Raw genomic sequence first — 115,343 nt, forward strand, 5'->3', positions numbered from 1 at the left:
CTTTAAAGGACTTTTGCAATACATACTATGTTAAGTTGAGTTGTGGGAAAAAGCGTCATTTAAAGATAATGTTAGAGGAGTGATTTTTGATTAGGTTTTATATTAAAGCACAGGGTGAAAGTAATTATGGTAAATTATGAAGAAATCTTTTTTAACCGAATTAAGCATATAAAAGATGAAGGTCGGTATAGAGAATTTACTGGGTTTTCACGTATTCCTGGCCAATTTCCTTATGCTATTGAATGTGGTGTAAATAATGTAGTTACTCTATGGTGTAGCAATGATTATTTAGGTATGGGGCAAAATGAACATGTGATTCTTGCTATCAAGAATTATAGTAGTAGTGTAGGTGCTGGTGGTACAAGGAATATTTCTGGAACTACAAAAGAAATTATTGAACTTGAAGAGTCATTAGCAGATTTACATAAGAAACCCGCTGCTTTAACTTTTGTATGTGGTTATGTTGCAAATCAGACTACTATCAGTACATTGCTTTCTGTGATTCCAGATATTGTAGTTTTTTCAGATGAAAAAAATCATTCTTCTATGATAGAAGGAATCAGAGGTAGTAATAGAGCAAAATATATATTCAAGCACAATGATGTTAGCCATCTTGAAGATTTATTGAAGTCTGTTGATATATCTGTGCCTAAAATTATAATATTTGAATCTTTATATTCTATGGATGGAGATGTAGCTCCAATTTCTAAGATTTGTGATTTAGCTGATAAATATAATGCAATAACTTATTTAGATGAAGTTCATGCAGTTGGTATGTATGGAAATCGTGGTGGGGGTATATCAGAGCAGGAGAACATATCTGATAGAATTACAATCATTCAAGGAACGCTTTCCAAGGCTTTTGGGGTTATGGGAGGATATATTGCTGGATCAAAAAATTTAGTGGATGTTATTAGAAGTTTTGCTCCTGGCTTTATTTTTACTACAGCATTATCACCGCTTATTGCATCATCTGCTAGAATAAGTGTTGAACATTTGAAAAATAGTTCTATTGAGAGGGAAAAGCAACGTGAAGTTGTGAGTAAAGTAAAGGAGTCTTTCTCCAAGGTTGGGATTAATTTTGTTAAAACAGACACACATATCATTCCTGTTATTATAGGTAATTCAATGGCTTGTAAGAATATTTCACAGGTATTGCTTAAGGAATACAAGATATATATACAGTCTATTAATTATCCTACTGTACCTGTAGGTACGGAAAGATTAAGAATTACTCCAACACCTTTTCATACGGATGAAATGATAAGTGAATTAACTCAAGCTTTAGTTAGTGTTTTGCGAAGATTTAAAATAATGGGTTAATCAAAGCAAGTTAAAGTTCTTGCCAAGCATGTGGGATATGTATCAATCCTTTTGAAAGTGAAAGAAAATATAAATCAAATCTTATGTTGTATTCTTCAAATTTTGTATGATACGTAATAAAGTATTTTGCTACTCTGACAATAGATTTTTGTTGTTTGTTGGTGATAGGAATTTCTGATCCAAGTATACTGGTTTTAACTTCTATGAAAACTAAGTATTTGTTCTTAAGAGCAATTATATCTGTTTCTCCTAGAACACATTTGTACCTATGTTTTATAATGTGATATCTTTTGCACTTTAAAAACCAGATTATTACTATTTCTCCCAAATAGCCTACAATGTTGTAAATGAAATGCTTATAATTCTTAATGTAAGACACTGTATAATGATAGAAATTATAAATAAATTAATATATATAGTTTCTATGTAGAAGGGAAACGTTTTTGTGTTTGTGATGACTTATGTAAGCTTACCCTAAAATAGATTTAGATCTATATTTATAATGTGATTTACATCGTAAAACCAGGTGCTACTATTTCTCCCAACAAGTAATATAAATGAAATGTTGATAATTCTTAGTCTAAAACACTGTATAATGATAGAAATTACGAATAAATCAATATACCAAGTTTTTCTTATGTAGAAGGAAACGTTTTTGTGTTTGTGATGACTTATGTAAGCTTACCCTAAAATAGATTTAGATCTATATTTATAATGTGATTTACATCGTAAAACCAGGTGCTACTATTTCTCCCAACAAGTAATATAAATGAAATGTTGATAATTCTTAGTCTAAAACACTGTATAATGATAGAAATTACGAATAAATCAATATACCAAGTTTTCTTATGTAGAAGGAAACGTTTTTGTGTTTGTGATGGCTTATGTAAGCTTACCCTAAAATAGATTTAGATCTATATTTATAATGTGATTTACATCGTAAAACCAGGTGCTACTATTTCTCCCAACAAGTAATATAAATGAAATGTTGATAATTCTTAGTCTAAAACACTGTATAATGATAGAAATTACGAATAAATCAATATACCAAGTTTTCTATGTAGAAGGAAACGTTTTTGTGTTTGTGATGGCTTATGTAAGCTTACCCTAAAATAGATTTAGATCTATATTTATAATGTGATTTACATCGTAAAATCAGGTGCTACTATTTCTCCCAACAAGTAATATAAATGAAATGTTGATAATTCTTAGTCTAAAACATTGTATAATGATAGAAATTACGAATAAATCAATATACCAAGTTTTTCTTATGTAGAAGGAAACGTTTTTGTGTTTGTGATGACTTATGTAAGCTTACCCTAAAATAGATTTAGATCTATATTTATAATGTGATTTACATCGTAAAATCAGGTGCTACTATTTCTCCCAAATGTCCTACAATGTTAAAGATGAAAGGTCTGTGATTCTTATTGAGAATCGTGTATAATGAAAATTATCAGTAAAGCTACTATGTCAAATTTTTTGATATAGGAAAAATAATTATTATACATTTTTAGTGTTTATTGCATTATGAAAAAGTGTTTTTTCTTGAATAAGTATTGGAAATCACATAGTCTTAGTGAGTTAATTTATAGTTTTGAGTAGTGGTTTTTCTTAGTGGTATAAATATAAATTTTTCTAAGTATAGGATATATGCTGTATCTTGTAGTGGTATTCTCATGCTTGTTTCAATATTGCTTGTTTTACTTAAAGGTATATACTTTGGTACAGATTTTGCGGGTGGTATAATAATCGAACTTCGTGCAGATCAAATAGATACTAGAAATGTTAATCTAAAACTGCAGGAGAATGGTTTTATAGGTTTCTCTGTGCAAGGTTTTAAAAATAATGATAAAGAATTAATGATTCGTTTTAAGAGTGAAAAAAATTCGAATCAATTGCATGCTATTGAAAAGATAAAAGGTGTATTAGAAGAAATACTAGGTGAAGTAACTTATTTGAAAATAGATTATGTTGGGCCACAAGTTGGGTATAAGCAGATTTTTGAAGGGTTATGCGCAATAGTACTTTCATTGTTAGGGATGTTTTTATATTTGTGGTTAAGGTTTCAGTGGAGTTTTGCATTAGGTGGTGTTTTAGCTCTAATACATGATGTTGTTTTAACATTGGGGTTAATTAGCTTATGTAATATTGAGTTTAATCTTTCTTCTACTGCAGCAATCTTAACAGTTATTGGTTATTCAGTTAATGATTCAGTAGTAATATATGATAGAATTAGGGAATTACTTAAGAAGAAAATACAAAGAAAGCTGCCTGATATCATTAATATGAGTATTAACGCTACTTTATCAAGAACAATATTGACGTCTGGTACCACTATGCTAGCATCTATTCCTTTAATGTTATTGTGTCAGGGTACAGTTAGAGAGTTGAGTATAATTGTATCTTTTGGTATAGCTGTTGGAACATATTCATCAATATTTATAGCAACGACTTCTTTATCTAATAGTATCAGCAAAGCTTAGGGTTATTGTAAGTGCTGTTTATGATAACAACTACTTCTTTATGTAACATTGTTAACAAAGCTTTTGAATGTTTTATTAGAACTTCTCCGATTAGTAATCGTAGTATTTTTCTGGTATAGTAATTGAGAAACTTTGTCTAGGTGTATAGTATTGCATTGAGATGTTTAGTTTTTTTGTGTTGTGATAAAATTTTCAATACATAATTCCAACAACAAGTTGTATTTTATCAAGCAATAGCTTAAATATTATTTCATGTTTTGAGGGTAATATTTTAAAGGTCATCGAGAATTTATTGCGGATTTCAATAATAGAACTTGTTACAATCAAATCTTACAAAAAGTTATCTTATGTTGAAATGGAGGCCAGGACCGGAATCGAACCGATATAAAAGGATTTGCAGTCCTCTGCATAAGCCATTCTGCCACCTAGCCTAATTGTTATAAATTTTTGCTATCTTTTCTATCATTGATATAGCATTACTTTTTGATCTTTGGAAGGAATTACGTCCTATAATCGATCCATCCCCTCCACCTAATTTTATTGACTGTACCTCTTGAAATAATTCTTCATCAGTTTTTGTTTCTCCACCTGAAAAGACAACTAATCTCCTTCGTGCAAAGCAAGATAATTTTATATATTCTATCCTTTTTTCTAAAGATGAAATGTCATAAGGTATAGAATCTCTTTCTATGTGACTTGTTGGTAACTTGACTTTTATGATATTTGCTCCAAGTGATGCTGCGATATGTGCAGCGTATGCTACTATATCTATTGCTGTTTCTCCTTGTTTTGAAATATCATTCCCTCGTGGGTATGACCATATTACAACTGCTAACCCTGCTGCTTTTGCTTCTGCAATAAGGTCTCTTGTTTCTCGAATCATAGAAAAGAAATTATGAGAACCTGGATAAATAGTTATTCCTATAGCTGAACATCCTAACTTTAACGCGTCTTTGATAGAAGAAGTTACCACTTGATCTAGACTATTTTTTGGAGAAAGCAACGTAGAGCTATTTAGTTTGAGTATAAGAGGTATAAGACCAGCATAAGTAGATGCTCCTGCTTCAAGCATACCAAGTGGAGCTGCATATGCACTAAACCCACCTTCAATAGCTAATTTAAAATGGTAATGTGGATCATAAGATTGAGGATTTTTTGAAAAGCTCTTAGTTGGCCCATGTTCCATTCCTTGGTCCACAGGTAATATCAACAACTTTCCACTCCCAGCCAATTTACCATGTAACAGCATTCTTATCAGATTTGCTTTTACTCCTGGATTCTCGCTTTCGTAAAACCCCAAAATATCTTGAATACGATTACTGACTAGCACAAAGTCTCTATACGTTAAACAAATGTAATAATATTAGCAAGTTTTTTGTCTACTACAAGAAATAAAATGTGTTTAACATATATATTAATGACTGAAGGTATTCATAAGTGGCTTGCATAGATGATAATTGATAGATAGATTATTAATATACATAGGGGGAGGTATTGTATAAGTTATGTGTCAGATTTGATATAATTTTAGTAATTCAACTTAGGTTTATTCGGAACAATTAGGAATAACATGTTTTGAGTATAAGTTATTTATCCTACTTTAAGCGCATCATTAGCAATACTTGTGAGCAATTTGCTCTCCGCGACATATTTTTAGTAGCTTCAGTAGCTAATATTTTCTTTGCTTCATTAATCTCATGTCTCTGCAAAAGCTCCAACTCTTTTATCTCATCAAGAGATAACTCCGTAAATAACTTTAAAAAACGACCTACATCCTCATCCTTAACATTACGAAAATATTGCCAATAATCAACAGGATTATACATACTACCATCCAGCCACACTGCACCTTGTGCAGTTTTACCCATTTTTTCACCTGAGCTTGTAAGTACTAAATTAGTCGTAAGACCAAAAAGTTCTGGTAATCTCAACTTCTTACCCAATTCCACACCACTAACAATTTGTTTAGAATAGATGGTGCCTATAATTGGATTGACAATACATGTCTAATACTGTAATGGTGTATAAAAGATTTTTTTGATGTTAAGAATGCCAATAGAAGTATTGATGCCTGCTCTTTCTCCAACCATGAAAAGTGGGACTATAAGAAAATGGTATAAGTCAGAAGGTGATGTAGTCAAGTCAGGTGATATAATAGCTGATATAGAAACTGATAAAGCTGTTATGGAATTTGAGTATACAGATGAAGATGGTATCATGGGCAAAGTTTTCTTTGAAGAAGGAAGCAAGAATGTACAAGTGAACCAATTGATAGCATTAATTGCTGTAGATGAACAAGATCTAGTTGAAATTCATTCATATAAGAAGAGTAATAATGTTCCTAAAGATGGATCGGTTACATCGCAGATTAATCAACAGGCTGTAAGTAGTGATAATGTTCCTAAAGATGGATCAGTTGTATCGCAGATTAATCAACAGGTAAATACTGCGATGTTAAATAGTCCTTCTAATTCATGTGAAAGAATTAAAATTAGTCCTTTAGCCAAGAAGATTGCTTCCGACCTGTGTGTTGATATCAATTTAGTAAAAGGAACGGGTCCTTACGGAAGAATTATAAAAGCTGATATATTAGATATTGTAAATCAAAAGGGTAATGTTTCTAATTCTTTGGGAGGAAGTTCTTTTGCTGAAATTAGTAGCATGCGTAGAGTAATAGCAGAACGTTTAGTACATTCTAAGCAAACGATTCCTCATTTTTATATTTCGATAGATTGTTTGGTGGATGATCTATTAAAACTAAGATTAGAAATTAATGCTGAAAATCTTGATAATAAAGTTACAGTAAATGATTTCATTATTAAAGCTGTTGCTATGAGCATTAAGAAATTTCCTGAAATTAATGTATCTTGGTCTGATGATAAAATAGTTGTATTTCATAGTATTGATATTTCAGTTGCTGTATCTATTGATAATGGACTTATTACCCCAATTGTTTTCAATGCAGATAAAAAGTCTTTGTTAGAAATATCAAGTGAAGTTAAAGTATTAGCTACTAAAGCTAAGTCTGGCAAGTTGAAACCAGAGGAGTTCCAAGGTGGAGGTTTTACTGTTTCTAATCTTGGTATGTTTGGTATTAAAGAATTTTATGCAATTGTTAATCCTCCACAATCCTGTATAATGTCTGTTGGGTGTTCTGAGAAAAAAGCAATAGTTGTTGGTGAACAAGTGTGTATTTCAAATGTTATGACAATAACATTGTCTGTAGATCATAGAGTGATTGATGGTGTGTTAGCAGCAAGATTTTTAAATTGCTTTAAGTCTTATTTAGAGAAACCGTTTTTAATGTTAATATAGACAATTTTAAGCCTTTTTATTTTATTTCGTGTATTTATAACAGTTGTGTAGCTGTTCTAGCTTTTTCTATGCTTAAGCTACATTTTCTTTAGCTGTTAAATCTGTTTGAACAGTAATATTTATCTGACCGTGTTTTTTTTGTTGTGTACCAATTCAGTGGTTAATATATGTTATCTACGTAATTTTCAGAAAAAAATGGGTTAAATATAAAGCTTAGTTGGGTTTCTTTTAAGATTTGTGAAGTCTATTTATGGGGAATTCCTGAAGAATTAGCTATCTTAAATAAGGTGATATTATTACTGTGTCTAGAGTGTATTGTTTGAGTTATATTTATTAAACAGTAATTTTTGCTTTTTCATATAGTTAGAAAGTTAAGATAGTGTGTTGTGTTATTGGATAGTTACTCTGAGTATATAGTCAGTAGTGAAACTGCTATTATTACTTGAAAAAATCAGTAGGTTATGATATTATAAAATAGGTAGTTTAATCTATCTTCTGGTTATGTGAAAAGTGTATTTCTGTGATATTTTCTGTGGTTGGTGCTGTTATTATTGAGTGATATTAATGATGAAATTATGAAAGCTATATCAAGGTCATCTGCTAAATTTAGTAAAAAGAAAAAATCGAAGAATAAAAGAATCAATGGTGAGTTGGAGCAACAAGAAGGAAGAATAGCTAGTGATGTATGTGAAACAAGTGTTACTAGTCAACAGTTGACACAGCAGTTCTCTAATTTAGATATTCAATCTTCTATTCAAAAGAGTATAGTAGTAACAGAAGAAGCAGGCTTGTGTACTAGTAATAAGAAAGAAACTAAGGTAAAATCTGATTCTATATTAGAAGATGTAGAAAAATTATCAGGTAAGCCTTTACGTAGGAATATCAGGAAGGAATTAGTGTTGAGAGACTTAAGTAGTACTAGTTCTTCTATGACGTCAGTGACTGATACTGGTACTGTTAAGGTAAAAATTCTGTGCTCTGAAAAAGAGCGAAGTAGAGAAGCTGAAAACTTTGAAATAAAAGTACCTGGTTTGAAAGAAGAAAGCTCTAATAAGCAAAATATTAAGGTTGAATCGTCAAGTACTGTCTTACAACAGACTACAAAAAGAAAGAGGTGGGAGAAACTAACACAATCTTTTGTGCAAGAAAGTATTATAGTAAGAGAAGACACAGACGCGTATACTGATAACAAGGAAGATACTAAGGTTGTATCAGGAGATGTAATAACATCATACGACAAGCCTTCTAGAAGAAGTGACAGAAAATTAAAAGATGCTAAGGAGGATCTTGTTTCTGATGCATCAAAAAGTTATATTCAAGCTGTAAAAATTGCTTTACTTGATATTAAGTCTATGCAGAAGAGCAAAACTTCTTGTGTTGCAAGTCATGAGGAGACTGTTAATCAATCACAAAATTTGGAAGACAAGTATTTAAGAGAAGGTGCAAAGCCAAAAATTTGTGTTAGTCAAGCTTATTCTAGCGTTGTAAGTTGTTCTAAGAAACTTGGTGTTATAAGTTTGAAGGAGGAAGGTTCTAGTCAGGAAAGAGTCTGTGGTGATATAAAAGGAGGGAAGATTAAATCTAGTGCTGTACCAGAAGGTACGATGAGATTATCAGATAAACCTTTACGTAGGAATATTAGGAAGAAATTAGTGTTGAGAGACTTAAGTAGTACTAATTCCTCTATAACGTCAGCAAGTTATGCTGACAGTGTCAAAGTAACGGTATTGGGTTTAAAGGAAGAAAGCTCTAATGGGCAGGATGGAAAAACATGCTGCTTAAAAGATGAGGAATTACCGCAAGGTCAAGGTAAGGTTACGGAAATCTCTGAGATGGTTGGCAGTGTTACCCATTCTGGTATTGACGCTGGACTATCAAGTACTAAGCTTACAACAAATACTATAGAAGGGGGGGGGGAGTTAACATCAGTAAAGATTTTGCCTGTAAAACATCTCACAACTTCTCCTCCTGTTTTGTTTTCTGCTGAGCAATATTCTGCTAGAGAATGTATAATGAAGTTCCAGTCTACTGTAGGATGTTTTGTAACGATGCATACGGAATATGCTCTTAGCTTTATGGATATGTTTGACGTGTGTGAGGATAAACGGGTTGTGCTTAAGAGTGGAATTGAAAATACTTTGTTGACAGTAACTGAAAATCTACCCTTATGTGTCTTTATAATTAAACTGGGAACTCTTGAGCATCTACTAACTAGATTTTGTCAGTTTAATATGTGTAATAGTCTAAGATATTGTGCAAGTCATTTTGATAATCAAGAATTTATAGATAGTATGATAGGTAAATTTCTTGCTGCAGATCATTCTGAGTTAACGTGTCCATTAGTACAACTAGGTACAACTTTTTGGGGTAATAATCAGTCTTTTCAACGCCAAGCTGTTTATAAACTGCATTCTAGGAAGTTTTATATGAGCTTACTAGACATGTGTTGTAAGTTTGCATGCATATTGAATGCACGTGAGAGGTTTGCAAAGGAGGTAGTAGATTTTGTGGTGTTATCTTGTATTACATGTTTTGGACAGATGTATAAGGTAACAAGGATAGCTGCAAAGGGGTGTGCAGTAAAACTATCTTATGCTGTAGCCTTTAGTAGGTTCTCTGTCAAGCTAAGGAATGCATTTAGGCATTTATATTCTCCACAGAAGAACTCTGTAAAGGAAATTTCTGGACTCAAAATTCCATGGAATATCATACAAATATGTAATAGAGAATTTCATGATACAATTAAAAGTCATGTGAAGACAAATTCTATGAATTTTGTGGTTATTGCAAGTCATCTAGCAAGTTTTGCAAGAAAGTTGCTGTTAGATGAGGAGGTGCTATCTCTTATACGACAAGATATAGATATGTATTATGAAGTAGTAGAAAAAAGATATTTAACAATGGGATCTGGTTCATCTTATTCCTGCCAAAATCTAAGGTAATATTGGATATTTACAAATGTATGAACTTGTGAATGTTTTAATAGCAATTATCAGAAGGTCTTCCATTATTGATTTTTTGGCTGCAGTTTATGCAATCATGTACTGTAAAAAAGAATGAATGTTTATCTAAAGTTTTTTATACAAAGGTATAGCAATATAGTGGCTATAAGCATTATAAATATCAGAAATTTACAATGCTTATAGAAGTTTACGCCAATAATATGTAGTTCTGAATGGGAAAAGTAGGTAATGTACTGTGTATAAGCTGAGCTTTGATATACAAGGATCCTGTTTATTGGTCAGATGCTACCATGATTTTTTGCATATGTGGCATCATAATTGCAATAAAATTCTTCACTAATTCTTCCTGCTGATTTTGTGATAATGTTTTTTGCTCTGCATTAAGTGCAGAAGTAATTAAAGGTGTTAATACCTTATTTAGTTCTGGAATTGCTGATTTAACTTCGTTTTTTATACATGCTTTCATCTTTGCATCTATCTTTGTTTTGCATCCTTTTTCAACATAACGCATAGCGCTATCTAAACTCTCATCTAAAGATAATTCTTCATTCATGTAGTTGTCCCTAAATTTATGATTAATTTAGATTTTATTCTATATTTATTAATAAAATCATAATTCTTGTTGAGGGGGTGACTTTTTTGGTATAGTAATGACATTAATATGAGATCTTAAAAGATCTGCATTGTGTTTAGGTGTGTTGTAAGTGCTTGTTATTGTTTTATGTAGCAATATTGGATAGAAGGTCTTCCTTGTGTTATGAATTGGTAAGTTTTTGTTTTACAAATTTATAAGAATAAATTTTTATTTTTCTGCAATTATGAGGTAACATAAATGTCAAGAGTAGCAATTATTGATTTTGGGTCGCAATTTACGCAATTGCTTGCTAGAAGAGTGAGAGAACTAAATATCTATTCTGAAATTTTTGCACATGATGTAGCATTTGACCGTATAAAAGACAGCAAAGCATTTATTTTGTCTGGAGGACCTAAGTCAGTCTTTAATTTAACAGAGATACCTAGAATTGTTCATGATATTATTGAATTAAATGAAAGAACTTCTATTCCAGTATTGGGAGTATGTTATGGATTACAACTTTTGAGTAATTATTTCAAGTCAACAGTTGTACAGAGTTATGGTAAGGAATTTGGAAAAGCTACTTTAAATATTGTAAAAGGATCAGAAATAATAAAAGATGTGTGGAAAGTAGGAGAACAGGCTTCCGTGTGGATGAGCCATGCAGATAGTGTGCGTGATGTTCCATATGGATTTGAAGTCATAGCACATAGTGTTTTGAATAATACAATTGCGATGATAAGCAATGAAAAAAGAAGAATTTATGGGATGCAGTTTCATCCTGAGGTGTACCATACTCCAGATGGTATAAAGTTACTTTCTAATTTTGTAAAGATAGCAGATTGTAAGAATAGTTGGACAATGGACTCTTTTCTAGATGATCAGCAAAATCTTATAAAGAAACAAGTAGGAAATAAAAAAGTAATAGCTGCGCTTAGTGGTGGCGTTGATTCTAGTGTTGCTGCAGCTCTGACTTATCGAGCAATAGGGGATCAATTGTGTTGTATCTTTATTGATAATGGGTTGCTGCGTTATAATGAAGCAGAAAAAGTAAGGCAGTTATTTATTAATCAATTTAAAATTCCTGTAACTGTTGTTGATAAATCATCAATATTTTTGAATAGACTTCAGTCTATTACTGATCCAGAACAAAAACGGAAGATAATAGGAAAAACATTTATCGAAGTGTTTGAAGAAGAAGCAAATAAGATAGGAGATGTAGAATTTTTAATGCAAGGTACCATATATCCTGATGTTATAGAGTCTGGTGGTCCTGCTGAGAAAGAAAGTGTAACTATCAAATCACATCATAACGTTGGGGGGTTGCCTGATATAATGAAATTACAACTTGTTGAACCACTAAGATTTCTATTTAAAGATGAGGTTAGATTATTAGGAAAAAAGCTTGGTATATCGAATGAGATATTAACTCGTCATCCATTTCCAGGTCCTGGTTTAGCAATTAGGATAATAGGTGAAATTACTCAAGAAAAAGTAAGAATGTTACAAGCTGCTGATGAGATATATATCGATCTTATAAAAAAATATAACTTGTACGATATTATATGGCAGGCATTTGCAGTGCTATTACCAGTAAGAACAGTAGGTGTAATGGGTGATAGTAGAACCTATGGTTATACTTGTGCTTTAAGAGCAGTTACTTCTAGTGATGGTATGACTGCAGAATGTTTCCCATTTGAGGTAGATTTGGAAACTAAATTAATCTTCTATGACTTTCTTAAGGATGTTAGTAATGCTATTGTAAATAATGTCCAAGGAATTAATAGAGTGGTATATGATACTACATCTAAACCCCCAGCTACAATTGAATGGGAATAGATAATTGAAGAACTTAAGAGTTTATTATGTGTTTTTATTTAATAACTCCTAGAGTTGTTTATTACATGTACGGTTTGCTGATGAGTATGTAAAATTTTATAAGAAAAACTAAAGTGATTTACTGAAGTGAGTAAACTAATAGAAAGATTTTAAATTTATTAAGGCTAGTCATGTTTAGAAGTTTATATTAACTTGAAGAAATTATCTGTGCCATGTTTTATAGATTAAGAAAAGATTAAATCTTATCAGTTTTTAATAATCAACATACTTAGTGGTTTATAATATGACTGTTTTGTTGATAGTTGATATTGGGGTTTTCATAGGAAAATGTCAATGAAGAATATATTAATTAATAGATTTGAGAAGATATAATAAAGTGTTAGTAGAAGGTTATGGTTGTTAGTCATAGTTTTAGGAGTGAAGTTTAGAACTAAGTTATATTTTAGGTTATGAGTATCTATATGTGAAAAAGTGTGTTGTTTACGAAAAGTTAGTATTAATAACATTATAAAATTTTATATGTGAATCCTTTAGGAAAGATGAGATTGTGAGTGTAATATATACAAATTTGCATTACTTCTGATAAGATTTAAAGTGTTTGGATTTTTAATTTTTATCTGTTTATGTTATATAAGCAAAGTATACATCATTATTATTAAATTTAGGTGGAATTATGATCAAAGAAGCAGTATTAGAATTGGATGATCAAAGGATAAAATTGCCAGTGTTATATGATACTAATGGGAATAAAGCTGTAGATATTACTTCTTTGTATAAAGACACAGGAGTGTTAACTTATGATCCAGGCTTTATGTCTACTGCTGCTTGTGAATCAAAGATTACGTTTATTGATGGAAATAAAGGTATATTGTGTTATAGAGGACATAACATAGTAGATTTAGTAAATGGAAATAAGAGTTTTGTAGAAATAATATATTTGCTATTTTATGGTGTTTTTCCTAGTTCTGAGGATTTACAAAATTTTACATTACAGATTTCTCAAGAATATACACCTCCTCAGGTAGTGTATGATGTTATAAAGGCATTTTCACAAGATTCACATCCTATGGCTATATTAATGGCATGTTTTTCTGCCTTAGCAGCATATTATCATGATCGAGAAGCTGATAAAGATGAATTAAAGTGTGCTAAATTAGCTGTAGCTAAAATTGCAAGTATAGTAGCGCTGATTTATAGATATATAACGAATCAGGATTTCATTACAGCTGATACAAAATTATCTTACAGTGAAAATTTCGTGCATATGATGTTTGATATTTCTTCCTATAAATTCACTCAGGTTGTTGCTAAAGCTTTGGATATTATCTTTGTATTACATGCTGATCATGAACAAAATGCTTCTACTGCTACTGTTAGGTTAGCTGGTTCTGCAGGAGCAGATTTATTTGCTTGTTTAGTGGCAGGAACAGCAACTTTATGGGGTCCAGCTCATGGTGGAGCAAATGAAGCTGTAATTAATATGTTAATGACAATTGAAAAACCAAGTAATGTAAAACAGTTTATTCAAAAAGTGAAGGATGGTAGTAAGACTACAAGATTAATGGGTTTTGGTCATAGAGTATATAAAAATTATGATCCACGTGCTAAAATGATGTGTGAAATTTGTAGAGAAGTGTTAAATGATTTAGGTATAGATGATCCATTATTAGAAGTAGCGGTAGAATTAGAAAACATTGCATTACAAGACAGCTATTTCATTGAGCGTAATTTATACCCTAATGTAGATTTTTATTCTGGAATTGTTCTAAAAGCTATCGGAATTCCAGTAAAGATGTTTACTACATTATTTGCACTTGCTAGAACATCTGGTTGGTCTGCTCAATGGTATGAAATGGTGGCAAATAAAAATTATAAAATATGTCGTCCACGTCAGTTATATACTGGCCATATTACAAAAATCTAGTTTTTATGCTATTGTTATCAAATTTTTGCACTGGTATGTAAGTATTAATTACGGACCTGATAGAATAAAATATATTTAAAGATTATTATGTATCTGTTCAGTACATAATCCTAAATTTAGGAATGTGTGTAGTGGAAATATGTGTTAATTATATAAGCGTTATCTTAGGATATGAAATATAGATATGATGTTAAAAAAATTATGTACTATAATTGTAATGTTGCATAAGTAGGATATTTAGATGTTTCACTATGGATAATTATCCTAAGATATTGATATGATATGAATTCGCTAGCAGTGGTTTATTGGTACTAATGACGATAATTGTTGATACATTAAATGATATATTCAGAAAGTATAAATTAGATATAGAGAATTGGTTTTCTAGTAAATTTGCTAAGTATAATCCGGTTTTAAATGTTTCGGTTGATTTGAGGATATCTGATTATAAAATTGCTCCTGTAGATACTAACATTTTTCCTGCAGGGTATAATAACTTTACGAAACAATCACAAAGTTATACTTCTCAATTGTTAAGAGAGTATATAGTTAATCACATAAATTGTAGGAAGGTTTTAATTGTAGCAGAGAATCATACGAGGAATTTAAAATATGTTGATAGTTTGATTGCTTTAAGAAATATAGTTAATAATGCAGGCTTTATTGTTGAGGTAGGTATATGTAATATAAATCAAAATGTAGAACTTATTTCATCGACTGGACATGTGATAAATTGTTTATACCTTACTAATGATAATGGTGTACTTCAAGCTGGAGACGGATTCATAGCTGATCTTATTTTGCTTAACAATGATATGACTAGTGGAATTCCTAAGGTGCTACAAAATTTGAAATATCAAAGCATTATGCCATCTTTATTCTTGGGTTGGTTTAATAGAAGTAAATCTAATCATTTTTCTACTTATGAAAAGTTATCTAGGGAATTTTGTGAAAATCTTAAAATTGATCCTTGGTTGATTTCAACATTGTTCTCTAGTTGTAATAATATTTGTTTTTTAAATGATCAAGGTGTTGATAGTATTGCTAATGAGGTAGATGTAATTATTAATAGAGTACGTAGTAAATTTCAATTATATAACATTAAAGAACAGCCATACGTATTTATAAAGGCAGATAATGGTACTTATGGTATGGGAATTGTGGTAGCTTATTGTGGAGATGACGTTTTAACACTTAATAAAAAGAATCGTAATAAAATGAAAAGAATCAAAGATAGTAAAGTTGTCAATAGTGTAATAATACAAGAAGGTATCACAACTAGAGAGATCTTTAATGATTATGTGGCTGAACCGTTGGTGTATTTTATAGGTCATACTCCTTCATGCTATTTGTATAGATATCATGCTGTGAAAGATAGATTTTCTAACTTGAATTCTGTAGGCTGTGATTTCATAGATGTAAGTTATAGACAACAAGACGTATTATGTTGGACTATAGTTAGTAAAATGGCTGCTTTAGCTGCAGCAATTGAAATGCATGATATATTAAATTACTAATATCAATAACATTTAACCTTAAGAATATGGTTTGTTGATTAAATAGATCTATTGCTTAACTTGGAAACTATGGTACGTTGTGTAATTGCATGATATATGTGTTGCATAACTAATATATAACAAAATTTCTTAATGTTTTAAATATCAATTTTATCGAATGCTATATAGGTAAGGATATCTGCCTCCGAGGATTAGTCATATTTTTTGATTATATGTATCTTGCTTATATACAAAAATAGATAAAAGCCTAAACGCTTTAAATCTTATCAGTAGTAATGCAAGTTTGTATATATGTAGTTACATCAGGATTTCGTCTTTGAGGTGTAATGTTAATAGTATTAGTCTGTGCTATCTTATTTACTAATAATCATTGCTGTAAGATAATATTTGAATATCACTTCTTGATTTAGATCTGATTTCTTGCACTGTATTTCTATTTCTACTAATTTTCTTATTATATTGTTAACTTCAGAATGTGAGATTGCAGATATGTGTTTCTTTATTGTAGGGATTGATTTAAAAAATATAGGGGGATGTATAGATTTTAATGCCTGGTTTATTGGTTCACCGTTTTTTACGGTTCTTATTAAGTATTCTAACCTTAAAAAATATTTAATAAGAATCCTTATTAAGGCTATTGGGGTGAATTTATTTTTAAGTAATATGTCAGAGAATTTTGTGAAATTTTCTAGATTTTTTTCTGCAATGGATACACATAGATCTTCTGATACTGGGTCTAGTTCTGTCAATAAACTTTCTTGGATGTTTTGAGTTGTTAAATTTTTATCATTACCTATATATAACATAAGTTTTTCAAGTTCTGGCTGTAGTGCATTGCAGTTTTGTGAGAGAACATTGTGTAAGTACTGTAGTGTTATACTGTTGTAGTGTATTTTATTTTTCGTTAGAAAATCTGATATTATAAATGTAAGATTATCATTATCATCTTTATAACATCCTATAGAAGCAGCATTTCGTGAATTATCGTAATATTGTCTTAAGGTGGAATCAGTAGATAACTCTCCAGAAGTTATAATGACATAGTTGTTACCTATATTGTTGTTTAAAATGTGTTTTAGCTCCTGAGAGATAGATTTTTCGCCATTGACTAGTATAATCAATTTGTTTTCACAGAACATAGATATTGTTGTTAACTCTATAAATAATGTGCTAGGATTTTTGTTTACTGTAGGGAAATCAAGATTACTTATAGTAAAATCAGAATTTATATTAACATGGTTGATAATTTTTTCTTTATACATGTTAATTTTGCCATAATCATTGCCATAAATAAGTATATTGTTCACAGATTGTGGGTTGTTAAAAAAGGAATATAATTTTGATGATGTAATTTTCACAACATTTATTTTACTAGAGTAAACTTAAAGATATCTCAGTAAGATATGTTTTGACAATCTATTTTAGCAGCATTTTCAAATATAACTTAATGTTCATACTTGTAAGAGTTCAGGTATTACAATGAGTATAAATCCAATATTTATGTTAAATCTTAAATATGTTATTTTATGCTTAAATTAATAAATTTTTACATAATGTATATAGCATATACAATATTGCTTACAAAATGTTTATAAATTATTAATTATCAGTAATGTAATTTTGTATTATCATCTTAATGATTGTAAATTAATAATATTATTTTGTTGGTGTAAGATGTGGTTTAAATTTGAATTGATGTTAGCACTACGTTATTTACAATCTAGTAGTAGTGGGTTTTTGTGTTCTATGATTACTATGTTGTCTGTAATAGGAATCACACTAGGAGTTGCTACATTAATTATAGTTATGTCTGTCATGAATGGGTTTGGAGAAAAATTGTTGAATTGTGTAGTAGGATTGAATGGTCATATAGCAATTTATTTTAATGATAATATTGATTGTGATTATCATGATATCACAAGGTTAATCAAGGAGATTCCTGGAGTGAAAGATGCTGTTTCCATTACTGAGAATCAAGCTATGATTAAGTCTAATAGTAATGTATCCGGAGTGATAGTTCGAGGTATAGAAAAGCAAGATATAGAACGTAATGATATAATAGCAAACAATATAGTTAGTGGTAGTATTGCTGAATTTAATGATGGTATTGCTATAGGTATAAAATTAGCTGAGATTTTACATGTAAATTATGGAGACAAACTTACTATTATATCATCAGAAAGTATATCCACAGTTATAGGGAACATACCGCGGATGAAAACCTATAAGGTTGTTGCAATATTTGATGTTGGAATGTATGAATACGATAGTACATTAGTATATATGCCTTTACATGCGTCACAGTTATTTTTCCGTTATGATAATAGAGTTAAAAGTATAGAAGTATCAGTTCTTGATATTAATAAGTCATCAGAAATACTGAACATAATAGAAAGTAAAACAAATATGAAGGGTGAAGATTGGAAAATGCAACAGGGCAGTTATTTTCATGCATTGAAAATTGAAAGTAATGTAATGTTTTTTATATTGACTTTAATTATAATAGTTGCAACATTTAATATTATTTCAAGCTTGTCTATATTAGTACAAGATAAAAAAGGGGCAATTGCTATAATGCGTACATTAGGGGTAACACGTTGTGGTATACTCAGGATATTTTGTATGTGTGGGTTTTTTATAGGTTTTATAGGTACAATATTAGGTTGTATAGTAGGGGTAGTAGTTTCTTTGAATATTGATGAAATTAAAAGTATGTTAGAAAAAATTAGTGATAGTAATATTTTTGATCCTATAATTTACTTTTTTGATACCTTGCCTTCTGTTTTATTAGTAGAAGATGTGGTAAAAATATCATTGTTATCGTTATTTCTATCTTTAACTGCAGCTATGCTTCCTGCTAGAAAAGCTGCTTGTCAAGATCCAGCAGATATTTTACGGCATGAATAGTAGGGGTTGATATGGTGATGAGGGCAGTATGGGGGTGGTTTTTTATGATTTTGATAGCCACTTCTTGTTCTATATGTGCTGTTTTTTCTTATTTAGATGTAAAAAAAGACCTGGCTGAATTTAGTCAGCAGTATAGAAAAGTGATGGAAAATGATGTACGGTCTGTTTTAGTACAGGTAAATCAGAGTTTGCTTAATTCATATTTAAGTAAACAAAAGGAAAATTGTCCCGTACAACGTATAGTTACGTCGGAAAATAATGATATTATAAGCTGTTCTAGTGAAGAATGGCTTGCAAAGCTCTTGTTGTCTGTCATTAATTTAAAAGAGGCATTTTTGGGGGATATATCAGTAAAAAGTATAATCTACTCAATAAAACCTATGTTACTTAAACTTGATGATAATAAAATTAATGAGGCTGTGGCTGAGATTGAAAGGTTGGATAGCAAAAAATTGACTACATTCAGTAGATTGAAATTTTCATTCAAAAAAATAGCTCATGAGTTACAGTATTTGCGTTCTAATATGGTCCAAAAAGTTTTTTTTAAATGGATTGTAGTAAAAAATCAGCAAGATGTACTGCTTCATAATTTAAAAGAAGTAGAAGGCTATCTTGATGCTAGTCTTTGGAGTGATGCATTAAACTTCTCTAAGAAGGAATTATCATCTGTTGCAGAACTAGAACTATGGATACAACAGCTAGAAGATATAGTATCTATGGAAAAGAACATATCAGTGATATATGATCAGTTATCAAAATATATAATTAAGTTACCTGGTGTTTCATGATTACAAGCGTTTTAATCTTTGTTGTTGTTGCACTTATTGTAGGATTATGGGGAATAGATTGCGATGGTATTATCAGAATAGATTGGTTGGGCTATGATATTGAAATAAATATCCTTTTTGCATTGTTTATTGTTGCTGTTATTTTCCTTCTTTTAATTCTGCTAGTACGGGTTATTTTTTGTCTTTCTCGATGTGTATATAAGTATGGAAGGAATTTGCAGAGTAAAAAAATGACCTTATTAGAACAAGGTTATATGTATTTAAATTGTGGAGATATTGAAAGAGCGGAAAAAAATATAATAAAGCTAGGGAATTTTAATCATCCATCTTTATTCTTATTAAAAGGAAGGGTTTGTTTTGATAATAAAAGGTATACATTAGCTGAGAAGTATTTTGCTCAATTTACAAAGGTTGTACCGGTAATAGATACATCATTGGGTGTATACTTGTTGAGTGTTATTATGCAAATACAAGATCAAATCCAACAGCTGAGTTTACTGAGGAAAATGCTAGAAATTTTTTACAAGCAATCGTGGTCAACTATTTTTAAGTTAGAAATATATCGCATTTCTAGAGATTGGAGTAATGCGATTGAGGAAATGAAGAAGGTAATGAAATTAAGGATAAGTTTACCATATAATATGCAAGAAATGCTTAGTATATTTTATTATGCTTTAGCAAAACAATATTATGATCTTCAAAAATATGATGATGGTTTAAAGGTACTTGATAACATTAAGAATTGTTCACAGTATCATAGTACTGCTGTTACATTACTTAAAGCTCAGTTTTATATGGATACTGATAGAAAACGTAAAGCAGTGAGTATTCTTGAACACGAATACCGTACTAATCCGCATCCTGATATTGCAAATTTCTATTTAGACATCATGCAACATAATAGTAATGCTGTACATAAGTTATACAGCTTTAATACTGGGTATTACTTTAGTATATATCTTATAGCACAGGATGCTATAAATTTAGGTGAGTATGATGCAGCAATGAAATATTTAAATCATAGTTTCAAGACTCAAACTTATATTTCTTTGTACTTTTTAATACTGAAGCTGAAAGTATTATCACAAGATCATAGTGAACTCTTGTATTGGGTGGATAAAATTACTAAAGATGCTATAGCAGATAAACATTGGAGCTGTGCGAAGTGTAAGTATACTCCTACACGTTGGCATTATGAGTGTGATCATTGTAAAGGTTTTAATACCATAATTTGGACTTAAGTTGTATGGTTATTGAAAACATTGTATTTTTTATAGTATCTTGGTGGGTTATTTTATTTTTAATATTACCTATAAAGGTTAAGGTTTCTGATAATCCAGTAGTTGGTGTTGCGAGCAGTGCTCCTATTGAATCTTATTTGTTCATTAAGTCAATAATTGCAACTGTTACATCGGCATTACTTACTGGATTATATGTTTATTTAAAAATTAAAGGATACATAGATTTTGAATATATGTATGATCTAATCACTTTTATATAAGGACACTGTAATCAAAGCTTCAGGTTGTATAACATGTACTGACTGAATTGGTTCGGTTAGGATGTTGCTTGAATATATAAATACTAATTTTTTAGATTGAGATTGATGTCTTAGTACATTATAGTGTATCATTTTATTAAATGATGTATCAATTGTTTACAAATCAGTAAGGTATTTTGTAAGTGAGAAAGTGTTATGATTAGGTGAGGAATTTTGAGTATTTATAAGTATAAGTGCTTAGTGGAGAATAACCTATTATCTTATTTGTTAAGATATAAAATACTTGACTGGTGCTGCTATAATGTATAACATTTTGCTGTTTTATGTTTCCTTTAAAAGCTTATGATTCAATATAGAGGTGGACATTTAGCATCTTGCTATGCTCAAGCATTGTTTAGTGTATCAGATAATGTAGACTCTATTTGTAAAAGTGTAAAGTTTGTTATGAATCTTTTTGAGATTTCTAATGATGTCTTTCTATTTTTATCTAGTCCTAGAGTATTAAGAGAGCACAAGGTAGCGCTTGTTAAAGCAATAGAAAGTTATATTGACTCTATATTAGTCAGGTTTATGTTGGTTGTTATTGAAAATAATAGAGGGAATATATTACTGCAAATTTTTAATACATTTCTTGATTTAGTAAAAAAACATAATAGAGAAGTGGATATCTCCGTTACTTCATGTGCTTTGCTAACAAAGCAAGAAAAAGATGGTATATGTAATATATTATTTGAGAAGTATGGGAAAGTTGTTAGTGTAACAAACAATATAGATCCTAATATTTTAGGTGGATTTATTATTAGGGTGAATTTTGACGTGATAGATGTGTCATTAAATAGTTATTTACAAAGTTTACGAGAACTTAGTAAAATGGCTATACGTAGTATAAGTGAATAGTAAGGTATAATAATGAATAATACTATATCTCCAGGTGAAGTGTTAAAAGTTATTAAGGAGCGTATTGAGAATTTTGATAATCAAGTAAGGTCTGATAGTGTAGGGGAGGTTATATCTATTAAAGATGGTATAGCTTTGGTGTATGGATTAGAAAAAGCGAAATTTGGAGAAGTGATAGTTTTTGCTAATGGTATTACAGGTATGGTATTAGGATTAGATTGTGATACTGCTAGTATAGTTGTATTTGGTGACGAAAGAAGTGTTGGGGAAGGTGATACTGCAAAATGTACAGGGAAATTGATGGATGTTCCTGTTGGATTAGAATTACTAGGAAGAGTAGTTGATGCATTAGGTAATCCTATCGATGGTCTTGGTAATATTGATAGTAATGTTAGATTGCCAGTAGAAATTAAGGCTCCAGGTATTATTGCAAGACAATCTGTTACTGAACCTTTGCAGACTGGTATTAAAATTATAGATATGTTAATACCAATAGGACGTGGACAACGTGAGTTAATTATAGGCGATAGAAAGACAGGAAAAACTGCGATAGCAATTGATACTATTATTAATCAGAAGGCACATAATGATACAGCTTCAGAAAAGGAGAAAATCTACTGTGTTTATGTTGCAATAGGACAGAAAAATTCTTCTGTTGCAAGAATAGTTGACAAGTTACGTGTCAGTGGAGCTTTAGAATATACAATTGTTGTTGCTGCTGGAGCTTCGGATACTGTATCGTTGCAATATCTTGCCCCATATGCTGCTTGTGCAATGGGAGAGTTTTTCAGAGATAATGGAATGCACTGTTTGATTGTGTATGATGATCTATCAAAACATGCTGTTGCTTATAGACAAATGTCTTTATTGTTAAGACGTCCTCCAGGTCGTGAAGCATATCCTGGTGATGTGTTTTTCTTACATTCTAGGTTATTAGAAAGAGCAGCTAAAATGTCTGATAAAGAGGGAGGTGGTTCATTAACTGCTTTACCAATAATTGAAACGCAGGCTGGGGATGTATCTGCTTATGTTCCAACTAATGTTATTTCAATTACTGATGGTCAAATTTTTCTTGAGTCTGAAATTTTTTATAAAGGGTTCCGCCCAGCTGTAAATGTTGGGTTATCTGTGTCAAGGGTAGGTTCTGCTGCACAAACTAAATCTGTAAAAAAAGTTTCAGGTTCTGTGAAATTAAGTTTGGCACAGTATAGAGAGTTAGAAGATTTTGCAAAATTTGGATCTGATATTGATGTACATTCTAAAAAAGTATTAGATAGAGGTAGGAGAATGATGGAATTGTTGAAACAAAAACAATATTCTCCGTTATCTGTAGCGGAACAAGTTGCTGTGATATTTGCTGGTACAAGTGGTTATTTAGATGGTATTAGCGTAAGTAATGTAAGTAAATTTGAAGAAATACTTTTGAAAGAACTTAATGAAAATTATCCAGATGTTTTGGATGGTATATTAAATAATTTTACTGATGATGTAAAAGACTTGTTGTTAGATATTATAAGTAAGATTACTTCTAAGTTTTGAGTAATTCTGTATTATTAGGTATGGCTTATGAATGACTATATGAATGCGAGATTTCCTATTACAAAAAGTGGATTTGAAAAACTTGAGTTAGAGTTAGAGTCATTAAAACATGAGAGACCTAAGATTATTAAGTCTATTTCCGAAGCACGAGAATTGGGGGATTTATCTGAAAATGCGGAATATCATGCTGCTCGTGAAAGACAAGGATTAGTAGAAAGTAAAATAATGGAGTTAGAATCAAAAAAATCTAGGGCTGAAGTTATAGATGTTTCAAGTTTGTCTGGAGATACTGTTATGTTTGGGGCAACTGTGACTATGTCTATATATGATGAACAAACTGGTAATACTGATGAAGTAGTTTATCAGATTGTTGGTGAATATGAAGCTGATATTTCAAAACAAATGATTTCAATAAAATCTCCTTTAGTTGTATCTTTATTAGGGAAAAAAGAAGGTGATATTGTAGAAGTTAAAACTCCAAAAGGTGATTATAGAATATATAAGATTATAAAGATTGAATTTATATAAAGAAGGTGAGAGGATTAATGGGTATTATTGTATCAGAAAGTTCAAGTTTTATCTCTCCTATAGAGCATATTATTGAAGATGCCAAACAAGGTAAAGTGTTTATTCTAATTGATGATGAGCAGAGGGAAAATGAAGGTGATTTGGTAGTTTTGGCGGAGAAAATAACGAGTGATGTAATTAATTTTATGATAACTCATGGTAGTGGTATTGTGTGTTTATCTATTACGGAAGATTTCATGTATAAATTGGGATTAGAATTTATGCCGAAGAGGCATGTTAATGATAATAGTGCATCTTTTGCAACTTCTATAGATGCTCGTTATGGTATTACAACTGGTGTTTCTGCTCATGATAGAGCCCATACTATACTTACAGCTGTCAATGAAAATGTTACAAAAGATGATTTTGTAACACCTGGACATATCTTTCCTATTGTGTCTAAGAAAGGTGGGGTATTAGAGAGGTCTGGTCATACAGAAGCAAGTGTTGAAATTGCAAGAATTGCAGGATCAGCTCCAATAGCTGTAGTGTGTGAATTAATGAATCCTGATGGAACAATGTCAAGAATGCCTGATATTATAGAATTTTCTCAGCGTCATAATATTAAAGTTACTAGTATAGATAAACTTATTCAATATGTAAAAGCAAACTGGTAATATTGGGAGTACAATTTTTCTGTGGATATCATAGTTGAAAATCGTAAAGTAAGATTTAATTATTTTATTATTCAGGAATTTGATGCTGGTATTGTATTAATTGGCAGTGAAGTAAAATCTTTGCGACAGAGAAAAGTAAGTATAGCTGAAGCATATGTTACTGAGAGAAATATGGAGTTATGGTTATGTAATCTGCATATTTCAGAGTATAATCAGGCAAGTACTAGAAATCATAGTCCTACTAGGCCTAGGAAGCTGTTATTGAAGAAAAAGCAAATATATAAAATATCTGGAAATATGAAGAATGATGGTTTTACTGTTGTGCCATTGTTTTTATATTTTAATGATAAAGGATTAGCGAAAGTTAAGATTGTGATTGTAAAAGGCAAGAAGCTTCATGACAAAAGAGAGACTATCAAAACTAGGGATTGGAATAGACAAAAAAGTCGGGTATTACGTGGTGATTGATGTGGTATTAAGAATGTGAGCGATTCATACATATGTATATGTAAAGCTTATCACTCTAAATTTTTAAAATGGGAAAGGAAAACAACATATAGTGGTTAGCGATGTAGAAGCTTCATGTCTACAAAAGCGGTATAATATTTATGGCTTTGGTTGTTTCTGTAGAATCTTATAAATTGAGTTGTGTTAGATTGTTTTTATTTATTGTTTATAGTGAGTATGTTATAGATGTTTTGAAGTATCATGTATTTTTTTATACAGTAATGCTTATTTAGAATCAATTTATAGCATAAACGAAGTAGCTTGTGTTATGTATATTTGGAATTTATATATCAAATGTGTTTTATTATAAAGTACTCTCTATATAATGTCTTTGTTTGTTGTGTTGGATTAAGTAAAGAAAATGTTCTGCCAAATGTAATACAGTGAATCATTAAAGTTATTTATAACTTTATCCTTTCAACAATAGAAAGTGATGTTGGTGGAGAGGATTGCAATGTATGCTTTTAGTTTTTACAGTATTCATATTTATTACAACATGCAATTTTAGGTGTTCTGCTCCCATAGGATTTATTGTTGCTAACCATATTGCAGTAACATTTACAATATCTATGGTAGGTATTGAATTTAATATAGCAAGAGAGTTTTAAATTAGGGGGTTTTCCTAGTATAGATTCGGTCCAAGGTGGTGTATTAAGGTTATTTATATACTGTGTAATTTTATAACTCTCAAGGTTGTCTGCTTGCTAATTGTAAGATGACACATGCTGTATTTATTAATCTTTCTGTAAAGCAGCTCAGATTTTACTCATCAGCAAATTCTGCTGATACTAGAAATTTTTCTTCATTAGCATCAATTATTGGTTTATTAATATAGACTATGTGGTCAGCATTACAGACGGCTTTTAAGTCATTTTCTAATGAACTAGGGAAATGACAATTCTGATTGCTACTGATGACTAGTTTATTGATTTTATATTTAACGGATAATTGAGCATTTGCTTTTATTTTTCGTACTTGATTAAGAATTTCTATAAAGTCTTCTCCTAATAATTCATCTGACTCATTATACAAACCTGCATCTGCAATAGGCCAATTATTGTGGTTATGAATTGAACTGTTACTGCTATAAAGTGTGTTGTATATTTCTTCTGTAATATATGGCATAAAAGGTGCTAACATTTTGAGTAATTCTCTTAACACGAAGGATAGAGTATGTATTGCGCTTAGGGTTTCTTGGCGGTTAACCTCTCCATATGCTCTTTTCTTAGATAACTCGAGATAATTATCACAGAAATCTTGCCAAAAAAAAGATTCTATGTATTCAAGCGCTATACAATATTCAAAAGAGTTAAAACTTTCTGTTGCTTTAATGATGATTTTATATAGTTTTGACAGTATCCACTTATCCATTGTTTCTGTTATGTATCGTAAATCTACTTCAGAATACTGACTGACAAACATTGAAACAAATTTACTTGCATTCCAAAGCTTAGTAGTAAACCTCTTGCCTAATTTTAGAATTTCACTAGAAAATGTAGTGTCTGCTCCTAGTTTAGAGTTGGCAGCCCAGTAACGTATTACATCTGCTCCGTATTCTTCCAGAAGTTTATTTGGAATTAAAACATTTCCCTTTGATTTACTCATTTTTGTTTTATCTTCTGCAAGGCACCATCCACTAATCATAATGTTTTCCCACGGGATATCATTGTTGTGGTAATAGGCTTGTAGAATGGTATAAAATGCCCAAGACCTTATAATTTCGTGACTTTGAGCTCGTAAATTGGCAGGTATTGTAGATGTATTATGGAATTGAATAGATAACGAGCTAGTAGCCCAAGTGTCCATTACGTCAGTGTCTGCTTCTACTTCTGTATCTTGATATCCTTCAGGTAAATCATTTACCGGATCTACTGGCAGTGTATTAATATCAGGCAAGATAACCTTTCCAGCTTCTTTTTTAGAATACCAAACTGGGAATGGTACTCCAAAGTATCTTTGACGTGATATACACCAATCCCAATTTAATCTTTCTATCCAAATTTCTATTTGTTTACGCATCGACTTTGGATGCCAGTTAATTTTTTGTACTTGTTGTAATAGCTCTTGCTTTATTTCTACTACTTTAATAAACCATTGATGGCTTAATAGTATTTCAATAGGTGCTCCTGATCTTTCTGCACATTTAACGTTATGAGTAATTTCTTGTTTGTGTCTTAGTAGATTATTTTGATCTAGTATTTCAAGGATTAATGCTCTAGCCTTTATTATTGATAGCCCATGTAATTGGTCACATACACTTTGTCCTTGGATTGTATTGCTACTTAGATTATATATAGTACCTGATTTACTAATGATAATTTTAGTATCTAGATTGTGCTTATTCCACCAGTATACATCCATTTCATCTCCGAATGTGCAACACATTACAAGACCAGTTCCTTTGTCTATTTTTACTTGGTCATCTGGCAATATTTTTACTTTATTGCCAAATATTGGTACTATCGCACTTTGCCCGAGAAGATGTTTATATCTTGCGTCTGAAGGATGGAAAAATACAGCAACACAAGCTGGCATAAGTTCTGGACGAGTTGTTGCAATATTTATTGGAATACCTATTTCTGTAGAAAATGTGATTGTATTCATAAAAGATGATATCTCATTTTCTTCAACTTCAGCACGTGCGACAGCTGTTTTGTCAATGCAATCCCAGAATATAGGTTGTGATTTTCTGTATAGTTTTCCTTTGTTATATAAGTTTATGAATGATGCTTGAGATATCTTTTGTATGTTTTTACTGATTGTATGGTACTCTAAATCCCAGTCATAGCTAATTCCGATGGATTGAAAAAGTTGTTTAAATTGTATTCTGAATTCGTTTGATACTTGTCTACATATTGTATTAAATTCTTTGCGGCTAATATCTGTTGCACGTATTTTTTTTGTTTTTTCTACTAACCGTTCTGTTGGTAAACCATTATCATCGAATCCTATAGGATAAAATACATCTTTTCCAAGCATACGCTGATATCTTGCAATAAAATCTGTATGACAATAACTAAAAACATGCCCTATATGTAATTGTCCAGAGATTGTTGGAGGAGGAGTGTCAATTACGAATTGATTGTTTCCTGAATTCTTCCATTTGTATAATTTTGTTGTGTTCCAGATTGTGTTATATTTTGTCTCTATATTTTTGAATTCGTATTTATTATTGAAAATAGACTGCATTATAAAATATTTTACTTACTTTTCTCTTCCAAGTATAGAGAATTGCTAGTCTTGAAACAATGATAATTTTATTAATATACTGATGTAATTTTTATACTGACTATATTAGTGTAATTGTATTATAGCAATGTATTGTTTTAGTTAAGTTGACAAAAGAACATTATAACTGCTTAATATTATTTTAAGTGTAATATTAATTTGTTCTGGAATTTGGGAATACCTGTAATAGTTTTATCATTGAAAGTGAATTATATAGAAGCATTTATATTGTCCAACATCGTTGTGTGTATTACGTAAATTTTATAGATTGTTTTTTACTTAAGGAATTTTTGTATTTATTGTGTAAGGTTAATGTATTGTTCAGTAGTTTTTGATCTTTCTTGAAATACATAACTGATGCTGGTGTTGTAAAATGATATCTTAATATTGGTTGATCAAATGTTTTGAACTTATATTGTGGTATACCTCTAATACTTATAGTTGTTTTTTGACTTTAAGGATCAATAAAGCTACGCTTTGCAAGTTTTTATGAAGGTCTTATAATGAATAGTTTTTATTTTTTAAGTATTGTTAAAAATTTATAATGATTAATTTAATAGAGCTTCCGCTTTTGATGGCGTGTATATTTTCAATAGTTTATCCACTTATTGTTAATATATCTTTTTGTTGGTCAAAAGTGCTTACAGTATTGATATTTGTGCTGACAAGTGCTGCTGTAGGATTATTGTTGTATATACACATTATTAATGATTTTTCATTCTGTAATGTGTACTACAATTCGCATACAACTAAGCCTTTATTATATAAGATATTTGGTATTTGGGGTAATTATGAAGGCTCTATCTTATTATGGGTGTGGGTAATAAGTCTATATAGTTTTTTATTAGAAATTTTCCTTGATGAAGATGATTTTAAAAGAGTATCTGTGTCAATACAACATATGATTAACTTTGGTTTCTTATTGTTTACTTTATTGGTGGCTAATCCTTTTATGAAGATGTCTACTATTGAATACGAAGGATTGGGTTTTAATCCTATATTACAAGATATTGGGTTAATGGTACATCCTCCTATTTTATATTTAGGGTATGTAGGATTTAGCGTAGTATTCTCTTTTGCTATGGCTGGTGTTATTACTCAAAAAGATAGTGTAAGATGGGCAGTAGTTATAAACAGGTGGACTCTAATTGCATGGTCTTTTTTAACTTTAGGAATAGGGTTAGGTAGTTGGTGGGCATATAGAGAGTTAGGTTGGGGTGGATTTTGGTTTTGGGATCCGGTTGAAAATGCCTCACTTATGCCATGGTTGTTAGGAACAGCTTTAATTCATTTGCTGCCTTTAGTTAAAAAATTTAATATGTTTTATAATTCTGCGATTTTGTTATCAATTTGTTCGTTCGTGATGAGTCTAATTGGAACGTTTTTAGTAAGGTCTGGTGTTTTAATTTCTGTTCATGCTTTTACTAATGATCCAGAAAATGGATTCTATATATTAGTGTTAATTGGTATAATAATTAGTAGTGGAATGATGAGTTTTATTTGTTTTGCAAAGAAACCTCAGGAAAAAAAATATAATTTTTTGTTTTTGTCAAAGTTTACAATGTTGCTGTTTAACAATGTTCTACTGTTAACAGCGTTTACTATAGTATTTATTGGAACTATATATCCTATAGTCTTAGAGTTTATTACTGGAGATGTTATTGCTATAGGTGCACCATATTATAATTCTTTATTTAATTATTTAATATTTTGTACTTTGTTACTAATGATAGTCAGCTTAGGATTAGATAAGGAAAGAAATAAAATTTTAATAGAAAATTTTAAGTTTTCTGGATTTATTACTTTGTTAATTTTTCCTTTTATTATGGATAATAATTTTTTCATTATTTTAATACTTCTATTATCAGTTTTGTTATTTTTGTCGATATTAGAGGCATATTGTAGGAAAGTGAAAATATTTGTAGTACCGTTTTGTGATACTGTAAAATTAGCTAAATCTTGTTCTAAAAAGTATTATGCTATGCTAGTAGCGCATATAGGTGTTGCTGTCTTTATGTTTGGAGTAATTGGTTCTACTGTGTGGGGTGAAACCTATGAGCTTTATATGAAGGAAAATAGTTCCATTAATGTGAAAAATTTTCAAGTTATTTTATCTAGATTATCTTTTATAAGAAATGAGAATTATAATTCTATCCGTGGAAAATTTTTAATAGTAAAGTCTGGTGAAGTATTAGGTAAGATATTTCCTGAAAATAGGTTCTATATAGTTGAAGGAGTAAGGAATACTGAAAGTGCTATATATAGGCAGTGGTTGTCTGATATTTATATCGTTATTGGTGATATAGATAAAACAAGAGGTATAGCTGTGAAAGTATATTATAAACCTTGTATAAATTTAATATGGATGGGGTTTTTATTAATAGCATTTGGTGGTATTGTAGGACTGTTTTCTGGTGGTATTGTTACAGGGAAATCTTTAATGCTTGAAGCGTCAAAAGCAAATAATCCTTCTTGTGTATAAAAAATATGCAGTTATATGGTTATGGATGTGAAAATTCAAGTATGTTGTTAGATTCTATTCTTTTAGGATAGCATGGAATTATAAGAATGATTAAGTTGTTTCTTCCTCAATAAAATTGTTTTATAAGTAACATAAGATAATTTTTATAGATGATTTCTAGCACATGATGTATCACTGTAGGTGGAGTATCCTTAAAGTTTATGTGTAAAAGATATGGTAGTAAAGCAGATAGCAAGCTGATTTTATATGTAGTAATAGTATAATTATAATAAGAACAGTTTTATTTGAATCAAGAATAATATTATGTGAACAGGTATGTGTTAAATTCTAATGATAACACAAATTAATAATTGCATGGTTACTTTTTATAGGCAGAATTGGATTAAAAGTTTAAGTAATAAAGGTATGGAGGAATATGAGCAAATTTATAATTTTGCCTAATAGAAGTGTTATAGTCTTCCATGGTATGGCTGCTAAGCAACTATTAAATCAAACTACAACGAATAACATTTTAAATCTAAGTCATAATAAAGCTATCTATTCTCTGCTTTTAAACCCTAGTGGTAGATATATGTATGATTTCTTTGTTGTTCAATACGGAAAATATGTATTGTTAGATTGCTGTAGTACACAGAAGGAAGAAATTATACAAAGGTTTTTATTATATAAATTACAGTTAAAAATAACAATTAAGGAAAAAAAACACTATAAAGTTGGAGTGTTTATTGGGGATCATCATGATAAAAGTGAATGTGGATATACTTATTGTGAAAGTGATGCTGTATTCTTTCAGGATCCTAGATTATCTAAACTAGGTTTGCGTGTAATATTCGCTGAGTCTAATGAAATGTTTAGTAACGAGAAATATAGCGTTGGGAAATATGAAGATTATGAACTATTAAGGATTAGTAATACTGTGCCAGATTGTAGTAAGGATATGATAAAAGGTACCTCATTTCCTTTGCAGTTTAGGATGGGACAGTTGAATGCAATTGATTTCAATAAGGGTTGTTATATAGGACAAGAAACAGTAGCACGTATGTATCGTGTTGGAATAAAGAAAAATATATATACTGTAATTTCTGAGCATGAATCTTTTTGTGATACAAAAGTTATGTGTGATCAACAGGAAATAGGTAAATTATTATCTCATGTTGGTAATATAGGGTTGTGTTTATTGGATGTTAATTCAAGAAATGAGCTGTGTAATTTAGAGATTGGTGGGGTTAAAGTGAAGGTGCTGCTTGGTTAACATGGTTCTTTATTATATTCTGCTTTTTGTAAATTACTTTTGTAGAGTATATAACTATAGTGTTTTTATCAGTTAGCGAAAGTGCTGTTAGTTACTTTTACTATAAAGGTTAACTAATTTGTAGGTAAAATTGTTTTATTGCAAAAATTGTGTATGTTTACAAATATTCTTGAATATTTGGGCTAAATTATTTTCATATTCTACTCTGAGTTAACGTAACTTCTTGTCAAATTTCTTTGTTGTAGGACACTTTGACAGAGTGTGTAACTTTAGTATCTTTATGGGTTGATAAAATAAATGAGTTACTCTTAATTATAGGAAGGCTCGCTGGTTTTGAAATAAGATCTGTAATTGTTCTGCTATTATAGAGAATATCCTTTATTTCTTGGGTAATTCTCTATGGGCCTAGGTTATTTTCATTTCATAAGTAAGTAACTTACTAATAGAGAATTATTGTAATAGTTTTATGACAATATGGTTTATGTTGAAATGTACTTTTACTGTAGTAAGAGCTTGCTATTCCATTTTTCCTATGGGGTAATCTCCAGTAAAACAAGCATCACAATATTGAGGTATGGTATTATTACGTTTTGTATTGCATATTGCTTTATACAGACCGTCTATACTTAGAAAGTATAGGCTATCGCAGCCAAGTGTATCTTTAATTTCTGATTGCGACAACCTATTAGCTATTAATTGTGATTCTTCTGGAGTATCTATTCCGTAAAAACAAGAGTTTACGGTTGGTGGACTAGAGATCCTTAAATGTATTTGTTTAACCCCTGCTTTATGTAGTAATGTTATTATGCTTTTTAATGTTGTGCCTCTAACAAGGCTATCATCTATTAAGATTATTATTTTGTCTTTTAAAATAGAAGAATTAGCATTATGTTTTAGCTTTACTCCCATGTTACGAATGTAGTCATTAGGTTGGATAAAAGTTCTGCCTATGTAATGATTTCTAATGATTCCAAATTCAAAAGGTATTTTTGTGTATTCTGCAAATCCTAATGCAGCTGGTACTCCAGAGTCTGGTACTGGTACTATCATATGTGTATCTTTCGGAACAGGATATTCTATTGCTAGTTCTTTGCCTATGTTTTTGCGTATTTCATATATAGACTTGTTACCTATTATACTATCTGGTCGTGCGAAATATACATATTCGAAAATACAAAAACTTGATTTTTGTTTTTTAAATGGAAAAGAACTTGTTAAGGAGTTGTTTTGGTCAATTGTAATGAATTCTCCTGGTAATATATCTCTTACGAATTGTGCTCCAGCTATATCTAAAGCGCAAGTTTCTGAAGCTACAATGTATGAATTGTCCAATATACCTAGTACTAGTGGTCTAATGCCAGCTGGATCACGACAACATATTATGGTGCCATTTATTAATATTATTAGAGAATATGCTCCTTTGATAGTCTTTAACGCGTCGATGATGTTGTTTAATAAAGTATCTTGTGTATTAATAGCAATTAGGTGTGCAATTACTTCTGTATCAATATCTGATGAAAATATACAGCCTCTTTCAGTAAGGAGTTTTCTTATCTGTACTGCATTGGTAAGGTTACCATTATGAGCTATTGCTAATTTTCCAAATTTACAATCTAAAGTTATTGGTTGAACACCGGTTTTACTTCCACTTGTAGAATAACGTATATGTCCAATTGCAGTTTTTCCTAATAGAGAATCTATTTTTGACTGTTGATTAAATATGCTGTTAACTTGTTTATTCGAATAGTGACAATAAAGCTTGTTGTTTTCTGATGTGACTATGCCAAATGATTCTTGTCCTCTGTGTTGGAGTGCATGTAATCCTAAAATGCAATTGACAGCAGCGTGATTGTTATTTTGTATGGCAAATACTCCGCATTCTTCGTATATTTCGTTAAATTGCATAGTTAGTAAAAAATAGAACTTATTAGCTGATATTCTAGCATAGAAATGCAGAAATTTTAATAAATTATTGTTGTAGTTATAGTATGGTAGTGGAAGTAATAGAATTTGTGTGATATAAGAGTATTTTGTAGTATCAAATATGTTTTTAGCTATACAATTGAAAGTAAGGTAAAAAGATGTTTATTATGTTATGTGAATACTAATAGAAAATCATAATATTAAAATGTATTATGTTGAAATGTCTTCATATTTTGGAAGATTTTTGAATTTATCCATAAATGTTAGGTGATTGTTTTCTAAAAGTAGTGTAATGTGTTCTGCTATGTAGGATATGGTATTGTTTACGGCATTAAGATTATGAAAGCGAGATAAAACATAGCATGATAAGTCCATCTTTTGTCTAGGATGTCCAATGCCAAATCTTACTCTCCAATAATCCTTACCAAGTAAGCTGTCGATTGATTTCAGGCCGTTGTGTCCAGCATTACCACCGTTTTTTTTTACTCTTATAGTGCAAAAGTCTATTTCTACTTCATCGTGAAGAATTATTACATTGTTTAGTGGAATCTTATATAAACTAACTATGCTCAGAATAGGAGCTCCTGAGTTATTCATAAATGCCCAAGGTTTTACAAGAATAACTTTATGTGATCCAATATTGCCAATTGATGTTAGCACCTCATTTTTTTCTCTAAAATCTGGGAAATGAAATTGTTTTGCTACTGCGTCTACAATCATAAACCCAATGTTGTGGCGAGTTAGCTCATACTTTTTACCAGGATTACCTAACCCAGCTAACAAGTGGAACATCAGAACCTTAACAGATTAGTGTTCTGATGATGAAGCAGTAGGTGTAGATTCCTGATTGCTTTCACTTTCTTTTTCCATACTTGTACTAGAAATTGTTACTATTGCTGGATTGTGTTCCTTCATTACAACGTTTACTTCTGGAGGAAGATTTAAATCACTTACATGTATAGAGTGTCCTGCAGTTAAATCAGATAAGTCTATTTCTATATTTTGTAATATAGCGTTGGGAGAACACTTTATAGATAAAGTGCGATGTAATATATTTAACACCCCACCTCTCTTGATACCTACACATTTTTGTTCATTTGTAAATATTAAAGGTACTTCTATTTTTATTTCTGTACCATAATCAATAAATTGAAAATCTACATGTTGTATTCTATCAGTTACTGGATGTTTTTGCACATCACGCATTAGTACGTATTCTTTTTTATTACCTATTTCAAGTTCAATCAAATGTGTTGACAGTGCAGCAGATCTGTACTTACTTAAAAATTCTCTGCCGGATAAAGATATACTTAGAGATTCACGACCTTTACCGTATACCACTGCTGGTATTTCTCCGCTGAGTCTTAGTGCGCGCGAAGGACCTGTACCTACATTTTCCCTTAAGCTTGCATTAATTTTAACTATACCTTGATCTGTCATTAAAAAATCCTTTTGAAAATTTTTTTGATTTAATACCTCTGAGTCTTATATTGTTACCATATTAAGATGATATTGCAATATAAAAATTACTATATTGTCTTGTTAGATATTTGAATTTTTAATAAATGTCTTTTTATTTTATACTGATTAGTCGTGAGGTATAAGGTTTTTTGGGTGAAATGTATTTGCGATTTTAGTAGGTGCTGCGGAAATAGCATTATGTAGTTTGTATATTATGCAAGGTCAATCATTTGAGTATTTGAGTAATGAGGTATAGAGTGAGTAAGATTATAATATGAAGTAGCATCATATAGTTTATATATAGTATAGGATGAATAAGATGAATTTTGTTTATAGTGGGAGATCCTAAGGTTTTTGTATATGGAAGTAGCAAGTAGCATTATGTAGTTTGTATATAGTTCAAGGGTTAATCATTCTAATATTTGAGTAATGCGGTATGGAGTAAATAAGATGAATTTTGTGTATAATTAAGTACTGAAGTAATATATTTCTTGTATATGTAAACTGAGATTTTATTAGTGATGTATATAGGTTTGTGCTTATGATTACTAAAAGCTTATACTTAATGTATCAGTTCAAAGTTTTTTACAGCTTGTTAATTTGCATGATAATTTCTATGTGCAATATGTGAACGATATAATATGGAAAATATATTCAATTGTGTGTCTGGATTCTGATTATGAAAATAGAAATTTATACTTGGATTGTAAACCAAAGTTTTCTGTGTATTATTAATTTAAATAACAACTTACGTGATTAGCACTAAATAATGCGATTCCTATAATGAGCAAGATAAAGTATTTTGATTTTTTTCTATGGGTATATAGAGTCATATCTTAGAAATTGCTATAGTGTTCTAGCTAATGTAATAGCTCTAACTTCTTTTGCGCCTGATTCTAGAAGTTTATGTGTACAAACTCTAGCTGTTATTCCAGTTGTAATTACATCATCAACAAGTAGTATAATCTTGTTATTAATTAGATGTTGATTTTGTACTATAAAGGATTTTGTAATGTTTTTTTCTCTCATTTTACTAGATAGACTATATTGTGGTATTGTATCTACAATTCTTTTTAATGCGAAAATTTCTAAAGGTATATTACAATGTTTACTTAAGGCTTTTGCAAGAAGTGTAGCTTGATTATATTTTCTTTGCCGTAGCCTTTTTTTATGTATGGGGACAGGTATTATAGTGGTGACGTTGTTAAATAAGTCTGGATTTTTATTGTACATCCACTTTCCATAGGTTTTTACATGTAATGTGTTGTCAGAGAATTTCAGGTTTAAAATCATGTTTTTACTATACTTATTATATGCGAATACGGATTCTAATTTTGTAAATCTTGGTGGATTAGTTATACACTTTCCACATATTGATACCTCATCTGGTAAACTGCATCCACATGCGATGCAATAGTTACCAGATAAAAAATCTATGTTATCTTTGCATGTGCTGCATAAGTCATAATCATCAGGAATTACATATTCACAATTTGCACATGTATTAGGGAAAATTGTATTTAAGATCTTACTTAGCACCTAGTTATTGAGATAGATTAAAAAACTGTTTTATGAATTCTTCATATATGTTACTAAGCTTATTTATGTCATCTACAGATGTATTTTCATTTATTTTATGTGCAGTGTCATTTTTTAATCCTAATTCAATTACAGGACAGAAATCTTTTATAAATCTTGCATCCGAGGTTCCCCCAGATGTACTTATTACTGTGTTTTCTCCAGTTACTTTCTTTATAGCTGTAGATAGCATATCAGAATATTTGTCTGGATAATTGATGAATGGTTCTCCAGATACTGATGTAAACAGTTGGTATTTTTGTGTTGTTTCGGCACAAATATTATTAATTATATTAAATATTGAATCGGAAGTGTGAATGTTATTGTATCTAATGTTGAGGTGAGCAGTAATTGTGTCTGGAATAACGTTACCTGCTGGATTACCGACGTCAACTGATGTAATTTCACAATTTGAAGGTTGAAAATATTCATTTCCATTGTCAAGGACTGTATTGTTTATTTTATATAAAATATCGATCATATTATTTACTGGATTTTCTGCAAAATGTGGATAAGCAACATGTCCTTGTATTCCATTGCACACTATCTTGAAATTGATTGATCCTCTACGACCTATTTTTATAGTGTCTCCGACAAATGATTGACTAGTGGGTTCTCCAACCAAACAATAATCAATTTTTTTGTGATTATCAGTTAACCATTTTAATATTGCAGGTGTTCCATAATCACAATATTTCCCTTCTTCATCACCAGAAATCATGAGACTAATAGACCCATGTACTTGATTAAAATCCAACCTTGATATTGCTGCTATAAAGGCACATATGGCAGATTTCATATCAACAGCTCCACGTCCATAGACGATATTATCTTCTATATGTCCAGAAAAAGGATCAAATTTCCATTTTTCTAGGTCTCCTGTTGGGACTACATCGGTATGTCCTGCAAAACATAGATTTGGTGACTCAGTTCCTAGTTGTGCATATAAATTACGTACTTGTATTTTGTCATTTCCGAAAGTTAAAACATGACATATAAACCCGTACTGCGATAACGTGTTTGATAAAAAATCTATAGCACCATTATCTGCGGGAGTAATACTAGGAAAAGATATTAATGTTTGAGATAATGTTACTGGGTCAATGATCATGGAGATAAACCTATGCGATGAAGTAGTGCTCATTATACCGGGTTATAGTCAATTTTCAATACTTGCATTGTAATGTGTTTGTGGTCCATAATACTTGATATGTTGCTATAGTTTTGTATGTAATTTATTCTTGAGGCAGAAATAATTATTAAGTGGTTCCATGTGGATTGGGTAGTCTATGTGATAAGATTATTGCGTTCATAAATATGGTATAGTTTCTAATGTGCTATAAGTTTGTATGTAGTCTATAGCTTCCTATTTGAGTAAAAATAATACTTGTGTTAAGTGTGGGATTTCCCAGTGTGAGTTAGGCAGTCTATGGTGATGAGATTATTGCGTTCATAAATATGGTCTAGTTTTTAGTATGCTGTAAGCTTGTATGTAGTCTATAGCTTCCTATTTGAGTAAAAATAATACTTGTGTTAAGTGTGGGATTTCCCAGTGTGAGTTAGGCAGTCTATGGTGATGAGATTATTGCGTTCATAAATATGGTCTAGTTTTTAGTATGCTGTAAGCTTGTATGTAGTCTATAGCTTCCTATTTGAGTAAAAATAATACTTGTGTTAAGTGTGGGATTTCCCAGTGTGAGTGAGGCAGTCTATGGTGATGAGATTATTGCGTTCATTAATATGGTATAGTTTTTAGTATGCTGTAAGCTTGTATGTAGTCTATAGCTTCCTATTTGAGTAAAAATAATACTTGTGTTAAGTGTGGGATTTCCCAGTGTGAGTTAGGCAGTCTATGGTGATGAGATTATAGTGAAATTCATTAATATGGCCTAGTTTTTAGTATGCTATGAGCTTGTATGTAGTCTATAGCTTGCTCTTTGAGTAAAATGATACTTGTTAAGTGATCCCATGTGAAGTTTTAGGCAGTCTATGTGATGAGATTATAGTGAAATTCATTAATATGGCCTAGTTTTTAGTATGCTATGAGCTTGTATGTAGTCTATAGCTTGCTCTTTGAGTAAAATGATACTTGTTAAGTGATTCCATGTGAAGTTTTAGGCAGTCTATGTGATGAGATTATAGTGTGAGTTGGTAAGTATAGTATTGTAGTTCTTAAATGTGCTATTTTGTCTGTAATAGGCTATTATTTACTTTTTGTGTTAAATACTAATTGTTGGGATATTGTTTGTATAGTTAAAGATTGATATTTGTTGGTATTAAAAATGCTTAATATTCTGTGAAATAAATGCTTTATTTTGACATAATAGTATTTATATAAAGATTCTAGTAATATCTAAAGATACCAGGAAAATTATAGCCTTGGATTTCAAAATTAAATAGTTATTTTTGATTGCAAATTATTCTTTATGCTAAACTTATCAAGTAAAATAGGCTATCATTATTTCAATAATTAAGCTGGAAATAAGTTATTCATCTTCTTTATTTTTTACGGCATCATAGTTTACCATTCTAAACCTATCTTTTAACAAAGAAATGGCATGACTGCTAAATCCATTATTGCTTAATGCTACAGCCCCTAACTGTAATCCTACTTCATAAGTTTCGGGAATTAAATAGTGCGCTCCAAGCTCTTTGTATATTTCAACATTACTTAAATCAGGTAATCTTACAATGATTATTATGTGTGGGAAATTCTTTGCAACTAGGGAAATAATCTTTTTTATAGTAACTTCATTGTTAATGGCTATGATTATCATCCGAGCTCGTGATATTGCCATAGACTGTAAAGTATTTAATTTTGTTAAATCTCCAAGATATACAGGAAATCCTTCATCTATTCCATCTTTAACAATTTTGGGTTGAATATCAGATGCAATGTAACTTACATGTTCAGCAACTAGTACTTTTGCAACCATACGTCCTACTCTTCCGAAACCTACTACTATGACATGTTGATCAAGATCTTTTGTATCTAAAGTAAGCTCTTGAGAATTTAAAGATATTTTCTTTTTAGTGATTAATTTTGATATCCAGTCTCCTAATGTTGCTAACAATGGGGTGAAAGCCATGGTTACTGTGGTAATCATCATAAGGGTTTGTGCTAGATCATTGGACAGTACGTTTTTCTCTGCTGCAAGACCAAATAAAATGAAAGCAAATTCTCCGCCTTGAGATAACAATAACCCAGCTTGTAGGGCTGCTGCTAGTTGAAATCTGAAGAATCGGCATAATATAAAGATTATGAAAGACTTGAGTGCTATTAGCGATATAGAGGCTAATGTTATTATAGGTAATTTATTCAGTACAAACTTTATATCAATTGACATTCCTACTGTCATAAAAAATAATCCTAATAATAGCCTTTTGAATGGCAGAACAACTTGTTCTACATCATGTCTATATTCAGTTTCTGCAACGAGGAGCCCTGAGACAAATGCTCCTAATGCCATTGATAAATTAAAATTCTCTGTGATAAAAGCTGCCCCTAAAACGATCAATAATGTTGTTGCTATGAAAATCTCATTGCTTTTCATTGCTGCAATAGTATTGAATAAAGGCCTGAGTAATAATCTTCCTGTGATAAAGATTAGAGTTAGAGCAATTGCTGCTTTTATGAAAGAATATAATAATGATACAGGTATACTATGATGTGACTCCCCTGTTAATAATGGTAATAACACAATTAATGGGACAACTGCAAAGTCTTGTAGTAATAACACGGCTATTGATAATCTACCAACTTGTGTTGATTGATATCCCTTTTCTTGTAGTACTTGTAACACTATTGCTGTTGAGGAAAGGGCTAAAGCACCTCCGATTATAATAGACCCTTTGGAATCTACTCCGAACTTGTTTGAAATGTACCATATTGCTAGTGCTGTGACTATAACTTGTAGAGTCCCAAAACCAAAAACATGCAATCGCATGGCAATTAATCTTTCAAATGTGAGCTCAATCCCTATTAAAAATAACAGAAAAACTACTCCAAACTCTCCAAGATTCTGTATGATTACAGATGATTCTACTAGATTTAGGCCGTGTGATCCTATAAGAGTACCTGCAACAAAGTATCCTAGTACAGGGCTAATATTCAATTTCCAGAATAGAACAACTATTACTATAGCTGCTGAAAGGAGAGTAATTATGTCTAATAAGTACTTAGAATCATGCATAGAAATCTCTTAAAAATTAGGTGACAAACTTATAATCTTGAGACTTCCATTTTATGGAACAACCAATACTTGGTTTTTGATTTTCAGGTGATTTGCCTGTCTGTGCAATGAATTTCATAGCATTGAATAGGTCTCTATCTTCTTGCTTACTATTTACTTGGTTTCTTCCTGAAGCATCAAATCTTCCTCTATAACACAACTCTAATTTGTCGTTGAATCCGAAAAAATCAGGCGTGCATACAGCACCGTAACTTCTTGCAATTACTTGATTTTCATCTATTAAATATGGGAAATCAATACTATATTCTTGAGCAAACTTGATCATGTTTTCGTATGAATCCTCTGGATAAGTGGTAGTATCATTTGGCATAATTGCTACACTATAGATATTATAATTATTCTTTAACACATTAACGTCATACACTAAATTGCTTATTATTGTCTTAACGTAAGGACAGTGATTACATATAAACATTATCAATAGCCCACTACCTTTATGACAGCTATCCAAGTTATATAGATTGCCATCTATAGATTTTAATAAGAAGTCCCTTGCGATGAATTTTTTATTCACTGGAGGGGTATTGAGTGCTACCATAAACTACATTCCAAAAGTATAAATACAAATGCATCCTGTTTTAATTTTAGAATACAATATTCTAAAGTCAAATTTAATTATATTGATTTGACTAAAATCACATAAAGGGTTTTACTACAACCATAATTACGATAACTATTATTAACAAGGTAATTAATTCATTAAGACACTTGAAGTATAGTGAAGATTTAGTGTTATTTTTTGCGACAAAGTCTCTTCTATGCTTAAATAACATAATGTGTATTATACACATTAGTATGACACATGTCACTTTTATCTTGAACCATAAGAAATAATATGCTTCTGTAATTAAGGATAAAATTGTACCAAGAACTATACTAGAGACCATAGCTGGGTTAATTATGTAGAATAGTAACCTTTTCTCCATGGTGTTAAGTAAATCATAGCTATCGGAATGTAGAGCAACTTGAGCATGATATACATATAATCTAGGTAGATATAACATACCGGCCATCCAGGTGATGATTGATATTATATGAAATGCTTCAATCCAGTGTTCGTAATCTATCATTATGAGAACCAAGTATATGAAAAAAATCTTTTAAGTATGTATTATATGTTATCTTTTCCAGGATACAATTAGAATATTTATAATAGATATGTAAGTTTTTATCTTATTTTATAAGATCATAACTTTGTAAGTAAATATATGTGTAGGGGCTATGCTTTGTAAATTTTAAATACTTAATTACTCCAATTTATAATTGAGATTTGTAGGTAAGAATATATTTTTGATTCTAGTATCTGTGGCATGCAGTTTTTTATGTTATTGAAACATGAATAATATTTAATGTAAAATATTTTAAAAAACTTATTACATAAAAATGGGAAGAGATTTGAGTTATTTAGAGTTTAGTAAGTCTTCAAAATATGATTTATTGTGGATTAATAAAATTCTTAACTCTTAACTTGTTATATAAAAATACCATAAATTATAGTAGTATAGACTTGTTAAAATAAAGTACATTCTTTAAATAAAATAACTCTGAGATTTAATTGTAAAAACAAAAGAACCTAAAATAGTTAGAAATAGGTAAGAAGTGATACTTTGGTAGCTATAATATTTATCGATAATTACGAATACATAAAGTACGTGCTGCTTCTACTATGTCTTCAATTTGTGGTAATGCTAATTTTTCAAGGTTTGTAGCATAAGGTAATGGAACATCTTTTCCAGTTATTCTTATCATTGGAGCATCTAAATCGTTCAAAGGCGTGTTCCATGATTAATGCAGCTATTTCAGATCCTATCCCTGAATATGGCCAACCTTTTAAAATAAAGTACATTCTTTAAATAGAATAACTCTGAGATTTAATTGTAAAAACAAAAGAACCTAAAATAGTTAGAAATAGGTAAGAAGTGATACTTTGGTAGCTATAATATTTATCGATAATTACGAATACATAAAGTACGTGCTGCTTCTACTATGTCTTCAATTTGTGGTAATGCTAATTTTTCAAGGTTTGTAGCATAAGGTAATGGAACATCTTTTCCAGTTATTCTTATCATTGGAGCATCTAAATCGTCAAAGGCGTGTTCCATGATTAATGCAGCTATTTCAGATCCTATCCCTGAATATGGCCAACCTTCTTCTATGCTAATAACTCTATTTGTTTTTTTTATAGAGCGTAATATTGTTTTTGTGTCAAGAGGACGTAAAGTTCTTAGGTCTATGACTTCCGCATTTATACCTTCTTTTTCTAAAAGTTCTGCTGCTTCTAGTGCAAGTTTAACTTGTAGAGAAAATGCTGTTATTGTAATATCAGTGCCTTTCTTAACTATAGCAGCTTTACCAATTTCAATTATATAATCGGGTGTTAATACCTCATCTGATACTTCATGCTCATGCCCATATGCGATCTCATTTTCAAGGAATATGACAGGATTTAAATCTCTTATAGCAGCCTTTAATAAACCTTTGCAATCTGCTGCGAAATATGGAGATATTACTTTCAATCCTGGAATATGTGCATACCATGAAGCATAACATTGAGAGTGTTGTGCTCCTACTCTTGCAGCTGCGCCATTAGGACCTCTAAATACAATAGGGCAATTCAATTGTCCTCCAGACATGTAACTGGTTTTAGCTGCTGAGTTGATAATTTGATCTATTGCTTGCATAGCAAAGTTAAAAGTCATGAATTCTACGATAGGTTTTAATCCGGCAAATGCAGCGCCTACTCCTATTCCAGTAAACCCGTGTTCAGTGATTGGAGTATCTATGACGCGGTCAGATCCAAATTGGTTAAGTAATCCTTGAGTTACTTTGTATGCACCTTGATATTCACCTACCTCTTCTCCCATGATGAATACTGTATGGTCACGTTCCATTTCTTCACGTATTGCTTCACATAGTGCTTCTCGTACAGTTAAAATTTTCATAATTTAGCAATCTTGATAACAGTCTTGGATAATTATATGTAAAAAAGCACATATGCAAACACAATATTGTTAGCCTGTATGTATTTATTTAAGGAAAATAGACAAACAAGACGAATAGTGGCATGCATATGGATGCATGTCCTTACATTAGAGAAATAATTTGCTATTACTTATAAATTCAATTTTTGTAGTGTAAATATTAATTGTGTAACTTTAATTTATTTAATGTTGTGGCAGTATATTTGTATAATATAAAATATGAAGTTTGCTATGTTATTTGTACTACAATCAGGGCTGAATGCATAAAAAAATTATATTAAAGTAGGAAAATAACTTTGACGTTCATTTAATATGTAATGCATATGAAGGTTAACGTATGTTAGCTATATACATTTAGGATGTACTTAATAAAGTTGTAATAGTAAAAAAATTAAAAATTACATAATTTAAAAACATCGTATATGTATATATATTAATATTATAAGGTTACTTGTTTATTGCGGTGGTGTTTTGTTGAATATTAGTAGTGCTTTCTGTAAGGTTATTGGGGGCTTTGATATAATAGTATAATGTAGTTCCTATAAGTGCTATTATACTAAGACACAAAATACCTAATATCACTACCTGATTAATTTTTGTGTCTGTATAATTTGTAAGAAACTTATTACTAAGTGCATAGTATGCTAGAATGCTAGATATTGTGAATATACTAATGCCTATAAAAGCAAAAATCATATTTTTCTTATAGTGATTTTTATGTATTAGTTTGTTTGTTTGTAGAGGTTTTGTAGCTTTTCTCAATGTAGGTGTGCCTTGTTCTCCTGTTCTTGTATAATGACTTGTTTGGGTAGTGAAAGGTTCACGTTTCTTTTGTAGACTTGATGATGCTATAGTTGAGGAAGAGTCTCTTCTTGTTATTGGTGTTACAGCCTGTGAAGTAGAAGGTTGTGTCTGACTAGGTGTTTCAGTTGTGGAATCTGGGAATATATGTATTGCTGTTTCTTTGAATCTGATTGCTTGGTCTATTGATGATGATTGTTTATCAATATCATCAAGACATGTTGTTGATCTTGTATGCTCCATAGATTCAGCTTGTGATTCAGTTGTTGAATCATCTTGTGTAGCAATAATCTGAGAAGTTTGTCTACTTGGTAGAGTGCTTTTTGATATATTCTGGCTAGGAGTTATGTGTAAGTATATGTTGTATTTACTAAGTACTTGCTCAATTTGGAGGTCAATATGTTTTTTGGAAAACATTCGCGATAAAAAATTCTGCTTAGGTAAACTACATATATCAAATAATATCTCCTGGAGATCAATATTAGGATAAAGCTCTAAAGAGTGGACCTTTTTGAGTGAAAGTTCTGTCGTTGGATTAATCTTAAGTTCAACGGTTGTCTCTTCTTTTAATACAAGTTCTATTGATAGCTTTAAGCCTTGTTCTCCATATAAATTATTGAAAAGGTTGATATAGCTGAGTACGTGTTTACAAAACTTTTCTTGTGTGGGCTTATTAGGAACTAATTCATAAATTGCTGTGGTGCTGTTTGTTGGGGATTGCTTATGATATTTTAAGGGACATTCTTGCAGGTTAGGTAGTGCATTTAATTTTTTATGATCTACTTCACATATTATACCAAAATCAGGATGAGTGTATTGAGTATTGCATAAATATTTAATGAATGTTGTAGGGTTTATGTTGGATGTTACTAGGCTTGTTGATATTGAAGCCTGCGATGTTCTACTTTGTGGATTCTTAATATGAATTACAGCTAATTTGAGGTCTGTTGGTTGATTTCCAGGTAATATATTAGTTATTGTAGATGTGTAGTATAAGTTTAGAATAGAATAAAGTTGTGATGTATCCTTTATGACAGGCAAGTTAGTAGTTAGATGATAGTTTAATTTTGCTAGGTCAAATTGCATATCGAATATAGCACTGAAAGATAAGGTAAATGGTTTTCTCAAGTCTATTATGGAATGGTGCCTTAATTGATCAGATATAAGATTGCTGATAACAGATTTTAATGGTGTTGCAATTGTTATTGTATCAAAGGAAATTTGTGATAAAATGCTACCTGGGTTTATTGTTATACTTTTGCTGGTGTTATTGGTGTGTATTTTAAAACTTAATGATTTTTGTATTAGTGGTATTTCCTCTGCAGGTGGATTTGAGTGATATGGAAAAATAAAGTTTGCTACAATATAAAATTGTAAAAAATTGCATAAAACTTTACAGATGGGTTCTGTTACGATGGGTTTGTCTTCTTCTGTATGTTCTAATATGTAGGATACCTTTAGAAATTGTTCTGATACTTCGTGTAATATGTTGTGTGAAAATCCTGGAAGAATTGAGCTTCCTAAATCTGTGATGACACGGCCAACTTCTTGATTGATAAAACTAGATTTTTGTTGTGTTTCTGTTGGTGTAAACATATGACCTAATAATAGATTATAGAAAAAATAAGTGCCCGAAAGAAGAGTTGAACTTCCACAATATAAAATTACTAGCACCTGAAGCTAGCGCGTCTACCGTTCCGCCATTCGGGCATATATTAGTTGATTTATTAAGAATTGTACTATAATATGTTGATTTTATCAAATTAAATCTTATGGTTGTAGATATATCTAAAATAGAACAGATGCTTCTTGCTCATAATCAAGTTAATGAGAGTACTGTAAGTCACATTGTTAGTGATTGTTTATGTGTAGCAGATGGTGGGGAATTATTTCTGGAAATGTGTGTGTCAGAAGCTCTTGGCTTTGAAAATGGAATTCTAAAATATGCAGATTTTAATTCACATCAGGGATTTGGTTTAAGATCGTTTTGTAAAGAATTGACCACTTTTGTTTGTTCTTCTGAGATTACTGAGCAGGAAATAGTAAATGCTGCAGCTTTAGTAAAATCTATTAATAATAGTAATAACGGTGGGGTTATACATTTAAACAAAACAAAACCTCTACTATATCCTGAGACCAACCCTTTACAGGATATGGCTTTTGATCTTAAAGTAAAACTTCTACGACAAGTTGATGATTACTTGCATAGTAAAAGTCCATATGTAAAGCAAGTGAAAAGCTCTCTTAGTGGACAATGGCAAGTAGTTCATATTATTTTGCCTAATGGTAACAAAGTTTATGATGTTAGGCCACTTGTAAGATTTAATGTATCTGTTATCTTGGAAAAGAATGGAAGGAAGGAAAGTGGTTCTTCAGGTCATGGTGGTAGAGCTTCCTATGAGGAATTTATTGGTGATGGCAAATGGCAAATAGTTGCCGATGAAGCATTACGTCAAGCGTTAGTTAATTTAGAATCAGTTCCTACTCCTGCTGGTGAAATGACAGTGGTTTTGGGCCCCGGATGGCCAGGAGTGTTGTTACATGAAGCTGTGGGTCATGGATTAGAAGGGGATTTTAATAGGAAACAAGTTTCTGCTTTCTCACGTTCTATAGGTAAAAAAGTAGCAGCAAAGGGCGTAACTGTTGTTGATGATGGTACAATACCAGGACGCAGAGGTTCTATTAATATAGATGATGAAGGTGTTCCATCAAGATACAATGTATTAATCCAGGATGGAATATTAGTGAGTTATATGCAAGATAAAATGAATGCTAACCTTATGGGTACTACTTCTACTGGAAATGGGCGTAGGCAAAGTTATCAAGATGTTGTGATGCCACGAATGACAAATACATATATGTTGCCTGGTAATTATTGTCCAGAAGAAATAATTGCAAGTGTTAAAAAAGGTATATATGCAGTTCACTTTTCTGGAGGACAGGTAGACATCACATCTGGAAAATTTGTCTTTTCAGCTTCTGAGGGTTATTTGATAGAAGATGGTAAAGTTACATATCCTGTCAAAGGTGCTACAATTATAGGTAATGGTCCTGATGTGTTAACAAAAGTGTCGATGATTGGAAATGACTTGAAACTTGATTCTGGGATTGGCACTTGTTCTAAAGATGGACAAGATATACCTGTTGGTGTAGGACAGCCAACTCTTAAAATAGATAGTATTGTTGTTGGTGGGACAGAAATCTAATTTGGAAATTTATTAATCTGTTAAAAAATTACAGCTATGTGAGTTTATATAATATTGAAGGTTGTATTATTAGTATGTTATATTGTGAAAGGCAAGTTTTTGTATTTTTCAGTATTTGAAATAACCTAATGTAGTTGATTTTTATTATTAAATGTTGGTAATGGAAATTTTTAATATGAAGATATATATGAAATTATAGTTGTTCTTTCTTTAAATATATAACTCTGTTTAATCAGTTATGATTTTATCATAAGTAGTAATTCTTACTGGATATGTATATAGTATATAGAAATGCTTTCATTGTATCCAAGTGCCAGCAATAGATCTAGCAGAATGTAGATATGACTAATTTATGTGATGAAAATTGTAGGGTATTTTGTTGTTTGTAATGTAGGATTGTGTGCATATTAATAATTCAGCAATAGAGTAGAAATTGTGTATAGGGTGTATATGAATGTGATAGTGTTGTGAATAAGTAATATAAGATTATATAAAACACCTAATCAAATAATGAGAATATAGTAAAAACCGTGTACATTACTAGCAATAATATTAAGGAGATAGAGTAATGTTTATTTATTGTGTCTAAAGTGTATTATATCCCCATCTTGTACTACATAGTCTCTTCCTTCAAACCTGACCTTACCAGCCTCTTTACATTTTGCCTCTCCATTATATTTTATGTAGTCATTAAAACTAATGAGTTCTGCTTTTATAAATCCTTTTTCAAAATCAGTATGTATTACGCCTGCAGCAGTACTAGCAGTAGAAAATCTTTTTATTGGCCAAGCGCGTGCTTCCTGTGGTCCCAAGGTAAAAAATGTGATCATGTCTAAGAGATCATACATTGTTTTGACTACAGATGTTGTACCGGATTCTTGTAAGTTAAATTCAGCTAGAAAAATTTGTTTTTCCTCCTCTGTTTCTAAGCTTGATACATCTGCCTCTAATTTTGCTGATATACAACAAAATTTATTGTGTTTTTTTTCTGCCATAAGCCTTACTTTTTCTGATAAAGCATTACCACTGGTAACGTTGGATTCTTCCACATTGCATACGTACATCATAGGTTTTGTTGTAATAAGTTGTAATTGTTTTAAATCATCGCCTAGATGTGTTGCACTTTTTGCCAAATTTCCAGCTTCTAAGATACTGAGTACTTCTAATATATTGTCTAATTTTTTTCTTGGTTCTTTATTACCTTTTACAGCCTTTTCCATTGCAGGTAAACGACGTTTTAAACTTTCAATATCAGCTAGAATTAACTCCATTTCTACAATCTCTGCGTCACTTATTGGATCTACAGTTTGATTAACATGACTAATGTTTTGATCACTAAAACACCGTAGTACATGAATAATAGCATCTACCTCCCTTATATGACTTAAGAATTTATTTCCTAGTCCTTCACCCTGACTTGCTCCACTAACTAATCCAGCAATATCAACGCATTCTACTTGATTATATATGATTTTCTTAGAGGATGCCATTTTTGCTAATGTCTTTAATCTGTGATCTTGTACTATTGCTTTGCCGATATTTGGCTCTATTGTGCAGAATGGATAATTTGCAACCTCTGCTATCATAGTTTGTGTTAGTGCATTAAATAAAGTTGACTTACCTACATTAGGTAGTCCAACAATACCACAGTTTAATCCCATAATAATAATCAATAATCGTAAATTAAGATTGTATCATTAATTACTTACTTGTGGTACTCATAAATTATGACAAGAAAATGTTTGTTAATATTTTTATACTGCATTTGTTGTAATTTGGAAAAGGGAAAGAATTATAGGATTGTTTGCATTATAGGTTACAGCATGTTTATGCTTTTAATTATCAACTTTTATAGATTTTTATTTATATATGAGAGGATATGAAGCCTATAAGTTCTGGTTAGTATGTTACATATCGAATATAAAGTTATCAGTTTTATTTATACTGATAAAAAATAATGCTATTGCTGACTTTGTAAACAACATAGAACTACGGCCTGAGCAGCTACTCCTTCTTCTCTGCCAAGAAAGCCTAGTTTTTCTGTAGTTGTTGCTTTAATGTTAATGCATGATGCATCTGTCTTTGTAAGCAATGCAATATGTTCTTGCATTTCTAATGCATAAGGCATAATTTTTGGCTGTTCACATATGATAGTTATGTCAGCATTTGAAATAGAATATCCTTTTTCTTGTGCTTTTTTTTGTGCTTCTATTAAAAAGTAGTCAGATTTGATATTTTTCCATTTATTATCTGTGTTTGGAAAGTGCTGACCTATACTTCCGCATCCTATTGCTCCTAGTATCGCATCTGTTAAGGCATGTAGTCCTACATCTCCATCTGAATGAGATATGATCTTCTTATGAAAATTGATTTTTATGCCGCATATTGTAATGAATGTATTGATGTTGTCATGGGAGGTATTGTCAAATTTGTGTACATCGTAACCTATTCCAACCTTAAACGTTGGTTTATTTATGTATTGATCCATATAGGGTTCTATTTCAGTTAAAAATGAACTGGTATTCATTATACTGTATTTTGGCAAAGATGAAATACGTTGTTATTTTAGAGTATTGTTCTTGTCATTATTTATATATTCTCTATATGAGATTGCTCTGTGTAAATCTTCTATGGTTGTAATTTTAAAGTTGTTATAATTTCCTTCAATCGTCATTATTGGAATATTATAATTTATCATGAGAGATGATTCATCTGGGAATTCTCTGTTAGGTTCAGTATTGTGTGCAATTCTATGATATAGTAATATATCATTATATTTATATGCTTGTGGTGTTTGAACTGATTTTATGGTATTCCTATCTATGTTTTTGATAACAGTGTTATCTTCATGTATCATGTGAACAGTATCGATTATTGAGAGCACTGGGACAACTCCTGAATACTGCATTAGTATTGATTCCATTTTATCTAGCATTTTTAAATCTGCAAAAGGACGGCATGCGTCATGTATTATAACAAAGCGTGGATTAATGCTTTGAAGACTCTCTAATCCAATACGCACAGAGTCTTGTCTTCTTTTTCCTCCATAGACAGGTGGTAATAATTTGTTATGTTGTATTTTTTGTAAGCAGCTATTATATAGGGATTGATGATTCTTCCTAATGACTACTTTTACGTGACTAATCTTGGGATGTGAGATCATGTGATTGATTGTACTGCAAAGTATGTTGTCATTACCTATTGGATAATATTGTTTAGGAGTAGTACCTAACCTAACCCTATTTCCGTAACCAGCTGCAACAATTAACAGTATGAACTTATGCATATGCTCAATGCTTTTTTATATGATGTTTATAAACTCTCTTTCAAGATCATTTATTTTAGATAATATTATTATAATTACACAACATGAATGTTGTGTAATTAAATTTATTTTATTAACATACGTAGATATAATTACTTTACAGAGATTAATGATTAATATACATTAAATTAATATTTTAATTATTGTATCATTGCACATTTAAGTATATTAATATATTTATGATATTGAGTTATAAACTGTATAGTAGATGAGGATACTTACCGTGATTCTTAATAAGCTATTTAATACAAGAAAGTGTGTAGTCTCGGATAGTGGTAAAAAGTCATTAACAATGCGATTATTTTTACTAAATTCTTGTATAAATGTTCTACTTGTGATGCAGATGTTCTCTTTGGTAATATTATTTGATGTTGCATATCTACAAAAAAAGCCTCTATATGTTGTTTTAATCATGGTAGTTTTAACAGCTATACTTTCTATTGCATTGATATGTTTATTCTATGATAAGTATGTGGCAAGTAAAGAGGATGAAGTAAAGTTTAAAACAATACCTGAAAATGTTGAGGTTCTTACATCTTTACTTCAAAGATATAAATCGTTTGGGGATTTATTCAATTCTACAAATTACTTGGAGAAAAAAAATAAGTTGGAATCCATAGAACAAAAAGATTTATTTACTAGTAATAGTGTTGATAATCTAAATAGTCTTCAAGTTAAGATTGAGAGAGAACTACAAGACTTGATAAAACATTGTAGAGACAGAATACCTCAGATATATAGCGAATTGGAAAATATGGATATATCTGGAATCACTGAACTAGCTGTATCCAATGCTAGTTTTTTTACTAAAGATAATGAGACATTAAAGGGTTTATTGGAAGTAGGTAAGTTAATAAGTGAAAAGGAAGATGAAATTAATATTCTGTTAAAGAGCTCTTGTGAAAAAATATTACCTATAATAGCAAGTGTTATTGAAAGTGTGAAATTATATGAGCCTTGTTCTCAAGAAAATAGCATAGGGTCTTTTTTCTATAAGTGTAGTGATAAAAGGGAAGAGTTAAAGGCTGCTTTGATTAATGCTGAGTCTATATTGCAGAAGTTGAGTAAACAAGAAATTGAGTATCCTGCATTTAAGGTATTATATAATATTGTATGGTGTATAGAGTCTTTTATACTATATGTGCAACAAAAGGATATGGGAATTATCAACCGAATACAAAAATTTGTGAAGGATGTTACTTCTCATAGTAATAATGTAGCTAATCAAGAGAATAATGGAACTTTGCTTGAAAAAAATATTTCGGAAAAGGATACGGCACTTGTTGCACAGTTGGTCCAATTACAAGATGTAATGTTAAGATTGTGTATTGTGCAACTGGGTAGTAGATTATGTAGTGTTTTTACCACACCTTGTACAAATTATGATATTGCTGGTAGTGTAGTTACATCTGATCCTGCTACACAATGCTTGTAAAATGCATCACTTTTATGATATACTATAAAGCATGGATATAATGTTTTAGTTCTTTTTCTAGTCGTAGCCTGTAACATGTTTAATTTTGTATGAAATAATATGCTAACTGATCAAAAATTCAATAAAATAAATCAAGCTTTTTCTAATTATTCTGAGATCCTTCGGCGTCATAAATCACATTCGAAGTATAGAACGTTGTTAGCTATTTGTACATATTTGACTGTATTAGTTAGTCTGGTTTCTATTGTGGTGCTGTATCACCATAATGAGTTTTTTCGGCTAATATTTAATGGTAAGTACAAATTATTTACTGCAAATGTACCTATGGCTTTTTCAATAGCATTAATTGTTGCTGTACCGTCTTTGATATTATTGTGCTTCTTGATTTATAAGATGTGTAAAGGTCAGAACCTAACTAATCAACTTGTAGGTGACACTGATCTCCTTATGAATTCTGCTATGGAAGTCTGTCAATTTTTACAGGATGAGTTAAATACTAATAAGCAGAAGATTAATCTTATGATAAGTAGTTATGAATGCTTAGAACATAAGTATAGTGTTCTTGCGCATCAATGTAGTGCTGGCCTTGATAACCTTAATGCTGAATTGACAAGACTTGATGTATTACTTTCTCAAACTACAGTTACTACGGATAATAGGCTTATAGTACTGCAAAATATGGTTGCAGATATTAAACAAAAGATGCTTCAGATATCTGTTTGTCATAGTAGTGTTAGAGAGATGGAGAATAGGTTAGTTAAGTGTATCAGCAATTCATTGCAAGCGTCGAATATAACTTTACAGAATAAAATAGAATTACTTAAAGAGTTGCGTATTGATTTATCAAGCCCGTTATCTAGTTTAGACGGTCTGAAATGTAGTATACAAGTTATTATAAACTGCATAGAAAGTGACGTGCCAGAACAATCCCTCTTCTTAAAGTTTAATAAATTATATAGCTGTATGAGGAAATTACGTACTAGTTTGTTAAGTGTGTTGTTAAATGTGGATATATTACAGGTGGATACAGGGGCTGCTTTGAGTTTAGTACAGCAGCTGGATGAATTGTTCACTATCTTTAATAAGCAAATAAAATATCATACTGGTAATGATGCTAAAAAACTCCAGGATATTCACTTGCACGCGCAATTACTGCAGATACGTCTACTGCGCTTTTTGGTTCAACAACGCTCTACTATGTTGACAGATGCGTGTGATTCTACTACTAAATTTATTGCAAGTTGTTCCACTGAAGAGGAAATGCGTGTGCCTGCTAATGTAGAAGAAACTGCAATACCTGGGACTGTTGTAGCTGCTGGGTTGTTTAATATTAGTGATGATTCAGCAATAGTAGATGTGGGTGTTGCAGGGCTGTCTTCTGTGGATACAGATAGTAAAGGTGCTATTGGTAGCGCTCATCCATAGTTATAAATATCTCAATATTGAAGTGATTATGTTAAAGTATGAACTGCTTATAAAAGCTTTTTGATGTTCCTCTGTATTTTAGTAATTATGCACTTTTCTATAATATACATAAAGCAATTTATTAGCTTATAAAGGCAGAATAAGGTGCTATTGGTAGCGCTCATCCATAGTTATAAATATCTCAATATTGAAGTGATTATGTTAAAGTATGAACTGCTTATAAAAGCTTTTTGATGTTCCTCTGTATTTTAGTAATTATGCACTTTTCATATAATATACATAAAGCAATTTATTAGCTTATAAAGGCAGAATTCTGTTCTTTAATGAAACTTATAATATGTCCGGGGTTAATTTTACTGAGTCAGATAAATTCTTTCTCCATATTTTTAAGTTCTCTCTAATTTCATCATTTTCTAGAGATAAGATTGATGCTGCCATTATAGCTGCATTATATCCTCCTGATGATCCTATAGACATTGTTGCTACAGGTATTCCTTTGGGCATTTGTACTATTGATAACAAGCTATCTATTCCGTTTAAGTTACTGCTTTTTATAGGTACTCCTATGACTGGTATGTGTGTTAAAGATGCTACTAATCCTGGTAAATGGGCTGCTCCTCCTGCTCCTGCTATAATGACTTTGAACCCATTGTTTTCTGCAGATTTTGCAAATGTATAAAGTCTTTCTGGTGTTCTATGAGCAGATATAATCATTACTTCATGAGTTATGTTCAGCTCTTTTAGAATTGATATTGAATTGTTCATTGTTGGAAAATCTGATTGACTTCCCATAATGACTGCGACGTTTGTAGTGTTTTTATTGGTTGACATGATATTTCTCTATAACATCTTGAATAGTTGATTTTAACTTGGGTATGTTATCTATATTAATTATTGGATCCATTCCATTATATAAAACTGCTATGTAAGGAATATGATGATTAAATGTTATGCCTTTGGTAGTTAGATGTGACAGTAATTTTTCCATATAGTTTTGGGGTACATTATATGGAGTGAAATGTAGATTACCTTGCTTAGATAAGAAGGATCGTAGCTTAGCTTTATCTTTATCTAATGAAATAATGATTGGATTAATATTCTCATTATCGGCAATGACCTTGTTAATTACGGGCATCTTTTTTATGCAGCTACTACACCAAGATGTGTAGATTACTATAACATTTACTTTTGAATCTTTTATTGTCAACATCTCAGACAATGCTGTATCTGAGTTGATTTCCTTGATTTGTAATAGCGTATCTGACATGTTATTCTGTATTCGATAGTAGGAGGATATCTTATTGATAGTAAGTGCAATGAATAAACAGATGATACAAGTGAAAAATACAAAGTGTTTATCATTCATAAACATTACCTATTTATATCTTTATGTATTGCTTCTAACAAGTACTTGAAATTTTACTATATATTATATAGTTGCTTGCTGAAAGATAATTTTGATCTATAAAGGTTATTTTAAAATATACTTTAAAGTAGATTAATATCATTTTTATGAATTTATTAAGTTAAGTCAGCATGAGATTAGAGTGGCGGTGTGGAAAAATTAATTATATGATAGTTTTTATTTCTATATTTAGTATATTTATAGAATATAACCTTGAACTTTTTATCTAATAATATAGAATAAACAGCATTAAATTTTAAGTTATTTGTGATATGACTCAAACTCTTACTAAGTCGAAGATAGCAGAAGTTATTAATAGAGATGTAGGGTTGTCTCGTGAGGATGCTTCATCTATTGTTGGGGAAATTTTAGATGAAATGGTAAGTGCATTAGCGAAAGATCGTATATTAAAAATATCTTCTTTTGGTACTTTTAAGTCTTATAAAAAGAAAGCACGTATGGGTCGTAATCCAAAAACTTCAGAGGAATTTGTTATTAAAGAACGTAATACTGTATCATTTTATCCGTCAATGCTTGTTAAACATTCGATTAATAGTGATGATGATACAGAAAAAAGGTGAAGTTAATGAATGAGGATAAGCTGTTACAAAGTGAATACAGTGGTAAGCTTAAAACAATAGGCGAAGTTGCAAAAGACTTGAATGTTGAGCAGTATGTGCTAAGGTTTTGGGAAGAAAAATTTCCTCAAATTAATCCAATTAAGCGTCGTGGGAGAAGGTTGTATTCACAAGTTGATATTGATACTTTAAAATATATTAAATATTTATTATATGATAAAGGGTATAAAATTAAGGGTGTCCAACAAGAACTAAATAAGAAAACTGCTAAGGTTAGTAAAAACAATAACAATATGGATCACAGTATTTATAAAGAAAGTTTGGGTAGGGTACTAGATGAGATATTGAACTTGAGAGATAATTTATTAGAGAAGCTAAACGGAATGTAGCGCAGCCTGGTTTAGCGTGTCAGTCTGGGGGACTGGAGGTCGTGGGTTCGAATCCCATCATTCCGACCATTTGTTTGATGTAGGTATTGAAAAGTAATTTTTATTCTATTTTTAAAAATTAATATTATTTAGTCTTTATGCTTGTGTCCATAAGTAGTGTGTGTAGGGTTATAAACTAAGTATATATTATGTATTTTAAGTTATCTTATATGAAAGTTCGGGGTAATTTTCTATTGGAGGATAATAGTAAAATCTATAAATAAATAGTGATGTAGTATTTGATTTTTTTAATAATATTGTAAATACATGATATGTTGCTTTATCTATAAATTATAATAACATTATTGAATATGCAGGTAGCATTTAAGAATTCAATAATCTAGAGACATTTGCTGCTTTTTCCCCTCCTGCTATAACAATGTTAATGAGAAGAATAACAGCTGTATAATATCATAAAAAATATATGGGGTTACAAGCGGAAAACGCGGATGGAGTGGGATTCGAACCCACGGTACGCTATTAACGTACGTCAGTTTTCAAGACTGGTGCCTTAAACCACTCGGCCATCCATCCAATTTACTTGTAGCATAATATTTAAAATCGTGCAATATCTCTTTAATTTGATTATTTAAATTATGAATGGTGCTTAATATTAATAAATTAATATTATTAGCATGAAAATAGAAATAATAATATCACATATCGATTATTTGTAATAATGAAATGTTTCTTTTTTGCTGCAGAGAAAGTTAGTTTAAAACAAAATTAACACACCAAATTGTATAATTAGAGTATGCTATTTTACTAATGGTTATTGTATGCTTCATTTAACAACAGAGATTAATAATATTGATTTCTCTAATAACTTGAATATTCATAGTGGGGACAGGTTTGTTGTTACAAGTAATGACATGCAGCTTGATGTTGGAGAAGAGCCTGGTCATGGTTATCATATTTTATTCAAAAACAATGGTCATGTTATATCAGATTTTCATGGTGTACAAGCTGAGAACTTTATATTTGATGTAAAAAATCATAATTTAAAAGCTTCTTTCTTAGTTGATCCTATGGCACCTTTTGAAGAATTAGATAAGGATAGCCATCCAAACTTCTTGGTTAGCATGCATACTGCAAGTGATTGTGGTGCTGATTGTACTACTGACGAGTTACACAGTCATGCTACACATGCAAGAGGTGAGATTGAATCTTTAATAGATCAAATCGCATCTTCAGGTGAAAGTATAATACTTCAACCTGCTGTTATAGATAATACATCTGAAGATGTTAATGTAACTGAAGGTGCAGTATCTGTACTTAGTGATAATAATGTATCTGATGATACAGAAGATTCTGACAATTCTGACAATACAACTGCACAAGTAAGTTCTGAAAGTGAACCTAAATCACGCTTTGTTGAACTGGCTGAGAAAATTCGTGACAATGAGTCTTTTGCACGTGAAGAACAAATAGCTGCTAACTTTGGTGGTAAATACTTTTATTTCTAAAAAAATTACTAATTTAATTTTTTAAATGCTATAACACTGTAACAAATATCTCTATTTTTGTTCTGTAACCAATTAAAGGTTTAGCTTCTATTTTTATAGAAGCTAAACCTAGTTGTCTTAGTCAAAATTATTGTAATCTTATAGGTACAAAATATATACTATGTTTTGTATTTATGTTGTAATACCAATTGGTGAGTTAATCTTTTATTAAATCAATAAATAAACTTTTTATTTATTCTTGTCATTGTTACTATAGAAGTGCGGGGACTGGTTTTTAACTTGTAATATGTAATTCACTTTTATAAATTTTTACTAGTTGGCCGTACCTTTTTATAATGTAATTGCTTAAAAATGTGAAGGGGGTGGGGGGAAGTTGAGTTATTGGTGCTATGCTATAAGATTAGCTATACCATAAAGTTTTTAGGACTATCAAAGAGTGGTACAATCTCACAAGTGTGCCAATTTATAAAAATGGATTTTTGTTTTTTCATCTAGTGATGGTTAATGTTATACGCAATAAAAATTTTATAAGTCATTACTACTTTAGCATGTTGATAAGGTTAACTGCTAAGAATGTCTATCATCAAATTGCAAAGTATTACACCTGTAGTGAATAATATAGCCCCAGTACGTACTAACAGCTTTTGTTACTAAAGTATAAGGTGCTATATAAATTCTTCATTTCTAGCATGTATTTATTACTTACCATTAATTATCACGTTGCAAGTAGTGCACATATAATGAAAGTATAATCACATACGTAGGAGATTTTGTTATTGTAATAAGATTATGGCCAGTACCCTACGATTTCTTTAATTTCTGATATGTGCTTGTTAGCAATAGATGTTGCTTTGTTGTTGCCTGATATGATTATGTTATAAAGTTGTTCTTTATCGTTAAGCAATTCTATGACTCTATTTCGTATTGGAGCAATGTTATGAATGAGTAATTCTGTTAAGTGTTCTTTGAATTGCTTTGTAGTAAAATTTTCGATATCAATACATGCTTGTTCTATATTAATGTTTAAAAGTGTAGCGTATATACTGACAAGGTTCTTTACTTCAGGTCTACTATCTAAATTAGTAAAATTGAACCCTACTACAGAATCAGTAGTTGCTTTGCTGATTTTTTTTGAAATCATGTCATTGCTATCATATAAATTAATGCGTGTATAATCTGATGGGTCAGATTTACTCATTTTTTTCTTCCCATCTCTTAAACTCATGATTTTTGCTGACTCTTGTATAATCAATGGTTCTGGGATTTGAAAGTATTGTGTATTGTATGTAGAGTTAAAACTTATTGCAATGTCTTTAGTTAGCTCTAGATGTTGCTTCTGGTCAATACCTACTGGTACAACATTTGCTTTATATATTAATATATCAGCAGCCATTAGTACTGGATAGCTGTATAAACCTAAACAGGATGTTGATGAATTGTTGCGACTTTTTTCTTTAAATTGAGTCATTCTGTTTAATTGTCCCGTTGGAGTTATACAACTAAATATCCAAAACAGTTCTACATGTGCATGGATGGACGATTGAGTAAATAAAACTGATTTGTCTGGGTCAATACCACATGCTAAGTATGTTGCTAACGTATTTATAGTATTTTGATTTAATTCAGTTGGATTATAACTTTTAGATGTTAAAGTATGTAAATCTGCAAGAAAGAAAAAGCACTGATGCGAATTTTGTAAAGACACCCAATTACGTATAGAACCTAAATAATTTCCAAGATGTATACTACCACTTGGTTGTATACCAGATAAAACAATAGGCATAGACATAACTATCATCCTTTAGTGACTAAATGTTACATTATATAGTAACCATATAATTATGCATATGTTCTTTATACATAAAAAAGCATTGATACGCGTTAGCATAGTAAGAATAGACATACACCGAAACTGGATTATGGCTAGTCACTCTTCTTAGATATTATTACTGAAGCTGCACGTAATAGCTTATCTTTTATTATGTATCCAGGTTGTACTACATGTAGAATAGTATTATCATCTTTTTCATTATCAGTCATTTGGGATACGGCTTTATGAAACTGGGGATTAAATTTTTCTCCAATAGGATCTATTCTAGTAATATTATGACGTTCTAGAGTATTTAATAGTTCTTTGTAAGTCATCAGTACTCCTGTATGGATGCTATCATCTTCCTTTAAGTTTTTTAGAGATGTTTCTAAGTTATCACAGGAGCTTAATAAATCACGAGCAAAGTTAGAAATTGCATATACCGATGTATCATCTATATTCTTTTGCATGATACGTTTAACATTTTCTTTGTCAGCAACCGCTAAACGAAATTGGTTTTGAAAATGTGCTAATTGTTCTCTTAATTTATCTAATTCTGATAAATCTTCATGCAATTTCTCTTTCTTCTTTAACCCTGCTGTGAATTTTCTCTGTGGAGCTGCTTGAGGTTGATTAGATTGAATTTGCTCATCGAGTTTTTCGTCAGACTTGTTATGTTGTGGACTTTTTATATTGCTATTGCCGTTATCACTCATAATTCTAAACTTGTTTATACACTCTAAGGAATATATAGTAACATTATAAGAAAATATCAAGAGTTATGAGTTTTATCAGTATGGTTTTTCTGTGTTGTTAATATTTTATGATACATTACGATAAGAAATTTATGTCTCTGGCATTGAGGATTGCAAGGCGCGGTCTTGGCAATGTATTTCCAAATCCAACAGTTGGATGTATAGTGGTGAATCGTGGAATAATAGTAGGACGTGGATATACGCAGGTTGGTGGCAGGCCGCATGCAGAAGTTATAGCATTAGATAATGCTGGACATCTAGCAAAAGGTTCTACTGTGTATGTAACTCTTGAGCCATGTTCTCACTATGGACAGACAGGACCTTGTGCATTGAAATTGATAGATGCTGGTGTAAAGCGAGTGGTAATAGCTGCTAGGGATCCTGATGTACGTGTGTCTGGAAATGGTATAAAATTATTACGTGATGCAGATATAAATGTAAAGTGTGACGTCATGTATGAGGAAGCACGAGAGTTGAATATTGGATTTTTCCATAGTAAAATCAAGAATAGACCTTTTATTACAGTAAAATTAGCATCTACTTTAGATGGGAAAATAGCATTAAAGAATGGGAATAGTAAATGGATTACAAATGAGCTGACTCGTAATTGGGTACATAAGCAACGGTCTATGTACGATGCAATTATGGTTGGTAGTAATACTGTTGTTCGTGACAATCCAATGCTGAACACTAGAATTCCTGGTTTAGAGTATTATTCTCCAATAAGAATAGTAATTGATCGTTCTGGGAAAGTTTGTGATTATCATAATATAATAAAAACTTCTAATGTTATTCCTACGTATATTTTGACAAGTGACCCTTCTAAAACAAAATTGGGTAAGGCTAGTTATCTAATAGTTGAGAACGGAGATAATTTCTTAAAAAGAGCAATGAAGATGCTCTCTATGAAGATAGGTATTACTCGATTGTTTGTTGAAGGAGGTGGTATTTTGATTACAGAATTGCTTAAAAATCAACTAATTGATAAGATTATATGGTGTAGATCAAATAAAATTTTTGGTAATGATGCGATATCATCTATTGGTGATTTGAATATATTGGCACTACAACATGATTATAGTTATAGAAAAATAAATACATTGTATTTTGGGGATGATATTGTGGATATTTTAGAATGTTGTAAGTGAGTTAAAATCCTGTGATTAGTATAGTGTTGATAGTTGTTTAATTTTATAGGACATGAAGTGTATCAAAATTTCAATACTTTGATGATTTTGTATGGTTTCAAGAAAAGTATATATTATGTTTGGGACATAATAATATGTAAGGTATTTAGAATGTTGTGAATGGGTAGTATTCTTTGCTTGTGATGTTAGTAGTTATTTAGAAAATACTTTAAAATATATAAAAATTTCAAAGCTTAGTAGCTGTAGTTCATAACTGTATATTGTGATTATTATTACTTTTTTTAAATATTTTTATAGAATTAGTATAGTGCATATTTTTGATTATGTGTTAGTAAATTGTATGTAGTAAAAATGTTTATTGTCTTAGTAAATGGGCAAAATATTATAGAAATTATGTTGTTTTACCTTGTATTTGTACATTATTTATGTGTATAAATACAGCAGTATTGTGATTATAGATTATGATTAGTGTTTAATTAATCACATGCTACATGTTGGATTAGAATATGGATAAAAATATGGATAAAAATATGTTACAGGTACCTGAGAAAGAACTGCCAGTGTCTCTTCAAATTGAATCACATGATGCTTCTGAAGAGGTTCAGTTGTCTGGTGTTGATAATGACAAATTAGCTGAATTCAATATTGATCCGTATGAGTTAGGGTTACTATTAGCTGGGTTTTTTAGTGCAATGAATTCTTTATCTTATAATTGTCCGCAGTATCATTATCATTATTATGATTGTTGTTATGATCCTAATGATTATTTTGATTATACTGCTAATGATTGTTGTATGCGTCCTGAAATGCAGGATAGTTTACTACAAGAATATTCAGAGGCATAAAAGATAATTATTGACTTCCTAAAGTTATAGAAAAGTAGCTTTTGTATTGTATAAGTGAGTCGTTGGTTAAGTTTTACTATATGGTTGTAGCTTTTTTCGTATGAAGTTACTTTTCTTGAGTTATTTGGTGATTTTAGTCTTGAATTCTATAAGTTATCTCGTTTGTGTTTTATGCTGTGTTGGGTCTGTGTAGTCCTCTTTTAGTGTTTTTTTATAAGTTTGGGTGACTATAAAACTAGAGCTTGTGGTTTATATGTAATGCGGTATAAATATTTGATGTGACTTTTTTAAATGATGCTGTATTGTATATGTAGTTTTTAATATGTTAATGTGTATTTCTTAGGTATTGTTGTATTTTGAAATAGTATTAAATCCTCGTATTATGGAACTTATGTTACATGCTATTGTAACCTTTATTGAAAGCTTTTTATAATTCTTTGAAGTGCTTTTTTCTTAATTAATCAATGTGACTTTGATGTGCCCAGTGGGTGAAGTAGTAGTAAACTTAAATTATAGCAGTTTTTGAATTTATTCTATTTTTAGTAATTCAATGTAGCTTTGATAGATAATATGTAAATACTAAAGAAAAAGACTTGGTGCAATTTTAGAGAAAGTTGTGTCCTAGTATGATATAAATGTTTTTGAGTTTTTTCTTGATGATTTAGTACAGTTTTGATCAATACAATAACAGGTGAAAAGAGCTTGCTTCTGAATTCAAAAATTATATCTAAGTAGAAATATAGTAATCTTTAAGTTTGTAACTTCCCTAATGGGCTCAATATAGTTTTGAATGAGAAGGAAAAGAGGTTTGCTTTTGATTCCTAAACTGTATTCCAGTTAATTATGATTCTGTGAGTTTATTTTTTCTTGATGATTCAATGAAGCTTTGATAAACGATATAAATAATGGGTGAGAATGAAAAGGACTTGATTTAAATTCTGGATGAAATTGCACTCCTATAAACCATGGGTGATCTTTCAATTCTATAACTTCTATTAAGCTGTCATTGTTATTATTTGATTTACCTGTAAAAATTAATCCATGCTGCTCTAATAAATTCTTATATTGTAAATTGAATGTGTACCTATGCCTTCTTCTTTCATGTATTACTGATTCTTGATATATTGAAAAAATTTTGGAGTTTGAATCTAAATAACACGGACATGAACCTAATTTCATGCTTCCACCCAAGAAATTTTGCTGTAATTCTGGCAGTTGATGTATTACAGGGTTTTTACAATATAGATTAAATTCTGTAGAATTAGCATCTTCTAAATTAGCTACATTATTTGCGAATTCAATTATAGCAAGCTGCATTCCCATACAGATGCCTAAAAATGGAATCTTATTAACACGTGTATGAGTTATTGCTGTAATCTTTCCTTTAACTCCATCATCACCAAATCCTCCAGGTATTAATATGGAATCAACATTATCGAATGCATGTATTTCATCGCTGTCTAATGAGCGTGAATCTATCCATTTAATAGATAGTTTTACCTTATTGTGAATTGATGCGTGTTCTAGAGCTTCAATTAATGATTTATAAGCATCAAGTAGTTTAATGTACTTTCCTATTATTGCTACGTTTATTGTCTTTGTTAATGTATGTGAAATATTTAATATATTTTCCCATGTTCTTAAGTCTGGTTCAGGTGAATTAATGTTAAAATGGTTTAGTATTTGTGTGTCTAAATTATAGTTGTGATAAGAAATAGGTAGTTCATATATGTTTTTGACATCTAATGCAGGAATAATATTTGTTGGTGAAACGTTACATAGATTTGCTATCTTATCTCTTTGTTCTTTTGATAAAGGGATTTTACTACGGTAGAGTATTATATCTGGTTGTATACCTACAGAACTTAATTCTTTTACAGAGTGTTGAGTAGGCTTTGTTTTCAGTTCCATTGCTGCATCAATATATGGGACCAAAGTTAAATGAACAAATATAGTGTTATTTTTACTAAGTTTGTAGCCAATCTGTCTTATAGATTCAAGAAATGGCTGACTTTCAATATCTCCTACAGTACCGCCTATTTCACATATGACAAAATCTAATCCATCAACATTATGTAAAATAAAAGAATTAATAAGATCAGTAACATGTGGGATAATTTGTACTGTTTGTCCTAGATAATCCCCCCTTCTTTCTTTTTTTAATAAATTGTGATATACTTTACCAGTGGTTATATTATCATTTTTTGTTGTCTTGACTCCAGTAAAACGTTCGTAGTGCCCTAAGTCGAGATCTGTTTCTGCTCCATCATCAGTTACAAAAACCTCACCATGTTGAATTGGACTCATTGTCCCAGGATCTATATTAAGATAGGGATCTAATTTTCGCAGACAGATCTTAAATCCTCTGGCTTGTAATAATGCTCCTATGCTGGCTGCAGCTAACCCCTTGCCTAAAGAAGATACGACACCTCCAGTAACAAAGATAAACCTAGTTGAAGTTTGATTCATATACCTTACTGATTAAATGGTATGCTATCTTCATTGTTATGTTCTGTAGCGGGTAGGTTATGTACCTTACCCATATCAACGATTTTTCTGACAATAGATTCCTTATGCACGCTTTTAGCATTTATACCAACCAATAGGATTGTATTAATAATAAAAGCAGTAGCAATGATCACTGTAAGCTTAGTAATGAAGTTAGAAGATGATCCAGTTGCAAACATTGATCCTAAACTACTTTGTGTACTTCCAAATCCACTTAAATTATCAGATTCTGGTGGTTGTAATAATATTAAAACTACTAATAAGAATACTAATACTAATTGTATAACTGTGAAAATCATATAGAAACAATAACGAGTACATATATAATTGATTTATACCTTGTTTATTATTTTGAGTCAAGGATTGTAGAGGTTGTAGAAAGTATAGTTTTTATGCTAGTAATATTAATTTAGGAGGATACGTTATGTATCGATGTATATGGTTGGTGTTTTTTAGTGTTTCAATCACATGTTTTCCACTGTATCAGATGGATAATATAGTACAGTTTTTGAAGGTCTTAGTGCTATATTAGTGCATATTATGAAAAATTAATAATCATTAGTACAGTTGCTGTATAAGTATTTTTGTTTATTATTACAATTAGGAGGATACGTTATGTATCGATGTATATGGTTGGTGTTTTTTAGTGTTTCAATCACATGTTTTCCACTGTATCAGATGGATAATATAGTACAGTTTTTGAAGGTCTTAGTGCTATATTAGTGCATATTATGAAAAATTAATAATCATTAGTACAGTTGCTGTACAAGTATTTTTGTTTATTATTACAATAAATTTACTATGTGTTAGAATTCAAAGATATGCAAATGGTTAGTTGGTATGGATAACCAAAAATATGTGAATATTTTTCTTGAAGCAATAACAGCGGAAAAACATATATCTCATAATACCTATCAGAGTTACAAAACTGATTTATTTGGGCTTTGCGAATTTATTGATAGAGATAATCTTCTATTAATAGATACTAATATCAATGAGTTACAAAATTATGTCAGGTTTTTATATGAGAAAGGATATAAAGCAAATACTGTATCAAGAAAGATATCTGCTATTAAAAATTTATATAGATTTTTATATAAGGATAATATAATTGAAAATGATCCTACTTTATATCTAGATTCTCCTAAATTATCTCGTTCTCTTCCAAAAGCTTTAAGTTTTGAAGAAGTTAGTACATTACTTGATTTTGCTGCTTTAGATGTTTCTCCTGATGGAAGGAGGGTCAATGCTATTATTAATATATTGTATTCCTCAGGTATGCGAATTTCTGAGTTAGTATGTTTAAAATTTCGTGAAGTAAAGGAGGCGTTAGATCATGGTAATACAGAAATATGTCATATGAAGATTCAAGGCAAAGGAAAGAGAGAGAGGATAGTATTACTAAATCTCTTTGCCATGACAAGTATACAGAAGTATATGGAGGTTTATGAATGTTTTGTTCCTAACAGATGTAAACTATCACAATGGTTATTTCCTGGAACAAAATTTGATAATCATGTAACAAGGCAAAGGGTGGGTCAACTATTGAAAGGTCTAGCAGTAAATGCTGGTATTGATGCTACTCGCATGTCTCCTCATAAACTTCGACATTCTTTTGCGACTCATTTGTTGAATAATGGATCAAATATTATTTTTATACAAAAGATGTTAGGGCATGCTAATCTAACAACCACGCAAATATATACTCATATTGCCAGTGAAAAACTAAAAAATGTATTACTAGAATTTCATCCGTTAAGTGATAAATAAAGGTTATATGTATATTTGAGTAATGTTAAAAATGGTTTATATGGCTTTGCTGGTGAAGTAGCTAATCTTATTAAAGGCAACATATGACTTTAGAGCTAATATGTTTCAATAAATTAAGTTACAGTATTATACATATTACATACTCTTGATATTTTTTGTAGTAATAAGCAATTTTTAGATTAATGATGAATGTGCTTTTTATTTAGGGTTGCAATCTGTATTAAGATAGGCAATATTAGTATTGCTGTTATTCTATCATTAAGTTTAAGTTATTCTTGATAGTGGAAACACGTTGTAAGATTTTCTAAGTTCAATTTAATATTAGTAATGTTATAGATTCTGAAAGTATAAAAATTTAAGTAAAGGGATGATAAAGGCATTGTCTTTTTATTAATGAAGATGTAAAGCGTATTTATATCTTAGATCCAGCTAATCAATACTGTAGATTTTACTTTCTTGGAACTTTAGGTTTATGTAATGATGTATAAATCTCAAACCCAGTCAAAGGTTTAGATGAAGGGAATGATAGGGACGTTGTTTTTTTGTATACATTGAACTCTAGTTTATTTTATTGAAATCTATTTAATTACTATTGTAACTCCTTAATATGCTGAGCATACCTCAACAATGCGACATGCTTTCTGGACTAAACTGTATTATGTATAGCAAGAAATATGGCGAAATTTTTTTCGCATATTTTTGTAATGAAGCGAATATTTCAAGTGCAAGGAAATATGAAAATGTTATCTTTTAAATGCATTGAAGCCTGGCTTGTTTTATTGAAATCTATTTAATTACTATTGTAACTCCTTAATATGCCTGAGCATACCTCAACAATGCCGACATGCTTTCTGGACTAAACTGTATTATGTATAGCAAGAAATATGGCGAAATTTTTTTCGCATATTTTTGTAATGAAGCGAATATTTCAAGTGCAAGGAAATATGAAAATGTTATCTTTTAAATGCATTGAAGCCTGGCTTGTTTTATTGAAATCTATTTAATTACTATTGTAACTCCTTAATATGCCTGAGCATATCTCAACAACGCGACATGCTTTCTGGACTAAACTGTATTATGTATAGCAAGAAATATGGCGAAATTTTTTTCGCATATTTTTGTAATGAAGCGAATATTTCAAGTGCAAGGAAATATGAAAATGTTATCTTTTAAATGCATTGAAGCCTGGCTTGTTTTATTGAAATCTATTTAATTACTATTGTAACTCCTTAATATGCCTGAGCATATCTCAACAATGCGACATGCTTTCTGGACTAAACTGTATTATGTATAGCAGGAAATATGGCGAAATTTTTTTCGCATATTTTTGTAATGAAGCGAATATTTCAAGTGCAAGGAAATATGAAAATGTTATCTTTTAAATGCATTGAAGCCTGGCTTGTTTTATTGAAATCATATTTAATGACTATTATAAACTTCGTAACGTGCCTGAGCATATCTCAACAACGCGACATGCTTTCTGAGCTAAACTGTGATTATGTGTAGCAAGAAATATGGCAATACTCTTTTCTTTTGCATACTCTTGTAATAAAGAAAATATTTCAAGTGCAGTGCTGTTATCTAAACTGCCAGTTGGTTCATCTGCTAAAATTATTAAGGGACAATTGATTAAACTTCTTGCTATTGCAACCCGTTGTCTTTCTCCTCCAGAAAGTTGTGATATTGACATTGAAAATTTATCTTGTAAGTTTACACGTTTTAGAATTTCCATGGCATTTTTTTTTGCAATGAATTTACTTTGACCTGTGATAATTTGTGGCAGCATCACGTTTTCTAATACTGAAAACTCTTGTAGTAGATGATGAAATTGATAAATGAATCCTAAAAAATGACGACGTAAGTAAGTTTTATCTTTATCGGAGGTTTTGTTTGTACACTCTATGTTGTTTATAAATATACTCCCTGAAGCTGGAGTGTCTAGTAATCCAGCAATGTGTAGTAATGTACTTTTACCAGAACCTGATCTTCCTATTAAAGCAACGATTTCTCCTTTCTTTATTTGTAAAGTTGCATTTATTATAATGGGTATTTCATTATCTTTTCCAAAAGATTTGCTGATGTTAGATAAAGCAAATACTATAGACATGTCTTATCCTATTACAGTTCTCTATTTCACGATATTAACATGTATATATTGCTAAGACTATTAATAATACCCCCCATATATTCATAATAGTGTGTTTGGATTTATGTTGATATGTATGATGTGGTAGTCTTAATTTAAACCACACTTATGCTTATAGATTAGTTAATGTAATTTATATATATAAATTTCTCCTTTCTTTATTTGTAAAGTTGCATTTATTATAATGGGTATTTCATTATCTTTTCCAAAAGATTTGCTGATGTTAGATAAAGCAAATACTATAGACATGTCTTATCCTATTACAGTTCTCTATTTCACGATATTAACATGTATATATTGCTAAGACTATTAATAATACCCCCCATATATTCATAATAGTGTGTTTGGATTTATGTTGATATGTATGATGTGGTAGTCTTAATTTAAACCACACTTGTGCTTATAGATTAGTTAATGTAATTTATATATATAAATAGCTTGTTGATATGTGATGGTTTGATTGCATTTTATATGTTATGAAGAATATTAATTATAATTAAAAGTGTTATTTTTAACTATTGTAGTGCAGCTTATAGAAGAGTAATATATTGTGTGAAGGTTTGACAATATGCGAGCATTGTACGTACCGTTGACGAAAAGTTACTACACAATTAATAAAATATTCATTTAATGAGTACATGTGCTTATATATGATTGTAGTATCAATATATATATCTTTTTATTGTTTATTAAAGACATTGTTAATGTCAGTGACGTTTTGTTAAAAGCTTGACATATTATGTTGTATAGCAGTATACAGATGAGGCTTTAAAAGAAGTGTTATTGAGTATTTTTATGATAGATCTTGAAAATAGTGGTTTTGATGAAAAGAAAAAAGAAACCCTTGAATTCCATTGTAAGGATTCAAAGCCTGGAAAAGTTTCCCTATTACCTACTAAACCTTTATTAACACAGAGAGATTTATCATTAGCATATTCTCCTGGTGTTGCAATACCTTGTTTAGAAATAGCTAGAGATCCTGATTTAGTATATGAGTATACTGCAAGAGGAAATTATGTTGCTGTGATCTCAAATGGTACGGCTGTGCTTGGATTAGGTAATATAGGACCTTTGGCATCAAAGCCTGTTATGGAAGGTAAGGCTGTTTTATTTAAGAGATTTGCTGATATTGATGCAGTGGATATAGAAGTTGGCACTTCTGATGTAGATGAGTTTGTTAATGCTGTAAAGTATTTAGGATTAAGCTGGGGAGGCATAAATCTAGAAGATATTAAGGCTCCTGAGTGTTTTATTATTGAAAAAAGATTAAATGAAATGATGGATATCCCAGTATTTCATGATGATCAACATGGTACTGCTATTATTGTAACTGCTGGACTTATTAATGCTCTTGATATTACAGGTAAAAGCTTTAAAGATATTAAAATAGTCATAAATGGTGCTGGTGCTGCAGGTATTGCATGTCTTGAAATGATAAAATTGATAGGTGTTCCTGCTGATAATATAACTTTATGTGACCAAAATGGGGTGATATATAAAGGTAGACAGCTTGGAATGAATGAATGGAAAGAAAAGCATGCAATTGAAACAAAAGATAGGTCTTTGAAAGATGCATTAGTGATGGCTGATGTGTTTCTTGGATTATCAGTTAAGGATGTTTTGAGTAGAGATATGCTGTTGTCTATGAGTAAAGATCCTGTCATTTTTGCTTTAGCAAATCCAGATCCTGAAATTAATCCTAATATTGCACGTGAGATTCGACCTGATGCCATTATAGCTACTGGTAGATCGGATTATAATAATCAGATTAATAATGTAATGGGATTTCCTTATATATTTCGAGGTGCGTTAGATGTGCGTGCTAAGTCAGTTAACAATGAAATGAAAGTAGCTGCAGCGAATGCAATTGCTATGTTAGCACGTGAATATGTTAGCGATGAAGTATCTGATGCTTATGGTGGTCGTAAAATGAATTATGGAAAAGATTACATTATACCTACTCCGTTTGATCCGAGGTTGATCACTGTAGTGTCTCCTGCGGTTGCAAAAGCTGCTATTGATTCTGGAGTTGCTAGGAAAAACATAGAGAATTGGGATGAGTATACTAAGCAATTAGCATCAAGATTATCATTAACTTCTAATGTACTTAATATGATGTATAATGCTGTTAAGTGTGATCCTAAAAGGGTTATTTTTTCAGAGGGAGAAGAAGAAAAAATAATTAAGGCTGCTATACAGTGGCGTAATCAAGGATACGGATTGCCTATACTTGTAGGGCGTCTTGATAAAGTGCGAGAAGCATTTGACCGTTTAGGTATTAAAGATACAGAAGGTATAGAAATTGCAAATGCAGCAATTTCTCAACGGAATGATGAGTATACAGACTATTTATATAAGAGATTACAACGTGAAGGGTATTTATATAGGAGTTGTGTCAGAGATGTAAAGACAGACCGTAATGTTTTTGCAGCGTGTATGCTTGCATGTGGTGATGGTGATGTGTTGATTACTGGGGTGACAAGAGGATATTCTGCTTCTATTAATGATGTACAAAAAGTAATAGGTTCTCAAGGTGTTGTATTTGGCTTGTCAATAATTGTGATGAAAGAACGTACTATATTTGTTGCAGATACTGCTATACATGAATCTCCAACTCCAGAGCAAATTGCTGAGATAGCAGTTCAAGCATCTATGCAAGCTAAGAAAATGGGATATGAACCTCGTGTTGGTCTTATTTCTTCCTCAAACTTTGGTAGTCATTCTCAGGAAGATGCTAAAAAGATGAGAAAAGCTATAAAAATTTTAGATAGTTATAATGTTGGCTTTGAGTACGATGGTGAAATGTCTGTTGATACTGCACTTAATTCAGAATTATTAACATTATATCCTTTTTGTAAATTAACTGGTGAAGCGAATATTTTAGTGATGCCGACTCTTCATAGTGCTAGTATATCTTCTAAGCTATTACAAAGAGCTGCTGGAGTGTCTGTAATAGGCCCTATTTTAATTGGTTTGGAAAAGCCAGTGCAAGTTGTACAAATGTCTTCTTCTGTTTCTGAAATTCTTAATCTTACTGTGCTTGCATCTTCAAATAATAGTAGTTTTTAATCTTCCTTATATGGGGTGGTTGCATGTATATGATATGTAACTCTATTAATTATTTATTAAGTGTGGCTATTTATTAGATTATGCTTTTCCTGATATTTTTATACATGATTAATATTATTTGTGATAAACAAAGAGTAAATATTATTTTGGTTCGTTGATGAGATTTTTAATATATTCTGGTGGAGTTATTTTAATACTTATATTGTTTTTAATAATTTCTCCGTTCTTTATTAATTGGGATTCTTACTATACATCGCATGTGCTTAAACAAATAGAAGATATATCAAGTGATATAACTGTAAAAGGGGTAGGGGACATTACGGGGAAATTTATTTTACCTAAAATTGTAATTAATAATTTATATATAGAAGGTCATAGCAAACTGTTAGATCATAAGTCAACAATATTGGTTAATCAGCTTGAATTAAAAATATCATTGTTATCTTTATTACTATTTTCTCCTAAAATTGATACGGTTACTATAGATGGGTTAAATGTTTCATTGAGGGATCTTATAGATCTATTTTCTTCATCTCGACATAAGAGTTTTAATATAAGAACATTTAATATTGTTAATAGTGTTGTTAATACAAACTATGATGGTACATCTTTTAAGAGTAAACCTATGTCAATTAAAAATGGTACTATAAACACAGTTAATGGTGCAAGAGTAATAAGTGGTTTATTAAGTATTGGTAAAAATGATTATAACTTAGTTGCTAACATATCACGAGATGGGGAACATAATAGGATTAATGTGGATGTTTATTCTCAGTTAACAAAAGTAACTTTGTCTGGTATGGCTAGTGATAGTAAATTTGATGGTATGATATTAGCTAATGGGAGTGACTTTTCACAGTTTATTAATGATATTTCTGAAACAAATAAGACTTCTATCTTTTCTTTTATTAATTCACATGAAAAATTCTCTTTGTCTAGTAATGTGAAATTGTCAGATAAAGCTTTTGCATTAAGTGATTTCAAAATATTTACTGACAGTGTAGAAGGTGTAGGAAAAGTTGTTTGTTCAAGTTATATGTCGTGTGATAGTAACATTGATTTTGCAAAAATTGATATAGATCGTTTATATGGTCTTAACCGTGAGGAGGGTGTATACAAAAGAGACTCTCGTATCCTTGATTACTTCAATACATTGATATCTGAAAATTTGAACTATAATATTAAAGCTAGTGCTAGGGAAATAAAATACCATGGCAAAATATCTACTAATTTAATAATAGATTTGGCGATATTACAAGGAAAAGTTAATGTTAATAAAATGACAGCAATATTACCTGGAAATAATAATGTATTATATATTGAAGGTAATGTTGCTAGTAATGATTTAATTTCTAATTTTCATGGGAAACTTAAGATAATTGGAGATGACTTTTATTCGTTTGCCAAGTGGTTATTTCCCATAAAAGTTGATTCAAAGCCTAGTAGTGGATTTTCTATACAGAGTGATTTATATATAGCTCCTAGGGTATTTTCTTTATCTCATATTGAGGTGTTAACTGAGAATTTTGGGGATATGAAAGGACAATTAAAAATAAAACATGATAAGAAAAGTAGCTCTGTTATTGGTGATGTTGAGATACGTAATATTGATTTTAGTCAATATAAAATAGATGAGGAATTAAATACAGAAAACTTTATGCTGATGAGATGGTTAAAGGACATAAAGTATAAAATAAATGTTGATACTAATATTAATAATTTTGTTATTCAAAAGCAGAAAGTTGATAATCTGAGCTTTTTAGTAAGTATAGTGCAAGGTAAGTTTGGCATTAATAAAATACGCTTTCATGGTGCTGATGGATCTGATCTTAATGGATTTATTAAAGCTTCTATTGGATCTCAAGATTTAAAGCCAAAGATATTAGTTAATCTTAAAGGGAATAAGTATAATACTGCTTTTATAAAATTTCCTTCTTTGATACGTAATATTTTTGATGAATCAAATAGAGTAAGTAATATAAAATGGTCAAATGAAGATTTCAAGTTCTATGGATTGGAGCATGTAGATGGTAACATTGATATCAATATTAAAAATTTTGTTTCTAGAGATAGTACCTTAGTTAATTTTGTATTTTCATCTAGTTTGAAAGATAATTTGATGTCTATTAACAAGCTTATGTTTAAAGTAGATGATGGATTTGTGTCAGCTAGTGGTAAGGTAGGTATGGGATCTAATACTTCTTCATTGTCTGCTGTTATATCTATAGCTAATGTTGGGGTAAATAGCTTGCTTAAGTATATAAATGTTAATGGAGTTACTGGAAATGTGAGTATAAGTGGTAGCATTCAAACTCAAGGGAGAACTTTAGTTGATTGGGTTAATGCCTTAGATGGTAAGATGGAAATAGTTGCTAAGGGTGTGAATGTTGCTGGGGTGGATTTTAACAAATTTATTGTAGAATTATTAGATGTTCAAAGTAAATCAGATGTTGCTGCATTAACTCAGATTGGATTATATAAAAATAATACAGTATTTAATTTTATTAATGCTGGAGCTAATATAAAGAGTGGTAATATTTTAGCTGCTTTGCAGTTTGCGATTGATAATGCTAGTGGTGTAGCATCTGCAAATATTTCTTTATTGCAATTTGCTGTAGTATCTAAAGCTAGATTATCATTTATGCGTTCAGGGGCATCTTCTTCTTCTAATATAGATATGTCAGTGCATGGTCAATTATGGCAACCTAAGATAAGTTTTAACGTTAATGCTCTATATGAAGAGGTTGTGCAGGGAAATAATCGAGCTGTATCAACACAAGCAGCATACGATGAAGATTGATTGTCATTCTTCTGGCCCCGTCCGTGGTGTATCGTTCTCATTTTAGTATAGAATGTGTTATTGCCGGTCAATTATGGCAACCTAAGATAAGTTTTAACGTTAATGCTCTATATGAAGAGGTTGTGCAGGGAAATAATCGAGCTGTATCAACACAAGCAGCATACGATGAAGATTGATTGTCATTCTTCTGGCCCCCCGTCCGTGGTGTATCGTTCTCATTTTAGTATAGAATGTGTTATTGCTGGTCAATTATGGCAACCTAAGATAAGTTTTAACGTTAATGCTCTATATGAAGAGGTTGTGCAGGGAAATAATCGAGCTGTATCAACACAAGCAGCATACGATGAAGATTGATTGTCATTCTTCTGGCCCCGTCCGTGGTGTATCGTTCTCATTTTAGTATAGAATGTGTTATTGCTGGTCAATTGTGGTACCTAAGATGAGCTTAACATTAATTTTGAAAGATTTAGGAGAGAATTAGTCGGATCTGTATTAGCACATGGTGAAAATTAATTACATTGTTATAAGGTTTGGTTGTTGTTTATACGGGTCAGGAGGGATATATCTTTTCTAGTATAGATATGTTATTGTATAGTCAGTTGTGGACCTAAGATAGGTTTGAGTTAATACTCAATATGGAGAGACTGTGTGTAGAAGTAATTAATCTATACAATTATAATGAAGAACTCATAAATTAAATAATTCTTTTGAAAAATACAATATGATTATTTCTTATGTATGCAATTAAGTAATATTAAGAATAATTTGTGTAGAATAAAAATTTGATGTAAGTAAACTTATATACGTTGAGTGTGAAATTAGCCTTAGACTATCATAATTGATCATGTGATGTTTTATGAAAAAGCAAGGTAAACTAAAATTGTGTGGAGATCATTACTTTTTCAGAATGATTATTTCTTATGTATGCAATTAAGTAATGTTAAGAATAATTTGTGTAGAATAAAAATTTGATGTAAGTAAACTTATATACGTTGAGTGTGAAATTAGCCTTAGACTATCATAATTGATCATGTGATGTTTTATGAAAAAGCAAGGTAAACTAAAATTGTGTGGAGATCATTACTTTTTCAGAAATTTTATTGATAGTGTTAATTATGGTAATGGTAGAACTATTTCTAGTATTATGTTTTAGGTAAATCTGTCACCTGCTTATTGATATTGGGTAACCAGACAATATAAAAAAATGGATAAATAATATGTTGACTGAATGTTAAGTTGTATTATTAAGTATATATTTTTGTTGATAATTATTTTCCTGTGATTTAGTACGAATCTAATCGTGTAATAATGTTATTTTGTCTGTGATATTAGTTTCGCATAGTATAATTATTTATAATGCACGTGTTTTTATCATATCTGTAAGAGTAAAATTTGGCAGTGAATTTTTGTTATAAAGTGATTATTGTTAATTCTAAAGTGTGAAAAGATGGTGAGTTCTGATGTTCGAGTTTTTACAACCCAATGTTTCCTAGTATTTTTAGTCTAATGAAAACCTCAACTAATTGATATAAGTAGGAAGATTTTGAATATTATCAACTTCTGTGAGTCTTAAGTTTAGATAGTATAAACCTTGACAGTACTAATATCAACATGATTAGTGTAGCAAATTGGATAGTAATGAATTTATTCAAATATCTAGAATATATAGTTCCTTCACTTATGTGGTAGGGTAAATATGAATCAATTATGCCTTCTGTCATTATAGGTAAAGAATCAATAATTCTTCCATAACTATCTATTACAGCAGAAATACCACTGTTTGCTGCTCTTATAGTAGGTAGCCCATTTTCAATGCTTCTTACGCGATTAATTTCTAAATGTTGATAAGGTTGGGAACTTATACCAAACCAACCATCATTTGTAATGTTAATGATCCATTGCCCTTTTCTACACCTACTTACAACTTCATTGCTAAAAATGGATTCATAGCATATTAAAGGTATAAAAGGACTTTGATTATTTAACGATATAGATTTTTCTTTGTTTATTCCTGGGGTATAATTAAGTTTGTCTGCGATATCTTGAGGAATCAGATTTTTTAGTATGGATGGTATGAATTCCCCAAATGGAACAAGGTGCAGTTTATCGTAATAGTCGATTATTTGTCCATTATCATTAATAACAAATAATGTGTTATAAAATTTATTGTTTTCAAATCTTGTGCCTCCAGCAATTAAGAATTTTGGGATGGTGAACTTAAGATAGTTTTGTATTGAACTATTGTTTGTACCATTCAAGAATGGGAAGGAATTTTCTCCCCAAACTACATGTGTTCTTGAATTTAGACCATATTTGCTGGTTAAGCGTAGATATGTTTGAAATATATCATATTCTAATTCTTCATTTCCATTCCAATGACTTTCAGTGTTTCCTTGTACTATGCGTATGGCTACATCATGATTATATTTCTGTTCTTGATTGTTTAATAGTCGATTGCTTCCATAAATAAACATGCTTACCAGTGTTAGTAATGCAATAATGCATGAAGAAATGCTTTTATCTCTTATACACACTCCAGCAGCTGTACTACAGAATATAGCAAGGAATTCCATACCATATGTTCCAAATAATGAAGCAGTTTGCAACATTTCTGTAGAGAAAGACCAAGAATAGGCAAACAGATTCCAAGGTGCTATGTATCCTAATAACATTCCAGCAATAGTGAAAGATAACGAGAATGTTATTAATCCAAGTAGTTTTTTGTAATTAACTGTATAACTAATTGCTGCGGCTGTGGCAAATAATAATGATAGAGATGCTGAAAGGACAAGGGTAAAAGGTATCAGTGGCCAAAAGATTTTGCTTTGAATGATTAATGGTACATTAACCCAATATGAACTGGCAGTGAAATACCCAAAACCAAACCACCACCCACAAAAAAAAGCTTGTTTTGTACTTTGGGTTTGCGATAACACAACATAGAATCCAGAAAATGCTATAAGCAAAGCAATGAACATGTGGAAAGGTGCCATAGATATAGCTCCCATCACTCCTAGCATCATTGCTAGTGTATAGTTGTATTTTTTATAAACATTACCTTCTATCAATTTGATTGCCCTGAATTAACTCCTAAATATACTAAAAAAGAATAGTATACTAACTATTGTAAATATTTTTTATGTTATGTAAAGCATAAGACTTTATTATTTAAATGGTCAGGGTTTTTTATTAGTAAATTAAAAAAGTTAATATGCACCTATTTTAAGTGTTGATGAGATAAATGGTATATATAATGTAATACTAATATTTAATAGCAGAAAATTTCTACTGTGACTAGAATTTAGTTAATACTTACATACATCACTAATACGTAAGTTATGTATTATTTTTTAATGCTGTAAATTGTTGAGTTGAATGTAGTAATTTACGATGTAGTAACATGGATTCTTTAAAATTTTGTGTTATTAAAAGACGAAATATCTCTACATGGTTTTGTTATAAGGAGTTTTACTTCGAAAAAGTGTAGCTGTTGAGTAATAAGTATTTGAGTTATAAATAATTTTAAGGACATTTTATAACGCTAATTTCTTTGTGTGTTAGTTGTATTGATAAACGAACATATTAAAGGTGAAAGCCAACAATTTATTGTATATCTTCATATAAATCAGTTAATTGTTATTATTTTATAATAAAGGCGCTTGCCTTTTATAAGGCTAATTTTTTGTGTGTTAGTTGTGTTGATAAACGAACATATTAAAGGTGAAAGCCAACAATTTATTGTATATCTTCATATAAATCAGTTAATTGTTATTATTTTATAATAAAGGCGCTTGCCTTTTATAACGCTAACTTCTTTGTGTGTTAGTTGTATTGATAAACGAACATATTAAAGGTGAAAGCCAACAATTTATTGTATATCTTCATATAAATCAGTTAATTGTTATTATTTTATAATAAAGGCGCTTGCCTTTTATAACGCTAATTTTTTGTGTGTTAGTTGTATTGATAAACGAACATATTAAAGGTGAAAGCCAACAATTTATTGTATATCTTCATATAAATCAGTTAATTGTTATTATTTTATAATAAAGGCGCTTGCATTTTATAAGGCTAATTTTTTGTGTGTTAGTTGTGTTGATAAACGAACATATTAAAGGTGAAAGCCAACAATTTATTGTATATCTTCTTCATATAAATCAGTTAATTGTTATTATTTTATAATAAAGGCGCTTGCCTTTTATAACGCTAATTTTTTGTGTGTTAGTTGTGTTGATAAACGAACATATTAAAGGTGAAAGCCAACAATTTATTGTATATCTTCTTCATATAAATCAGTTAATTGTTATTATTTAACAATAAAGGCGCTTGCCTTTTATAAGGCTAATTTTTTGTGTGTTAGTTGTGTTGATAAACGAACATATTAAAGGTGAAAGCCAACAATTTATTGTATATCTTCATATAAATCAGTTAATTGTTATTATTTTACAATAAAGGCGCTTGCCTTTTTGATAATATTTTAGTAGGTTTGTCAATCATATATTATTGAATTTATGGGTATATGTGATGGTTAGTTCGTTACCTGTTTTGCAGATTGTTATACCTTTACTTTCTGCAATAGTATGTGCGTTATTGAAAGATGCTAGATTAGTTAAGGTAGTATCCACTGTTGTAGTATTAGTATCTTTCTCTATTGCAGTGATGCTGTTTTTTCAAGTATATCCTGGTGGTGTTATTAAGTATAGCGTAGGTGGGTGGGTGGTGCCTTATGGCATAGAACTTAAAGTAAATATATTTAATTCGACAATGCTCCTTTTAGTCGGGTTTGTTGCTATGATGAGTATTCTATATGGTATATATCCTAATAGCAAAGAAATAAACGTTAGTACTATCCCAAGTTTTTATTCTATATTCTTGTTATGTTTTAGTGGCTTTTTAGGCATATTAGTTTCAAATGATGTTTTTAATATTTATGTTTTTCTAGAAATATCATCTATTTCTTCATATATTTTGGTTGCAATGGGTAAGGATAAGACAGCTTTAGTGGCTGCATTTGATTACTTGGTAATAGGTACTATTGGAGCAACGTTTTATTTAATAGGGGTGGGTTTTTTATATGCCATCACTGGAACCTTAAATGTTGGGGATTTATTTTTAATAATTCAAGGTAAATCTTTGGCAACAAATAAAGCGATACAAGTTGGATTGTTGTTCATAGCAGTAGGTTTATTTATTAAAGCAGCTCTATTTCCGTTTCATAAATGGTTAATACAAGCCTATAGTTATGCTCCTACTTTTATTTCGGTGTTCTTTTCTGGTGTTTCTACTAAAGTAATGATCTATCTTGTAATGAAAGTAATATATGATATTTTTAAAGCTCAATTAGTTCTGTTAACTTTACCTTTTAATATTGTGTTTATGGTTTTTGCTGTGTTATCAGTGGTTTTTGCGTCTGTATTTGCAATGTTAAGTAATAATATGAAAAGAATCTTTGCATACTCTAGTGTAGCACATTTGGGGTGCATTATATTTGCTGTGGGTTTGAATACTTACTATGGTTTAATAGCTGCTGTAACTTATATAATCAATCATAGTCTAGTTAAGTCAGCATTATTTATGGTAATGGGTAGTATTTCTTATAATTGTGGTAGTCTTGATCTTAAAGATTGTGTAAACGTGTGGAAAAATATGCCAAAGATTGCATTACCATTCGTTATTTTATGTATAAGCCTTATTGGAATGCCAATAACTTCAGGGTTTATTTCTAAATGGTATATTTTTGATGCAGCGATTAAAGCTAATTTTTGGTTAGGTGTAATTGTTTTGCTTGTAGGGTCTGGATTATCTGTGGTATATGTATGGCATATAATTGAAGCAACATGTTTCAAGTCATCTGATAGACAAGTGAAGAAGTTGTTTGAAATTCCTAATGTTATGGTATTGTGTATTTGGGTAATGGCGATTTCCTCTATTATCCTGGGATTATATCCAGTACCTTTAATGCTGATTTCTAATAGAATAGCAGAATCACTGCTGTATTAAATTTATGTGATTTTAAGGATAAAGCTTGCATATTATATTTATACGCAATTTCTGAAAGTGTGGTGCAAGTAGTGTCTTTTTTAATAAGATTTATCTATTAAAGTATTTGACAGATATAATTTTTAAAATTTCTGTTATTGTGAATACTTAAATAATGACAATTGTTTCTGTTATTCTTGTAGCATATTATATTAAATAACTTTAATATGTATTCATGATAATACTCAAGAAAATTAAGTATACCTAAATGTTGTATTTATTAATTTTTAAAAAAGCTATACTAGACAATAGGTTGGCATCCTTTATAAAAGGGAACTATTTGCTCCTTCCTTGTGTTTTGCTTTCAAATACTTGAGATACTGATTCAATAACAAAAAAGCTACTTCCTCTACTATGTTCAGAACTATGTTCTACTACATAATTTCTTTTGTATGGTTTATAAGCAGATGAGCCACCACTACTAGTATTAGTATATGGTGTTGTTGATTTTTTGTATTTAGATTTATTTCTTATTTTGCGTTTTAATAAATAAGCTGTAACTGCAAATAGTATCAGTACTAATAGAGCAGCATAACTTGGATTGTCAATAATGTAAGACAATATATAATAAAAATAATTCATAACCCACTATATCCACTACACACTACCTACATTATAGCATAAAATGATTGTTTTGAATAGTGTTTATAAAGTGATATAACGGAAAAATTTATGCATTATCAAGAGGAAGCTTTCTTGTTTATCCTTAATACAAGCGATGTACTAATTAATATTTTAATTGATAGCAGATTTGTCTACTATTACTTAACAAATTTGTTAACTAGTTTTGTAAAAATGACATTAAGATTTAAATCTGAATTTGTATGTTCAATAAATCCTCCAGTAGGGATGTAATCTTGACTTGCACCAAGTGCAATATCGATATGTCTTCTTCCTAGGAGATTAGAGAGTGATAAAGATGCTGAACTATCTGAAGGTAGTAGAATATTCTTTTGTATACACATTGTAACTGTAGGGTTATAGGTTGTATCAAGTGATATTGATGTTACTGTGCCTATTTTTACTCCAGATAATGTTATCTCATCTCCCATGTCTAGACCATCTACGCTTGGAAAATGTGCTTTTACTGTGTAACAGTTACGTGAAGTAGTATTATAAGGTAATTTTTTGAATGCTATGATTCCAATAGATATTGCAGCCGCTAAAACAATGAGTCCTGCAAAAATTTCAATGACGCTAGATCGATGCATGAGACTACCAATAATATTTAACGTTATCTTGTACTATAGGAGCAAAGAATTTTGTTAGGATGATAAGCATAACGAGTACCAGTTAGATTTGGAAAGTGTAGATTTTTTGGAGATTTTGGTACCTGATTATCCGTATAATGCAACCACATATGCCATAGGGCAGGAATTTTTGTTGGATCTGCTTTACCATTATATATTACCCATCTTTTTTCGATTCCATTTGCTATTGTAATATAGTATCTATTACCTAAAATATCCTTACCAATTAATTTCTTATTTCTTTTTATCAGGAACTGTAGATTACGGAGAAATTGCATGTCTTAACAATTGGTAATTTATTTTACATTAGTATAATAATTATGGTAATACAATACAACTATTAACTATGGTATTTAGTTAATGTTTTTGTGTGATAATTAGCTTAAGCAAGTAATAATTGTAAGTAATTATGAAATGTCCTTTCTGTAATAGTAATAATACTCAAGTTAAAGATTCAAGATCTATAGAAGATGACATGTTAATTAGAAGACGGAGATCTTGTGTTGTATGTCACTCTAGATTTACTACAACTGAAAAATTACTTCTTAGATCATTTATGGTTATTAAAAAAAATGGCGAAACTGAATTGTTCGATAAGCAAAAATTGCTTTCCTCAATTTTAATAGCTACGAAAAAGCGTCCTGTGAGTCATGAAGGGATAAATATGATGGTTAATAATATTCTTTATGAACTTGAAGGAAAAAAATAGGATGCTATCCCGGCTAATGTTATTGGGAAAATGGTTATGGATAATCTTTTTAAGTTAGATAAGGTAGCGTATGTTAGATTTGCTTCTGTATATATGAATTTTAAAAATATAAATGATTTTAGCAATATAATTGCAAAAATAATTAATGAGAAAGCACCTTAATATAAATATATTCATAAGTAAAATTGTATTTATGATTAATTATTATTCTTGAATTGTTGATAAGCTTGTGTTATGTATTTTGAGCATTGTTTAATGATAATGTGTACTTTCAGTGTAGTTTAGGGGGGTATAGCTCATTTGGTAGAGCATCTGCTTTGCACGCAGAAGGCGAGCGGTTCAAATCCGCTTACCTCCACATTCTATTTCAACCTTCTATACTTAGTAGACTTACTTTTTTAGATTAATATAACTACTGTGAATTTTTAATCATATACCTAATGAACTATATGAATTTATGCTACTAATCCAAAATCATAGTTGTCGATGAATATATGATTATTTTTATCAATGTAAATGTTGTTGTTTTGTTGTTCTATGCCATAGTTTTTGAATATATTGTTATATGCACTCCATACTTGGTCATAACTATAATTTTCTTTTACATCTTCGTAAAAATTTAATAGCTCTTCATATGTAAGATCAAACGAGATGGAATATTTATCATCATCTATGACATCACCTATATTTATATGTTCATGTGATAGTGGGAAATATACAGTATCAGTGTTTTCTTCTATAGTAGGATTAGAAATATTATGTTCGTTGGTATCAAGTGTTTCATCTGCTGAGTTTTCTGATGCTGCATTTTCATCATCAGTATCTTCCTCTATAGTAGGATTAGAAATATTATGTTCGTTGGTATCAAGTGTTTCATCTGCTGAGTGTTCTGATGCTGCATTTTCATTTTTTGAATCTAAGACATTATGTTCTTGTGTTGTATCACTTTCTTCTTCATAAGTTATATGTTCTGTAGAGGTGTTTTGTGTTTCATTTTGATGAAAATTTAATGATAAGTTGGTTGATAAGTATTCTGCTAGTTCTGTATTGGCTAAATCAAGGATATGATTTCCTTGTTTGTCAGATAAATATGTCTGAATGTGATTTTCTTTATCTAATTTCATAGTAATATACATATTGTTTGCATCTAATTTCTCTTGTACAATCTTAAAAAAGGGTTTAGCGAATCCTGATATAGGTGCATCGTGTCTGATCACTTCGTTAAGATTGTTACAATATTCAAAATAAGAATTTCCATCAAAGAAAATATCCGTATTGTCATCCTTGGCAATTAGTAATATTTCCTTATCTTCTAATATTATACTGGCATAATTTTTATTATCTTCTTTGTATAAATTACTTTTGCTGATTCTAAAAATAAATTTCTCATGCATATCTATATGATCATCATCATCATCATTTGGTTTATCCTTTATTATTATAAAGTTAGCAGCATCTAAAATGCTTGATGCTTTATTGTAGTTGGTTACTAGTGATCCCTCTTGTTGTATGTCTGTAAAAAAGTACTTTCCGTCTTGTACTATGAGAAAAACTGGACTATTTTCTATTTCTTCTTGCATGAGACTATATGACATGTTGTATAAGTTAATACTATCATCATCATTAACTTGGTGCCTGTTGATGTCAGAATAATTTAATTCGAACCCATCATGTCCTCGGGAGGAGTAATATCCGTATTGAAAGGATTCTGAACTTAGTTTTCCAAATTCTTGACCAGAATGTAAGTCTAAAAGTATAGCAGAAGATGTTTCTGTGTTTTTATCTGGTGTTTCTGATACTATTTTGAATAGTGGGCCATTTCCTCTTGTCTCTTGTATGTTATAATATTCTTTCAAGTCTATTTTTTCTGATGTTTTTAGTATATTTTCCAGGCTTATCTTGAGCTTATGATAACTCAGGTAATATGCTTTTCCGTCTTGATTACATATTACTAAGCGATAAAAATCTTTAGTTTCGTTGTTATAGTCAGTATGTTGTATGTGTTCTGCTTTAATATATTGGTATTCAGAAGGAATATTAAGGTAGTCGTCGTTGTAATAGCCATTGTATAGAACGTAAAATTTATCACCTACAAAGAAATAGCTTTTTGATGGTATAACTATTTCAGTATTATCTTTATCTATTACTTTGGCTTTGTGTATGTTGCCGGTGCAAAGATTGTTTAGATCTCCTCCTACTTCTAATTTAAAAGAAAATCCTTGATTTGTTGGAATCGGTGTATTGTTGTTCATATTTTCTCTGAATAATTATTAAGATATTTCATATAATCATTATTAGTTTTTTATTATAAAAAAGTATTAATTAGTAAATTCATTAATATTCTTGTACAAGAATATCAATATATTATATCTGAAGTATAATTGATTAGTTAATTTATTAACTTTCTTATATTGACATTTTAATATATTACATGTATGATTCCGCTCTAAATTAATATTTTAATAAATGGATCTTATGACAGTTTTCTTAGAACATAATAATGGTCAAGTTAGTACTAGCAAAATGGTAAAACATAATGCTGTAAATAAATCAGATCAAAATGGAAGCTCTTTTGATTATCAATATGGTACTAAGATTGATGGTGTACAGGAACATGTAATTCCACCTCTCATGAAAGATGACATTAAGCATGGTGAGATGTATACGGCTCTTCCTGATAGTGATAAAACTTTACCTGTTGTGTCTGCTATAGAAACTGATGCATATAAAGGTGATAGTATAGTTGCTATTGGTAATCCTAAGGATTTTAAATCTAATGTTTTTTCTAATACACATACTATAAGGAACGATCAATTGAAACTAAACCTAGAGATACATACCTTAGGAGGTTTGTCTAGTAAAAGATTGTATGAGATTGAAAAGGGATTTGATGATGCAATAGTAAAATTTCAGTCTAATTTTGGATTAGACCCTAATGAAAAAGAAACCACCTTTGAATTATATCTATTTGACGATAATGAACAATATGAACATTATGGACGACTTTATAACTTAGGGATAAATGGAGCCGGTGGTGTGACTTTCTACGGGAATACTGATATCCCATATCAAATTTATGTATATCAGTTTGGTAAAATATTAAATTTAAAACATGAATTAACTCATGCTTTGGAGAATTATGCATCTGGACATATGTTATCTAGTCTTAAAGTGAATCATTCTATATTTGCAGAAGGATTAGCTGATTACATACAGAATGATAGTAGTTTTATTATGAGAGGGTTAAGGGATAAAGAAATAACATCAAGTGTGTTACAAGACGATTCTTCTGGTGATATAGGTCAAGCAACTGATACTGCAGTGACTCAAGATCAGAATCTGAGGTATAGTATAGGACATGCGTTTGTAACATTTTTACAGGAGAATTATCCTGGAGTAATTTCAGAGTATTTAAAAGCGTTAAGAGAAGGTGATGCTGTTCGTGCTGGAAATATGATTAGTATAAGTAAATATACAGATTTTGAACCGTGGGTGCAATCTAAAGACGTTTCTTTATATCTAGAGAATATGAATATATTGAAAGTAGACTTAGGCAAAAAAATATTTTCTGCTGAGAATGCTAGTGCTTTTGAAAATCGGAATGTGAAGAATGAATATTACTGTGAGAACATTTGTAATATGAATGGTGAAGTAGTAGGAGAAATATCACCTATAGTACATTATGCTGCTAAAAATGTCATACGTACTTGGAATATTGCAAGCTCTGATATGATAGAAGTAAAGCCAGAGTATAATTTTCTAAAGTTAGTTAGTACCACATCTGGTAAACCTGCATATGTGTATTGTGATGAAAATGGCAATGAATATTTCAATACTCAATCTTATATGGAATATGCATTTAACATACTGAAAAAATATGATGCAAATCTTCGTTCGATTAGTGATGTTCTTGATATTAGGGGACGTTATTCAGATGCTGATAAAGTATTTGATAAGCTTCCTAATGCAGATTTATTGTTAGATCAGTTCTTAGATAGAGCAGGTTATAGTAATTATAAGCAAGTAATAATGAGTGATCCACAACAGGTTAGTAATATTAAAATGTATATAGTACAAAAAGCTTTTGAAGATTTTATGGAAGCTGAAGTCAAAAAAGTGTTTAGTGGTGAATCTAGTGTTGATTCTATCATAAGGAATCTATTGATGGATCTAACTTATATTGATTTAAGTGATATTATAAAAGTAGATAATTCTGATATTGAAAGTATTGTGTCTAATCAAAATGTAATGTTACGTACTGCTATATTAGGTAAAGGAAACGCAAGTGGAATATCTCTGTATGTAGATGATCAAAAAGTTGGTGAGTTATCAACTGAAGGGGGTTATTGTATTAAGAATCTTGATACTGGTAGTATATATTTTCTGTTCCGCAATGTTGTTGGGATGATAGCAAATAATTATCCAGATAGAGCCTATATGATTGTGCTTGAGAAAGATGGTAAATTTACTACTGCTTTAGTTGATGATATACAAAAAACAGAACATGGAAATGTTGTCTTCGATAATCAGTTTAATCATCCTGGTATTAATCATTTGTATCCAGATTATCAAGCATTATTGTTACATGATGCTTCAGTTAAAGATTATTCGCATCTTGCAAATACGGAGTTTCAGCGTAATGATAAAGTAATAGTACGAGGAGATCTGTTAGATGATAAAGGTACTGTAGCTATAAGTGACGATATTCATCAGGCAGTTATTAAGCATGATGATCAAATATTACATCAGTTTAAAAGTATGTCTTTTTACATTAGTGAGCCATCAACTGATAGTATGGGAACTTATGGAAGTGATTTTTTCATTGCTGACGAAGGAAAAAATCTTAGATTTCAACTTCCTAAAACGATTACCCATTTGAAATTAGTTAATGTTGGTGGAAATCAGAAGTTAGTGCCATGTGCCGCAGGTGGTGATGAGCATCCTAATGGTATGCCATCTGATTTAATAGATGAATATAGATATATTGATCCCATTTTTGCTCACACATTTGAGAAACAAAGTTACTCTAAAAACAGTGTCAGCATTGGTTTAGTAGATTTTGATAAATATCAGGAAGGATCGATGTTTAAGTTACAGTATTATTCTGATGATTATCATATTCATAAGGATGAACATGGAAATATAATTAGGCCTAATAATACATCTTATACAACGAAAGTGGACTTAGTCTATGATGATCAAGTTATTGGAATGCTGTCTGATAATATAAATCAATTTCAGGGTGATGTTTTTATTGCTGTGAGCCTTAACTATAGTCATAATGATTTCCTTTCGTCTAAATATTTTCAGAAGGTCAGTATTGAAGCACTAGAAAATGGGATATATGGTGGAAGATATGATGTAGGGAGTGGTGATGAAGTAGCAAATCTTGGTACTGATACAGGTTATAGTGATAAAGCTGTTTTTTATTTTAGAGGAAATAATTCGTCTACTGATATGTCAAATAATACTATAAATAGTTCTACTATTTCGTCTTATGTAAATGAATTTTAGTGGATTTTTAAAGAAATAGCATTCATATAATGCTGCTTATTTGTATTGTATGATGAAGTGATTGTTAAATTGAGGTATTCTTTTGTCAGTTTCATGTATATAAGATAATAATGATTGATTTGTAATACACTAAGATAACTTAGTATTATAAATAATTTTACCTATTGTAATTATATAAAAAAATTTTCAATAGATTTTTAAAGGTATTACATTTGTATGGATTCGATTTATGCGTGTTAAATTGATTTTTGGGTAGACATTATTTGTATGTAGGGTTTTGTGTAAGAGTTCTTTATTAGTTTCATGTATATAAGATAATAAGGATGTTTCTTACTTCACAAATGATTGATTTGTAATATACAACTTAGTGTTACAAATAATGTAACTGTATTTACATTAGATTTTTAACAACATTATCATTTTTATGATTGTTTTCTAGATAAACATTTTTTTATATTGTTGTATAGTGCAATGTTAATTTAGGGTTGCTTTTATTAATATTCATTATCGGTGTTATGAATATAGATTTTCAAAAGTGCATAGCTTAAAATCTGAGCATATGATACCAGCATATATAATGCTAGTATGCTAACAATATATTTATAAATTTTTTTGTGAAAGTAAGACTGTAACTGTTCATTTAGTTTGTCTTAGAAATTGTATTTTAATTAATGAAATAATATTAAATTGTGCTCATTATTTGTACTTTTCTATGATGAGGATATGTATTTGTAATGTATAGATGTCATTAAATTACTAATATAGGTGCATATTATATCAAATATTGCATTTGCTCTATGATATTATATAATTAGAGGACTTATAAATATCTATGGATTAACAATATGATAAGATTGATTACTTGTTTTAGTATCATTGCTGTTATTATGTTAGCTTTTAATTTCTTTACTAAAAGACAACAAGTTCAAAATTCAGGACAAGAGGTACGCGTGTATTCATCTCGTAAGGAAGAATTGTTACATAGTTTGTTTGAGCAATTTACTAAAGAAACTGGTATAAATGTTCAGTATATTAATGATGAAGCTGCTCAACTTATTAATAGAATGGAAAATGAAGGTACTGCTACTTCAGCTGATGTATTTTTGACTGCAGATGCTGTTAATCTTATTCTTGCTAAGAAAAATGGATTATTACAGCCTGTGCAATCTGAAGTACTAAATCAAGCAATTCCTAGCAAGTATAGAGATAGTGATGGATTTTGGTTTGGATTGACGAAGCGTGCAAGGGTGATAGTATATAACAAGGATGTAATTGAAGAGAGTGAGTTGAGTACATATGAGTACCTTGCAAATACGAAATGGAAAGATAAAATTTTAATAAGATCTTCTAGTAGCCCATATAATCAGTCGTTAATTGCTTTTATGATAGCAAATAATGGTATAGAGAATACTAAGATTTGGATTAAAGGTTTAGTTTCGAATATGGCTAGGAAACCTAGCGGTGGAGATATAGATCAAATTTATGCTGTTGCAGCAGATGAAGGTAGTATCGCTATAGTTAATAGTTATTATTTTGGGAGAATTGCAGCTTCTAACAAAAAAAGTGATCAAGCTGCAGTTAAAAAACTTGGTATCTTTTTTCCTAATCAGGAAACTACTGGTACTATGATTAATATTAGTGGCGGTGCTGTTACAAAACATGCAAAGAACAAGCAAAATGCTATAAGGTTGTTGGAGTTTTTGGCCAGTGTAAAGGCACAGAGGGTTTATGCTCAAGTTAATCAAGAGTATCCTGTTGTAGAAGGGGTAGAGATTTCAGACGTTTTGAAAACTTTTGGTGTATTTAAAGAGAGTAATTTACCTTTACAGGAACTAGAGGAGCATTTAACTGAATCTGTTAAAATTGCAGATGAATGTGGTTGGAGATAGTTGATGTTGTGTGTCAGCTATAAGTTTGTTTTTCGATCGTTAAATTTGATTTTAGAGAAGTTTATTAGCTTCTATGCAAGTAGTGGATCTCACCTATATTAAGATATATAATGTGTGACTATTAGCAGGAGCTTAAGCTTCCCTTTTTTGTATAGCTAACTTCATAGTGTCTTATATTTTGTTATGAGTTATATTTCTTGCGGCACTTGATTTGATAATACAAGTGCTTTGTTATTGTGCTTGTAATTTAGTAAAAGTTGTTTTTATATATTATATTTTTTATGTTAAGCTAACCTGCACTAGAGTCTTTTATGCTATACCTGTATTTACTAGAAATTACTGGGGTTAATGTTTCTAATAATAATCTTTTTGTGATTGTTAGAAACTATATTCTAGTATGCTTAAATTAAATCCAGGAATTTATGTTAATATTGCTTAGTATTTTAGATAGTCAAATTTTCGATTTTAAACTATGATTCTTACACATTAGAAGTTACGTTATTTCCATTTTTGTGAATCGTTTGATTTAATCTTAAAAGAATTATTTTGTTGAAAGCTTTTATATCAATCCCCCCTAAATTCAGGCAATAACTTACTGCAAGCACCATACATCACTAGCTTACTATAAAAGGAAAAGCATCAAAATGATAACCCTTATCAGCCAACACATAAACCATAAAAACACACCTTGATAACTGTAATGCAGATATGCTTAAATCGAATAAAAAACACTTACAGGGTTAAGAATGTACTAAACTGCTTCTATGTTAATAATACCTTTCTTTATAAACCAAGACACTCTATCAGTTGCTTGTGCGCCAACACTTAGCCAGTATTTTAGCCTATCAACCTTAACTTTAACAAAGAGTTCATGTTCTTTAGGAAGCATTGGATTATAGAAACCCAAAGATTCAATAAATTTCCCATCTCTTGCAACTCTGGAATCAGCAACAACTACCCTATAAAAAGGACGCTTTTTAGCTCCAAACCTTGCTAACCTTATCTTTACAGACATGAGAATATAACCTTTAAAACATCTTAAAACATTTTCAAATGATACACATAATAAAGTAGGTAGTCAAATTTAAAAATGTGTTTCTAAACATTTAAATTTTACTTTTAAGTTTTTTGATAAAAATAAGAAATTTGCAATATGTTGTTAAAAACAATATGATAATTAATCAAGCTTGCTCAAATTATTGAAAAAGTGTAAAGATGTTCTTTTTAAAAGAATGTGTAATAGGAGGATGTTTTAGTTATATGAATTTAAAAAGAGCTGTATTATCAACAATCATGTGTAATACTTTGGTATGGTATGATTATGTATTATTTGGAAATTTAGTGAGTGTAATCAGTAAATTATTTTTTCCAGCGGAAGATAGATATTTTAGTCTTATTATGACGTTTAGCATTTTTGCAGTTGGATTTTTAATGCGTCCTTTCGGAGCAAGTATTTTTGGGTACATTGGAGATAAGTATGGAAGGAAAGCTGCATTGACTTTATCAATCATAGCTATATCTGTTCCTATTACTTTTATTTCAATATTACCAACCTATGAAAAGATAGGAATATTGTCTCCCATATTACTGATTATTTGTAGATTGATGCAGGGGATATCTTTAGGTGGAGAGGCTGGTAATGCTACTTTCTTAATAGAGCATTCTAAGAAAGGAAAAAACATTGGCTTTTTTGGTAGTTTTGAGACTTTAAGTGCTGTACTTGGTTCTATTATTGCATTATTTATGATCTTATTATCCCAGTATTTTACAGGGGAAAATTTTGAAGTATGGGGTTGGAGAATACCTTTTGTAATTGGTCTGTTATTGGGCCTAGTCAGTGTTTATATTAGGCGTATTACTGGTGAAAGTCCTGCATATGATACTCATAAGGAAAGTAATAATCTTTCACAGTCTCCTTTCTTAGAGTTATTCAAGAAATATAAGCGTCCTTTGGTATTGGCAACATGTATTGACTGTATAGAAAATTGTTCATTTCATATTTTTATGGTATTCTTTATTACGTTTATTAAAGAGTTCTCAGATATTCACCTAAGTTTCAACGCTAGTAGCATAAGCATTATTGAAAGTTTTAATATAATGATTTGTGGTGTTTTGAATGTATTTTTTGGATATATTTCGGATTATGTAGGACGTAGGAAAGTAATGTTAATTGCGTCTATATCATTGTTTTGTGTTGCAATACCAGTATTTTGGTTATTAAGTCAGGATAGCTATATTGCTTTAATTATAGCATATTTAATTTTTGTAATTCCATTTTCTGCAACTTTAGGTCCGGCAAGTGGGGCAATGTCTGAGTTATTCCCTACAAAGGTTAGATATACTGGTTTTGGATTATCGCGTAATATTGCTTCAGCTATATCTGGTGGTATGGCTCCTGTAGTGTGTACATGGCTTATAAGAGCAACAGGACTCACGTTTATTCCTGGAGTATATGTTATGTTTTGGGCAGTAGTTGCAATTGTGGCATTATGTCAGATTAGGAAAAAAGATGTGTATGCTGATTGGTAATCTGCTACTTAATATATATATGATAAAATTATGTCCTGACATAAGGTGAAGGTATGTGTATGTTGTCAAGTTTTCTGTATTTTGTAACTTATGTGTACGTTAGAATATATGTAGTAGGTCTTTAATTGGTCCTGAATTCGGTATATGCTTTTGTTGTTAAAGCTTATATTTGTATACAAATATGTCATTAGTTTAGTGTATAGCTAGAAAAATCTTCTAAAATATAGAATTATTCTTCTAATTTTCTTGCTTCATCTATTAGCATAATTGGGATACCATTACGTATTGGAAATGCTAATTTAGCTCTTTGACTAATTAGTTCGTTGGTATCCTTGTTATATTGTAACTTGTCTCTAGTTAGTGGACAGACGAGTATCTCAAGTATTTTATGGTCAAACATACTAACAATATAATAAGATTATATACCGTATTATAGCATTTATTGTAAAAATATGAACTGTAGATTTTTTATATAAGAAGTATGTATATTTTTATTCTTTAGTAGTAGATTGTTATGATTAATACAGTCTTTACAGTTAAGTAAGATACAAATAGTATATATATGAGTATTTAGGAATAGATTATTGTTAAGCAATTTTATCTTTAAATGTGTAAAAAAGTGCTTTGTGTATGTAAATTTAAATGACCTAAGAATAATCCTCTTAATGTTTTACTGTTATATTTTGTCTTTATAATGTATTGTATACCATGTGGTATGATAAAAGCTAGTGTACATTATTGTATAAAATTAACAGTGCCGGTTTCGTTATTGTTGATATCTAATAATTCTGCTATTCTAGTAAGAATAGTTTTAACTTCCGGATTATCTAGTATATTATGATAATTAACGTTATCTAAGAAATTATTAGAAATCATTTTGGGTCCAATAGCATTAACTTTTATCTTTGGAAATAATTCTACTGCTGTAAATTTTGTTAAATCTAGTAGTGATTTTTTTGACATTGTATATATAAAATGTTTTGTGCTATCTTTTATGACCATTACATCAATCATATTAATAACATTTCCTATAGTAATACATTTTTTTGCAAAATATTGAGTTAAGAATAGTGGAGCACGTATATGGAGGTTGTAATGATTAGTAAAATCTTTAATAGAAGTATTCATTAACGTGTTTTTATAGAATACTGAAGCATTGTTGATAATACAATTACAATGAGGTATGAGTTGAAAAGTTTTTTCTATGAGAAAATTTAACGAGTCAAATTCTGTTAAATCAGCTTGTATAAGAATGCATTTTCTGTTACATAACTTTTCAATGATATCTTTTGTCTGTAATGCATGTTCTTTAGAAGTATTGTAGTGAATGGCTATGTCATATCCATTGGCAGCTAAAAATATTGATATTGCCCTGCCTAATCTACGTGCTCCACCTGTAATTAATGCTCCTTTTTGGTGAGTTGTTTTTAACATGTTGTGATGAGATTGGAAAAACAGAAACCATGGTGAGCTAACCATTGTAATTTGTTACTGTAGAATTTACGCAGGTCGCCAATGTTGTATTTGAGCATGGTAATTCTTTCAATTCCAATTCCAAATGCGAATCCACTGTATTGATCTGGATCAATATTTACATTTGTTAAGACATTATGGTGAACTATTCCACATCCTAAAATTTCAATCCAATCTCTGTTACTGCTCTTTATATCAACTTCTGCTGATGGTTCAGTAAATGGAAAATAACTATTACGGAATCTTATTTGAATATTTTCTCCAAAAAACTTTTTTAGGAAGTAATGTATACAATATTTTAAATGTCCCATGTTAACATTTTTATCAATGTATAGTCCTTCAATTTGATGAAACATTGGACTATGAGTTGCATCCCAATCATTTCTGTAAACTTTTCCAGGTGCAATAATCTTGATAGGATAATTTCCCTTATTGGATTGCATTACTCTAATTTGTACGGAGGACGTATGTGTACGTAATACAACTCTTTTTTGATTTACTAATGTTTTTAGATAGAAAGTATCGTTTTCTTCTCTTGCTGGGTGGTATTTATGTGTATTAAGTGCATCAAAAACATGAAATTCATCTTCAAGTTCTGGTCCATCAGATAGTTTAAATCCTAAAGATGAAAAAATATGTTTCACTTCATGTAAAGTTTTAGAAATAGGATGCAATTTAGCTATTTGTTTTGGACGGATTGGCAAACTAATATCAACAGTATCTTGCATTAGTTGAGTATTAACTTGTATTTTATGCAATTTTTCTTTTTGCGAATTAATTAGAGACTTTAGCTCAGCACATATAGCATTTATGCTGCTTCCAATAGACTTTCTCTCTTCTATATTGCTAACTGCTGCAATATTTCTTAAACATGTAGTTATAATTCCTGATTTACCAAAGTAATAAAGCCTTACATTCTCTAATTCTTCGAGGGAAGAACTAGACAATATCCTGTTAGTAGCCTCTGTTTGTAAGCCATATATATTACTGTACGACACGATGTTTAGTTAAAGCTTCTTTAGTAAGATTTACAATTTGTTTGAAGTTATCCTGATGGTTGACTGCCATATCTGCCAGAATTTTCCTGTTCAATGTTATGTTTGCTAAAGACAGACCATGAATGAAATCTGAATATAGGAGACCATACTGCCTTGCAGCTGCATTAATACGCATAATCCAAAGACTTCTGAAAAATCTCTTACGATTGCGCCTGTCACGATAAGCATATTGCAGAGCTTTTTCTACTCTTTGTAAAGCTATCCTGTAGCAATTCTTAGAGCGCCCCCTATAGCCTTTTGCTAGCTTAATAACTTTCTTATGCCGTGCTCTTGTAGTAACACCACGCTTAACTCTAGCCATTTTTAACCTCTATATATTAACACTTCTATCTGCTATAAGGCATGAAAAGCTTAACTATACGTGAATCAGAAGAATTCATTATAGTAGTACCACGTTGAACGCGAATGCTTCTTTTACTTCTTTTAGTCATACCATGTCTCTTTGCAGATTGAGTGGACCTTATTTTCCCTGTTGCTGTGACACTAAATCTCTTTTTGACAGAAGACTTAGTTTTTAATTTTGGCATCTCTATCCTAAAATTTTTGTAGAAAGCTACATGTTAATCTGTTTGTTTCAGTAGTGTCAAGTACATTTTCTAAATTTTACTCTGATAATTTATAAATTATCTTATTAATAATTTTTTATAATATATGTATTAAAATCTGTACGAAAAAACATCTCAGTCTGAATTAAATAATTTACTGCATATTTATTATACGATTGTTAGTTTTCCAAGATATTACATAAGTTATTGCAAAATTTATGGTAATAATTTATAAGTGTATGTATTACATTAGCAGTAATGTATTATTAATATTTATATCTTATTTATTTTTGTAAATAATATGGTTATTTAATTGTATTGAGAATTTGGAGAGATCTGTATGTCAAATAGTAATGTTTCTTTAACTCATAACCATAAGGAATCCTCTTCTACATTAGAAGACTCTGGCCCTCTAATGCCTAGGGCTGTTGCGGTATGGTTAGTAGATAATACTATATTGACTTTTGAGCAAATAGCAAAATTTTGTAACTTACATCTATTAGAAGTTAAAGGTATTGCTGATGGTGAAGTTGCAAAAGGAGTAGTTGGATGTAATCCAATTACAATGGGACAAGTTACAAAAGAAGAAATTGAATGTTGCCAAAATGATCCTACTAGAATACCTAGATTGATTAGCTATAGAAATTTTAAGAAAAGCAAGAAAAGGGCTGTCAGGTATACACCTGTAGCACGTCGTAGAGACAAGCCTGATGCTGTTGCATGGATTTTAAAATATTGTCCTGAAATGCAAGATGTATGTATAGCTAAGTTGATAGGGACTACAAAATCAACTATTACGGCTATTAGAAATAAAGAACACTGGAACTCAACTAATATTAAACCTAGGGATCCTGTATTACTTGGTTTATGTACTCAAGTAGATTTGGATGAAGCAATTATGAAAGCTCAGATAGTTGCTGAAAGGGAAAGAAGAGTAAAAAATATTAGGACTAATGATTTTTCTGTGCCCTAATTCAGTCTAGAGCTATTACGTTAATAGTGGGTTTACTTAATGAGGTTTAAGTACTTATAATTTTAATGACTTCTTCTTAAGTGTTGTTATGTATACTGTTGTATAGTTAAGTTTATTACGTTTACTAAGATACCAAAGTGTTATAATTTTATAATCGATACAGTTTATGAGGCTTTTTTTGTCTTATGTTTTTATTAAGATATATTTCTGTTCATCTTATGTATTGCCGAGTAGTGTTAATTGTTAAATAAAATTACCATAGAATTTAAAGAATTAGTGTTGCATCTATTAAGATTCAAATGTTAATTTTTAATATTACATGGATAAGCATATGGATAATTTGTAGATTTTTTGTATTGGTTTAAATTATAGGTGTATAGTGTTAAGTGGAAAAAGAAAGAGAACAAGATATGTTAGTAGAAAGAGTTCTACTAAGAATGCAGTGGTTCAGCTAGAGGCGGATGTATTAAACAAAGAAGAGGATGAAGTAGTAAAAGTAGAGCTACAAGAGGAAATAATAGAAGGGAGAGCAGATGATCAGGTATCAGGACAGGAAGTAAAAGTACTGGATTTAAGTGAATTAAAGAAGAAAACTATAGAAGATCTGTTAAAAATAGCAGAAGATCTTGGAGTAGTAAGTAATGGGAGGATGCTAAAACAAGAGATAATCTTCCACCTAATGAAAAAAGTAGTCAGTGATGGAGGTGCAGCGATAGGAGGAGGGGTAGTAGAAATATTATCTGATGGTTTTGGATTCTTAAGATCTCCTGAAGCAAATTATGCTGCAAGTGGTGATGATGTATATATTTCTGCAGGACAAATAAAGAAGTTTAATTTAAGAACAGGTGATATAGTAAGTGGAGAAATAAGAGCTCCAAGCGAAAAAGAAAGATATTTTACATTAGTAAAAGCACACAGCATAAACTTTACGGATATGGCAAAGTTACAAAGATATGTGCACTTTGATGATTTAATTCCTTTATATCCAGAAGAAAGAATATTATTAGAATGTAATGATCCTATTAGCCTGAATAAAAAAGATATAAGCATGAGGGTAATAGATATAGTTGCTCCTTTGGGTAAAGGACAGAGGGCTCTGATAGTTGCTCCACCAAGAGCTGGAAAAACAATAATATTACAACAAATAGCACATTCAATATCTGTAAATCACCCAGATATAGAATTAATAGTGTTACTTATAGGTGAAAGACCAGAAGAAGTGACAGACATGTGTAGATCGGTAAAAGGTGAAGTAGTAAGTTCTACATTTGATGAGCCTGGATATAGACATGTACAACTTGCAGAAATTGTGATTGAAAAGGCAAAAAGAATGGTGGAACATAAAAAGAATGTTGTAATATTGCTTGATTCAATTACAAGATTAGCAAGAGCATATAACTCAGTGATACCATCCTCAGGAAAAGTACTAACTGGTGGGGTAGATTCTAATGCTTTGCAGAGACCAAAAAGATTTTTTGGAGCAGCAAGAAATATAGAGAATGGAGGATCATTAACAATAATAGCAACAGCACTGATTGAAACTGGATCAAAAATGGATGAAGTGATATTTGAAGAGTTTAAAGGAACAGGAAATTGTGAAATAATATTAGATAGAAAAATATCTGATAAAAGAGTATATCCAGCAATAGACATTTCAAAATCTGGTACAAGAAAAGAAGATATGTTAATAGATAATGTATGTTTAAAGAAGGTGTGGTTATTAAGAAGGTTGTTATCATCAATGGGTTCTGTTGAAGCAATGGAATTCTTGAGAGATAAATTATCCATAACTAAAGATAACAATGAATTCTTTGATATGATGAATAGTTGATCTGTAATATACCGGTATGTTGGCATATAACTAAAACTATTTGTAACATTTGTAGGTGAAAAGTGAATCTTATATATAATTTCTGCAAAAATAACAATGAATTCTTTGATATGATAAATAACTAGTCTGTAATGTGTTTGCATATAACTAAAACTATTTGTAACATTTGTAGGTGAAAGTGGATTCTAAATAGGAAGTTATCAGATAAAATTGATACTATAAAGAAAGTGAAGTTATTTATATATTGCCAAGAGTTTTGTAATGTTACTATGTGTTTTATTAGTTTAATATTGTATTATGTGTTTCTGTAGTTGCTAAGTAAAAAAAGAGCTTTCCCTTGTTGGATGTCGGTTGTAAAGGTTGTATAAGTGGTTTTTATTTAGTTTAATAATGTGTCCCGTGTTTCTGTAGTTGCTAAGTAAAAAAAGAGCTTCCTTGTTGGATGTCGGTTGTAAAGGTTGTATAAGTGGGTTTTACATTATTGCAAAATGCTGATTGCGAGTGGTTTTTATTTACAATGAGAGGAAATATAAGCTATTATTAATGTTTTGTTATTGTGGAATTATATTTTGTTCTAGTAAGTAAGATAGTTGCAAATATCATTTCTCTCTAGTTAAGCATTTTTGTATTTTATATTATGAAGTTTGTAAGAGTGTATAAGTTAAGTATAATGTAATTTTCCTTAATCTCACAAGCTTACTTCTAAATTAAGAGGAAACATGTATTTTTTTGTAGGTAAAAATATTTATCTTATTACATTTATATGACTAATAACCTTATGGTTAAGGTATCGATTATTATATTTAGAATGATGTAAATCTAGCTATTAAGCGAACTGTTGTCGGATGATAATACTGCTTCGTGTATCATTTCTGATAGTGTTGGATGGGGGAAGATAGACGATATAATATCCTGATCGGTAGCTTCTACTTGTTTTCCAATAACATACCCATTGATCATTTCTGTAACTTCTGCTCCAATCATATGTGCGCCTAATAACTCCCCAGTAGATTTGTCTATAATGACTTTAACAAAACCTTCTGTTTCATCTATAGCTACTGCTTTTCCGCTGCAGTTTGCATTAAATTTTCCAATCTTAGTAGTATATCCCTGATTTTGTGCTTGATTTTCAGTTAGCCCAACACTAGCTATTTGTGGTATTGAAAATATACAACTAGGTATATTACTTTTGTTTATAGGATGTACTTTATGTTGAGAATTTGTGATTTTATTTTCTTTTACAGCAATACTTTCTACACATAGTACTGCTTCATGGCTTGCCTTATGAGCTAGACATGGAGGACCAGCAACATCACCTATAGCATAAACTCCTGGTTCATTTGTATAGCAATATTGATCAGTGATAATAAATCCAGCACTGTCTGTTTTAATTTGTGTATTCTCAAGACCAATATTATTGGAATTGGGCTGTACTCCTGCTGCCAATATAATTTTATCTACTTGTAAATGTATTTTATTTGAAACTTGAATTTTAGCATAATTGTTAAACTTTTCTAATTTTGTTACTGAACTTTTTGTGTGAATTTTAATTCCTTTGTTGCTTAGAATATTATGCATACATTCAGATATTTCATGATCTTCAAGTGGAAGTATATTATCTTTTAACTCTACCATTGTAACTTGAGTCCCAAATGTATTGTAAAAGCTTGCAAATTCTACTCCTATAGCTCCGCTGCCAATAATCAATAAAGATTCAGGGAGCTTATCAGGTATCATAGCGTTTTTAGCATTCCAAACTATATTATTATCAAAATCTATACCTGGTATGCTCTTAGCCTTAGATCCTGTTGCAAGGATGATGTGAGTTGATGTAATGTTAATTGTTTTGTTTGAGAGATCTGTAATGGTTACTGTGCTATTGCCGAGTAATTTTGCAGTTCCATGGTAAACTTTTATGTTGTTTTTTTTCATTAATACACTAATGCCGTTGGATAACTTGTCGACAACATTGCGTGAACGTTCTATTACTTTATTAAAATCAAATTTTACATCTTTTATTGTAATGCCAAAAATATCTGCTTTTCTAATGTTGTGGTAGATTGATGCGGATTGTAGCAATGACTTTGTTGGAATGCATCCCCAATTTAAACAGATTCCACCTAATGTATTTTCTTGTTCGACTATTGCAACATCATATCCTAGTTGCGCTGCTCTTATAGCTGCTATATACCCTCCAGGTCCGCTTCCAATTATGAGAAATTCATGTTTAGTCATGCTTTTATTTTTTTAGATAATAGTAGGTAATAATAGTAGAGTGTTAGGATATTTGCAAGTTTAACATTTTGAGAGGGTACAAAGTTGTATTTATTAATAAGTCGTAATTTTTAATTAATATTATGTTGATAATATTTTAATAAAAAATTAACTAAAATTATTGATTTGTTAAATATTTGTAATATTATTAAACATAATTAATTTTTTTACGTCCATTTATGAAAACTTTGCAGAAATCAATAGAAATGACTGTCAATGAAACATCTAGTAATCAGGATGGTACTCAGAATAAAATTAGTATTTTAAATGCATATAGTGTTAATTTTGTTCAGAGAGATAATACTATTTTTTCTGCATATTATGTAAAACGTGCTTTTGTGGGACATGATCTAATATGTGAAATTCGTCATGGTAATTCTACCTATCATGTTAAGGTTAATGATGATTCTATATTAGATCGTGTGGTAAAAAATTACTTGCCAGGAATGTTATCTGTAAAAGGTGTGGATAATGATTTTTTAATTATAGCCCTTTCTGAAGGTGTACTTAGAGGATACAAGATAAAAAGTACTGTATCATTAAAAATATATAAGGTGCGTTATTCTCCTAATATAACATTGTTTGATATGGGTAAAATACCTTTAAGTAACTCTGTTAATTCTCTAAAAGAAGAAGTTAAGTATCCTGTTGTCTTGTATCAAAGTCGGGTAGATACTGTTGTTATTATTGGAAGGGTTGATAATGATGATAGGGCGAAATTGCCAGATAGATTCTATGTAATGTGGCGTATGCAATATCATGATGGTAAGTTTCAACTTATTAAGCCTATGACCAGAGGGATCAAATTTAATAGCAAATATTTGTTTAAATATTCTGGTTATATAGGATATGGTAAATATAGTGATAAGTTAATTATGGTTTCAGACTTTAAAAGGCACCTGAATTTGCTCTATGTAGGAAAGTATCTTAGTGCTGGTCAGAAGTTTTTTTCCAGTCTATACGAAATTTCGGTTGATTATAATCTAAATTTAAATATAGCAGAATGTCTTATAAATCATCGTTATGGGTGTAATTTGGCTGACAGTGCTAGGTATGATATTCCAATGAGTGGAATTGATGTAATTAGTGCTGTTCGCAATGGAGAAGATACTTATGTAGCTTATGTTGGAGTAGTACCTGATGGGAAGTTCAAGAATGATGATCAATTAGTTGTTGTTCATAGTAAGGCAGGTAATCAGCTTTCTATATATGACTTTATGCAGATTAAAGAACATATTGCGTCATTGTATGTGAAGCATGTTGAAAATAGTATAATAATCACGATTGTAGGGTTAGATAATATAATCAAGTATGGGATACCAGAGTTACAATTAAGAAGTGGGAATATTACACATATTGATGTCATACAATTCTCACGTCATGAAGTTACAAATATTGCTGATTTTGTGCATGTTGTTACTCAAGATGTATTACTTGCAGATGCATATGCTAAAGTTCGTACTGTAGAAGCTAAGAAGACTGATAATAATTATATGGCACATATGTCTTTCAGTATTAGGGAGGTGCAATCTAAAGATATTTTTACTACTATGCAGAGTCATATTTCTACTGATAGTATTAATATGCCTGTGTACGAAGTTACTACACCTACTAGTTACATGACTACATATGATTTGCTTAAAGAGTCTGAAGGGTTACAAGAAGTAACTTCAAATTTAAATAGTACTGCCAGAGTTAATGTAGAGCATATGACTACAGGATCATTACCATATGTATCTAGTGATTCTAAAAAAGAGATTAAAAAATCTACATTGTATTATGGCTCTCATGTGATACCTAGTACAACACAATCAGTAATTTTGACTACTGATAGTAGTACTAAGAGTTCTGTAGGAAATAATACTGCGGATTTTGTAGGTAAGGTGTTGGTGTCAACTAATCATAACCATAGTACTGCTAAAGTTAATGTAGAGCATATGACTACAGGATCATTACCATATGTATCTAGTGATTCTAAAAAAGAGATTAAAAAATCTACATTGTATTATGGCTCTCATGTGATACCTAGTACAACACAATCAGTAATTTTGACTACTGATAGTAGTACTAAGAGTTCTGTAGGAAATAATACTGCGGATTTTGTAGGTAAGGTGTTGGTGTTAACTAATCATAACCATAGTACTGCCAAAGTTAATGTAGAGCATATGACTACAGGATCATTACCATATGTATCTAGTGATTCTAAAAAAGAGATTAAAAAATCTACATTGTATTATGGCTCTCATGTGATACCTAGTACAACACAATCAGTAATTTTGACTACTGATAGTAGTACTAAGAGTTCTGTAGGAGATAATACTGCGGATTTTGTAGGTAAGGTGTTGGTGTCAACTAATCATAACCATCATGTGTCAAGTGTTACTAGAATTCCGGCACAGTCTACAACAGTTAAGAGAGCAAAGTTCACAACAGGTAAGAAATATATAGGTAAGGCTTCAGATGTTGAATACGGTGTATTAAACAAAAAAACAAACCATAAAATAAGAAGCACTACTCGATCTAGTCTTAGAAGCAAAAGTACTCTAAGAAGGCATGTATTTTATGATGAAGATCTTGAAACAACTAATGATTATGCTGTAACAGGTAGATTAAACTTTACAACTACTAGTATAAGTAGATCAGAGAGCTTTTTTTTGACAAATGATAGTATTAGTAGAAACAAAACATATCCTGTAAATTACAACTCTAGTAACCATGGATTGTTGGTTGGGGGAATATTTATTGTAGGTCTTATCATTATGCTTTTTGTTGGGGTATTTTACAATAAATTTGGTTGTAATAGATTGAGACGGAATTTGACAAGGTGTATGGATAGAAGTTCTAGAGGCTGTAATATTCCAGAGCTACAAGTATTTGAATTGAGTGATATGCAAGAGATTGTAGGGATTCAAATTCCTAATAGGATAGCATATTGAAACTATTATAAATATATTACTTATAAGTCACAAGATAAAGATAGTAGTGTGTGATTGGTATAAATATTTGTAAGATATTTATATAATATAAATGATGTGTTTGATTTGCATATTGTGTGTTAGTATTGTTATGTTTTATATGTATATAAATAAGCTTTTTGTTATGGAGAAGATTATTTTGGAACATGATGTGATGTGATAGAAAACTTGCAGGGTAAAATCAATGTAAGGTAATTCTAGAGATGGTGTAGTCGATAAAGAATATATGTGAGTTATGTTGCTTAAATAAAAATCCTAGTTGTAGATTAGATTATATTCTTTTTATTATATCACGTAAAAATAGTGTTAATTCAAAGGTCTGGTTATGTTTTTTCGCATTTTTTATTAATATATCTTTATTTATTACTGTTAATAGTAGAGAGAAGATTCTTCTTTGTGTGAATTATTAAAGCTAATGTTAGTACTGTAAATTTTGTGTGAAAATAATGTCATTTTTTTCTGAAGTATCTAAGAATAAAGTAGTCATATCTGTAGGAGATAATGGGGCTGTAATTCTGAATATCGTTAATGGTGCAATACGTGATAAGTATTTCATTAAAAACGAACAGGATATAGATTTCTCAAAAGTTGTATCATGTATAGTCGAGTGTAAAAAATCTCGAGTATATCTTGTATTAAATCATTCTGATCAAATTTATACTGAACACGTAATCCCTGCTTATAGTCGCATTATTGCTAGGTCTTTGGTTAAAATGAATCTTAGTAAGGTTATAGGTGATTGTGAAATAGGTACTGCATTTTTATTAACAAAGCCGGATGCTTTGAATAAAAGCTGGCATTATATGGTTGCAACAAGTCGGCTAAACAAACTGTCTAAGAAGCTACTGGAAATTATTACTGATAATTTGTGTAATTTTTATGGGATATTGTTATTTCCAATAGAATTATCATATCTTTGTGATAAATTACTTAAATTTCAAGGTAAAGACAATGAAGGATGGACTATATTGATAGCGTATACCAAAACAAATGATTTTAGGCAAGTTGTTCTATATAAAGGTAAGATAGTACATGTAAGTACTATTGTTATGACTGAAGATGAGATGCTGCCAAGTATTATTGCAGGTAAAGTCTATCAGGAGATATCTGATACGATTTTATATCTTGCTAAATTTGGGTATAGTAAAGAGTCAGTTATCAATTTGTATATCATAGCTTCTAGTGATATAAAAACTAGTTTATTGTTGTTTGATTTTAAGAATGTAGATAAAAGTATTTTTACTCCATATGAACTATCAAAAGTCTTAGTGTTGAAACAATCTTCAAGTATTATGAGTGAATTTTGTGATACTGTAGTATTGTGTGCTATTACAGAAGAGAAACCATTGAAGATTTTTCATACGAAGAGTACAAAGTTGTTCTATAGAATTTTCTTCTTTAATAAATATTTTATACCTTCTTTATTATGTTTTGTTCTACTGATGTCTTTGCTAAATATAGCTTATATGTTTAATGTAAATAATAGTTATGATGAGAGAATTGAGCTACTACTTAGTAAAGAAGAATTAGTGTCTCGAGTTGAAAAAATGGATCAAGATGCTCAAGTGAGACAAATTAGTGAAATGTATGAAACAATAGATGTGTATAAACTTCTTTCAGCAGATGATTTTTTTTCTTTTGACTTGATTTTACAGTTGCGAAAAATCGATTTGCAAGGCTTTAAAATCAATTACTTATCATTCGATACAAATAGTGGTGGTATAACAGTAAAACTATTATTGAAGTTTGTGGAGGACAAACAGTTTTTATATTATTTTAACGACTTAAAAGATAAAATGATAAAAGAATTTGAAGCTTATAAGGTAGAAGTAATAGATATTGCACCCAATATTTCGGAGAGTCAGAAAATTGTTGTGGTGAAGCTAGAGAAGTAATGTAATGAATAGTAAACTGTTAAAAAGATACTGTATAATAAAAGTATCGGTATGTATAATGTTGTTGTTTACCCTGTCTATGACATTACATTATTTATATGAATCTAATGCTTATATGGCACAACATAATTCACGTATTGCTGATGAAATTCAAAAATTGAGGTTTAAAATCATGAACGTTCACAAACACGAAGCAATGCTAAATGATAGTGGAGTTTTATGGCAAGAAATATCAACTTCAAATATATATAGTACTTTCTACGAAAACAATTTAGGAACATTGATAAGCAATTTGTTTAAGAAGTACTATCTTTTTAATTTTCAGATAAACATATCTAGTCCTAAAGTAGTTAGTGATATGTATAATAAACAACATATAAATGTAATTAAGCGTCATATTGAAATTAGGTTCTCATCTATTAGTGATGAGCAGGTATTTTTATTCCTTAATGCGATATATCATGATATTTCTGGATATGTCAAAGTTATTAGTTTGAGTATTGAGAAAAAGACTGATATTACAAATGAAGTATTACAAGCTGCATTGAAAGGTGAAACTATACCTATTGTACGTGGTAGTATTGTATTTGAATTATATAATATAGTAGGTAGGTTTGTTAATGAAAATTAGTGTAATACTCCCAATAATGGTTTTATATATAATGATGTTTAGTACTCGATGTGAAGCTAAGAAGCATGGTTGTCTTGGGTTGATATACGCATTAAATCATTGTACAAATTATACTTGTGAGATGGATTTTTTTACTGATAAAATTCAATATACAGTTTTTGGATTAAGAAATAATAGTTGTAAGTTTATGGAAAAAGATGATTCAGGACTTACATTATGTTATATACCACAAGAAAAATTGAAAGTGATGTCTGAATATTTAGTAAGAGTCATTACTAGTAATTTGAGTGTTAATACTAATAAAATTGAAGATGTGTTGTTTGAAGTGTGTAACTTTTATTCTACAATACAGGAAAGTTTGATACCAGAAAATGAAGAAGTTACCGAACAAAATGTATCGGAAATAAAACATGCTGCGGAATTAAAAAGGAGGAATATTAACATTAGTAAAATTAAGAGTATATTTTTTCCAGATGTTGATGTTTTAAAATTGCACACCATATATGCTCAGAGTCAAAATATGGAGTAGGATTTAGTATTATGTATACATCTGTACATTATAAAACACATTTAAAAATGTAATGGTTAATATAGAGTTAAAGTAAGTTATTTTGTGATGTAAGTTACGTCAGAATCAAGTAATCATCGTATCATGCTGAAACTTGTCTATAATTTAGATATACGCTGTATATTTGGAATATGTTTAAATCTATAATAGTATTTTGAAATAACCGAGAAATTAATATTATAGATATACTGTAATATATCTAGTTTAATAGTTATGTTTGAACTTGTCTTATATCTAAGATATATTTAATTTATAATAGTGCTTTGACATAGGTGAGTGAATATAGGTATAGATAAAATATATTAATTTTATGGCCCTAATTTACATGCGCATATTATAGAGCGTAATTTATATGCTTGACTGATAAAGTTACTAATGATATTGATCACATGTGAGTATGTTGACTTTTTATGAAAATAACAATTCTTGGATGCGGTTCATCTGGAGGTGTGCCAATTGTAGGCTGTAAGTGTGATGCTTGCAGTTCAAGTGTAAGGTATAACAAACGGATGAGGTCTTCAATATTAGTTGAAAGCAAAGATACACAGCTGCTTGTTGATACTACTCCTGATTTAAGATTTCAGGCATTACAAAATAATTTATCATCTGTTGATGCAGTATTGTATACTCATTTCCATTCTGATCATTGTGATGGTATTTCTGATCTTCAGCCATTTGTCCCTAAGCATGGTTTGAATAGTATACCTATATACAGTGATATGAATACTTTATGTTTATTGACTGCTAGTAACTCATATTTCTTTATTCCTAGTGCATATACTTCTACCTGGAAGAGGTGCCATCATTTAACAGTGAATGTAATATATCACTATAAAGAATTTACTATTAAAGATTTTCGTATATTAGCTATAAGACAGTTACATGGTATTAGTGATTCTAATGGATTTATATTCAATGATAAAGTTGCTTATTGTACTGATGTTCAATCTTTTCCAGAAGAATCTTGTAAATTTTTATATAACAAGAAAATTTTGATACTAGGTTGCTTAAAATATGATGCAAGTTTTGCACATTCTCATGTAGATTTATGTTTAGATTGGATAAAAGAATTTAAGCCAGAAATTGCTGTTTTGACTCATATGAGTCATTATCTTGAGTACTATTCTTTGGTTGATTATGTGAGAAGTCATTCTAAAGATAATATAATAGTTGGTTATGATGGATTGCAACTTAATGTTTAACATTGTAAGGTAAAGTAGAAATAAGCTATACATGTATGTAAGGTATGTGATTAGACAGTGGTATCGATCATAATAAAATGAAGGTTCAGCTGTGTGTCGTACTTGGGTGATTAGAATTGTATTTCTTTTGGTATTTTTGTTAGTTTATAGTTTTATATAATATTGTAAATGAGCATTTTGTATTTTTTGATATAATACCCTTCTATCCATTTTATAATGTAAATATATTAAAGAGACTAATGCTATGTAATCTGATATAAAATTGATCTTTGAATATCCAAGTAAGATATAGTTTATATGACTTCATAACAAAGAAATTTCTTTTATGTTGTAACTCAGGCTACAATAAATTTTGTGATATTGATGCTTGTCATTATATTCGATGATTAAAATATGGCTAAGGAGTTGTGTACATAAATCTGATTTACTTCCACTAAATGATACTTTATTGCTTCATTTAAACTTAGTGGTGATTCTTCAAGATTATATTGTATGTTAACGATATGCCATAAGTTTTAGTAGTAGCTGTATCTTTTGATCTAGTAGATTATTTTTAAAATTTGTTGGGGCTTGTAGTTATAGTCTATGCAAGTGTTGTTGTTCCTATTTTATATTATATTTTACTGCTTCATTTAAACTTAGTGGTGATTCTTCAAGATTATATTGTATGTTAACGATATGCCATAAGTTTTAGTAGTAGCTGTATCTTTTGATCTAGTAGATTATTTTTAAAATTTGTTGGGGCTTGTAGTTATAGTCTATGCAAGTGTTGTTGTTCCTATTTTATATTATATTTTACTGCTTCATTTAAATTTAGTAGTGATTTTTCAAGATTATATTGTATGTTAACGATATGCCATAAGTTTTAGTAGTAGCTGTATCTTTTGATCTAGTAGGTTATTTTTAAAATTTATTGTGGCTTGTAGTTATAGTCTATGCAAGGTGTCGTAGTCCTATTTTATATGATATCTTACTGCCTCATTTAAACTTAGTGGTAATTTTTCAAGTTTATATTGTGTATCTGACGATATTCCATAGATTTTTGGTGGTGGCTGTATTTTTTTCTCTATTCCATAAATTATTCCCTGCAAAACTGATGTTATCGCTTGGTTATAATTACAGTCTGCTCCAGGGACTCTATGTTCTATTCTACATTTTGTTGGATCTGTGCTGGTGCTTGGTATACGTATGGAGGCACTTCTATTATTTCCTCCCCAGCTTATAGTTGTTGGAGTATCTATATCAGCATGTATGTATCTTAAGTAAGAGTTGTGATTTGGAGCAAAGAAAATCATATGTTTTTTCATTAGATAACATAATCCTCCTATGCTGTACGATAAATAATCACTCATTTTATCATGTTGATTAGAAAATAAATTATTGTTATTAGAATCAAGTAAATTTATGTGTATATGAAATGCACTGCCTGGTTTGTCTAAATATGGTTTTGCAGAAAAATTAATACTTCCTCCAAAATGTTTTATACTGTCTGCTAAAATTTCTTTTATAAGATTAATCTCAAGAATAAAATTAGGAATTTTAGTAGTTGTAGATGTTTGTATCTCGTATTGTAAATTGTCTTGTTCTTTTGTTATATTGCAGTTAAAAGGATATATCCTTTCCTTAATGTTGGTAACTAATGAACTGATATCGTTTGAATTTATATTATCAAAATAGAATTCTAGTTCTATCCCTATTAGAGGGGTAATGTTAAATTTAGTACTGAGATAATCTAATGTATAGTTTAACATATAAGGTTAGTGAACTTTAATAGATCTTGTTGCTTTTTTTGTAATGTGTAGTGCAAGTAAATTAAGAAGCCACGTTATTATAAATAGTGTAAGCCCTAAAGCATATGCTGATGAAGTTTGAATACTATTAAAGTTTTGATCTCCAGTTAAAATTGTGGCGATTTGTACTGTAATAGTAGTTACAGCATGTAATGGATTAAAACTTAAATGTGCCGTTATACCAGCTGCCATTAATACAATCATTGTTTCTCCAATTACTCTTGAAATTGATAATATAATTGCGCTAATGATATTAGGTAATGCATATGGGATGATAATGTTCCAAATAGTATCTGCTCTTGATGCTCCAAGTGCCATGGATCCGTACCGTAAAGTCTTGGGGACAGAATGTATAGCGTTCTCTATCAGGGAAGTAATTAATGGGAGAATCATGATTCCTATTACTAGTCCAGCTACTAGTGCATTTTCCGATTGAGCATTAAGATTGTAATACTTTGCCAAACTTCTAATCGATGGTGATAAAAATACTACGGCAAAATACCCATACACTACTGTAGGAATACCTGCTAATATTTCAAGTATTGTGTTGGTTATATATCTGATTTTCTTGTTTGCATATTCACTTATATAAATTGCAGAAAATAACCCTAGAGGTACGGCTATGGTTATTGCAACAATAACTATAAGGAGTGTACCGCTTAATAATGGTAATATTCCAAATGAGCCTACTGGTTTTCCATCTATAATGTTTGAATCAGGTTGCCAGTTAATTCCAAATAAAAAATCAGTTAATGGTATTTTACTAAAAAACAATGCTGATTCATAAGTTAAGCATAGTACTATACATATTACAACAAGGGAGAGTAACCCTACTGAAGAAAACATGATGAGCTTCAGTAATAAGAATTCTTTATCTATGTATGCTGCTATTAAGATTAAAATTAGTATGATAAATGTTACTAAGATGAATGCTATATTCAGATGCTGTGTATAAAGTGAATAGCAGACAATGAATGGATAGACAATGTTTAGGGAAGTTATCATGTTGAACTTGTCCTCGAAAGTAAGTTTTGCTTTATGATAATTTCCTATTAATAATGCAATAGACAATAGTATTGTAACGAATATCATGTTATTTATAAATAAAATTCACAAACTTATTATATGTATAGTTTAATAATTATACCTCTGTCATATAAGTCAATTTATTTTATCACTTTTATAGTGCTTTGTAATATCAAATGTATACTTTTATGATGTAACTTATATTTTATAAAGAATAAATTTATGATAAAAAATAACTTAGTTAGCAATCTTCGAAAATTATTTATAGACTTTTTTGCAAAGAATGGTCACCAAGTCTTTCCATCTTCTCCACTAATGGTAACAGATGATCCATCTTTATTGTTTACTAATGCTGGTATGGTGCAGTTTAAACAGATGTTTATTGACTCTAATAATGCGAGTATAGAGACAGCTGTATCAAGTCAAAAATGCTTAAGGGTAGGTGGTAAGCATAATGATTTAGAGAATGTTGGATATACAAATAGACATCATACTTTTTTTGAAATGCTTGGTAATTTTAGTTTTGGTCATTATTTTAAGGAAGGTGCCATAGAATTTGCTTGGAATTTTATTACTAAAGAGCTCTCTTTGAACAAGAATAAGCTGTATTTTACAGTATATCACGATGATCAAGAAGCATTTGATTTATGGAAAAAAATCAGTGGTGTTTCTGATAATAGAATAATCAAAATAAAAACTAATGATAATTTTTGGAGTATGGGAAATACAGGACCATGTGGTCCTTGTTCAGAGATTTTCTATGATTATGGGGATAATGTAAAAGGAGGATTACCTGGTACTTTGGAAGAAGATGGTGCAAGGTTTACGGAAATCTGGAATTTAGTTTTTATGCAATATGATAGAAAGTTAGATGGTGAACTGTGTGCGTTACCAAAAAAATGTATAGATACTGGTATGGGACTTGAAAGAATTACAGCTGTCATGCAAGGGGTATATGATAATTATGATATAAGCTTGTTTAAAGATTTAATAGAGGTATCAAAAAAACAATCAGGTGATAGTACAAATGAACTTGCTCATAGAGTTATTGCAGATCATGTACGTTCAGCAGCATTTCTAATAGCAGAAGGCTTAACGCCAGGTAATGAGGGAAGAGATTACATTTTACGTCGTATAATTAGAAGAGCAGCTCGATATGTATATATGTTAAAATATGATGGAGCTTTAATGTATCAAATTTTTCCGACTTTAATTGATGAAAAAAGTTGTGGATATATGGCGGATTATTATCCTGAATTACTTCATGCTAAGGATCTAATAATATCAGTTTTAAAGATAGAAGAAGAGAATTTTAGGGATACTTTAGTTAGGGCATTGCCATTACTTGAGAAAGAGTTAGTGAATTTGTCTTCAGGTGATGTTTTATCAGGTGATATTGCTTTTAAATTGTATGATACTTATGGGTTTCCGGTAGATATTACTTTAGATGTTATAAAAGAAAAAGGGGTAAAATTTGATGAACAGGGCTTTTATGATAACATGCGTAAACAAAAAGAAAGATCTAGGCTTAACCATTCCATAAAATCTGATCAACAGTTAAAAGGGAAATTTTGGACAGATATTAAACAGTATTGTGGTGATACAAAGTTTATCGGATATGAACGTTGTAATGCTATAGCTAAAGTTGTATCAATAGTTCATGGGCATGATAAGAGTACTGAAGTAGCTCATGTTGAGGATAAAGTTGATATATTGTTAGACATAACACCATTTTATGCTGAATCTGGAGGGCAAAAAGGAGATATAGGAACATTAAGGGTTGTTGTGAGACATGAAAAAGAGTTACTTGATAATAATAATGTTGCTGAAGTGATAAACACAAAAAAGATATTGGATACTCTTTATGTTCATGAGTGTGTTATCAAAAGAGGCTCCATAATGGTAGGGGATATAATTTCTGCAGAAGTTGATGATGAAAGAAGAAAAAATTTATGTGCTAATCATTCGGCAACGCATTTATTACATTATGTCTTAAAGTCAGAGATAGATAATAGCATCATGCAGAAAGGGTCATTGGTAAGTGATGATAAATTACGTTTTGATTTTAGTTATGGTATGGCATTAACAAATGAACAGCTTACTTTGATTGAAGATAAGATGTATTTGTTAATACGTGAAAATAGTCCTGTTATTACTGATATATGTGATTTAAAAGATGCAATCGCTGAAGGGGCTGTTGCATTATTTACTGAAAAATATGAAGAACATGGAGTGAGAGTAGTTAATATAAAAAATTCGAAAGAATTATGTTGCGGTACTCATGTGAAATACACTGGTGAGATAGGATGTTTTAAGATAATCTCAGAAGCTAGTGTTGCTTGTGGAATACGTAGAATAGAAGCTGTTACAGGTCAGTATGCGATAAATTATTTTAGACAACAAGAGAAGATGTTGTATTCAATTGCTGAGAATATTAAGACTCCTATAGATAATGTATTAGTACAAATAGATAAGCTTAATAAAAGTAATCAAGAACTAAAGCAGAAATTATCAGATGTCTATTTTAGTGTGATTAAGCTACAAGGTATTAGTGCTGAGAAAATAGGCAATATTGATTTCTTATATAGTAGTTTGAGTGATGTACCGATTGACATAGTTAAGAAGTTTATTAATAGGTATTTGACTGATAGTGGGATTATATTGTTTTCTAATGTTGTGGATCACAATGTGATATATACTATAGGTGTCGGAAGTAGTTTACATAGTAAAGTTAAAGCTGTAGATTTTGTAAAAATAATAGGTAGTATAATGAAAAGCAAAGGTGGAGGCAATGCCCAATTAGCACAAATTAGTGGAGAATATGTGAAAGAAGTGGATATTATATCTCATGTAAAAAATAAGTTAATTAGTATTTTTAATGATTAGATAATGCAAATTTTACATGGTTCATATTCTTTTTATTGTGAAGACAGTTTTTTGATTTTGAGGTATTTTCTTGTATTAGAAATGGAATGGATGTTGTGAGTATGATAAGGTTAATATTTTTTAATAATATATTACGATGAGAAATATGAAATTTGTCTTGTAAAGTTTTGAGATAATAAGATTCTGTAGGCGAAAAGTTAAAAATTTTATAATATTCTATAAATAGAGATAATGTATAAAATTTTGTTGATGCAAAATACCTATGTGTGAGGTTCTTTATAAATTACGTAAACATGATTTGTTGTGACGAATATGAGTTTATAGAAGTATCGATAGTAAAAACTCAAATGAGTTAGGTAGAAGAATACTACTTGCTTTAGTCAATGCTAAAAATACTTAATAAATTACGTAAACATGATTTGTTGTGACGAGTACAAGTTTATAGAAGTATCGATAGTAAAAACTCAAATGAGTTAGTTAGAAGAATACTACTTGCTTTAGTCAATGCTAGAAATACTTAATAAATTACGTAAACATGATTTGTTGTGAAGAGTACAGGTTTATAGAAGTATCGATAGTAAAAACTCAAATGAGTTAGTTAGAAGAATACTACTTGCTTCAGTCAATGCTAGAAATACTTAATAAATTACGTAAACATGATTTGTTGTGAAGAGTACAGGTTTATAGAAGTATCGATAGTAAAAACTCAAATGAGTTAGTTAGAAGAATACTACTTGCTTTAGTCAATGCTAGAAATACTTGTAATACCAATTATGTAAAAAATAAATTAGTAAAGGGTCTTTTTGTTTCATCTACTCTATCTTTATAGGGTAATCCTCATTATAGCCATATGGAATGGTATAAAATAGTAAGTGATTACATTTCATTGCAATAGCCAGCAAATGTTTTTAATATGGGTAACAAGTTAGGATACCCATAACCAA

At 30.3% G+C, this 115,343-nt stretch carries 82 protein-coding genes, 5 tRNA genes and 6 pseudogenes (1 of these 93 only partly in view); 48 read left to right on the forward strand and 45 right to left on the reverse strand.

Annotation, left to right across the window (positions count from 1 at the left end; genetic code table 11):
- Together tyrS and hemA are read left to right on the forward strand one after the other, a co-directional pair.
- On the forward strand, nucleotides 1–83 hold the end of the coding sequence (gene tyrS / locus MR76_RS00235) for a tyrosine--tRNA ligase (RefSeq protein WP_024071692.1). 1,168 nt of this gene lie to the left of the window's left edge; only the last 83 of its 1,251 coding nucleotides appear in the window; the start codon falls outside the window, past its left edge; the stop codon is at nucleotides 81–83.
- A gap of 43 nt (nucleotides 84–126) precedes the next feature.
- Complete coding sequence (hemA, locus tag MR76_RS00240; RefSeq protein WP_024071693.1) at nucleotides 127–1,323, forward strand: 5-aminolevulinate synthase; 1,197 nt, start codon at nucleotides 127–129, stop codon at nucleotides 1,321–1,323.
- Between the two features lie 10 nt (nucleotides 1,324–1,333).
- Here hemA and MR76_RS00245 read toward each other — a convergent pair whose 3' ends face one another.
- Nucleotides 1,334–1,702 (reverse strand): YraN family protein, encoded by a 369-nt coding sequence (locus MR76_RS00245; protein ID WP_024071694.1) that lies wholly within the window; start codon nucleotides 1,700–1,702, stop codon nucleotides 1,334–1,336.
- A gap of 1,225 nt (nucleotides 1,703–2,927) precedes the next feature.
- Between MR76_RS00245 and secF the strand changes: the two genes are divergently transcribed.
- The gene (gene secF, locus MR76_RS00250; protein ID WP_024071695.1) at nucleotides 2,928–3,809 is read left to right on the forward strand and encodes a protein translocase subunit SecF; all 882 of its coding nucleotides are present in this window, start codon (nucleotides 2,928–2,930) and stop codon (nucleotides 3,807–3,809) included.
- A gap of 356 nt (nucleotides 3,810–4,165) precedes the next feature.
- On the opposite strand, the gene MR76_RS00255 is transcribed toward secF, so the two are convergent.
- The 3 genes and pseudogenes from MR76_RS00255 to MR76_RS00265 form a co-directional block, all read right to left on the reverse strand.
- Nucleotides 4,166–4,240 (reverse strand) — tRNA-Cys (locus MR76_RS00255).
- The gene (locus MR76_RS00260) at nucleotides 4,240–5,139 is read right to left on the reverse strand and encodes a class I fructose-bisphosphate aldolase (protein WP_024071696.1); all 900 of its coding nucleotides are present in this window, start codon (nucleotides 5,137–5,139) and stop codon (nucleotides 4,240–4,242) included. The genes MR76_RS00255 and MR76_RS00260 overlap by 1 nt, the downstream gene beginning before the upstream one ends.
- A 266-nt stretch (nucleotides 5,140–5,405) precedes the next feature.
- Nucleotides 5,406–5,770, reverse strand: a pseudogene (locus tag MR76_RS00265) (tyrosine--tRNA ligase); the annotation flags it as partial.
- 88 nt (nucleotides 5,771–5,858) lie between these two features.
- Between MR76_RS00265 and MR76_RS00270 the strand changes: the two are divergent.
- Both MR76_RS00270 and MR76_RS00275 read left to right on the forward strand, forming a co-directional pair.
- Complete coding sequence (locus tag MR76_RS00270; protein WP_024071698.1) at nucleotides 5,859–7,124, forward strand: pyruvate dehydrogenase complex dihydrolipoamide acetyltransferase; 1,266 nt, start codon at nucleotides 5,859–5,861, stop codon at nucleotides 7,122–7,124.
- Between the two features lie 551 nt (nucleotides 7,125–7,675).
- Nucleotides 7,676–10,066, forward strand: a complete 2,391-nt coding sequence (locus MR76_RS00275; RefSeq protein WP_144445920.1) for a DUF3514 domain-containing protein — start codon at nucleotides 7,676–7,678, stop codon at nucleotides 10,064–10,066.
- Between the two features lie 292 nt (nucleotides 10,067–10,358).
- Here the strand turns inward: MR76_RS00275 and MR76_RS00280 are convergent, their stop codons facing one another.
- Nucleotides 10,359–10,640, reverse strand: coding sequence for a hypothetical protein (locus MR76_RS00280; protein WP_024071700.1), 282 nt, complete (start codon nucleotides 10,638–10,640; stop codon nucleotides 10,359–10,361).
- A 279-nt stretch (nucleotides 10,641–10,919) separates the two neighbouring features.
- On the opposite strand from MR76_RS00280, the gene guaA reads away from it, so the two are divergent.
- The 3 genes from guaA to gshA all read left to right on the forward strand — a co-directional run bounded on the left by guaA (nucleotide 10,920) and on the right by gshA (nucleotide 15,941).
- A complete protein-coding gene (gene guaA, locus MR76_RS00285) occupies nucleotides 10,920–12,500 on the forward strand; it encodes a glutamine-hydrolyzing GMP synthase (RefSeq protein ID WP_024071701.1) in 1,581 nt (526 codons plus the stop codon).
- A 673-nt stretch (nucleotides 12,501–13,173) separates the two neighbouring features.
- Entirely contained in the window at nucleotides 13,174–14,424 is a 1,251-nt protein-coding gene (locus MR76_RS00290) for a citrate synthase (RefSeq protein ID WP_024071702.1), read from the forward strand.
- A gap of 314 nt (nucleotides 14,425–14,738) precedes the next feature.
- Entirely contained in the window at nucleotides 14,739–15,941 is a 1,203-nt protein-coding gene (gshA, locus tag MR76_RS00295) for a glutamate--cysteine ligase (protein ID WP_024071703.1), read from the forward strand.
- Nucleotides 15,942–16,294: 353 nt separating this feature from the next.
- Here gshA and holA read toward each other — a convergent pair whose 3' ends face one another.
- Nucleotides 16,295–17,203 (reverse strand): DNA polymerase III subunit delta, encoded by a 909-nt coding sequence (gene holA / locus MR76_RS00300; protein WP_235111282.1) that lies wholly within the window; start codon nucleotides 17,201–17,203, stop codon nucleotides 16,295–16,297.
- Between the two features lie 412 nt (nucleotides 17,204–17,615).
- Between holA and MR76_RS00305 the strand changes: the two genes are divergently transcribed.
- From MR76_RS00305 to MR76_RS04920, 10 genes and pseudogenes are all read left to right on the forward strand, one after another.
- Nucleotides 17,616–18,848 carry a lipoprotein-releasing ABC transporter permease subunit gene (locus tag MR76_RS00305; RefSeq protein ID WP_024071705.1) on the forward strand — a complete coding sequence of 411 codons (1,233 nt, stop codon included), beginning with the start codon at nucleotides 17,616–17,618 and terminating at the stop codon, nucleotides 18,846–18,848.
- A gap of 44 nt (nucleotides 18,849–18,892) precedes the next feature.
- Nucleotides 18,893–19,636 (forward strand): hypothetical protein, encoded by a 744-nt coding sequence (locus MR76_RS00310; protein ID WP_235111284.1) that lies wholly within the window; start codon nucleotides 18,893–18,895, stop codon nucleotides 19,634–19,636.
- Nucleotides 19,633–20,877 (forward strand): heme biosynthesis HemY N-terminal domain-containing protein, encoded by a 1,245-nt coding sequence (locus MR76_RS00315; RefSeq protein ID WP_024071707.1) that lies wholly within the window; start codon nucleotides 19,633–19,635, stop codon nucleotides 20,875–20,877. Before MR76_RS00310 ends, MR76_RS00315 begins: the two co-directional genes overlap by 4 nt.
- A gap of 5 nt (nucleotides 20,878–20,882) precedes the next feature.
- Complete coding sequence (locus MR76_RS00320; protein ID WP_024071708.1) at nucleotides 20,883–21,137, forward strand: DUF1467 family protein; 255 nt, start codon at nucleotides 20,883–20,885, stop codon at nucleotides 21,135–21,137.
- A gap of 342 nt (nucleotides 21,138–21,479) precedes the next feature.
- Nucleotides 21,480–22,044, forward strand: a pseudogene (gene atpH, locus MR76_RS00325) (ATP synthase F1 subunit delta).
- Between the two features lie 2 nt (nucleotides 22,045–22,046).
- On the forward strand, nucleotides 22,047–23,573 hold the full coding sequence (atpA, locus tag MR76_RS00330; protein WP_024071711.1) for a F0F1 ATP synthase subunit alpha: 1,527 nt from the start codon (nucleotides 22,047–22,049) through the stop codon (nucleotides 23,571–23,573).
- A gap of 27 nt (nucleotides 23,574–23,600) precedes the next feature.
- On the forward strand, nucleotides 23,601–24,101 hold the full coding sequence (greA, locus tag MR76_RS00335) for a transcription elongation factor GreA (protein ID WP_024071712.1): 501 nt from the start codon (nucleotides 23,601–23,603) through the stop codon (nucleotides 24,099–24,101).
- 17 nt (nucleotides 24,102–24,118) lie between these two features.
- Nucleotides 24,119–24,757, forward strand: a complete 639-nt coding sequence (ribB, locus tag MR76_RS00340; protein ID WP_024071713.1) for a 3,4-dihydroxy-2-butanone-4-phosphate synthase — start codon at nucleotides 24,119–24,121, stop codon at nucleotides 24,755–24,757.
- A gap of 21 nt (nucleotides 24,758–24,778) precedes the next feature.
- Complete coding sequence (smpB, locus tag MR76_RS00345; protein WP_024071714.1) at nucleotides 24,779–25,225, forward strand: SsrA-binding protein SmpB; 447 nt, start codon at nucleotides 24,779–24,781, stop codon at nucleotides 25,223–25,225.
- A 375-nt stretch (nucleotides 25,226–25,600) separates the two neighbouring features.
- Nucleotides 25,601–25,839: pseudogene (locus MR76_RS04920) on the forward strand (F0F1 ATP synthase subunit A); the annotation flags it as partial.
- Between the two features lie 187 nt (nucleotides 25,840–26,026).
- Here MR76_RS04920 and MR76_RS00355 read toward each other — a convergent pair.
- A complete protein-coding gene (locus MR76_RS00355) occupies nucleotides 26,027–28,453 on the reverse strand; it encodes a valine--tRNA ligase (protein ID WP_024071717.1) in 2,427 nt (808 codons plus the stop codon).
- Between the two features lie 583 nt (nucleotides 28,454–29,036).
- Here MR76_RS00355 and MR76_RS00360 point away from each other — a divergent pair.
- Both MR76_RS00360 and ygfZ read left to right on the forward strand, forming a co-directional pair.
- Nucleotides 29,037–30,974, forward strand: a complete 1,938-nt coding sequence (locus MR76_RS00360; RefSeq protein WP_024071718.1) for a heme lyase CcmF/NrfE family subunit — start codon at nucleotides 29,037–29,039, stop codon at nucleotides 30,972–30,974.
- Between the two features lie 415 nt (nucleotides 30,975–31,389).
- The gene (gene ygfZ, locus MR76_RS00365; protein ID WP_024071719.1) at nucleotides 31,390–32,226 is read left to right on the forward strand and encodes a CAF17-like 4Fe-4S cluster assembly/insertion protein YgfZ; all 837 of its coding nucleotides are present in this window, start codon (nucleotides 31,390–31,392) and stop codon (nucleotides 32,224–32,226) included.
- A 516-nt stretch (nucleotides 32,227–32,742) separates the two neighbouring features.
- Here ygfZ and purF read toward each other — a convergent pair.
- The 12 genes and pseudogenes from purF to MR76_RS00420 form a co-directional block, all read right to left on the reverse strand.
- Nucleotides 32,743–34,131 carry an amidophosphoribosyltransferase gene (gene purF / locus MR76_RS00370; RefSeq protein ID WP_024071720.1) on the reverse strand — a complete coding sequence of 463 codons (1,389 nt, stop codon included), beginning with the start codon at nucleotides 34,129–34,131 and terminating at the stop codon, nucleotides 32,743–32,745.
- A gap of 228 nt (nucleotides 34,132–34,359) precedes the next feature.
- Entirely contained in the window at nucleotides 34,360–34,941 is a 582-nt protein-coding gene (pth, locus tag MR76_RS00375) for an aminoacyl-tRNA hydrolase (RefSeq protein WP_024071721.1), read from the reverse strand.
- 15 nt (nucleotides 34,942–34,956) lie between these two features.
- Nucleotides 34,957–35,589 (reverse strand): 50S ribosomal protein L25/general stress protein Ctc, encoded by a 633-nt coding sequence (locus MR76_RS00380; RefSeq protein WP_024071722.1) that lies wholly within the window; start codon nucleotides 35,587–35,589, stop codon nucleotides 34,957–34,959.
- 867 nt (nucleotides 35,590–36,456) lie between these two features.
- Nucleotides 36,457–37,149: a ComF family protein gene (locus tag MR76_RS00385; RefSeq protein WP_024071723.1), complete on the reverse strand. Its 693-nt coding sequence runs from the start codon at nucleotides 37,147–37,149 to the stop codon at nucleotides 36,457–36,459.
- Between the two features lie 4 nt (nucleotides 37,150–37,153).
- Nucleotides 37,154–38,299, reverse strand: coding sequence for a succinyl-diaminopimelate desuccinylase (dapE, locus tag MR76_RS00390; RefSeq protein WP_024071724.1), 1,146 nt, complete (start codon nucleotides 38,297–38,299; stop codon nucleotides 37,154–37,156).
- Between the two features lie 1,375 nt (nucleotides 38,300–39,674).
- Entirely contained in the window at nucleotides 39,675–41,381 is a 1,707-nt protein-coding gene (locus MR76_RS00395; RefSeq protein ID WP_024071725.1) for a cation:proton antiporter domain-containing protein, read from the reverse strand.
- Between the two features lie 16 nt (nucleotides 41,382–41,397).
- On the reverse strand, nucleotides 41,398–41,979 hold the full coding sequence (locus tag MR76_RS00400; protein ID WP_024071726.1) for a thioredoxin family protein: 582 nt from the start codon (nucleotides 41,977–41,979) through the stop codon (nucleotides 41,398–41,400).
- Nucleotides 41,980–42,076: 97 nt separating this feature from the next.
- Nucleotides 42,077–42,511, reverse strand: a complete 435-nt coding sequence (locus tag MR76_RS00405; RefSeq protein ID WP_024071727.1) for a CopD family protein — start codon at nucleotides 42,509–42,511, stop codon at nucleotides 42,077–42,079.
- Nucleotides 42,512–43,064: 553 nt separating this feature from the next.
- Nucleotides 43,065–43,278 (reverse strand): annotated as a pseudogene (locus MR76_RS04770) (transketolase C-terminal domain-containing protein); the annotation flags it as partial.
- Nucleotides 43,279–43,384: 106 nt separating this feature from the next.
- Nucleotides 43,385–44,383 carry a pyruvate dehydrogenase complex E1 component subunit beta gene (locus MR76_RS00410; RefSeq protein WP_024071729.1) on the reverse strand — a complete coding sequence of 333 codons (999 nt, stop codon included), beginning with the start codon at nucleotides 44,381–44,383 and terminating at the stop codon, nucleotides 43,385–43,387.
- 486 nt (nucleotides 44,384–44,869) lie between these two features.
- Entirely contained in the window at nucleotides 44,870–46,819 is a 1,950-nt protein-coding gene (locus MR76_RS04670) for a hypothetical protein (RefSeq protein WP_024071730.1), read from the reverse strand.
- A gap of 32 nt (nucleotides 46,820–46,851) precedes the next feature.
- Nucleotides 46,852–46,933: transfer RNA gene (locus MR76_RS00420), tRNA-Leu, on the reverse strand.
- A gap of 92 nt (nucleotides 46,934–47,025) precedes the next feature.
- Between MR76_RS00420 and tldD the strand changes: the two genes are divergently transcribed.
- Nucleotides 47,026–48,429 (forward strand): metalloprotease TldD, encoded by a 1,404-nt coding sequence (gene tldD / locus MR76_RS00425; protein ID WP_235111328.1) that lies wholly within the window; start codon nucleotides 47,026–47,028, stop codon nucleotides 48,427–48,429.
- A 572-nt stretch (nucleotides 48,430–49,001) separates the two neighbouring features.
- On the opposite strand, the gene ychF is transcribed toward tldD, so the two are convergent.
- The 3 genes from ychF to MR76_RS00440 all read right to left on the reverse strand — a co-directional run bounded on the left by ychF (nucleotide 49,002) and on the right by MR76_RS00440 (nucleotide 51,715).
- Nucleotides 49,002–50,090, reverse strand: coding sequence for a redox-regulated ATPase YchF (ychF, locus tag MR76_RS00430; protein ID WP_024071732.1), 1,089 nt, complete (start codon nucleotides 50,088–50,090; stop codon nucleotides 49,002–49,004).
- A gap of 299 nt (nucleotides 50,091–50,389) precedes the next feature.
- Nucleotides 50,390–50,917 (reverse strand): 2-C-methyl-D-erythritol 2,4-cyclodiphosphate synthase, encoded by a 528-nt coding sequence (gene ispF / locus MR76_RS00435; RefSeq protein WP_024071733.1) that lies wholly within the window; start codon nucleotides 50,915–50,917, stop codon nucleotides 50,390–50,392.
- 72 nt (nucleotides 50,918–50,989) lie between these two features.
- Complete coding sequence (locus tag MR76_RS00440; RefSeq protein ID WP_024071734.1) at nucleotides 50,990–51,715, reverse strand: IspD/TarI family cytidylyltransferase; 726 nt, start codon at nucleotides 51,713–51,715, stop codon at nucleotides 50,990–50,992.
- Nucleotides 51,716–52,091: 376 nt separating this feature from the next.
- Between MR76_RS00440 and MR76_RS00445 the strand changes: the two genes are divergently transcribed.
- Together MR76_RS00445 and MR76_RS00450 are read left to right on the forward strand one after the other, a co-directional pair.
- Complete coding sequence (locus MR76_RS00445; RefSeq protein WP_158407219.1) at nucleotides 52,092–53,189, forward strand: hypothetical protein; 1,098 nt, start codon at nucleotides 52,092–52,094, stop codon at nucleotides 53,187–53,189.
- A 99-nt stretch (nucleotides 53,190–53,288) separates the two neighbouring features.
- Nucleotides 53,289–54,614 carry a hypothetical protein gene (locus tag MR76_RS00450; protein WP_144445921.1) on the forward strand — a complete coding sequence of 442 codons (1,326 nt, stop codon included), beginning with the start codon at nucleotides 53,289–53,291 and terminating at the stop codon, nucleotides 54,612–54,614.
- 330 nt (nucleotides 54,615–54,944) lie between these two features.
- Here the strand turns inward: MR76_RS00450 and purE are convergent, their stop codons facing one another.
- Nucleotides 54,945–55,445: a 5-(carboxyamino)imidazole ribonucleotide mutase gene (purE, locus tag MR76_RS00455; RefSeq protein ID WP_024071737.1), complete on the reverse strand. Its 501-nt coding sequence runs from the start codon at nucleotides 55,443–55,445 to the stop codon at nucleotides 54,945–54,947.
- Nucleotides 55,432–55,881: a TlpA family protein disulfide reductase gene (locus MR76_RS00460; protein WP_235111286.1), complete on the reverse strand. Its 450-nt coding sequence runs from the start codon at nucleotides 55,879–55,881 to the stop codon at nucleotides 55,432–55,434. Before MR76_RS00460 ends, purE begins: the two co-directional genes overlap by 14 nt.
- A gap of 410 nt (nucleotides 55,882–56,291) precedes the next feature.
- Between MR76_RS00460 and MR76_RS00465 the strand changes: the two genes are divergently transcribed.
- From MR76_RS00465 to MR76_RS00470, 3 genes are all read left to right on the forward strand, one after another.
- On the forward strand, nucleotides 56,292–56,600 hold the full coding sequence (locus MR76_RS00465) for an integration host factor subunit alpha (RefSeq protein WP_024071739.1): 309 nt from the start codon (nucleotides 56,292–56,294) through the stop codon (nucleotides 56,598–56,600).
- 5 nt (nucleotides 56,601–56,605) lie between these two features.
- Complete coding sequence (locus tag MR76_RS04675; protein ID WP_024071740.1) at nucleotides 56,606–56,986, forward strand: MerR family transcriptional regulator; 381 nt, start codon at nucleotides 56,606–56,608, stop codon at nucleotides 56,984–56,986.
- A tRNA-Pro gene (locus MR76_RS00470) sits at nucleotides 56,977–57,055 on the forward strand. Before MR76_RS04675 ends, MR76_RS00470 begins: the two co-directional genes overlap by 10 nt.
- 416 nt (nucleotides 57,056–57,471) lie before the next feature.
- Here MR76_RS00470 and MR76_RS00475 read toward each other — a convergent pair.
- Nucleotides 57,472–57,559: transfer RNA gene (locus tag MR76_RS00475), tRNA-Ser, on the reverse strand.
- A gap of 245 nt (nucleotides 57,560–57,804) precedes the next feature.
- Here MR76_RS00475 and MR76_RS04630 point away from each other — a divergent pair.
- On the forward strand, nucleotides 57,805–58,491 hold the full coding sequence (locus tag MR76_RS04630) for a TRP47 family tandem repeat effector (protein WP_024071741.1): 687 nt from the start codon (nucleotides 57,805–57,807) through the stop codon (nucleotides 58,489–58,491).
- Between the two features lie 787 nt (nucleotides 58,492–59,278).
- Here MR76_RS04630 and trpS read toward each other — a convergent pair.
- Both trpS and MR76_RS00490 read right to left on the reverse strand, forming a co-directional pair.
- Nucleotides 59,279–60,280: a tryptophan--tRNA ligase gene (gene trpS / locus MR76_RS00485; protein ID WP_024071742.1), complete on the reverse strand. Its 1,002-nt coding sequence runs from the start codon at nucleotides 60,278–60,280 to the stop codon at nucleotides 59,279–59,281.
- A gap of 134 nt (nucleotides 60,281–60,414) precedes the next feature.
- Nucleotides 60,415–61,017, reverse strand: a complete 603-nt coding sequence (locus MR76_RS00490; RefSeq protein ID WP_024071743.1) for a nucleotide exchange factor GrpE — start codon at nucleotides 61,015–61,017, stop codon at nucleotides 60,415–60,417.
- A 107-nt stretch (nucleotides 61,018–61,124) separates the two neighbouring features.
- Here MR76_RS00490 and ribD point away from each other — a divergent pair, with 107 nt between their 5' ends.
- A complete protein-coding gene (ribD, locus tag MR76_RS00495; protein ID WP_024071744.1) occupies nucleotides 61,125–62,204 on the forward strand; it encodes a bifunctional diaminohydroxyphosphoribosylaminopyrimidine deaminase/5-amino-6-(5-phosphoribosylamino)uracil reductase RibD in 1,080 nt (359 codons plus the stop codon).
- A gap of 518 nt (nucleotides 62,205–62,722) precedes the next feature.
- Nucleotides 62,723–63,049, forward strand: a complete 327-nt coding sequence (locus MR76_RS05000; RefSeq protein WP_158407220.1) for a hypothetical protein — start codon at nucleotides 62,723–62,725, stop codon at nucleotides 63,047–63,049.
- Nucleotides 63,050–63,886: 837 nt separating this feature from the next.
- Here the strand turns inward: MR76_RS05000 and MR76_RS00505 are convergent.
- The gene (locus tag MR76_RS00505) at nucleotides 63,887–65,518 is read right to left on the reverse strand and encodes a CTP synthase (protein ID WP_024071746.1); all 1,632 of its coding nucleotides are present in this window, start codon (nucleotides 65,516–65,518) and stop codon (nucleotides 63,887–63,889) included.
- Nucleotides 65,519–65,523: 5 nt separating this feature from the next.
- Nucleotides 65,524–65,856, reverse strand: a complete 333-nt coding sequence (secG, locus tag MR76_RS00510; protein ID WP_024071747.1) for a preprotein translocase subunit SecG — start codon at nucleotides 65,854–65,856, stop codon at nucleotides 65,524–65,526.
- A gap of 541 nt (nucleotides 65,857–66,397) precedes the next feature.
- Here secG and MR76_RS00515 point away from each other — a divergent pair.
- Nucleotides 66,398–67,327, forward strand: a complete 930-nt coding sequence (locus MR76_RS00515) for a tyrosine recombinase (protein ID WP_024071748.1) — start codon at nucleotides 66,398–66,400, stop codon at nucleotides 67,325–67,327.
- Between the two features lie 1,429 nt (nucleotides 67,328–68,756).
- Here MR76_RS00515 and MR76_RS00520 read toward each other — a convergent pair.
- The gene (locus MR76_RS00520; RefSeq protein ID WP_024071749.1) at nucleotides 68,757–69,434 is read right to left on the reverse strand and encodes an ABC transporter ATP-binding protein; all 678 of its coding nucleotides are present in this window, start codon (nucleotides 69,432–69,434) and stop codon (nucleotides 68,757–68,759) included.
- Nucleotides 69,435–69,617: 183 nt separating this feature from the next.
- Nucleotides 69,618–69,722: pseudogene (locus MR76_RS04775) on the reverse strand (ABC transporter); the annotation flags it as partial.
- Between the two features lie 546 nt (nucleotides 69,723–70,268).
- On the opposite strand from MR76_RS04775, the gene MR76_RS00525 reads away from it, so the two are divergent.
- The 4 genes from MR76_RS00525 to MR76_RS00540 all read left to right on the forward strand — a co-directional run bounded on the left by MR76_RS00525 (nucleotide 70,269) and on the right by MR76_RS00540 (nucleotide 75,696).
- Nucleotides 70,269–72,542, forward strand: coding sequence for an NADP-dependent malic enzyme (locus tag MR76_RS00525; RefSeq protein WP_024071751.1), 2,274 nt, complete (start codon nucleotides 70,269–70,271; stop codon nucleotides 72,540–72,542).
- Nucleotides 72,543–72,699: 157 nt separating this feature from the next.
- Nucleotides 72,700–75,342 carry an AsmA family protein gene (locus MR76_RS00530; protein WP_024071752.1) on the forward strand — a complete coding sequence of 881 codons (2,643 nt, stop codon included), beginning with the start codon at nucleotides 72,700–72,702 and terminating at the stop codon, nucleotides 75,340–75,342.
- A gap of 23 nt (nucleotides 75,343–75,365) precedes the next feature.
- The gene (locus MR76_RS00535) at nucleotides 75,366–75,518 is read left to right on the forward strand and encodes a hypothetical protein (RefSeq protein ID WP_158407221.1); all 153 of its coding nucleotides are present in this window, start codon (nucleotides 75,366–75,368) and stop codon (nucleotides 75,516–75,518) included.
- Nucleotides 75,508–75,696, forward strand: coding sequence for a hypothetical protein (locus MR76_RS00540; protein ID WP_024071754.1), 189 nt, complete (start codon nucleotides 75,508–75,510; stop codon nucleotides 75,694–75,696). The genes MR76_RS00535 and MR76_RS00540 overlap by 11 nt, the downstream gene beginning before the upstream one ends.
- 1,199 nt (nucleotides 75,697–76,895) lie before the next feature.
- Here MR76_RS00540 and lnt read toward each other — a convergent pair.
- Nucleotides 76,896–78,410: an apolipoprotein N-acyltransferase gene (lnt, locus tag MR76_RS00545; protein ID WP_024071755.1), complete on the reverse strand. Its 1,515-nt coding sequence runs from the start codon at nucleotides 78,408–78,410 to the stop codon at nucleotides 76,896–76,898.
- 1,456 nt (nucleotides 78,411–79,866) lie between these two features.
- On the opposite strand from lnt, the gene MR76_RS00550 reads away from it, so the two are divergent.
- Nucleotides 79,867–81,342: a proton-conducting transporter transmembrane domain-containing protein gene (locus tag MR76_RS00550; protein WP_024071756.1), complete on the forward strand. Its 1,476-nt coding sequence runs from the start codon at nucleotides 79,867–79,869 to the stop codon at nucleotides 81,340–81,342.
- Nucleotides 81,343–81,657: 315 nt separating this feature from the next.
- Here MR76_RS00550 and MR76_RS00555 read toward each other — a convergent pair whose 3' ends face one another.
- The 3 genes from MR76_RS00555 to MR76_RS00565 all read right to left on the reverse strand — a co-directional run bounded on the left by MR76_RS00555 (nucleotide 81,658) and on the right by MR76_RS00565 (nucleotide 82,909).
- Nucleotides 81,658–81,963 (reverse strand): hypothetical protein, encoded by a 306-nt coding sequence (locus MR76_RS00555; protein ID WP_024071757.1) that lies wholly within the window; start codon nucleotides 81,961–81,963, stop codon nucleotides 81,658–81,660.
- A gap of 179 nt (nucleotides 81,964–82,142) precedes the next feature.
- Nucleotides 82,143–82,592 (reverse strand): outer membrane lipid asymmetry maintenance protein MlaD, encoded by a 450-nt coding sequence (mlaD, locus tag MR76_RS00560; RefSeq protein WP_024071758.1) that lies wholly within the window; start codon nucleotides 82,590–82,592, stop codon nucleotides 82,143–82,145.
- Nucleotides 82,593–82,615: 23 nt separating this feature from the next.
- Nucleotides 82,616–82,909, reverse strand: a complete 294-nt coding sequence (locus MR76_RS00565; protein ID WP_024071759.1) for an NADH-ubiquinone oxidoreductase subunit NDUFA12 family protein — start codon at nucleotides 82,907–82,909, stop codon at nucleotides 82,616–82,618.
- 131 nt (nucleotides 82,910–83,040) lie between these two features.
- Between MR76_RS00565 and nrdR the strand changes: the two are divergent.
- Nucleotides 83,041–83,502 (forward strand): annotated as a pseudogene (gene nrdR / locus MR76_RS00570) (transcriptional regulator NrdR).
- Nucleotides 83,503–83,625: 123 nt separating this feature from the next.
- Nucleotides 83,626–83,698 (forward strand) — tRNA-Ala (locus MR76_RS00575).
- A gap of 97 nt (nucleotides 83,699–83,795) precedes the next feature.
- Here the strand turns inward: MR76_RS00575 and MR76_RS00580 are convergent.
- A complete protein-coding gene (locus MR76_RS00580; RefSeq protein WP_024071760.1) occupies nucleotides 83,796–85,592 on the reverse strand; it encodes a hypothetical protein in 1,797 nt (598 codons plus the stop codon).
- A gap of 223 nt (nucleotides 85,593–85,815) precedes the next feature.
- On the opposite strand from MR76_RS00580, the gene MR76_RS00585 reads away from it, so the two are divergent.
- A complete protein-coding gene (locus tag MR76_RS00585) occupies nucleotides 85,816–88,854 on the forward strand; it encodes a collagenase (RefSeq protein ID WP_024071761.1) in 3,039 nt (1,012 codons plus the stop codon).
- An 845-nt stretch (nucleotides 88,855–89,699) separates the two neighbouring features.
- The gene (locus MR76_RS00590) at nucleotides 89,700–90,743 is read left to right on the forward strand and encodes a Fe(3+) ABC transporter substrate-binding protein (protein WP_024071762.1); all 1,044 of its coding nucleotides are present in this window, start codon (nucleotides 89,700–89,702) and stop codon (nucleotides 90,741–90,743) included.
- Between the two features lie 751 nt (nucleotides 90,744–91,494).
- Here the strand turns inward: MR76_RS00590 and rpsP are convergent.
- Nucleotides 91,495–91,758, reverse strand: a complete 264-nt coding sequence (gene rpsP, locus MR76_RS00595) for a 30S ribosomal protein S16 (RefSeq protein WP_024071763.1) — start codon at nucleotides 91,756–91,758, stop codon at nucleotides 91,495–91,497.
- Between the two features lie 245 nt (nucleotides 91,759–92,003).
- Between rpsP and MR76_RS00600 the strand changes: the two genes are divergently transcribed.
- Nucleotides 92,004–93,272, forward strand: coding sequence for an MFS transporter (locus MR76_RS00600; RefSeq protein WP_024071764.1), 1,269 nt, complete (start codon nucleotides 92,004–92,006; stop codon nucleotides 93,270–93,272).
- 229 nt (nucleotides 93,273–93,501) lie between these two features.
- Here the strand turns inward: MR76_RS00600 and MR76_RS04680 are convergent, their stop codons facing one another.
- The 5 genes from MR76_RS04680 to rpmI all read right to left on the reverse strand — a co-directional run bounded on the left by MR76_RS04680 (nucleotide 93,502) and on the right by rpmI (nucleotide 96,330).
- Nucleotides 93,502–93,672, reverse strand: a complete 171-nt coding sequence (locus tag MR76_RS04680) for a Trm112 family protein (protein WP_024071765.1) — start codon at nucleotides 93,670–93,672, stop codon at nucleotides 93,502–93,504.
- A 335-nt stretch (nucleotides 93,673–94,007) separates the two neighbouring features.
- Nucleotides 94,008–94,706: an SDR family NAD(P)-dependent oxidoreductase gene (locus MR76_RS00605; RefSeq protein WP_024071766.1), complete on the reverse strand. Its 699-nt coding sequence runs from the start codon at nucleotides 94,704–94,706 to the stop codon at nucleotides 94,008–94,010.
- A complete protein-coding gene (pheS, locus tag MR76_RS00610) occupies nucleotides 94,700–95,743 on the reverse strand; it encodes a phenylalanine--tRNA ligase subunit alpha (protein ID WP_024071767.1) in 1,044 nt (347 codons plus the stop codon). The genes MR76_RS00605 and pheS overlap by 7 nt, the downstream gene beginning before the upstream one ends.
- On the reverse strand, nucleotides 95,730–96,104 hold the full coding sequence (gene rplT, locus MR76_RS00615; RefSeq protein WP_024071768.1) for a 50S ribosomal protein L20: 375 nt from the start codon (nucleotides 96,102–96,104) through the stop codon (nucleotides 95,730–95,732). Before rplT ends, pheS begins: the two co-directional genes overlap by 14 nt.
- A 25-nt stretch (nucleotides 96,105–96,129) precedes the next feature.
- Complete coding sequence (gene rpmI, locus MR76_RS00620) at nucleotides 96,130–96,330, reverse strand: 50S ribosomal protein L35 (protein WP_024071769.1); 201 nt, start codon at nucleotides 96,328–96,330, stop codon at nucleotides 96,130–96,132.
- 358 nt (nucleotides 96,331–96,688) lie between these two features.
- Between rpmI and MR76_RS00625 the strand changes: the two genes are divergently transcribed.
- Both MR76_RS00625 and rho read left to right on the forward strand, forming a co-directional pair.
- Nucleotides 96,689–97,321, forward strand: a complete 633-nt coding sequence (locus MR76_RS00625; protein ID WP_024071770.1) for a cell cycle transcriptional regulator TrcR — start codon at nucleotides 96,689–96,691, stop codon at nucleotides 97,319–97,321.
- A 514-nt stretch (nucleotides 97,322–97,835) separates the two neighbouring features.
- Nucleotides 97,836–99,152: a transcription termination factor Rho gene (gene rho / locus MR76_RS00630; RefSeq protein WP_407635605.1), complete on the forward strand. Its 1,317-nt coding sequence runs from the start codon at nucleotides 97,836–97,838 to the stop codon at nucleotides 99,150–99,152.
- Nucleotides 99,153–99,971: 819 nt separating this feature from the next.
- Here the strand turns inward: rho and lpdA are convergent.
- Nucleotides 99,972–101,387: a dihydrolipoyl dehydrogenase gene (gene lpdA, locus MR76_RS00635; protein WP_024071772.1), complete on the reverse strand. Its 1,416-nt coding sequence runs from the start codon at nucleotides 101,385–101,387 to the stop codon at nucleotides 99,972–99,974.
- Nucleotides 101,388–101,605: 218 nt separating this feature from the next.
- Between lpdA and MR76_RS04635 the strand changes: the two genes are divergently transcribed.
- The 5 genes from MR76_RS04635 (at nucleotide 101,606) to MR76_RS00665 (ending at nucleotide 108,697) form a co-directional block, all read left to right on the forward strand.
- On the forward strand, nucleotides 101,606–104,362 hold the full coding sequence (locus tag MR76_RS04635; RefSeq protein WP_024071773.1) for a hypothetical protein: 2,757 nt from the start codon (nucleotides 101,606–101,608) through the stop codon (nucleotides 104,360–104,362).
- 485 nt (nucleotides 104,363–104,847) lie between these two features.
- The gene (locus MR76_RS00650; protein ID WP_024071774.1) at nucleotides 104,848–106,296 is read left to right on the forward strand and encodes a hypothetical protein; all 1,449 of its coding nucleotides are present in this window, start codon (nucleotides 104,848–104,850) and stop codon (nucleotides 106,294–106,296) included.
- 79 nt (nucleotides 106,297–106,375) lie between these two features.
- Nucleotides 106,376–106,927 carry a hypothetical protein gene (locus tag MR76_RS00655; protein ID WP_235111288.1) on the forward strand — a complete coding sequence of 184 codons (552 nt, stop codon included), beginning with the start codon at nucleotides 106,376–106,378 and terminating at the stop codon, nucleotides 106,925–106,927.
- A complete protein-coding gene (locus MR76_RS00660) occupies nucleotides 106,917–107,456 on the forward strand; it encodes a hypothetical protein (RefSeq protein WP_024071776.1) in 540 nt (179 codons plus the stop codon). Before MR76_RS00655 ends, MR76_RS00660 begins: the two co-directional genes overlap by 11 nt.
- A 449-nt stretch (nucleotides 107,457–107,905) precedes the next feature.
- A complete protein-coding gene (locus tag MR76_RS00665; RefSeq protein WP_024071777.1) occupies nucleotides 107,906–108,697 on the forward strand; it encodes an MBL fold metallo-hydrolase in 792 nt (263 codons plus the stop codon).
- Nucleotides 108,698–109,650: 953 nt separating this feature from the next.
- On the opposite strand, the gene MR76_RS00670 is transcribed toward MR76_RS00665, so the two are convergent.
- Together MR76_RS00670 and pstC are read right to left on the reverse strand one after the other, a co-directional pair.
- A complete protein-coding gene (locus MR76_RS00670) occupies nucleotides 109,651–110,448 on the reverse strand; it encodes a type I glutamate--ammonia ligase (protein ID WP_024071778.1) in 798 nt (265 codons plus the stop codon).
- 6 nt (nucleotides 110,449–110,454) lie between these two features.
- Complete coding sequence (gene pstC, locus MR76_RS00675) at nucleotides 110,455–111,579, reverse strand: phosphate ABC transporter permease subunit PstC (protein ID WP_024071779.1); 1,125 nt, start codon at nucleotides 111,577–111,579, stop codon at nucleotides 110,455–110,457.
- A 156-nt stretch (nucleotides 111,580–111,735) separates the two neighbouring features.
- Here pstC and alaS point away from each other — a divergent pair, with 156 nt between their 5' ends.
- Nucleotides 111,736–114,399 carry an alanine--tRNA ligase gene (alaS, locus tag MR76_RS00680; protein ID WP_024071780.1) on the forward strand — a complete coding sequence of 888 codons (2,664 nt, stop codon included), beginning with the start codon at nucleotides 111,736–111,738 and terminating at the stop codon, nucleotides 114,397–114,399.
- Nucleotides 114,400–115,343 lie beyond the last annotated feature (944 nt).

The sequence above is a fragment of the Ehrlichia muris AS145 genome (assembly GCF_000508225.1).
Lineage (GTDB): Bacteria > Pseudomonadota > Alphaproteobacteria > Rickettsiales > Anaplasmataceae > Ehrlichia > Ehrlichia muris.

What these genes read in the sequence shown, in the direction of transcription:
- MR76_RS00565 (WP_024071759.1), bottom strand. Translation starts at nt 82,909, where the DNA reads ATGCAATTTCTCCGTAATCTACAGTTCCTGATAAAAAGAAATAAGAAA.
- MR76_RS00585 (WP_024071761.1), top strand. Translation starts at nt 85,816, where the DNA reads ATGACAGTTTTCTTAGAACATAATAATGGTCAAGTTAGTACTAGCAAA.
- MR76_RS00490 (WP_024071743.1), bottom strand. Translation starts at nt 61,017, where the DNA reads ATGAGTGATAACGGCAATAGCAATATAAAAAGTCCACAACATAACAAG.
- MR76_RS05000 (WP_158407220.1), top strand. Translation starts at nt 62,723, where the DNA reads ATGGATAAAAATATGTTACAGGTACCTGAGAAAGAACTGCCAGTGTCT.
- MR76_RS00665 (WP_024071777.1), top strand. Translation starts at nt 107,906, where the DNA reads ATGAAAATAACAATTCTTGGATGCGGTTCATCTGGAGGTGTGCCAATT.
- trpS (WP_024071742.1), bottom strand. Translation starts at nt 60,280, where the DNA reads ATGTCTATGCCTATTGTTTTATCTGGTATACAACCAAGTGGTAGTATA.
- MR76_RS00450 (WP_144445921.1), top strand. Translation starts at nt 53,289, where the DNA reads ATGCTAACTGATCAAAAATTCAATAAAATAAATCAAGCTTTTTCTAAT.
- MR76_RS00525 (WP_024071751.1), top strand. Translation starts at nt 70,269, where the DNA reads ATGATAGATCTTGAAAATAGTGGTTTTGATGAAAAGAAAAAAGAAACC.
- MR76_RS04675 (WP_024071740.1), top strand. Translation starts at nt 56,606, where the DNA reads ATGAATGAGGATAAGCTGTTACAAAGTGAATACAGTGGTAAGCTTAAA.
- MR76_RS00395 (WP_024071725.1), bottom strand. Translation starts at nt 41,381, where the DNA reads ATGCATGATTCTAAGTACTTATTAGACATAATTACTCTCCTTTCAGCA.
- mlaD (WP_024071758.1), bottom strand. Translation starts at nt 82,592, where the DNA reads ATGCATCGATCTAGCGTCATTGAAATTTTTGCAGGACTCATTGTTTTA.
- hemA (WP_024071693.1), top strand. Translation starts at nt 127, where the DNA reads ATGGTAAATTATGAAGAAATCTTTTTTAACCGAATTAAGCATATAAAA.
- purF (WP_024071720.1), bottom strand. Translation starts at nt 34,131, where the DNA reads ATGCAATTTAACGAAATATACGAAGAATGCGGAGTATTTGCCATACAA.
- MR76_RS00580 (WP_024071760.1), bottom strand. Translation starts at nt 85,592, where the DNA reads ATGAACAACAATACACCGATTCCAACAAATCAAGGATTTTCTTTTAAA.
- MR76_RS00320 (WP_024071708.1), top strand. Translation starts at nt 20,883, where the DNA reads ATGGTTATTGAAAACATTGTATTTTTTATAGTATCTTGGTGGGTTATT.
- MR76_RS00360 (WP_024071718.1), top strand. Translation starts at nt 29,037, where the DNA reads ATGATTAATTTAATAGAGCTTCCGCTTTTGATGGCGTGTATATTTTCA.
- MR76_RS00660 (WP_024071776.1), top strand. Translation starts at nt 106,917, where the DNA reads ATGAAAATTAGTGTAATACTCCCAATAATGGTTTTATATATAATGATG.
- guaA (WP_024071701.1), top strand. Translation starts at nt 10,920, where the DNA reads ATGTCAAGAGTAGCAATTATTGATTTTGGGTCGCAATTTACGCAATTG.
- MR76_RS00650 (WP_024071774.1), top strand. Translation starts at nt 104,848, where the DNA reads ATGTCATTTTTTTCTGAAGTATCTAAGAATAAAGTAGTCATATCTGTA.
- MR76_RS00315 (WP_024071707.1), top strand. Translation starts at nt 19,633, where the DNA reads ATGATTACAAGCGTTTTAATCTTTGTTGTTGTTGCACTTATTGTAGGA.
- MR76_RS00555 (WP_024071757.1), bottom strand. Translation starts at nt 81,963, where the DNA reads ATGAATTATTTTTATTATATATTGTCTTACATTATTGACAATCCAAGT.
- MR76_RS00310 (WP_235111284.1), top strand. Translation starts at nt 18,893, where the DNA reads ATGATTTTGATAGCCACTTCTTGTTCTATATGTGCTGTTTTTTCTTAT.
- MR76_RS00270 (WP_024071698.1), top strand. Translation starts at nt 5,859, where the DNA reads ATGCCAATAGAAGTATTGATGCCTGCTCTTTCTCCAACCATGAAAAGT.
- MR76_RS00380 (WP_024071722.1), bottom strand. Translation starts at nt 35,589, where the DNA reads ATGACAGATCAAGGTATAGTTAAAATTAATGCAAGCTTAAGGGAAAAT.
- MR76_RS00400 (WP_024071726.1), bottom strand. Translation starts at nt 41,979, where the DNA reads ATGGTAGCACTCAATACCCCTCCAGTGAATAAAAAATTCATCGCAAGG.
- lpdA (WP_024071772.1), bottom strand. Translation starts at nt 101,387, where the DNA reads ATGACTAAACATGAATTTCTCATAATTGGAAGCGGACCTGGAGGGTAT.
- MR76_RS00515 (WP_024071748.1), top strand. Translation starts at nt 66,398, where the DNA reads ATGGATAACCAAAAATATGTGAATATTTTTCTTGAAGCAATAACAGCG.
- MR76_RS00550 (WP_024071756.1), top strand. Translation starts at nt 79,867, where the DNA reads ATGGTTAGTTCGTTACCTGTTTTGCAGATTGTTATACCTTTACTTTCT.
- pth (WP_024071721.1), bottom strand. Translation starts at nt 34,941, where the DNA reads ATGTTCCACTTGTTAGCTGGGTTAGGTAATCCTGGTAAAAAGTATGAG.
- MR76_RS00440 (WP_024071734.1), bottom strand. Translation starts at nt 51,715, where the DNA reads ATGCATAAGTTCATACTGTTAATTGTTGCAGCTGGTTACGGAAATAGG.
- MR76_RS00280 (WP_024071700.1), bottom strand. Translation starts at nt 10,640, where the DNA reads ATGAATGAAGAATTATCTTTAGATGAGAGTTTAGATAGCGCTATGCGT.
- MR76_RS04670 (WP_024071730.1), bottom strand. Translation starts at nt 46,819, where the DNA reads ATGTTTACACCAACAGAAACACAACAAAAATCTAGTTTTATCAATCAA.
- MR76_RS00590 (WP_024071762.1), top strand. Translation starts at nt 89,700, where the DNA reads ATGATAAGATTGATTACTTGTTTTAGTATCATTGCTGTTATTATGTTA.
- greA (WP_024071712.1), top strand. Translation starts at nt 23,601, where the DNA reads ATGAATGACTATATGAATGCGAGATTTCCTATTACAAAAAGTGGATTT.
- alaS (WP_024071780.1), top strand. Translation starts at nt 111,736, where the DNA reads ATGATAAAAAATAACTTAGTTAGCAATCTTCGAAAATTATTTATAGAC.
- MR76_RS00355 (WP_024071717.1), bottom strand. Translation starts at nt 28,453, where the DNA reads ATGCAGTCTATTTTCAATAATAAATACGAATTCAAAAATATAGAGACA.
- MR76_RS00520 (WP_024071749.1), bottom strand. Translation starts at nt 69,434, where the DNA reads ATGTCTATAGTATTTGCTTTATCTAACATCAGCAAATCTTTTGGAAAA.
- ispF (WP_024071733.1), bottom strand. Translation starts at nt 50,917, where the DNA reads ATGGATCAATACATAAATAAACCAACGTTTAAGGTTGGAATAGGTTAC.
- MR76_RS00600 (WP_024071764.1), top strand. Translation starts at nt 92,004, where the DNA reads ATGAATTTAAAAAGAGCTGTATTATCAACAATCATGTGTAATACTTTG.
- ychF (WP_024071732.1), bottom strand. Translation starts at nt 50,090, where the DNA reads ATGGGATTAAACTGTGGTATTGTTGGACTACCTAATGTAGGTAAGTCA.
- dapE (WP_024071724.1), bottom strand. Translation starts at nt 38,299, where the DNA reads ATGATCATTGACCCAGTAACATTATCTCAAACATTAATATCTTTTCCT.
- pstC (WP_024071779.1), bottom strand. Translation starts at nt 111,579, where the DNA reads ATGATATTCGTTACAATACTATTGTCTATTGCATTATTAATAGGAAAT.
- MR76_RS04680 (WP_024071765.1), bottom strand. Translation starts at nt 93,672, where the DNA reads ATGTTTGACCATAAAATACTTGAGATACTCGTCTGTCCACTAACTAGA.
- MR76_RS00505 (WP_024071746.1), bottom strand. Translation starts at nt 65,518, where the DNA reads ATGAATCAAACTTCAACTAGGTTTATCTTTGTTACTGGAGGTGTCGTA.
- rpmI (WP_024071769.1), bottom strand. Translation starts at nt 96,330, where the DNA reads ATGCCAAAATTAAAAACTAAGTCTTCTGTCAAAAAGAGATTTAGTGTC.
- MR76_RS00290 (WP_024071702.1), top strand. Translation starts at nt 13,174, where the DNA reads ATGATCAAAGAAGCAGTATTAGAATTGGATGATCAAAGGATAAAATTG.
- MR76_RS00605 (WP_024071766.1), bottom strand. Translation starts at nt 94,706, where the DNA reads ATGTTAAAAACAACTCACCAAAAAGGAGCATTAATTACAGGTGGAGCA.
- rplT (WP_024071768.1), bottom strand. Translation starts at nt 96,104, where the DNA reads ATGGCTAGAGTTAAGCGTGGTGTTACTACAAGAGCACGGCATAAGAAA.
- MR76_RS00445 (WP_158407219.1), top strand. Translation starts at nt 52,092, where the DNA reads ATGCAGATGTTCTCTTTGGTAATATTATTTGATGTTGCATATCTACAA.
- MR76_RS00655 (WP_235111288.1), top strand. Translation starts at nt 106,376, where the DNA reads ATGACATTACATTATTTATATGAATCTAATGCTTATATGGCACAACAT.
- MR76_RS00305 (WP_024071705.1), top strand. Translation starts at nt 17,616, where the DNA reads ATGTGGTTTAAATTTGAATTGATGTTAGCACTACGTTATTTACAATCT.
- tldD (WP_235111328.1), top strand. Translation starts at nt 47,026, where the DNA reads ATGCTTCTTGCTCATAATCAAGTTAATGAGAGTACTGTAAGTCACATT.
- MR76_RS04630 (WP_024071741.1), top strand. Translation starts at nt 57,805, where the DNA reads ATGCTTCATTTAACAACAGAGATTAATAATATTGATTTCTCTAATAAC.
- MR76_RS00465 (WP_024071739.1), top strand. Translation starts at nt 56,292, where the DNA reads ATGACTCAAACTCTTACTAAGTCGAAGATAGCAGAAGTTATTAATAGA.
- MR76_RS04635 (WP_024071773.1), top strand. Translation starts at nt 101,606, where the DNA reads ATGAAAACTTTGCAGAAATCAATAGAAATGACTGTCAATGAAACATCT.
- ygfZ (WP_024071719.1), top strand. Translation starts at nt 31,390, where the DNA reads ATGAGCAAATTTATAATTTTGCCTAATAGAAGTGTTATAGTCTTCCAT.
- secG (WP_024071747.1), bottom strand. Translation starts at nt 65,856, where the DNA reads ATGATTTTCACAGTTATACAATTAGTATTAGTATTCTTATTAGTAGTT.
- atpA (WP_024071711.1), top strand. Translation starts at nt 22,047, where the DNA reads ATGAATAATACTATATCTCCAGGTGAAGTGTTAAAAGTTATTAAGGAG.
- MR76_RS00405 (WP_024071727.1), bottom strand. Translation starts at nt 42,511, where the DNA reads ATGATAGATTACGAACACTGGATTGAAGCATTTCATATAATATCAATC.
- holA (WP_235111282.1), bottom strand. Translation starts at nt 17,203, where the DNA reads ATGTATAAAGAAAAAATTATCAACCATGTTAATATAAATTCTGATTTT.
- ribB (WP_024071713.1), top strand. Translation starts at nt 24,119, where the DNA reads ATGGGTATTATTGTATCAGAAAGTTCAAGTTTTATCTCTCCTATAGAG.
- MR76_RS00530 (WP_024071752.1), top strand. Translation starts at nt 72,700, where the DNA reads ATGAGATTTTTAATATATTCTGGTGGAGTTATTTTAATACTTATATTG.
- MR76_RS00540 (WP_024071754.1), top strand. Translation starts at nt 75,508, where the DNA reads ATGAAGATTGATTGTCATTCTTCTGGCCCCCCGTCCGTGGTGTATCGT.
- gshA (WP_024071703.1), top strand. Translation starts at nt 14,739, where the DNA reads ATGACGATAATTGTTGATACATTAAATGATATATTCAGAAAGTATAAA.
- MR76_RS00460 (WP_235111286.1), bottom strand. Translation starts at nt 55,881, where the DNA reads ATGTCAGATACGCTATTACAAATCAAGGAAATCAACTCAGATACAGCA.
- purE (WP_024071737.1), bottom strand. Translation starts at nt 55,445, where the DNA reads ATGTCAACCAATAAAAACACTACAAACGTCGCAGTCATTATGGGAAGT.
- MR76_RS00670 (WP_024071778.1), bottom strand. Translation starts at nt 110,448, where the DNA reads ATGTTAAACTATACATTAGATTATCTCAGTACTAAATTTAACATTACC.
- rpsP (WP_024071763.1), bottom strand. Translation starts at nt 91,758, where the DNA reads ATGTCTGTAAAGATAAGGTTAGCAAGGTTTGGAGCTAAAAAGCGTCCT.
- ribD (WP_024071744.1), top strand. Translation starts at nt 61,125, where the DNA reads ATGATACATTACGATAAGAAATTTATGTCTCTGGCATTGAGGATTGCA.
- MR76_RS00410 (WP_024071729.1), bottom strand. Translation starts at nt 44,383, where the DNA reads ATGAAAATTTTAACTGTACGAGAAGCACTATGTGAAGCAATACGTGAA.
- MR76_RS00625 (WP_024071770.1), top strand. Translation starts at nt 96,689, where the DNA reads ATGTCAAATAGTAATGTTTCTTTAACTCATAACCATAAGGAATCCTCT.